The 115,343-nt window shown below is 60.3% G+C and carries 106 protein-coding genes and 2 pseudogenes (2 of these 108 cut by a window edge); 33 read left to right on the plus strand and 75 right to left on the minus strand.

All coding sequences use genetic code 11. From position 1 onward, the window contains the following. Positions 1-1,181: the 5' portion of a helix-turn-helix transcriptional regulator gene (locus ELEN_RS11810; RefSeq protein WP_009305054.1), read on the minus strand. The gene continues 370 nt to the left of window position 1, outside the view; the window shows 1,181 of its 1,551 coding nt (coding positions 1-1,181); its start codon is at positions 1,179-1,181; its stop codon lies off the left edge, out of view. Between the two features lie 294 nt (positions 1,182-1,475). Between ELEN_RS11810 and ELEN_RS11815 the strand changes: the two genes are divergently transcribed. Together ELEN_RS11815 and ELEN_RS11820 are read left to right on the plus strand one after the other, a co-directional pair. Continuing rightward, positions 1,476-3,131: an FAD-dependent oxidoreductase gene (locus ELEN_RS11815; protein WP_009608760.1), complete on the plus strand. Its 1,656-nt coding sequence runs from the start codon at positions 1,476-1,478 to the stop codon at positions 3,129-3,131. Positions 3,132-3,250: 119 nt separating this feature from the next. Next, positions 3,251-4,855 (plus strand): SIR2 family protein, encoded by a 1,605-nt coding sequence (locus tag ELEN_RS11820; RefSeq protein WP_009305056.1) that lies wholly within the window; start codon positions 3,251-3,253, stop codon positions 4,853-4,855. A gap of 183 nt (positions 4,856-5,038) precedes the next feature. Here the strand turns inward: ELEN_RS11820 and ELEN_RS11825 are convergent, their stop codons facing one another. The 10 genes from ELEN_RS11825 to ELEN_RS16540 form a co-directional block, all read right to left on the minus strand. After that, on the minus strand, positions 5,039-5,923 hold the full coding sequence (locus ELEN_RS11825) for a methionyl aminopeptidase (RefSeq protein WP_009305057.1): 885 nt from the start codon (positions 5,921-5,923) through the stop codon (positions 5,039-5,041). Between the two features lie 245 nt (positions 5,924-6,168). Then, positions 6,169-6,894: a TVP38/TMEM64 family protein gene (locus tag ELEN_RS11830; protein WP_009305058.1), complete on the minus strand. Its 726-nt coding sequence runs from the start codon at positions 6,892-6,894 to the stop codon at positions 6,169-6,171. A 299-nt stretch (positions 6,895-7,193) separates the two neighbouring features. Then, positions 7,194-7,544: a HepT-like ribonuclease domain-containing protein gene (locus tag ELEN_RS11835; RefSeq protein WP_009305059.1), complete on the minus strand. Its 351-nt coding sequence runs from the start codon at positions 7,542-7,544 to the stop codon at positions 7,194-7,196. Then, positions 7,531-7,833 (minus strand): nucleotidyltransferase family protein, encoded by a 303-nt coding sequence (locus ELEN_RS11840; RefSeq protein ID WP_009305060.1) that lies wholly within the window; start codon positions 7,831-7,833, stop codon positions 7,531-7,533. Before ELEN_RS11840 ends, ELEN_RS11835 begins: the two co-directional genes overlap by 14 nt. A 146-nt stretch (positions 7,834-7,979) precedes the next feature. Continuing rightward, positions 7,980-10,418: a phenylalanine--tRNA ligase subunit beta gene (gene pheT, locus ELEN_RS11845; RefSeq protein WP_015761114.1), complete on the minus strand. Its 2,439-nt coding sequence runs from the start codon at positions 10,416-10,418 to the stop codon at positions 7,980-7,982. 190 nt (positions 10,419-10,608) lie between these two features. Beyond that, complete coding sequence (gene pheS / locus ELEN_RS11850; protein WP_009305062.1) at positions 10,609-11,670, minus strand: phenylalanine--tRNA ligase subunit alpha; 1,062 nt, start codon at positions 11,668-11,670, stop codon at positions 10,609-10,611. A gap of 436 nt (positions 11,671-12,106) precedes the next feature. Continuing rightward, positions 12,107-13,282 carry a coiled-coil domain-containing protein gene (locus ELEN_RS11855; protein ID WP_015761116.1) on the minus strand — a complete coding sequence of 392 codons (1,176 nt, stop codon included), beginning with the start codon at positions 13,280-13,282 and terminating at the stop codon, positions 12,107-12,109. After that, positions 13,279-14,424 carry a serine hydrolase gene (locus ELEN_RS11860; protein WP_015761117.1) on the minus strand — a complete coding sequence of 382 codons (1,146 nt, stop codon included), beginning with the start codon at positions 14,422-14,424 and terminating at the stop codon, positions 13,279-13,281. Before ELEN_RS11860 ends, ELEN_RS11855 begins: the two co-directional genes overlap by 4 nt. A gap of 157 nt (positions 14,425-14,581) precedes the next feature. Next, on the minus strand, positions 14,582-15,142 hold the full coding sequence (locus ELEN_RS11865; protein ID WP_015761118.1) for a hypothetical protein: 561 nt from the start codon (positions 15,140-15,142) through the stop codon (positions 14,582-14,584). After that, entirely contained in the window at positions 15,139-15,441 is a 303-nt protein-coding gene (locus ELEN_RS16540; protein WP_229061463.1) for a helix-turn-helix transcriptional regulator, read from the minus strand. Before ELEN_RS16540 ends, ELEN_RS11865 begins: the two co-directional genes overlap by 4 nt. Before the next feature lie 516 nt (positions 15,442-15,957). On the opposite strand from ELEN_RS16540, the gene ELEN_RS11875 reads away from it, so the two are divergent. After that, a complete protein-coding gene (locus ELEN_RS11875; RefSeq protein ID WP_015761120.1) occupies positions 15,958-16,599 on the plus strand; it encodes a GNAT family N-acetyltransferase in 642 nt (213 codons plus the stop codon). Positions 16,600-16,609: 10 nt separating this feature from the next. Continuing rightward, positions 16,610-17,551, plus strand: coding sequence for a helix-turn-helix transcriptional regulator (locus tag ELEN_RS11880; RefSeq protein ID WP_009305066.1), 942 nt, complete (start codon positions 16,610-16,612; stop codon positions 17,549-17,551). On the opposite strand, the gene ELEN_RS11885 is transcribed toward ELEN_RS11880, so the two are convergent. The 10 genes from ELEN_RS11885 to nrfD (ELEN_RS11930) all read right to left on the minus strand — a co-directional run bounded on the left by ELEN_RS11885 (position 17,509) and on the right by nrfD (ELEN_RS11930) (position 27,652). Continuing rightward, on the minus strand, positions 17,509-18,213 hold the full coding sequence (locus ELEN_RS11885; RefSeq protein ID WP_015761121.1) for a TorD/DmsD family molecular chaperone: 705 nt from the start codon (positions 18,211-18,213) through the stop codon (positions 17,509-17,511). The genes ELEN_RS11880 and ELEN_RS11885 overlap by 43 nt on opposite strands. 2 nt (positions 18,214-18,215) lie before the next feature. Beyond that, a complete protein-coding gene (locus tag ELEN_RS11890) occupies positions 18,216-19,544 on the minus strand; it encodes a radical SAM protein (RefSeq protein ID WP_233946873.1) in 1,329 nt (442 codons plus the stop codon). Continuing rightward, positions 19,504-19,980: a DUF4405 domain-containing protein gene (locus tag ELEN_RS11895; RefSeq protein ID WP_049760230.1), complete on the minus strand. Its 477-nt coding sequence runs from the start codon at positions 19,978-19,980 to the stop codon at positions 19,504-19,506. Before ELEN_RS11895 ends, ELEN_RS11890 begins: the two co-directional genes overlap by 41 nt. A 25-nt stretch (positions 19,981-20,005) precedes the next feature. Next, entirely contained in the window at positions 20,006-20,362 is a 357-nt protein-coding gene (locus tag ELEN_RS11900) for a hypothetical protein (RefSeq protein ID WP_015761124.1), read from the minus strand. A gap of 75 nt (positions 20,363-20,437) precedes the next feature. Next, positions 20,438-21,664 carry an NrfD/PsrC family molybdoenzyme membrane anchor subunit gene (gene nrfD / locus ELEN_RS11905; RefSeq protein WP_015761125.1) on the minus strand — a complete coding sequence of 409 codons (1,227 nt, stop codon included), beginning with the start codon at positions 21,662-21,664 and terminating at the stop codon, positions 20,438-20,440. 11 nt (positions 21,665-21,675) lie between these two features. Beyond that, positions 21,676-22,299, minus strand: coding sequence for a 4Fe-4S dicluster domain-containing protein (locus ELEN_RS11910; protein ID WP_015761126.1), 624 nt, complete (start codon positions 22,297-22,299; stop codon positions 21,676-21,678). Next, positions 22,299-24,764: a molybdopterin-containing oxidoreductase family protein gene (locus ELEN_RS11915; protein WP_015761127.1), complete on the minus strand. Its 2,466-nt coding sequence runs from the start codon at positions 24,762-24,764 to the stop codon at positions 22,299-22,301. The genes ELEN_RS11910 and ELEN_RS11915 overlap by 1 nt, the downstream gene beginning before the upstream one ends. 457 nt (positions 24,765-25,221) lie before the next feature. Then, on the minus strand, positions 25,222-26,226 hold the full coding sequence (locus tag ELEN_RS11920) for a slipin family protein (RefSeq protein ID WP_015761128.1): 1,005 nt from the start codon (positions 26,224-26,226) through the stop codon (positions 25,222-25,224). Positions 26,227-26,259: 33 nt separating this feature from the next. Continuing rightward, a complete protein-coding gene (locus ELEN_RS11925) occupies positions 26,260-26,655 on the minus strand; it encodes a GntR family transcriptional regulator (protein WP_009608997.1) in 396 nt (131 codons plus the stop codon). A 13-nt stretch (positions 26,656-26,668) separates the two neighbouring features. Beyond that, positions 26,669-27,652: an NrfD/PsrC family molybdoenzyme membrane anchor subunit gene (gene nrfD / locus ELEN_RS11930; protein ID WP_015761129.1), complete on the minus strand. Its 984-nt coding sequence runs from the start codon at positions 27,650-27,652 to the stop codon at positions 26,669-26,671. 264 nt (positions 27,653-27,916) lie between these two features. Here nrfD (ELEN_RS11930) and ELEN_RS11935 point away from each other — a divergent pair, with 264 nt between their 5' ends. Beyond that, positions 27,917-28,591, plus strand: coding sequence for a YczE/YyaS/YitT family protein (locus ELEN_RS11935; protein ID WP_015761130.1), 675 nt, complete (start codon positions 27,917-27,919; stop codon positions 28,589-28,591). Further along, positions 28,588-29,646, plus strand: a complete 1,059-nt coding sequence (locus ELEN_RS11940; RefSeq protein ID WP_015761131.1) for a lactonase family protein — start codon at positions 28,588-28,590, stop codon at positions 29,644-29,646. Before ELEN_RS11935 ends, ELEN_RS11940 begins: the two co-directional genes overlap by 4 nt. A 374-nt stretch (positions 29,647-30,020) precedes the next feature. On the opposite strand, the gene ELEN_RS11945 is transcribed toward ELEN_RS11940, so the two are convergent. The 11 genes from ELEN_RS11945 to ELEN_RS16670 form a co-directional block, all read right to left on the minus strand. Continuing rightward, the gene (locus ELEN_RS11945) at positions 30,021-30,719 is read right to left on the minus strand and encodes a TorD/DmsD family molecular chaperone (RefSeq protein WP_015761132.1); all 699 of its coding nucleotides are present in this window, start codon (positions 30,717-30,719) and stop codon (positions 30,021-30,023) included. After that, positions 30,709-31,158 carry a DUF4405 domain-containing protein gene (locus ELEN_RS11950; RefSeq protein ID WP_015761133.1) on the minus strand — a complete coding sequence of 150 codons (450 nt, stop codon included), beginning with the start codon at positions 31,156-31,158 and terminating at the stop codon, positions 30,709-30,711. Before ELEN_RS11950 ends, ELEN_RS11945 begins: the two co-directional genes overlap by 11 nt. Before the next feature lie 6 nt (positions 31,159-31,164). Next, positions 31,165-31,521, minus strand: a complete 357-nt coding sequence (locus ELEN_RS11955) for a hypothetical protein (protein WP_009305083.1) — start codon at positions 31,519-31,521, stop codon at positions 31,165-31,167. A 62-nt stretch (positions 31,522-31,583) separates the two neighbouring features. Next, positions 31,584-32,810: an NrfD/PsrC family molybdoenzyme membrane anchor subunit gene (gene nrfD, locus ELEN_RS11960; protein WP_015761134.1), complete on the minus strand. Its 1,227-nt coding sequence runs from the start codon at positions 32,808-32,810 to the stop codon at positions 31,584-31,586. Between the two features lie 18 nt (positions 32,811-32,828). Beyond that, the gene (locus ELEN_RS11965; protein WP_009305085.1) at positions 32,829-33,455 is read right to left on the minus strand and encodes a 4Fe-4S dicluster domain-containing protein; all 627 of its coding nucleotides are present in this window, start codon (positions 33,453-33,455) and stop codon (positions 32,829-32,831) included. After that, the gene (locus tag ELEN_RS11970; RefSeq protein WP_015761135.1) at positions 33,455-35,974 is read right to left on the minus strand and encodes a molybdopterin-containing oxidoreductase family protein; all 2,520 of its coding nucleotides are present in this window, start codon (positions 35,972-35,974) and stop codon (positions 33,455-33,457) included. Before ELEN_RS11970 ends, ELEN_RS11965 begins: the two co-directional genes overlap by 1 nt. Positions 35,975-36,547: 573 nt before the next feature. After that, the gene (locus ELEN_RS11975; RefSeq protein WP_009305087.1) at positions 36,548-36,949 is read right to left on the minus strand and encodes a GntR family transcriptional regulator; all 402 of its coding nucleotides are present in this window, start codon (positions 36,947-36,949) and stop codon (positions 36,548-36,550) included. 6 nt (positions 36,950-36,955) lie between these two features. Further along, positions 36,956-37,927 carry a slipin family protein gene (locus tag ELEN_RS11980; protein ID WP_015761137.1) on the minus strand — a complete coding sequence of 324 codons (972 nt, stop codon included), beginning with the start codon at positions 37,925-37,927 and terminating at the stop codon, positions 36,956-36,958. Between the two features lie 12 nt (positions 37,928-37,939). Beyond that, complete coding sequence (gene nrfD / locus ELEN_RS11985; RefSeq protein WP_015761138.1) at positions 37,940-38,854, minus strand: NrfD/PsrC family molybdoenzyme membrane anchor subunit; 915 nt, start codon at positions 38,852-38,854, stop codon at positions 37,940-37,942. Positions 38,855-39,165: 311 nt separating this feature from the next. Further along, the gene (locus ELEN_RS11995; RefSeq protein WP_015761139.1) at positions 39,166-40,008 is read right to left on the minus strand and encodes a DUF4097 family beta strand repeat-containing protein; all 843 of its coding nucleotides are present in this window, start codon (positions 40,006-40,008) and stop codon (positions 39,166-39,168) included. A gap of 15 nt (positions 40,009-40,023) precedes the next feature. Further along, on the minus strand, positions 40,024-40,767 hold the full coding sequence (locus ELEN_RS16670; protein WP_015761140.1) for a helix-turn-helix domain-containing protein: 744 nt from the start codon (positions 40,765-40,767) through the stop codon (positions 40,024-40,026). A gap of 352 nt (positions 40,768-41,119) precedes the next feature. Between ELEN_RS16670 and ELEN_RS12005 the strand changes: the two genes are divergently transcribed. After that, the gene (locus ELEN_RS12005) at positions 41,120-41,674 is read left to right on the plus strand and encodes a TetR/AcrR family transcriptional regulator (RefSeq protein WP_015761141.1); all 555 of its coding nucleotides are present in this window, start codon (positions 41,120-41,122) and stop codon (positions 41,672-41,674) included. Positions 41,675-41,896: 222 nt separating this feature from the next. Here the strand turns inward: ELEN_RS12005 and ELEN_RS12010 are convergent, their stop codons facing one another. Next, positions 41,897-43,195, minus strand: coding sequence for an IS256 family transposase (locus ELEN_RS12010; protein WP_256998766.1), 1,299 nt, complete (start codon positions 43,193-43,195; stop codon positions 41,897-41,899). Between the two features lie 327 nt (positions 43,196-43,522). On the opposite strand from ELEN_RS12010, the gene ELEN_RS12015 reads away from it, so the two are divergent. Continuing rightward, positions 43,523-44,497 carry a PDDEXK family nuclease gene (locus ELEN_RS12015; protein ID WP_174262971.1) on the plus strand — a complete coding sequence of 325 codons (975 nt, stop codon included), beginning with the start codon at positions 43,523-43,525 and terminating at the stop codon, positions 44,495-44,497. Between the two features lie 141 nt (positions 44,498-44,638). Here ELEN_RS12015 and ELEN_RS12020 read toward each other — a convergent pair whose 3' ends face one another. From ELEN_RS12020 to ELEN_RS12040, 5 genes are all read right to left on the minus strand, one after another. Then, positions 44,639-46,516, minus strand: coding sequence for a hypothetical protein (locus ELEN_RS12020; protein WP_015761144.1), 1,878 nt, complete (start codon positions 46,514-46,516; stop codon positions 44,639-44,641). Further along, positions 46,513-48,687 carry an efflux RND transporter permease subunit gene (locus ELEN_RS12025; protein ID WP_015761145.1) on the minus strand — a complete coding sequence of 725 codons (2,175 nt, stop codon included), beginning with the start codon at positions 48,685-48,687 and terminating at the stop codon, positions 46,513-46,515. The genes ELEN_RS12020 and ELEN_RS12025 overlap by 4 nt, the downstream gene beginning before the upstream one ends. 184 nt (positions 48,688-48,871) lie before the next feature. After that, positions 48,872-49,414 carry an NYN domain-containing protein gene (locus ELEN_RS12030; protein WP_009305097.1) on the minus strand — a complete coding sequence of 181 codons (543 nt, stop codon included), beginning with the start codon at positions 49,412-49,414 and terminating at the stop codon, positions 48,872-48,874. A 36-nt stretch (positions 49,415-49,450) separates the two neighbouring features. Then, positions 49,451-50,197: a 23S rRNA (guanosine(2251)-2'-O)-methyltransferase RlmB gene (gene rlmB, locus ELEN_RS12035; protein WP_015761146.1), complete on the minus strand. Its 747-nt coding sequence runs from the start codon at positions 50,195-50,197 to the stop codon at positions 49,451-49,453. A 178-nt stretch (positions 50,198-50,375) separates the two neighbouring features. After that, the gene (locus ELEN_RS12040; protein WP_015761147.1) at positions 50,376-51,170 is read right to left on the minus strand and encodes a trimeric intracellular cation channel family protein; all 795 of its coding nucleotides are present in this window, start codon (positions 51,168-51,170) and stop codon (positions 50,376-50,378) included. Between the two features lie 175 nt (positions 51,171-51,345). Between ELEN_RS12040 and ELEN_RS12045 the strand changes: the two genes are divergently transcribed. Then, positions 51,346-52,131: a hypothetical protein gene (locus ELEN_RS12045; protein WP_015761148.1), complete on the plus strand. Its 786-nt coding sequence runs from the start codon at positions 51,346-51,348 to the stop codon at positions 52,129-52,131. Positions 52,132-52,170: 39 nt separating this feature from the next. Here the strand turns inward: ELEN_RS12045 and ELEN_RS12050 are convergent, their stop codons facing one another. The 9 genes from ELEN_RS12050 to ELEN_RS12090 form a co-directional block, all read right to left on the minus strand. Continuing rightward, a complete protein-coding gene (locus tag ELEN_RS12050; RefSeq protein WP_015761149.1) occupies positions 52,171-52,701 on the minus strand; it encodes a methylated-DNA--[protein]-cysteine S-methyltransferase in 531 nt (176 codons plus the stop codon). A 9-nt stretch (positions 52,702-52,710) separates the two neighbouring features. Beyond that, positions 52,711-53,352: a TorD/DmsD family molecular chaperone gene (locus ELEN_RS12055; RefSeq protein WP_015761150.1), complete on the minus strand. Its 642-nt coding sequence runs from the start codon at positions 53,350-53,352 to the stop codon at positions 52,711-52,713. 140 nt (positions 53,353-53,492) lie between these two features. Further along, positions 53,493-54,713 (minus strand): NrfD/PsrC family molybdoenzyme membrane anchor subunit, encoded by a 1,221-nt coding sequence (gene nrfD / locus ELEN_RS12060; protein ID WP_015761151.1) that lies wholly within the window; start codon positions 54,711-54,713, stop codon positions 53,493-53,495. Positions 54,714-54,729: 16 nt separating this feature from the next. Beyond that, complete coding sequence (locus tag ELEN_RS12065) at positions 54,730-55,347, minus strand: 4Fe-4S dicluster domain-containing protein (RefSeq protein WP_009305104.1); 618 nt, start codon at positions 55,345-55,347, stop codon at positions 54,730-54,732. Positions 55,348-55,356: 9 nt separating this feature from the next. Then, entirely contained in the window at positions 55,357-57,771 is a 2,415-nt protein-coding gene (locus tag ELEN_RS12070; protein ID WP_015761152.1) for a molybdopterin-dependent oxidoreductase, read from the minus strand. Positions 57,772-58,489: 718 nt separating this feature from the next. Then, complete coding sequence (locus ELEN_RS12075; RefSeq protein ID WP_015761153.1) at positions 58,490-59,491, minus strand: slipin family protein; 1,002 nt, start codon at positions 59,489-59,491, stop codon at positions 58,490-58,492. Beyond that, on the minus strand, positions 59,491-59,970 hold the full coding sequence (locus ELEN_RS12080; protein ID WP_009305107.1) for a GntR family transcriptional regulator: 480 nt from the start codon (positions 59,968-59,970) through the stop codon (positions 59,491-59,493). The genes ELEN_RS12075 and ELEN_RS12080 overlap by 1 nt, the downstream gene beginning before the upstream one ends. 1 nt (position 59,971) lies before the next feature. Continuing rightward, entirely contained in the window at positions 59,972-60,913 is a 942-nt protein-coding gene (nrfD, locus tag ELEN_RS12085) for an NrfD/PsrC family molybdoenzyme membrane anchor subunit (RefSeq protein WP_015761154.1), read from the minus strand. A 178-nt stretch (positions 60,914-61,091) separates the two neighbouring features. After that, on the minus strand, positions 61,092-61,571 hold the full coding sequence (locus ELEN_RS12090) for a VanZ family protein (RefSeq protein WP_015761155.1): 480 nt from the start codon (positions 61,569-61,571) through the stop codon (positions 61,092-61,094). A gap of 193 nt (positions 61,572-61,764) precedes the next feature. On the opposite strand from ELEN_RS12090, the gene ELEN_RS16695 reads away from it, so the two are divergent. Continuing rightward, positions 61,765-62,139: a helix-turn-helix domain-containing protein gene (locus ELEN_RS16695; RefSeq protein ID WP_009305110.1), complete on the plus strand. Its 375-nt coding sequence runs from the start codon at positions 61,765-61,767 to the stop codon at positions 62,137-62,139. On the opposite strand, the gene ELEN_RS12100 is transcribed toward ELEN_RS16695, so the two are convergent. Then, positions 62,102-62,956 carry a ParB/RepB/Spo0J family partition protein gene (locus tag ELEN_RS12100; RefSeq protein WP_009305111.1) on the minus strand — a complete coding sequence of 285 codons (855 nt, stop codon included), beginning with the start codon at positions 62,954-62,956 and terminating at the stop codon, positions 62,102-62,104. The genes ELEN_RS16695 and ELEN_RS12100 overlap by 38 nt on opposite strands. A 454-nt stretch (positions 62,957-63,410) precedes the next feature. Between ELEN_RS12100 and ELEN_RS12105 the strand changes: the two genes are divergently transcribed. From ELEN_RS12105 to ELEN_RS12205, 22 genes and pseudogenes are all read left to right on the plus strand, one after another. Next, a complete protein-coding gene (locus ELEN_RS12105; protein ID WP_009305112.1) occupies positions 63,411-63,710 on the plus strand; it encodes a hypothetical protein in 300 nt (99 codons plus the stop codon). Between the two features lie 129 nt (positions 63,711-63,839). Further along, the gene (locus tag ELEN_RS12110) at positions 63,840-64,094 is read left to right on the plus strand and encodes a hypothetical protein (protein WP_229066385.1); all 255 of its coding nucleotides are present in this window, start codon (positions 63,840-63,842) and stop codon (positions 64,092-64,094) included. 138 nt (positions 64,095-64,232) lie between these two features. Continuing rightward, the gene (locus tag ELEN_RS12115; protein WP_233946887.1) at positions 64,233-65,039 is read left to right on the plus strand and encodes a sugar transferase; all 807 of its coding nucleotides are present in this window, start codon (positions 64,233-64,235) and stop codon (positions 65,037-65,039) included. A gap of 184 nt (positions 65,040-65,223) precedes the next feature. Then, positions 65,224-66,030 (plus strand): glycosyltransferase, encoded by an 807-nt coding sequence (locus tag ELEN_RS12120; protein WP_041691748.1) that lies wholly within the window; start codon positions 65,224-65,226, stop codon positions 66,028-66,030. Continuing rightward, positions 66,027-67,184 (plus strand): hypothetical protein, encoded by a 1,158-nt coding sequence (locus tag ELEN_RS16220; RefSeq protein WP_015761159.1) that lies wholly within the window; start codon positions 66,027-66,029, stop codon positions 67,182-67,184. Before ELEN_RS12120 ends, ELEN_RS16220 begins: the two co-directional genes overlap by 4 nt. Before the next feature lie 163 nt (positions 67,185-67,347). Continuing rightward, positions 67,348-68,337, plus strand: a complete 990-nt coding sequence (locus ELEN_RS12130) for an EpsG family protein (RefSeq protein ID WP_041691656.1) — start codon at positions 67,348-67,350, stop codon at positions 68,335-68,337. A gap of 51 nt (positions 68,338-68,388) precedes the next feature. Beyond that, complete coding sequence (locus ELEN_RS15965) at positions 68,389-69,579, plus strand: glycosyltransferase (protein WP_015761161.1); 1,191 nt, start codon at positions 68,389-68,391, stop codon at positions 69,577-69,579. Between the two features lie 10 nt (positions 69,580-69,589). After that, positions 69,590-70,885, plus strand: coding sequence for an oligosaccharide flippase family protein (locus ELEN_RS12140; RefSeq protein ID WP_015761162.1), 1,296 nt, complete (start codon positions 69,590-69,592; stop codon positions 70,883-70,885). An 8-nt stretch (positions 70,886-70,893) separates the two neighbouring features. Continuing rightward, positions 70,894-71,727 carry a LicD family protein gene (locus tag ELEN_RS12145; RefSeq protein ID WP_015761163.1) on the plus strand — a complete coding sequence of 278 codons (834 nt, stop codon included), beginning with the start codon at positions 70,894-70,896 and terminating at the stop codon, positions 71,725-71,727. Positions 71,728-71,760: 33 nt separating this feature from the next. Then, positions 71,761-72,783 (plus strand): UDP-N-acetylglucosamine 4,6-dehydratase (inverting), encoded by a 1,023-nt coding sequence (gene pseB / locus ELEN_RS12150; protein ID WP_015761164.1) that lies wholly within the window; start codon positions 71,761-71,763, stop codon positions 72,781-72,783. 10 nt (positions 72,784-72,793) lie between these two features. After that, entirely contained in the window at positions 72,794-74,005 is a 1,212-nt protein-coding gene (gene pseC, locus ELEN_RS12155; protein WP_015761165.1) for a UDP-4-amino-4,6-dideoxy-N-acetyl-beta-L-altrosamine transaminase, read from the plus strand. Then, positions 73,996-74,673, plus strand: coding sequence for an LbetaH domain-containing protein (locus ELEN_RS12160; protein ID WP_015761166.1), 678 nt, complete (start codon positions 73,996-73,998; stop codon positions 74,671-74,673). Before pseC ends, ELEN_RS12160 begins: the two co-directional genes overlap by 10 nt. Next, positions 74,666-75,373, plus strand: a complete 708-nt coding sequence (pseF, locus tag ELEN_RS12165) for a pseudaminic acid cytidylyltransferase (RefSeq protein ID WP_015761167.1) — start codon at positions 74,666-74,668, stop codon at positions 75,371-75,373. The genes ELEN_RS12160 and pseF overlap by 8 nt, the downstream gene beginning before the upstream one ends. Beyond that, positions 75,360-76,397, plus strand: coding sequence for a pseudaminic acid synthase (pseI, locus tag ELEN_RS12170; RefSeq protein WP_015761168.1), 1,038 nt, complete (start codon positions 75,360-75,362; stop codon positions 76,395-76,397). Before pseF ends, pseI begins: the two co-directional genes overlap by 14 nt. A gap of 49 nt (positions 76,398-76,446) precedes the next feature. Beyond that, positions 76,447-77,448 (plus strand): NAD-dependent epimerase/dehydratase family protein, encoded by a 1,002-nt coding sequence (locus ELEN_RS12175; RefSeq protein WP_114518486.1) that lies wholly within the window; start codon positions 76,447-76,449, stop codon positions 77,446-77,448. Then, positions 77,429-78,478: a UDP-2,4-diacetamido-2,4,6-trideoxy-beta-L-altropyranose hydrolase gene (gene pseG / locus ELEN_RS12180; protein ID WP_015761170.1), complete on the plus strand. Its 1,050-nt coding sequence runs from the start codon at positions 77,429-77,431 to the stop codon at positions 78,476-78,478. The genes ELEN_RS12175 and pseG overlap by 20 nt, the downstream gene beginning before the upstream one ends. Next, positions 78,478-79,686, plus strand: a complete 1,209-nt coding sequence (locus ELEN_RS12185; RefSeq protein ID WP_015761171.1) for an ATP-grasp domain-containing protein — start codon at positions 78,478-78,480, stop codon at positions 79,684-79,686. The genes pseG and ELEN_RS12185 overlap by 1 nt, the downstream gene beginning before the upstream one ends. Positions 79,687-79,898: 212 nt before the next feature. Then, positions 79,899-80,078, plus strand: a pseudogene (locus tag ELEN_RS16720) (hypothetical protein); the annotation flags it as partial. A 352-nt stretch (positions 80,079-80,430) separates the two neighbouring features. Then, positions 80,431-80,910 carry a hypothetical protein gene (locus tag ELEN_RS15785; protein WP_049760233.1) on the plus strand — a complete coding sequence of 160 codons (480 nt, stop codon included), beginning with the start codon at positions 80,431-80,433 and terminating at the stop codon, positions 80,908-80,910. An 834-nt stretch (positions 80,911-81,744) separates the two neighbouring features. Beyond that, complete coding sequence (locus tag ELEN_RS12195) at positions 81,745-83,532, plus strand: phosphotransferase (RefSeq protein WP_015761172.1); 1,788 nt, start codon at positions 81,745-81,747, stop codon at positions 83,530-83,532. 62 nt (positions 83,533-83,594) lie between these two features. Next, the gene (locus tag ELEN_RS12200; RefSeq protein ID WP_015761173.1) at positions 83,595-84,704 is read left to right on the plus strand and encodes a membrane protein; all 1,110 of its coding nucleotides are present in this window, start codon (positions 83,595-83,597) and stop codon (positions 84,702-84,704) included. A gap of 5 nt (positions 84,705-84,709) precedes the next feature. Then, a complete protein-coding gene (locus tag ELEN_RS12205; protein ID WP_015761174.1) occupies positions 84,710-84,988 on the plus strand; it encodes a hypothetical protein in 279 nt (92 codons plus the stop codon). Between the two features lie 158 nt (positions 84,989-85,146). On the opposite strand, the gene ELEN_RS12210 is transcribed toward ELEN_RS12205, so the two are convergent. The 16 genes and pseudogenes from ELEN_RS12210 to ELEN_RS12280 form a co-directional block, all read right to left on the minus strand. Continuing rightward, positions 85,147-86,013 (minus strand): beta-1,6-N-acetylglucosaminyltransferase, encoded by an 867-nt coding sequence (locus ELEN_RS12210; protein ID WP_158539339.1) that lies wholly within the window; start codon positions 86,011-86,013, stop codon positions 85,147-85,149. Between the two features lie 170 nt (positions 86,014-86,183). Further along, positions 86,184-87,629, minus strand: coding sequence for a lipopolysaccharide biosynthesis protein (locus ELEN_RS12215; protein ID WP_015761176.1), 1,446 nt, complete (start codon positions 87,627-87,629; stop codon positions 86,184-86,186). Positions 87,630-87,655: 26 nt separating this feature from the next. Further along, positions 87,656-88,855, minus strand: a complete 1,200-nt coding sequence (locus ELEN_RS12220; protein ID WP_015761177.1) for a polysaccharide pyruvyl transferase family protein — start codon at positions 88,853-88,855, stop codon at positions 87,656-87,658. Positions 88,856-89,049: 194 nt separating this feature from the next. Then, positions 89,050-90,123 (minus strand): glycosyltransferase family 2 protein, encoded by a 1,074-nt coding sequence (locus tag ELEN_RS12225; protein ID WP_015761178.1) that lies wholly within the window; start codon positions 90,121-90,123, stop codon positions 89,050-89,052. 11 nt (positions 90,124-90,134) lie between these two features. Continuing rightward, positions 90,135-91,253 carry an EpsG family protein gene (locus tag ELEN_RS12230; RefSeq protein WP_041691659.1) on the minus strand — a complete coding sequence of 373 codons (1,119 nt, stop codon included), beginning with the start codon at positions 91,251-91,253 and terminating at the stop codon, positions 90,135-90,137. Between the two features lie 211 nt (positions 91,254-91,464). Next, positions 91,465-91,626, minus strand: a pseudogene (locus ELEN_RS16700) (DapH/DapD/GlmU-related protein); the annotation flags it as partial. 615 nt (positions 91,627-92,241) lie between these two features. After that, entirely contained in the window at positions 92,242-93,063 is an 822-nt protein-coding gene (locus ELEN_RS12235; RefSeq protein ID WP_015761181.1) for a LicD family protein, read from the minus strand. Further along, on the minus strand, positions 93,056-94,111 hold the full coding sequence (locus tag ELEN_RS12240) for a glycosyltransferase family 4 protein (protein ID WP_015761182.1): 1,056 nt from the start codon (positions 94,109-94,111) through the stop codon (positions 93,056-93,058). Before ELEN_RS12240 ends, ELEN_RS12235 begins: the two co-directional genes overlap by 8 nt. Positions 94,112-94,134: 23 nt before the next feature. Next, positions 94,135-95,241 carry a non-hydrolyzing UDP-N-acetylglucosamine 2-epimerase gene (gene wecB, locus ELEN_RS12245; protein ID WP_015761183.1) on the minus strand — a complete coding sequence of 369 codons (1,107 nt, stop codon included), beginning with the start codon at positions 95,239-95,241 and terminating at the stop codon, positions 94,135-94,137. Further along, entirely contained in the window at positions 95,238-95,996 is a 759-nt protein-coding gene (locus ELEN_RS12250; RefSeq protein ID WP_015761184.1) for a WecB/TagA/CpsF family glycosyltransferase, read from the minus strand. The genes wecB and ELEN_RS12250 overlap by 4 nt, the downstream gene beginning before the upstream one ends. A gap of 3 nt (positions 95,997-95,999) precedes the next feature. Then, positions 96,000-96,707 carry a sugar transferase gene (locus ELEN_RS12255; protein ID WP_041691661.1) on the minus strand — a complete coding sequence of 236 codons (708 nt, stop codon included), beginning with the start codon at positions 96,705-96,707 and terminating at the stop codon, positions 96,000-96,002. 244 nt (positions 96,708-96,951) lie between these two features. After that, positions 96,952-97,470: an antiterminator LoaP gene (gene loaP / locus ELEN_RS12260; protein WP_015761186.1), complete on the minus strand. Its 519-nt coding sequence runs from the start codon at positions 97,468-97,470 to the stop codon at positions 96,952-96,954. A gap of 254 nt (positions 97,471-97,724) precedes the next feature. Further along, positions 97,725-98,378, minus strand: a complete 654-nt coding sequence (locus ELEN_RS12265) for a CpsB/CapC family capsule biosynthesis tyrosine phosphatase (RefSeq protein WP_009609354.1) — start codon at positions 98,376-98,378, stop codon at positions 97,725-97,727. Continuing rightward, positions 98,378-99,214, minus strand: coding sequence for a CpsD/CapB family tyrosine-protein kinase (locus tag ELEN_RS12270; RefSeq protein ID WP_009306549.1), 837 nt, complete (start codon positions 99,212-99,214; stop codon positions 98,378-98,380). The genes ELEN_RS12265 and ELEN_RS12270 overlap by 1 nt, the downstream gene beginning before the upstream one ends. Positions 99,215-99,227: 13 nt before the next feature. Beyond that, positions 99,228-99,887, minus strand: a complete 660-nt coding sequence (locus tag ELEN_RS12275) for a YveK family protein (protein WP_009306552.1) — start codon at positions 99,885-99,887, stop codon at positions 99,228-99,230. Between the two features lie 41 nt (positions 99,888-99,928). After that, positions 99,929-101,149: an LCP family protein gene (locus tag ELEN_RS12280; RefSeq protein ID WP_009609431.1), complete on the minus strand. Its 1,221-nt coding sequence runs from the start codon at positions 101,147-101,149 to the stop codon at positions 99,929-99,931. A gap of 523 nt (positions 101,150-101,672) precedes the next feature. Here ELEN_RS12280 and ELEN_RS12285 point away from each other — a divergent pair. Further along, on the plus strand, positions 101,673-103,199 hold the full coding sequence (locus ELEN_RS12285; protein ID WP_015761187.1) for a DEAD/DEAH box helicase: 1,527 nt from the start codon (positions 101,673-101,675) through the stop codon (positions 103,197-103,199). Between the two features lie 112 nt (positions 103,200-103,311). Here ELEN_RS12285 and fdhD read toward each other — a convergent pair whose 3' ends face one another. From fdhD to ELEN_RS12340, 11 genes are all read right to left on the minus strand, one after another. Further along, positions 103,312-104,157, minus strand: coding sequence for a formate dehydrogenase accessory sulfurtransferase FdhD (fdhD, locus tag ELEN_RS12290; protein WP_015761188.1), 846 nt, complete (start codon positions 104,155-104,157; stop codon positions 103,312-103,314). A gap of 90 nt (positions 104,158-104,247) precedes the next feature. After that, the gene (locus tag ELEN_RS12295; RefSeq protein WP_015761189.1) at positions 104,248-104,859 is read right to left on the minus strand and encodes a 4Fe-4S dicluster domain-containing protein; all 612 of its coding nucleotides are present in this window, start codon (positions 104,857-104,859) and stop codon (positions 104,248-104,250) included. 15 nt (positions 104,860-104,874) lie between these two features. After that, positions 104,875-107,604, minus strand: coding sequence for a molybdopterin-dependent oxidoreductase (locus ELEN_RS12300; protein ID WP_015761190.1), 2,730 nt, complete (start codon positions 107,602-107,604; stop codon positions 104,875-104,877). A 266-nt stretch (positions 107,605-107,870) separates the two neighbouring features. After that, positions 107,871-108,794 carry a slipin family protein gene (locus tag ELEN_RS12305; protein WP_015761191.1) on the minus strand — a complete coding sequence of 308 codons (924 nt, stop codon included), beginning with the start codon at positions 108,792-108,794 and terminating at the stop codon, positions 107,871-107,873. A 39-nt stretch (positions 108,795-108,833) separates the two neighbouring features. Continuing rightward, positions 108,834-109,262 (minus strand): GntR family transcriptional regulator, encoded by a 429-nt coding sequence (locus tag ELEN_RS12310; RefSeq protein ID WP_021410740.1) that lies wholly within the window; start codon positions 109,260-109,262, stop codon positions 108,834-108,836. 40 nt (positions 109,263-109,302) lie between these two features. After that, complete coding sequence (nrfD, locus tag ELEN_RS12315; protein ID WP_015761193.1) at positions 109,303-110,205, minus strand: NrfD/PsrC family molybdoenzyme membrane anchor subunit; 903 nt, start codon at positions 110,203-110,205, stop codon at positions 109,303-109,305. Between the two features lie 154 nt (positions 110,206-110,359). Further along, positions 110,360-111,502: a helix-turn-helix domain-containing protein gene (locus ELEN_RS12320; RefSeq protein ID WP_015761194.1), complete on the minus strand. Its 1,143-nt coding sequence runs from the start codon at positions 111,500-111,502 to the stop codon at positions 110,360-110,362. A gap of 146 nt (positions 111,503-111,648) precedes the next feature. Beyond that, entirely contained in the window at positions 111,649-113,304 is a 1,656-nt protein-coding gene (locus ELEN_RS12325) for an ABC1 kinase family protein (protein ID WP_015761195.1), read from the minus strand. Between the two features lie 24 nt (positions 113,305-113,328). Then, complete coding sequence (locus ELEN_RS12330) at positions 113,329-113,709, minus strand: phasin family protein (RefSeq protein WP_015761196.1); 381 nt, start codon at positions 113,707-113,709, stop codon at positions 113,329-113,331. A 199-nt stretch (positions 113,710-113,908) separates the two neighbouring features. Then, a complete protein-coding gene (locus ELEN_RS12335; protein WP_009306564.1) occupies positions 113,909-114,106 on the minus strand; it encodes a hypothetical protein in 198 nt (65 codons plus the stop codon). 240 nt (positions 114,107-114,346) lie between these two features. Then, positions 114,347-115,343 carry the 3' portion of a DMT family transporter gene (locus ELEN_RS12340; RefSeq protein WP_015761197.1) on the minus strand. 47 nt of this gene lie beyond the right edge of the window, so the window shows 997 of its 1,044 coding nt (coding positions 48-1,044); its start codon lies beyond the right edge, outside the window; its stop codon occupies positions 114,347-114,349.

Consider the following 115,343-nt stretch of genomic DNA (forward strand, 5'->3'; position numbering starts at 1 on the left):
GATCCGGCCAGTCCGAACGACGGCGCGCCCAACAGCTGCTCGGTCTGGCGTCCGAACAGGGTAAACAACGCACGCACGCCGCGCTCGATGCCGAACAGCCACACGGCCGACATCCCGTAGCGATAGCACAGGTTCGCCATGATGAGCATGATGAGGATGGAGAACGCGGTGTAGGACGCACTCGTGCAGAAATCGGACGCGGCCTGCCCCAGGACGCCCACGTTCGGCAAGATGAGGAAAGCCGCCACCATGAGCGGCAGCGCGATGCGGTAGATCACGCCGAAGTCGAATTTGCCGCCGCGCGCTATGACGCCGACGAACACGATAGCGGCCACCGCCAGCGTGCCGAACGCCGAATGCGGGCCGAACGTCGACTGGTACATCGACGATTCCTTCAGCCCGTACGCGAACGCGTAGATGGCCATGAGCAACACGATCTTCCAAGGGAACGAGAACTTCGACGGCTTGGCGCGCGGAAGCTCGCCGGAGGGCAACGAGCGGAACCCCGCCGCGCAGGCGGCAAGCGACACGACGGGCAGCACGAGCACGACGGCGCCGAGCCACGGTAACAGCAAGCCCCTGCACAAATAAATGAGGAGCGCCGCCACGATCATGGACGCCGAATAGTACAGCGCGACGCGAAACGGATTGAGACAGCCGTACAGTTCCGACCACAGCAGAATGACGAGCGCGATGCCAAACCCGCCCAGCAGCACCGCCGGCACGGCAAGCGCATCCGCCGACCTCGGTATCCAGATGGACGCGAACATGCACAGCGTGGACACCGTAAGCGCAACGCCGGACACGGCGTACAACGAGCGCTTTCCGAACAGCGGGCCGATACGCTTGGCAAGGGCGGCGCACAAAAACATCGTGGCTATCATCACGAGATCGAACGCGTCGTGGCCCGCGACAGCAGCTGCGGGGAACTCGACGAACGAGCCCACGAACACGATCTCGATCCACGCACGGTACACGCCCAGCCCGAGGAAGAACAGCGGGATGGACGGCAGCCACGGCAGCAATGGACCCGGCGCCCGTGCGCCCGCAACGGTGCCGTCCTCACACGCGGGCGCGTCGGCCTCCCGCACGCCGACCGCTTCGTCGTCCGCGAAGCGAAGCTCCGCGCTCTCTCGGGGTCGATCGAACTCCCCGGATCCCTTCGTTTCGCCGTTTTCCATAGCATCGAACCGACGCGCTGCCCTCGTCGGCACCCCCTCCCCAGTGTTTCGATGGTTCACCATTCTAGCGAAACTATCGCCCTATGCCCAGGGAGCTCCGCACCTCGACCAGAGCCTCGATCCCTCATACTGCCTGCTCAACGATGGGATGATAGGCAAGGATGATGAAAATAATCCCCGTTTCCCGGCACGTGGACGAACGACAGGCGCGCGCCGCGGGGCTATGGTGCATCTCGAGGGATTCGCCCGAAAAAACCGGGCGAACGCGAAGGATCGACACGCTAGGAGGGCATCATGCACGAGCATAACAATGGAATCAGCAGGCGCGATCTGTTCAAATTTGGAGGCATCGCAGCAGCGGGCGTCGTGGGCGCCGGGGCGCTGGCGTCATGCGCGCCGCAAGGGACGGGCTCCGCAGGCTCGGCCAGCACGACAAGCACGACCGACGAGACCACCACGGCTGCCGGGCACCTGCGCACCGGCATGCCCAGCTTCCTGACCGCGCCCGAGGCCATCACCGATGTCAAGGAGACAAAGGACTACGACGTGGTGGTCATCGGCGCCGGCGCATCGGGCGTGCCGGCCGCGCTGTCGGCCTTCGAGGCGGGCGCGAAGGTGGCGCTGCTTCAGAAGGAATCGCAGGCCATCGCGCAGGGCAACTCGGGCAGCGGCATCGACCTGGCCACCAGCAACCCGGCCGACATTGCCAACCTCGTATCGCAGCTGATCGCCGACAGCCAGCACCGTCCGAATCGCGAACTGGTAGAGCTGTGGGCGCAGAACTCCGGCGAGGCTGTGAAGTGGGTCATCGAGAAATCGCTCGAAGGCGGCGCACAGGTGATCGACCAGGGCAATCAACAGCATATGCCCCTCATCAACAAGAAGGGGTACGACATCAATTTCGTCACCTCGTTCTTCGGCCCCAAGCCCTACAACACCGGCGACGGCATGCGCGCGCTGGCCGCCACGGCCGAGAAGGAAGGCGTCGAGATCTTCTACTCCACCCCCGCCGAGCAGCTGGTCACGGGCGACGGCGGCAAAGTGACCGGCGTCATCGCGAAGGGCAAGGACGGACATGTGCAGTTCAACGCCTCGAAGGGCGTGATCGTGGCGTGCGGCGACTACCAGAACGACGAGGAGATGCTGCATTACTACCAGCCCGACATGACGAACTTCGAGCCCAAGCAGACGAACAAGACCGGCGACGGCCACAAGATGGTGGTGTGGGCAGGCGGCAAGATCGAGGACCTGGCGCACACGAAGATGCTGCACGACTTCGACGCGGGCCCGGCCTCCATGTGCGACATGCCGTTCCTGGCCGTGAAGATGGACGGAACGCGCTTCGTGAACGAGACCGTGGAGATGTCGCTTCTGAACTGCTACCTGCGCTCGAAGGAGGATTCGGGGCACTACTGCCAGGTGTTCGACAGCAACTACATGGAAGCGGCGGCCGAGTGGCCCGGCAAGCTGGTGGACCCCGAGGGCCTCAAGGTGTACATGCCCGAGGAGGACGTGGAGCGCGAGGGCGTGTTCGAGGGGCAGATCAACACGTTCAAGGCCGACACGCTTGAGGAGCTGGCCGACAAGCTGGAAATCGCCGATAAGGCCGCGTTCGTCGCCAGCGTGAAGCGCTACAACGAGTTGGCGGCAGCCGGCAAGGACGAGGACTTCGGCAAGCCGGCGAACTACCTGGTTCCCGTGGACACCCCGCCCTTCTACGGCATCCATCGCCACGTGCGCATGAGCGCCATCTGCTCGGGCGTGGACGTGAATGCGAAGCACGAGTGCCTCACGCCCGAAGGCGAGGTCATCGAGAACCTGTACGCCATCGGCAACTGTTCGGGCCACTTCTACGGCGGCATCGACTACCCGCTGACCGTGTTCGGCCTGTCGCTGGGCCGCTGCTACACCGAAGGATACGTCATCGGCCGCATGGTGGCCGAGAAGTAGCAGGTCGCGCGGGAGAGCCGACCCCCTCCCCGGCTCTCCCGCGAACGGCTTCGATGGTCGCGCCTATATCAAAGCCTTCGTGATACCATAAGCTAAAGCTCAGCAGAGGAAGGGGCCTTATGGAAGAACAGACCAAGTATGACGAGATTAGAGTGAAGCTGGGGTCTCGCCTACGCAAAACCGGTCGCCACCCCTTTCTGTTCGTAGGCTCAGGCATTCCTATGAGGTATGCAGAGCTCCCCAATTGGGAATCCCTCTTACGAGGGATATGCGCGAGAATATCCGACAATCCATTCGCACTCGAGAGATACGACAACGAGGTGTCCGGCACAGGGAAATTTGAACGATACCCGGCAATCGCTACACTGATGGAGAAAGACTTCAATCGCACTGCTCTCGCCGATCCATCGTTCGAAGGGTTCAGGAATGAGCATTTCGACCAGCTGAAGGCCGGGACTTCCGCTTTCAAGCTTTTCATCGCCCGCTATCTCGACACATACGAACCGACTCTTTTGCACGAAGAACTCTCTGTCCTTCGTGCAGCATCGAATAAGATCTCAGGAGTGATCACCACCAACTACGACCGCTTCATCGAAGGATTGTTCCCCGGCTTCAAAACCTACGCAGGCCAAAGCGAGCTGCTCCTCTCAGATATATACGAAGTGGGGGAGATATACAAAATCCACGGGTCGGTTGACAATCCCGACAGCATCGTCATCACCTCATCGGACTACGATTCGTTCAACACGAGAAAAGCCTACCTGGTCGCCAAAATTCTTACTGTTTTCGTCGAATACCCCATTGTGTTCATGGGCTACTCCATGAACGACAAAAACATTCTCAACATCCTAGAATCACTCGCCGAATGCCTTGGGCCTGAAGGGCTTGGCAAACTGCGCGACCGAATGATTTTCGTGCAGCACGGCAGCGACGTCGGTATCACATATACCCGTCAATCGTTCGGATCCGAAGCTTCCATCGAAATGACAACGATCACTTCCGACGATTTCACCCCTATTTACCAAGCAATCGCGAAATCGGAAACGCTTTATCCGCCTAGGCTTATGAGGACGCTGAAAAAGAAGATATTTCAAATGGATCTGTCAACACATGGCACCGTAACCACTCGAGGCTTCGACGGAATCTCATCTTTGCCCGAAGATGCCAAGATAATCATCGGAATCGGAGCGGATACCACATCCAAAGGGAGCCCCGTCAAGGCTAACGACATCTATCTGGATGCCGTGTTCGACAATATGAACCTCAATCCGAGGCTGGTGGTCGAGCAATATCTGCCCGATTTGCTCAAGCACAATACCGGTGGTTTGCCAATTTTCAAATACTTGGAGGTGTACGAAGGGGAGCTTTACGACAAAGTTTCCGAATTCGCGAAAAACCATACCGCCATCGATTCGTATTTAAACAGTGCCTATCGCAGCCAAAAGAAAAGCTTCCGTAAACAACTCGATGTAAAAACAGTCAGTGCGATAATCGAAATGGAACGCACAAGCGAGAACAAGCCCGACAGCCTCTACAGAAAGCTCTGCTTTCTCGAAATCGAAGAATACGATATCGACAGCTTGGAGACGCTGCTCAAGACGGACATAGGGAACAACCCTCGCATTTTCAACGATTGTCCGGAAATAAAGAGGCTGATCAGGATTTACGATTTCCTTAAACACGGAAGCGCCCCGGACACCGTCACCACTAGTGCGAACACCTAGATCGAGTGTCGGGACGCTTTCCCCGAAGCCACCTTCACCACTAGTGCGAACACCTAGATCCGGTGGTCCTTTTACAGCAGTTAGTATACCATGGTGTCCCGGGCGCCTTCAAAAAACACAAGTCTTTTTACCTGAACGAAACGTTGCATGCGCCTCGAGGAACGACAACCGAGCTGTTGTCCTCTACCAGGAAAGCAGCTCGTGGCCGTCTTCCGTGATGGCTACCTGCACTTCCCACTGAGCGGTGTCGCTGCCGTCGGCGGTGCGCACGGTCCAGCCGTTCGGGTCGCTCATGTCGATGGGCGCCTCGCCGGCGTTCACCATGGGCTCGATGGTGAACACGAGGCCCGGCACCAGCACCATGCCCGTCCCCGGTTCCGACACGTGGCTGACGAACGGGTCCTCATGGAAGTCGAACCCGATGCCGTGGCCGCCGAACTCGCGCACCACCGAGAAGCCCTGCGCCTTCGCGTACGCGTTCACCGCCGCGCCCACGTCGCCGAGCAGCCCCCACGGCTCGATGGCGGCAAGGCCCGCTTCCATGGCCTTCTTCGTCTCGTCCACGAGGCGCGCTCGCTCGGGCGACACCTCGCCGATGCGGAACATGCGCGACGAGTCCGAGTAGTAGCCGTCGAGGATGGTGGAGCAGTCCACGTTCACGATGTCGCCTTCGCGCAGCACGTCGTCCTCGGACGGGATGCCGTGGCACACCACGTCGTTGATGGAGGTGCACACGCTTTTCGGGTAGCCCTCGTAGTTCAAGTCGGCCGGGATGCCGCCGTGCTCCACCGTGTAGTCGTGCACCCAGCGGTCCACCTCCTCGGTGGTCGTGCCCGGTCCGATGCGCTCGGCCACGTAGTCCAGCACCCCGATGTTGATGGTCGCGCTGCGCTTGATGCCCTCTATGTCGGCAGCGCTTTTCAGCGAGGCGCGGTCGGGCAGTTCGAAGCCCTGCTCGTACATGCTCTGCAGGCGCTCGTCGAAAGCGAGGTGGCACTTCTTGTACTTCTTGCCGCTGCCGCACCAGCATTCGTCGTTGCGGCCCGGGTTGGTTCGTCCGTCGTACATACGCGTATCCTTTCGTTTTGCCGGCTATTGTACCGCTTGTTAGACATCGCGAACATCGGAAAGAGAAGGAAGATCGGGAGATCGCATCCCACTCTGCCCGTCCCGCCCGCTCCGTTCGCCAGCAAATCCCGCGCCATACCCCTGGAGGACATTCGTAATTATGACCAAAACACCTATGGACAAAATGGGGAGTTTTCTCTAGATTCTGAAGACCGTCGCACCGCCCCGCTAAGCGCATCGTCCGCCTACTTCGCCGCTCCTCCCGCACCCCCGTCGCGCTGGCGCTTGAAGCGATGGTATGCGAGCGCGCCGATCACCACGGCCGCGGCGGTGACGCTGAACACGATGGCGGTCGCCCGCCAATCGCCTGCGGCGGCGAACGACGATCCCAGCGTGATGGCCAGCACCGACGGCAACCGACCGGCCGTGGTGACGACTGCAAGATGCACGGGATGCATGCCGGCGAACGCGGCGAGGTAGGCCATGAGATCCTTCGGCAGGCCGGGGATGAAGAACGCCGCGAGAATAGCGAAGTCGAACCTCTGCGCCCCGCGCAAGCGGGCCAGCCACTCGCGACCCTTTCTCGTGAGGACGAGCTCGAGCACGCGATCGCCGCCGAAGCGCACTACCGCGATGATAGCGAAGCAACCGACCACGCTGGCGGCAAGGTACACGAACGCGCCCTCCCAGAACCCGAACGCGTAGCCCGCGGCAAGCTCCAGCGGCTCGCTGGGAACGATCACCGTCACCTCTTGCAGAACGACCAGCAGGCCGAACACCACGGGCGCAAGCGGCCCCAAGCGCTCCACCTGCTGCTGCACGCGATGTCCGTCGGTCAGGAAAGCCAGCGCGTCGCGGCCGAACAGCAGCGCCAACACCCCGACGATGCCGGCGAACGCAAGCAGCGCCGCCGCCACAGCCATGCGCCGCTTGCGCAACTCCCTATCCTGCGTGCCCACCGATTTCGCCATGCCGCCCCTTTCGCCGTCCGCATAATTGTCGTACGGCGGCGCCGCACGCAGGTGTGCGTCCGTTGACGAACCGGTAACGGGATTGCGCTATACTGGGGAAACGGAACCGACGAGGAAAGGACGCCCCCATGCGCCAATCCAACCGAACGTCCCTTCTGACGACTAGCCTCGCCTTCGCGTTCGCGCTCGGTATAGCATCGTTTTCCGGATGCAGCGGGAGCGATCTCCCCGTCGAGCCTGAAACGCACGAACCCTGATCGAAGCGCTTGCAATCATGGGGATGTAAGGCAGATACCGCGCTAGTCTTCGAGCAACCGCAGGCACAATTCCCGCAGGGCGGGAATGCTTGTTATAGCTGTTTCCCAAACAATCGCAGGCTTCAATTTTGCATAACCATGGGCGATTCGATTGCGCATGCCATATGCCTGAACCCACATATCCGAAGGATAGAGTTCCTGCAAAGCATCGAGGTATCCGCCTCCGCCGATCAGTTCCCCGATCTGAAATATCGGCATCAGCAAAAGATCGAGATGGTCGTCGTTCAGGCACACGCTTTCTCTGGACATCGAGTAGCGCGCGATTCGGTCGGATACGATATCGCAAAGCGGCACCATCAGTTCGATGCATTCGATCGCTTCAGGATTTCTCATAGATGAGCTTTCTGTCTCGCTCGTAGCGCTCGCGCGCACGCGGGTAAAACGAATCGTCCCCGCACACCACGTCGACCGGCACCCCCAACGCCTCTTCAAGATGGCTGCCGAAGCCTCCAAGGGAAAAGAGCGTGAACCCGTCGTCAGGCTCAATGCACAGATCCACATCAGATGCCGCATCCGCATCGCCGCGCGCGTGCGAACCGAACAGGTACGCTTTCACAACTCCGTAACCAGGAGCAATAGAGCGCACAGCCGAAGCGATGGTATGTTGGTCGAGCACTTTCATGGCATTAGTATACCACCGCCATCGACATGCCGACCACCCGCCGGCCCCCTGCGTCCCCGTCGTTGCTGGACGGGACGCAGGGACAGCACGGGCGAGCCTGCGCTCGGGATGGCAACCCGAGCGCCAGCCGCGCCTGGAGGGCGGACCTACCCGCGGACTTCGGCGCCGGTGGCGCTGGACACCTTCTTGACCAGGCGCTCGTGAGCCTTGTCGACCTCCTCGCTGGTGAGCGTGCGGTCGGCGGCGCGGTACGTGAGCGCGTAGGCCATGGACTTCTTGCCCGCGCCCACGCGCGCCTCGTCGCGGTACACGTCGAACAGGCGCACGTCCTCCAAGAGCTTGCCGCCCGCCGAGGTCATGCACTGCACGAGGCGCTCGTGGGTGACGCCCTCGTCCACGACGAACGCCACGTCCATGGACACGGCCGGGAACGTGGGCACGTCCACGTAGTCGCGTGCGGGGCGCGCCGACTTCGCGAGAGCGTCCACGTCAAGCTCGAACGCCACGACGGGCGCCGTCGCGTCGAAGGCGTCCACGGCCAGCGGGTGCAGCTCGCCCACCCAGCCCAGCTCGGTGCCGCCCGACAGCACCGCGGCCGCGCGGCCCGGCTGCAAATGCGGGGCCTCGTCGGCCGAGAGCGCCTTGAAGCGCAGCTTCGGCAGCGCCAGCTCGCGCGCGAGGTTCTCAATCGCGCCCTTGCCGTCGAAGAAGTCGAACGCGGCCGGAGCGCTGTTCCAACCGGCATCGCCCATGGCGCCCGCCATGACGCCGGCCAGACGGCGGCGCTCCTTCGGCTGGCTCTTGCCCTCGTGCGCGAAGAACACGGCGCCCATCTCGTAAAGCTGCACGTTCTTCACGCCGCGGCTCTGGTTGTAGGCGACGCTGCGCATGAGGCCGGGAACGATGCTCTGGCGCATGACGGACTGGTCGGCGTTCAGCGGGTTGATGAGCTCCACCGGACGCCCCAGCCCCTCGTGGCTCATGCGCAGGCGGTCGAGGTCGCCCGGCTCGGCGAACGAGTAGGTCATCGTCTCGTTGAGGCCGCTCGCACACATGGTGCGATGGATGATGTCGGACACGTGCTCCAGCTGCGAGCGCGTGCCGTAACGGCCGCGGCCGCCCGGCAGCGTGGCCGGGATGCGGTCCATGCCCCAGAGGCGCACCACTTCCTCGTACAGGTCGATCTCGCGCTCCAGGTCCGGGCGGAACGTCGGTGCCGTCACGGACAGCACGTCGGCGTCGTCGGCATCGGACACCTCGCAACCCAGGCGGCTGAGGATGTCGACGACCTCCTCGCGCGGGATCTCGGCGCCCATCATCGCGCAGAAGCGCGGCACGCGGAACTCCAGGTCGATAGGATCGGTCTTCTCCAGCCACACGTCCACCATGCCGGGGCACACCGAGCCGCCCGACACCTCGGCGATGAGCGCGGCGGCCATGTCGGCGTTGAGGGCCACCGGGTTGTCGTCCACCCCGCGCTCGTAGCGCATGGACGACTCGCTGATCAGGCCCAGGTTGCGGCTCGTGCGGCTGGTGTGCGCGCGATCGAACGCGGCGGCCTCCAGCAGCACCGTGGTGGTAGCCTCGGTGACCTCGGTCTCGAGGCCGCCCATGACGCCGGCCAACGCCACGGCGCGCTCGGGCGTGGCGATGACGGTCATGTCGGGCACGAGCTGGCGGTCTTCGCCGTCGAGCGTGGTGAACCGCTCGCCCTCGGCCGCCGGGCGCACCACGATGTGCGCCTTGCCGTCCGCGCCTGCCAGCTTGTCGAAGTCGAACGCGTGCAGCGGCTGGCCCAGCAGGAACAGGATGTAGTTCGTCACGTCCACGATGTTGTTGATGGAGCGGGCGCCCGCGGCGGCCACGCGCTCGGCCAGCCAGTCGGGGCTCGGGCCCACCTGCACGCCCTTGATGACGCGCGCCGTGTAGCGGCAGCAGCGGGACGCGTCGGCGATTTCCACGCTCACCTGGTCGGACGCAGGGGTCGCGTCGGCGTCCTCCACGAGGTCGATCTGCGGGCGCTTCACGTCGGTGCGGTACATCGCGCCCACCTCGCGCGCCATGCCCGCCATGCTGAGGCAGTCGGGGCGGTTCGGCGTGACCTCGAGGTCGAGCACCGTGTCGGACAGCTTGAGGTAGTCGGCGATGGGCATGCCCACCGGCGCGTCCTCGGGCAGGATCCAGATGCCCTCGTGGTTGCTGCCCATACCCAGCTCGCGCTGCGAGCAGCACATGCCGCAGCTAGTGATGCCGCGCAGCTTGGACTTCTTGATCTTGAAGTCGCCGGGCAGCACCGCGCCGATGGTGGCCACCGGCACCTTGATCCCCTGCGCGATGTTCGGCGCGCCGCACACGATCTGCACCGGCTCGCCCGCGCCCACGTCCACGGTGACCACGTGCATGTGGTCGCTGTCGGGATGCTGCTCGCACGTCTCCACGTAGCCCACGACCACGCCGTCGAACGCGTCGCCCGTCTTCTCGACCGCCTCCACGCCCGTGCCCGTCAAATCAAGCCGGTCGCAGAACGCCTTCACGTCCGAAGGCACGTCCACATACTCAGACAACCATTTCAAAGAAACCTTCATCAGCTCTTCCTCTTTCCACCAAGCCCCCGTCTGACTGAATACCGCAACTCGGATCCGAGCTAGCCAGCAGACGCAGCGCAACAACGTCAACAGTGCGAAGGGACGCTTGGCGAGGTCCACCAAGCGAGTTTCGCAGCGCAGCGAGGACTGTCTGAGCGACTGGGCCTCGCCAAGCGTCCCGCCAGAAACCCTAGAACTGCCGCAAGAAGCGCATGTCGCCTTCGACCAGCATGCGCAGGTCGGGCACGTTGTACTTCAGGCAGGCGATGCGCTCCACCCCCATGCCGAACGCGAAGCCGGAATACTTCTCCGGATCGATGCCCGACATGGAAAGCACGTTCGGGTCCACCATGCCGCAGCCGAGGATCTCCAGCCAGCCGGTGCCCTTGCAGAAGCGGCAGCCCTCGCCGTGGCAGATGCCGCAGCTCACGTCCACCTCGGCCGACGGCTCCGTGAACGGGAAGTAGTGGGCGCGGAACCGCGTCTTGCGCTCTTCGCCGAACATCTGCTTGCACAGGTAGTCGAGCGTGCCCTTGAGGTCGCCGAACGTGATGCCCTCGTCCACCACGAGGCCCTCGATCTGCGTGAACTGGGGCAGGTGGGACGGGTCGGCCACGTCGCGGCGGTACACCTTGCCGGGCGCGATCACGTAGATGGGCAGCTCGTTGTCCTCCATCGCGTGCACCTGCACGCCGGAGGTCTGGGTGCGCAGCAGCACGTCGGACTCGCCGCGCACGGCCGCCTGCGCGCCGGAAAGGTCGCGCACATAGAACGTGTCGGCCAGGCTGCGGCTGGGGTGGTCGGCCGGGGCGTTCAACGCCTCGAAGTTGTAGTAGTCGGTCTCCACCTCGGGGCCCGTGGCCACCGTGTAGCCCAGGCCGAGGAAGATCTCGGAAATCTCGTCGGTGATGCGGTTGATGAGGTGGCGCGTGCCCACCTGCTGCGAGCGACCCGGCAGCGTCACGTCCACGGCGGCCGCGTCGATGGCGGCGGCCAGCTCGGATGCGGCCAGCTCCTCCTTGCGCGCGGCCAGCGCGCCTTCGACGGCGGCGCGCACCTCGTTCGCCGTCTTGCCCACGGCGGCGCGCTCCTCCTTCGCGATCTGCCCCATCTGGCGCAGGTACCCGGTCAGCGTGCCCGCCTTGCCCAGCACGCCGATGCGCACCTGCTCGAGCGCCGCGGTGTCGGCCGCCTGCGCGATCTGCGCGATGGTCTGCTCGCGCAGCGCCTCCAGTTCCTCCACGATTGCCATTCTGCCGTCCCTTTCCGTCTCTCGCCCCGCGCCGCCCGCCCGGCGGCGCATATGAAAAAGAGCCTTCTCTCGTCCTTGCTCCTGAGGGCATGCGCCCAAAGTCCAAGGACGAGAGAAGGCTCTCGCGGTACCACCTCGGTTGACGGCCGCGCCTGCGCGCGCCGCCCGCTCGTTCGCTCTGTGACGGGAGCTCCCGGCGCATCCTACTTAGCGTCTCGCGGGGCGGCGACCAGGGTCGCGCCTCTGCGTCCGCGTTCAAACGCGCTGCTCGGAAGGGAATCGTCGCGCTTGCTGCCCGGGAGCTTTCAGCCGGTGGCACCCGTCTCTGCCGGCAGCCGCGTTGCGCGGCGCTGTCTTCGTCATCGCATGTAACGATGCAGTTTAGCACATGAGCGCACGCCGTGCGGGAAATTTCACAAGGACGCGTCGCGGCGTTCTACAGGAAGCGGTAGTTGACCGTGCGCAGACCCCAGTCGAGGCACGACGAGAAGCCGAAGGCCTTCCATACGCCGGGCTGCAGGTCGAGAGATCGGCTGCCCCCGCCCATGCCACCGCAATCGTTTACGGTGGCCAGCACGGTTTGCCCGTTGTAGGAGATCTCGACGGTGCGGCCGAAATACGAGCGGAAGTTCGGCCATGACATCGGGATGGCCACGCCCATGGAGTTGTCGTCGCACACCGACCCGTTCGCCGTGGTGCCGGGGTTCGGCGTGTACGGATCGGTGGAACCGCCGTACGCGGACGCGATGCCGGTCGACCAGCTGATGCCGGGATCAGGAGCGGGACTTGGCGCCGGATCGGGATCGGGCGAGGGCTCGGGAGCCGGCGCCGGAGGGTTCGGATCGGGGTTCGGCTGGACCGGGGTGTTGGAATCGACCACGTCCTCGCGGCCGATGGTATCCGCATTCTCGTCGATGACCGGCCCGGTGGCGCCATCGGCAGCCGCCAGCTCCTCGGCCTTCTGCCTGAGCGCTTCCAAACGCGCGGCCTGGTCGCTTTGGGCGTTCGACAGCTTGGAGCTCGCCTGGGACAGCACGGTTTCGGCTTCCGCGCGCTTCGCTTCCAGCTCTTCGAGCTTCTTCTCCTGCTCGTCTTTCTGGAAGTTCAGGTCGTCGATGAGCTTCTCGTACTTCGCCGAGCGCTCTTTTTGTGCCTCCACCTCGTCGGCGTGGAACTGCATGATCGAATCGAGATAGGTGAGATTGCGTATAAGGTCGCTGAAGCTTCGCGCCTCCAGCACCATGGTCACGAGCGACTGCGACGCTCCCCCGTTGAGGTACTCGTGCACCGCCGTCTTGCCGAGAGCCGCGCGGCCTTCGATGACCGCCTGCTGGGCATCCATGGCCTGGGCCGATATCTCGTCGACGCGCGCTTGCAGCTCCTCGACGTCCTGCTTGAGGGCGTCGTAGTCGCCCGCGATGCTTTCCATATGCGCCTCGGCGTCGTCGAGCGTGGCCTGCGCATCGTCGACGGCCCTCTGCGCCTCTTCCGCTTCGTCTGCCCAGGCGCGCGAGAAGACCCCGCCGCCGAAAACGGTTCCGCCCGAACACAGAGCAAGCGCCAGAACTCCCGCGAGCATCGCGTTCGGTACGCTCCAGCGTGCGGATCTCATGCTACGCCTCCTTCGAACAGCAGGCGATCGTGCGCCGCCCCCAACGCGGACGCAAGATCGACGATCAGGTGCTCGTTGTCGGTGAAGTATTCGTCATCGTAATCAGCATCAGACATGATGGCGATTACGTAAACATCAGTATCGGTGACCACGAGGCCAGCATCGTTGAGCGCGCCCATGTCGTACCAGGGCGTATCGATCTCGTAGCCGGGCTTCGACAAAACACGACGGCCCTCGCCCAGTGCCGTGCGCAGAAACGACAGTTCAGTCTGCTGCAGCACGTCGGCGAGCCACGGCGCGTTGCCCTGGCCCTCGGCCACGTATGCGCCGACGTTCAGCCACATCTTCGCCAAGTCGCGCGGCGTGTAATAGGGATACCATTCGCCCTGCCAAGCGGCGGCGTCCACGTCGGCCGCAGCGCACCAAGCCTGGAAATCGTTCTGATCGAAGCGTTCGCGCAACAGCCCGTAACCGGTGTTGTCGGAATGCACGATGGTGTTGGCCATGACGGTTTGCAGGTCGTAGCGATCTATATCGTCCGACGACATGATTCCGGTACCGTCGAGGATGACGTCTTCGACCACCTCTTCATCAAGAGAGGCTCGGCCGCCGTCCACCATATCCTGCGACGCGAAAGCCACGAACGGTGCCTTGACCGTGCTGGCAGAGAAGAACCATTGATCGGCGTTGTACCCCACACCCTCGTGCGTGGTCAGGTCGTACATGACAAAGCCCACCTCGTAACCCGCATCGTGGTATGCCGCGATGGCGCCTTCCACATCGGAGATCTCGTCGGAGGACAGGGTGCGCGCGATGCCGGTCACCGAATTGAACAGGTTCACGTCTTCGGTGCCCGATGCGGCGTCGAGCGCTGTGCGCGCATCTTCGGCGACGGCGCGCGGGTCGACGACATCCCCGGATTGCGCTTGCGAGGCCGCAGCCTGTCCCGTCTGCGCAGTCGCTTCGGGGAGCGCGGCAACCACCTCGTCGGCCACGGCGACGGGATCCTCGGGTCGCACGGCGCTCGCAGCCATCGCGCACGCGCCGATGGCCAACACCGCCACGGCACCCACGATCACGCCCGCCACGAGGGCCGGCCGATGCTTCAACCGATGCTTGATCGTTTTGAGAATCCTTGCCACAACAGCCTTTCCGACGATTTCGCCTCGCCGCTTCGCGCTTCCGGGTCGTTCCGTCTGTGCAGTATTCCCTAACGAACAGGAGTATACAAGTACGCAACGGCCAAACAACATAGGAGCGCCACGGGGTCGTGCTAGTCGGAAGAGGCGCACGAAAGAGCTATTCGCCCAAGCGCATGTCAAGCTGCCTGCGGCGGCTTTGCGCGGATTTGAAAGCAACCCAAAACCCGAGCAGGAAAAGCGGTATCCCCGCCACGAGCGCGAACACGCTGCCGAACGCCACTGCTGGCCACATGATCTCCCCCGCGCCCAGCACTTGAAATTCCGCCAACACGCGCAGACCCGTCGTCAACACGTCCACGGCGACGGCGAAGGCGATCGAAGCGATCGCATAGTAGCCGATGGGGAACTGCTCGGCTTCGGCGAACCGGTTGTCGTCCCCGAACCCCTTGCGAACGAGAAGCACCATGCCGACGATCATCGTCAGCGCGAACCATCCGTACAGGAACAAGTCCGCCGACGTGAATTCCATACGCCCCGCGCCGTTCGCCAGCACGTCGCGCATGCACATCGCCTGTTTGAGCGACCAATCGTAGTACAAATACACGAGCACGCCGAACGAGAGCATGACGAAGCCGAGCTTGTACACGCGGTTGCTTTCCGCCTCTACGCGCTCGTCGACCGACCCGCGGTGCTCCCTCCATCGCTCAATGATCTTCATGTCGCACTCCCTTCTTCCCAAAAAAGGTCGTCGAGGGTGCATCCCAGCGTTTTACAGATGGCGATGCACAGTTTGAGCGTGGGATTGTAGCCGCCGGCTTCGATGAGGCCGATGGTCTGGCGGGTGGCACCAACCGCCGCGGCCAGGTCGGCCTGAGACAGATCGGCGGCCACGCGGGCGGCCTTCATGCGCAGGTTCTTCCCCGTTTCGGCGGGGGCGGTCGACGACGCGCCCGCGACCGGCGCAACGCCGGCCCTACGTCCGATGCCGCCGGAAGCCGCCCACGATACAGCGCTCATCCTGATCGTTTCCCTTTCGCGAATCCACTCGTTCTTTTCCATAACTATACGATCTATCTAACATAATGTCAAATATATATTGCATTTCGCGAAAGAGGGGTAGCAAGGAGATCCACCGGGAACCCAATCATGGCCGTTCGACAGCACGGATGAAACCTCTATGCTGCAAAATCGAGTTTTTGGCAGTCGACCCCCCCCCTTGCAACGATGGTTTCGTCACCGCGAGAAAAACGTGATCTGGGGTTTTGTCCGAACCTTTTTCGATGGAGAGCGCCCAGCGTGCCAAAACCTCGATTTTGCAGCATATAGATGAGCGAAATCGTGCCAGCGGGGCCAACAGGCGAACAGGGCGCAGCCATCCTTCTCCGAAGCACGCTCGACGCAGGTTCGATCGGAAGCCTCGAACGCGCCAAACGAGGGCGCGGACGCCGGTTGCATGCTCGTGGTAGTATGGGGACGCGGTTCTGCCCAGACCGTGCGCACCGCCTTCCCTTCCGGCACGAAAGGATCGAACCGATGGACTTCTCCCCTTGTGCGACCAGCGCGAACGTACGGATCGCGGCGCGCGGCGACGCGGAAGCCATGCGCGCGGTGTACGCGCCGTACGTCGAGACGCCTGTCACCTTCGACACCGTCGCGCCCTCGCGCGCCGAATTCGCCGCGCGCATGGCCGACGCGATGGCCGCCTATCCGTGCCTCGTCCTCGAGCAGGACGGGCGCGTCGTCGGGTTCGCGTACGCACACGCCCAAGCCAGCCGGGCGGCCTATCGGTGGAATGCGGAGCTCTCGGTGTACCTCGAACAAGGCGCGACCGGGGGCGGCCGGGGGCGCACGCTGTACGACGCGCTGCTGAAACTGCTGCGCGCGCAGGGTGTGAAAAGCGCATACGGCCTGGTAACCGTGCCGAACGAGGCAAGCGAGCGTCTGCACGCCGGCTGCGGGTTCCAGCGTTGCTGGGTGCAATCGCACGCCGGCTGGAAGGCGGGTTCGTGGCACGACGTGACCTGGTACGTGAAAGAGCTCGCCCCCTTCGACGACGACCCGGCGGATCCCGTTCCTTTCAGCGAACTGGCTCGCACGCGCCCCGACTTCGTGCAGCAGGTGCTTGACGAAGCGAACGCCGCGCTGGAAGCCAACGTCCCGACCGACTGCGCATAAGGACGAAGCCATGCAGCCTCAACGTCTGTTCGAAATCGTCTACCTGCTGATGGATCGCGGCACCGCCACCACGGGCGAGCTGGCGCGCAAGCTGGAGGTGTCCGAGCGCACCGTGCGCCGCGACATCGACGCGCTGTCGGCCGCGGGCGTGCCGGTGTACATGACGCGCGGCAAAGGCGGCGGCGTGCACCTCATGGACGGCTACGTGCTGGACCGCTCGGTGCTGAGCGAGCGAGAGCAGGACGACATCATGGCCGCGCTCTCCGCGCTCAACCGCACCGGGGCCAGCGACGATGCGAGCGACGAGACGGCCGTGCGCCTCGGCCGCCTATTCCAGCGCGAGAACGTGAACTGGCTGGACATGGATTTCTCGTTCTGGGGCGCGCCGCCGAACTACCGCGCCGCGTTCGACACCATCCGCGACGCCGCCATCGGGCGGCACCCGCTGTCGTTCGCCTACTTCGACGCCGAGGGCAACCGCACCGAGCGCACCGTGGAACCCGCCCAGCTTATGTTCAAGGAATCGTCGTGGTACCTGCGCGCATGGTGCCGCGAGCGGGATGCATGGCGCATGTTCAAGCTGTTCCGCATCGACTGGGAAACGTTGGATGTGCTGCCGGAAACGTTCGAAGCGCGCGAGCTGCCTGCACTTGATGAAGGCGGGCACATGAAAGGCGACGACGTGCTGGTGATGCGCTTCGCCGCGCAGGCCGAGTCGCGCGTCCGCGAGGAGTTCGCGCCCGAGACGATCGTGCGCGAGGCCGACGGCAGCTGGCTCGTGACCCTTACCTGCGACATCACCGAACGCACGCGCTACTATCTGCTGTCGTTCGGCCCTCTGCTGGAAGTGCTCGAGCCGCCCGACGTCCGCGCCTGGCTGTTCAAGCACGCCGAAGCCATGGCGCGCGCTTACGCTTCCGACGGCCAGTCGGCCAGCAGCGCCCCCAGGTAGGCCGCCGCCGCGCGGTAGAAGGGATGGCGCGCCTCGGCGGCCAGGCGCTCGGCGAAGGCTGGCATCCAGGCTTGGGCGTGTCCGGAGAGGAAGGTCTCGTAGGCGGCGGCCGGGCTCCCTCCGGGGAGGCCGGCGCCGTCCGGGGCGCCCTCGGAAGCCGGGGCTCCGGCCGCGCGCAGGGCCAGGCGCTCGAGGAGCTCGCACTCGGTCGCGACGTGGTCGAGGGGCTCGTTGGTGCCCTCGGGGCGGCCGAGGCCGCAGGAGCGCATGAAGCGCTCGACCTCCATGGAGCGGGGGTTCACGAACAAAAGCGGCTGCACCCCGTCGGCCTCCGCGGCCCACACGCCCTCGTAGGGCGGGCAGGCTGGCTCGGGCGCGCCGACGAACAGGCGCGTGGCCTCGGGTCGCAGGGCGCGCAGGAGCGCGTCGGCGCCCGCGGCGGCCTCGGCGCCGGCCGCGCGGGCGGCGGGAGGGCCTGCGGGATCGCCCGCCGCCGCGGGGACCTCCGCGGGCAGGCCCAGCGCGGCCAGGATCTCCCGCGCCGCCTCGTCCCACTCGCCGCCCGCCGCGGCTCCGGCCAGCTCCGCGCCCGGGTAGCGCAGGCTCAGCGCCGCGAGCTCCCAGGCGGCGGCGCGGGCTTGCCAGAGCTCTTCAACAGTCATCGTCATTCGCCTTTCACAGGTTCCAGTTTCAGCTCGCGGACGATGAAGCCATCCGCGGTTTCTTCCAGCACGTTGATCGATCGACACAATACGACGGGCAGCGCTTGCACGATAGGGATGTGACGCGGATGGAAAGCCAGGCTAAGGCCTTCGTCCTCAAGCGAGAACGCGCCGACGCCGCACGCCTCCAGCGCGTGCCGCGCCAAGGAGACGTCGCCGTCGAACACTTTCACCGTTTTCAGGAAGAAATCGTGCGGATCGCGCTCGTACACTCCCGCATCGACGGAGCAAGCGCCGTTTTGAACGCAAATCTGATCGCGGTGCTTGTTCTCGAGCGAGCAGTAATGCACGCCAAGGGACAACCCCTCGTCGAGCGCGTACTCCAACAACTCCAAGCACAGGAGCTCGCTGCCCGCCAGCGGCAGACCGCCTGCGTAGCCGTAGTCGTACAGCACGGGAAACGGCGGGTTCTTCACCGAAAAGCCGCGGCGCTCGAACTCGTCCCAAGCTCCCATGGGGTAGCAGAACTCAAGAAGGTTGATGCCGAACGCGCCGACTTGATCAAGACGATCCAGCAGACGACGCATCGCCTCGCCCGTGCCCGGTATCACGGGCATCTCCATCATCACCTGCGGGATGAAGCGCTTCGCACGGGCAAGCACGTCGACGGCATCATCGATGATCTCATCGGCGCGATCGACGTCGAAAACGTCCAGCTTGATGCTCATGCGCAGCTCGTCGAGCCCGGCGTCGCGCAAGCGATCGAGCAGCGGTTCGTCAAGGAAATCGCCGGCGGTGTACAACCTGATATGGGCACGCGGAAAGCGCTGGCGAACGTAAGCGCAGAACATCACGGACTCGTCGGCATGAAGCAAAGGCTCGCCCCCCGTCAGCCCCACATGGGTGACCTCGCCGCCGCACGCATCGGCGAACGCATCGACCTCGTCGCGCCACGCATCGTTCACGCGCAGACGATCGGCATAGTCGGCCTGGTTGGCGTTGAAGCAGAAATAACAAGATCGATTGCATGCGAGCGACAGGAAGAACGTCTTGCTCCCCCGTCCTCCCGTGCAGGCCACGCACGCCGACGACAGGTTGCCGCAGACGACGCCTGCATCGCCGTTGCGGAACTGCGCGCCCTTCTCCCGCAGCCGATCCTTCGCCGCGCGGGCCGCATCCGCATCCGCATCGCGCGGCGCGATGCGGATGCCCCAATCGACAAGCCGAGCAAGATAATCGGCTTCGATGGCGGCATATTCGTCAAGCCACGCGCGCAGCGTGGGCCTCGCCTCAAACAGATCGGCGCTCATCGTCGAAACCTCCGTCGTCATGCGCGGCGGCCTTTGCAACGCCGCGCCGTTTCAGCAGATTGTACAGCGAACCCGCATGCACGGCCATATGCACGAGAAGAAGCGCGAACAGCGCCTTCGCCGCCGCGGCATGCAGAGGCGACCACGTATAATACCCCTCGGCATACAGGCCGAACGCCTGCAGCACCGCGCCCGACATGCCCAATCCCGACACGAAGACGGTCGAGAGCGCCACGAGCAACGCGGCATCGAGCGCCAAACGCCCGCAGCTCCGCAGACGCGCCCCGCGGGCGCATCGCGGAAGGGCGCGCGCGACCCGATCGACATGCTGCGCGCAATGGACGAAAACGGGCGCCAGCAAGGCCAAACCAAACCATTCGTGCGCAGGCACGCCCGTCAACGAGGGAAGCGCTGCAAGCGCATAAGCCAGAAACGCCGAGAAATCAACAACGAGCATCCGCTTCACCAGGTCACTTCCCCTCTTAAAGCTTTCGCACGATCAGAACAAGCAGCCCGACGAGTGCGACCGGCGCCAAGATCCAGAGGTTCAAGCTGGCATCGGACGCGCGGTGATAGCGCGTCGCCAGCGTGTCCCACGCATGGCACTCGACGCTGGCGCAGCCCGCCTCGGGACAGGCCATCTCGTGCACGCCATCCGGCTCGGGCACATCGCCGAAACCATGGCACGACCCCGACGCGCACCCGACGACCGGGCAAGGCGAGTGGGGCTCGATAGGCCGGGGAAGCCCCACCGCCGGACTCGCAGCCGCAACAGCCCCGAACACGACGACCCCCGCGAAAAAGAACGTCGCCAAGGTGATGATCGCTTTCCTCAGCATCTCGTTCGCCACCCCTCCATGTCGCACGGCGGGGCGCCCGATGGTTCGGGCGCCCCGCCGAAAAACGGATCGTATCTAGTGCGAACGCTCGGTCGGCTTCAACGGGAGAAACTTGAGGCCCAGCAGCAGCATGAGCGCGCCCAGCCCGAAAACGCCCAGCACGACGCCGAATTCGAGCATCGACGGAAAGTACACCATCGATCCGCCTGCGCTCTGCAGAGCCGCACCCGCATCCGTAAGAGCCGGACCGGACACGACGGCGGGCATATCGAGGTTCGGGATCTGGAAACCGCCCACCAGCAGCTGCACGCGCTTGCAGAAGATGCCCACGATGGCCAGCACCGCCGCAATCACGATAAGCGGGTTCGTGCGCAGCTTCGGCACGAAGGCGATGACCGCAGTGACGGCGCACCCTACGACTTCGATCCAGAAGAAAGGAGCGAGCGGACCCGTGGTCAGCATGGCGACGACCTCCGCCCCCGATCCGGCCGGGAAGCCCTCGGTCAGCAAGTCGCAACCGAAGAAGTACAAATCCACCATCACGAACACCCCGAGGAGCTTAAGCATCTTGACGACATGCTCCTGCGCAAGCTCCAGGTAACCAGCCTTGCGCAGCGCGATGACCACGACGAGCACGAGCGCCACGCCGCACACCAGAGCCGACGACACGAACCAGGGGCCCAGAAGCGCGGTATGCCACATCTCGCGACCCTGCTGCAAACCGAAGATCCAAGCGGTGACCGAGTGAACGAGCACGGCGCACACCAGAGCGATGGCGGACACCACGCGCAAAGCAGCGGCAGAGCCCTTGCCGCCCTCGAAGCGCAGCATAGCCCACAAATACACGACGGACAGGATCAGGTACGTGCCCAGCACGATGATGTCCCACATCAAAGGCGAGCCGAGATTGGAGTACACGAACAGCTCCCAAAGGCGCAGCGGCTGGCCGAGGTCGATCACGACGAAGCCGATCGCCAGCACCGTGCAGCAGATGGAGGTCCACACGGCGATCTTCGACACGCCGCCGAAACCCTCCATGCCGAACACGCGCGGAGCGCTCGAGACGATAAGGCCGCCGGCGGACAGACCGACGAGGAACATGAACATCGTGATGTAAAGCCCCCACGAGTCCAGATTGCGCATGTTGGTGTTCACCATGCCGCTGGTCAGCTGAAATGCCCACAAAGCCAAACCGCCGACGGTGAGAATGGCCGCCACCACGATGGCGACAGCAACCCCTTTGCCGCCGAATCCGGCAGCGGAAACCTTGGCGGACTTCTCCGCCGATACGTTCTCAGACATGATCAATCCCCTTACACGAGGTAGTACACGGATGGCTTCGTGCCTTCGCTGGCCAGCAGCTGCTCGTAGGAGCGCTCTTTGACAAGCTTCGACACCTCCGAATCCGGATCGTCGAAGTCACCGAAGTGACGGGCGCGAGCCGGGCACAACTCCATGCATGCCGGCACCTCCTCACGGGCAAGGCGCTGGTAGCAGAAGGTGCATTTCTCGACCACATGCTTCTGGTGCTTCGGGACGTCTGCATCGCCGACAGCATGGTCGACGGGGTACTTCGGCTCCTCCCAGTTGAACGAGCGTACGCCCGTGTACGGGCAAGCCGCCATGCACATACGGCAGCCGATGCACTTGTCGTAGTCCTGACGCACGACGCCCGTCTCGGGATCTTTGTAGGTTGCCCCCACAGGGCACACCTTCGTGCAAGTCGGGTTCTCGCAATGCTGGCAGCCTACAGTGATATAGCGCATCGACACGTCAGGGAAGACGCCGGCCGGCGTGTCGATCTCGTCGCCGCCCTCCGTGAGGACCCGGGTCCACCAATTAGTCTCGGGAAGGTTGTTTGTTATCTTGCAGTTCACGGAGCAGGCGTTGCACCCCACGCATCGCTTCGTGTCGATGACCATGCCGTAGCGGGCCATTACCTCACACCCCCTTCGTACTTCTCGACTTCGCAGAGGAAGTCGTAGAAGGCGCTGTTCGAGCAGAAATCGTTCATGTACACATTCGTCAGATCCTGCGTATGCCCCTCGACAAACTGGCTAGCCTGGAAACCGTGCGGAATGGAGACGACTCCCGGCTTGATGCCCTCGGTCACACGCGCCTTGAGCACGGCATAGCCGTGATCGTTGTAGACGCGCACGTAGTCGCCCTGCTGGATTCCGCGCTCGGCGGCATCGGTCGCGTTGACCTTCAGCAACGGCTCGGGCTCGAGCTCGCGCATGACCGGCGTGTACGCCAGCTGCGAATGCACGTGATACTTGCTGTGCTCGCTGCATCCGAACAGCGGATACTTGTCGCGCAGCGGATTCTCCTCGTATGCCTCGTTCGCGTGCTCGTAGTAAGGCAGACGCTCGCAATCGGCGATCTTCTGCCCGAAGTTGTTGCGCGGCGTGGGCTTCTCGAGGTAGTACTTCAAACGCTGCGCCTCGGCGCTGCCGAACTTCGGCACCATACGCGACTCGGTGTAAGAAGCATCGCGAACCAGCTTGCCCGTCTTGAGCTCGTCGAACGTGCAGCCCTGCTTGACGTTGGCCTCGGTATCGATGACTTCCTTCAAGAAATCATCGTCCGATTTCGGGTAGATGTCCATGCCCATCTTCGCGGTCACCAGACGCATGATCTCCAGATCGGTCTTGCATTCGTACAGAGGGTCGAGCACTTTCTGGGTGAACGTGGGATACGGCACCGAGCACACCGGGTCGAAATCCTGCACCTCGAACGAATGGGGCACCGGCAAAAGGATATCGGCCCACTGCGCAGTGTCGGTCATGTTGACGTCTGCGCACACCACGAAGTCGATCTTCTTGACAGCGTCGATGAGGTCTTGACGGCCCGACTCGCAGGACAGCATGTTGCCGTTGCAGCACCACAGAACGCGAATCTCGAGATCCTGCCCCGCCCACTTTTTCTCCTCCATGACCTTCGGGAGGTACATGCCGCAGAAGCTGGCACCGGGAGTTCCCAACATGTAGGCTTTCACGTTGTAGCCCACCATGCCCGTCGATGGGCTGCCGCAGATGGAAGCGCCCGGCTTGCCGGCGTTGCCGGTCAGAGCCGCGAGGAACGCGAGGTTCTTGAAGTTGTGATGGGAGTTCGCATGGTGTCCGAGTCCCTGGAACGTCATGACGTACACGGGGCCTTCGGTGGCATACACGCGGGCCAGTTCCTCGATCTGCTCCTTCGGGAGGTCGCAAATGTCCGCAGCCCTCTCGACGGTGTATTCGGAAATGCTCTCCTTGACAACTTGGTAGACCGGTTTCACGGCGAAACCCTGCACCTCGAACGATCCTTCGATGGCGGGCTTCTGCGCGGCATCGGCGGTCGCAGGTGCGCCGGCAGCCTCGTCCCACACCGCAACCGGATCGATCACGGTGGGCTTGCCCGTGCGCGGATCGACCGGTCCCTCGGTGGCAGGCGTGCCCAGATCGCTCATGTGAAGGTACGTGCCGTCCTCCTTCACCAAGAACGGAGACACCGTGCTGCTTCGCATGAATTCTTCGTCCATCAAGCCGTTCTCGATAATATGATTGGCCATGGCCAGCATGAGCGCGCCGTCGGTGCCCGGCCGGACGGGAACGTAGACGTCGGAGTGCATGGCCGACGCGGTGAACTGCGGGTCGATGGTGATGAGCTTTGCGCCCTTCTCGCGCGCATCGCACACGAACTGCCACGCATGCACGTACGCTTCCGCCGGATTGCCGCCCCACGAGATAATGGTCTTGGCGTTGGCGGCATCCACGAAGTCGTTGCCCGAAATCCCCAGCAGCGTCGACTGCTCATGCTGCTGCGCCGTATCGGCACCGGCTCCCAGTACCGAGCCCCCGACGGCCGTGATGAAGCGACCGTAGGCAACGGACATGTAGCCTGCCATCGCACCGTTCAGAACGCCGTACGAACCATACGAGGACCAAACGGCAACCGACGTGCCACCGTAATCTTTGATAGCCGCGCCCATCTTCTCCGCGATGGTGCTAACAGCCTCGTCCCAGCTGATGCGCTCCCACTCGCCCGCTCCGCGCTCCCCGACGCGCTTCATGGGGTACTTGAGCCGGTCGGTATCGTACACGCGCTGCGGCTGGCTGAACCCCTTCACGCAGAAGCGCTTGCGGACGGCATCCTCGCCGGGCATATCCATGGGACGGGCTTTGACCACCTTGCCCTCGCGCACCGTCACCTCCAAGGGGCAGCGGCTACCGCAGTTGCCGCGGCATGCGCTCCTGAACGTCTGCTCGCCATCGGCGGATGAACTTCCCTCCGCATTCGCCGGCATCGGCGCCAGCGCAGCGCCCGTGCCTGCGACAGCCGCGACGGCCGTGACGGCACCCGTCGTCTTCAGGAAGCCTCTACGCGTGAGTCCGCCGAGCGGGCTCTTCGTCTCAGACATGTCTCCTCCTCCATTCATGTTGCAGAATGCCTGGGGATCATCGTAAGAAGGTGAGTGTTCCGCGTACGGGTATCCCCCTCCGGCTGCATGGGTGCGCGTGCGCTCCAATACAGGTTCCGATATTCCCCCTCATATCAGAATCGGCCGATTCCTTCTTGTCATAGTCTGCCATATGTCACTATGATTATCAATAATAATGTATGACAGGATATGACAGGAAGTTATACTATTTTGAGGATATAGAGGTTGAACTGGGAGTATAAAGGGTTATCATGGAGGTTATGGCATGAGAGCCGACTGCGGCATTCGGCCGCAGCCTAGCTCATATAGTAGCCAAAATCGGCGCGTTTCGCACCTTTGGCTCGCATGTTGGCCGCTGCCGAAGAGGCCACTGGCCTGAAGCCCTTCAACCAAGGAGCTCCTTTGCGCACTTAGGAGACGCCGCTCGAAGCCCGCGCTACTCCCCCGCTGCGGGCCTTCCCGCGGTCGCCGCACCCCCGGCTTCAGGCGCGAAGCCCTCGCTGAAGGCGCTGGGGATGACCAGCGTGCCGCCCGACTGCTCGACGCTTTCGTAGGCCAGATGCATCGTGCGCAGCTTCATGGCGTCCTGATCGCCGGCGTACACTTCGGAGGCATCTTTCAGCATCTCGGAGATGTCCTTCTCGGCCTCGGCCAGCACCATGCGGGCGTTCTTCTTGCGCTCGGCCACGGCCTCCATGGCCATGGCCTCCTGCAGCTCTTTCGGCACGACGATGTCGCGCACCTCCACGTCGATGATGTCGATGCCCCAGGGGCTGAGCTTCTCCTCGATGGCGTCTTTCAGCTCGGCGTCCAGCTGGTCGCGTCGCATAGCCACCTCGGCCACGGTGGCGCGCCCGATGGCCTTGCGCATGGCCGTCTGGGCCACCCAGGCCACGGCGGCCGAGTAGTCCTCCACCTCCACGCACGCCTTCTTGGCGCTAAACACCATCCAGAACAGCACGGCATCCACGTTGATGGGCACGAGATCGCTCGTGAGCGTCTCCTCGGCGCCGAAGTACGTGGTTGCCACGCGCTGATCGATGCGCAACGTGTAGAACTCGATGATGGGCCAGGTGAACACGAGGCCGGGGCCCGCCACGCGGTTGAACTTGCCGAAGCGCAGCACCACCGCCTTCTCCCACTCCAACACGATGTGCACCGACGAGGATGCCAGCCACCCGACGATGGCCGCACTTACGAGGGCGACGAGGCCGATCTCCGCGAACGCCGCCTGCGCCGCCGCCAGCACGATGCCGAACGCCAGCACGAACACCACCACGGCGAACACGACGGCTCCGTTGCGCGAGGCGCGGCTGCGGTTGGTCACCGAGCGGATGCCGTCGGGGGCGCCGCGGCCGTCGGAATACGCGGGCATGGCGCCCGTCGAGAACCCCGTCGGCCCGACGCCCGCTTCCGCGCCTGCTCGCTTGTCGCGTTTCATCGTTCGATCTCCCTTCGCGTTCGGGCGCGGCCTTTAGCCTGCGTCCCGCTTGGTTTTCGCTTCGTTCAAGCTGAGCGCGAACTGCTGCTCGATGTCCTCCAGCGACATGCCCAGCTCGAAGCAGCGCTTGAGGTACTCGCTCGTGACGATCTCGGCCGTGGACGAGATGCTGACGCCCGGCTTGTCGGACACATCGAGGACAAACGCGCCCTGGCGGCGTTTGGACTGGATGTAGCCGTCCTGCTCGAGGCTCATGTACACCTTGCTCACCGTGTTGTAGTTCACCTCGACGTCCGCGGCGAGGCCGCGCACGGTGGGCAGCTGGTCGCCCGGCTTGTAGTACCCCGAGGTGATGAGGTAGATGAACCGGTTCTTCAGCTGCAGCCAGATGGGGATGCTGCTCTTCTCGTTTATCTCGAATAGGGCCACGTGTCCGTTCTTTCTATTCCAATCGAAGTTCGAGCCCGGTCGGCTCGCCTTCGAACGTTTGCTCCGCCGCCGCGCCTTCCAGCGCGAGCTCGCGATGCGACCCCGCCTCGGCCAGGGCGGTGCGCATGCTGAACCCGCCCACCAGCACGAGCACGGTCGCCACGGCCAGCCCCGTTCGGCACGCCTCGGAGAAGGAGCCGCGCGCTGACAGCACGCCTTCCACCGCCAGCGGCACGACGAGCCCGCACAGCGCGAAGCCCACCCACCACCACAAAGCCAAGTCGCCCTCCGCAAGACGCTGGGCGGACGCGACCGCCCCCGGATGGTCGTCGGCGAGCGCGAACGCGACGAACAGCGCCGCGGCCGCGGCCTCCAGCACGACGATCAGGGCGTCGACGCGCGCGAGCATGCGGAAAAGCCATGCGGTGCCCGCGTCCGCCGGCGCGAAGTACGCCGCCAGCAGAAGCGCAGCCATGCCGCAGGAAAGCGACGACAGCAGGAACAGCACGGGCACAAGCGGAGAGCTCCACAAGGCCACCGCGCCCGTGTTCTGCAGCAGCAAACCGGTGTACAGCATGACCACGACGGCCACGACCGCAGCCGCGGCCTCGACGGCTCGGACCGCTCCGCGCGGCACGCTGGGCAGATAGGCGAACCGCACGGCCACCAGCAGCGCCGCGCATGCCGCCAGCCCCGCGAGCGCGTAGGTGCCCACCGTGAGAAACGAGAGCGAGGGCCGCAGCAAGAGCGAGGCGACGCGATCGATGCGCCCCAGGTCGAACAGCAAGAACAGCATGCCGAGCGCGAGCGCCGCGAACCCGGCGAGCATGCCGACGGCCACCGTGCGCTCAAGCGGCGTCGCCTCCCCGATGCCGATGCGCGATGTATGCCCGAACGGGGCCTTCACCCACACGAGGTCGAGGATCGACGCAACCGCGATAGCGCCCGCGCCCGCGCCGCCGAGGAACAGATAGCCCACCGCCAAAACGCTGAACATCGTCCCCCTCCTTCGCCTTCCGCGCGCCCGAGCGCTTTTGCGCTGGGGTCAGTATCGCACAAAACGGAAGCGTTTGATATGACAACGTGTCATACGCGGGGCGGGTCGCGCCAGTCGGCGGCCGCCCTTCCCCGCTGCGTGCCGGGCGCATGGCGAAGCCCTGACAGGTTCCGCACAAAAAGCGGCCGCGCGCCGGGATTACGGACCTCCCCGGCCATACTTGGCGAATCGACGGAATCATTCCCGCAAGAAAGGCGACGGCTCATGGCGAAATGGATGGACCTGCGCCACACCTACAACCTCAAAGGCAAGCTGCTGTTCTCGTGCCTCGGCATCGTGTGCATCGCGCTGGGCACCACGGTGTGCCGCGTGGGAAACGTGGGCGTCGACCCGTTCACCGCTATGAACCTGGGGTTCAGCGCGCGCGTGGGCATGGACTTCGGCACGTTCCAGCTGCTAGTGAACCTGGCGATCTTGGCAGCGGTGTTCGCGCTGGACAAGTACCAGATAGGCCTGGGCACGCTCATCAACATGGTGGGCGTAGGCTACCTCATCGAGCTGTTCACGTGGCTGCTCGGCTTTCTGCCGAAGTTCGAAGGCCTGGTCAGCGCAGGCGTTCATCTGGCCATCGGCACGCTGCTGTTCACGCTGGGCGTGTCGCTGTACCTGAAGACGCGCATGGGCGTGGCGCCCATCGACGCCGTCGCGCCCATCGCCGCCGAACGCCTGCCCTTCTCGTACACGGCGTGCCGCATGACGCAGGACATCTCCGTGACCGTCCTGGCGGTGCTGGCGGGCGGACCCATCGGCGTGTTCACCGTGATCGCCGCGTTCTTCACCGGACCGTTGATCACGGCGTGGAATCGGTTCGCCACGCTGCCGCTGTACCGCCGCTTCGGAATTCTGAACCGCGAGGAGCTGGCGGAGGAGCGCTCATGAGCGCCGATGCCGCTCCCGCCCTGCGGCGGCTGTTCGTCGGCAGCTACACCGACGGCGCCGATCGCGGCGGTATCCGCACGATCGCGTTCGACGAAAGCGGCGACGAGGCGCACGTCGTGCGCGCGGACAGCTGCGGGGCGAACCCAACCTATCTGGCGCAGCGCGGATCGCTGCTGTTCGCCGCTCACGAGCTGGACTCCTGCGGGCGGATGGCCGCCTACGCCATCGAGCCGGACGGCTCGCTGACCTGCCGCGGAGCGTGCACGGCGCCCTACGATGCGGGCACGTGCTTCGTGCTGCCCGATCCGAACGGACGCAACCTCTTCGGGGCGAACTACTTGAGCGGATCCGTCGCCTGCTGCGCGCTGCTGGACGACGGGCGTCTGGCGGCGGGCGTGCCGTCGCGGCGCCACGAAGGGCGCGGTCTGCGGGACGATCGGCAGGAGGGGCCCCATGTGCACTCGCTGAGCTTCGTGCCGGGAACGCGGCTGCTGGTCGCCGTGGACCTGGGGCTCGACGCGCTTGTGATCTACCAGGTTGACGCGTGCGGAATGCTCGCGCCGACGGCTGCGGAAACCGTGCGCGTGCCGGCAGGGTCGGGGCCGCGCATGGTGGCGTACCACCCGCGTCTGCCGATGGCCGCGCTGGTGAACGAGCTGGCGTGCGACGTGCTGGTGTTCCGGATCGACGAAGGCGGGCTGCATTGGCGGATCGTCGAGCAGCTGAGTCTGCCGCAGGCGCCAAGCGGCGACGCGCTGGCGGCGCATATCGCGTTCTCGCCCGACGGGCGGCAACTGTACGCGTCGGTGCGCGGAAGCGACCAGCTGGTCGTCTTCCCGGTGGACGACCAAGGACGGGTTGCGGGGCGCTGCGACGTTGCGTCCGGAGGGAAGGGGCCGCGGCACTTTTCGCCGTCGCCCGACGGGCGCTTTCTGGCCGTCGCCAACCTCGCGAGCGACGACGTGCGCCTGTTCGAACGCGATGCCGACGGGATGCTGCGAGCGGTCGCGTGCGTGGACGTGCCACAACCGGCGTGCGTCATCTGGAACGCGTAAGCCGCGAGCGGCGGCCACACAACGGACGACCAAAACGCGCCAAATACTTCGCGCTTTCAACGCACGTGCGATTGCGTCGGCAGAATATGGCAGAAAATCACGGACTGGGCACGACATAGGCCGACATCGAGATGCTTTACCAGGGATTTCCGCGTTATCAGGCTTCTTCGAAGCCACGAAGCACCCCGATCTGCGCCTGAACCGTGAATCTCTACCGGATTTCGCCGCCTCGACCGAACGCGAGACGAAGCGGCCGAACAGCCGGTTACCAATACAGTCATTTTTTGTCACACCTCTGACCAGGTAATATACATTGTTTTACCTGGTCAGAGACTCGCAGCAAGATGGCTGGAATCGGCCGGTTTGGCAACGTCCTACCCGACGAGCGCCCCCAAGTAGGCCGCCGCCGCGCGGTAGAAGGGATGGCGCGCCTCGGCGGCCAGGCGCTCGGCGAAGGCTGGCATCCAGGCTTGGGCGTGCCCGGAGAGGAAGGTCTCGTAGGCGGCGGCCGGGCTCCCTCCAGGGAGGCCGGCGCCGTCCGGGGCGCCCTCGGAAGCCGGGGCTCCGGCCGCGCGCAGGGCCAGGCGCTCCAGGAGCTCGCATTCCGTGGCGACGTGGTCGAGGGGCTCGTTGGTGCCCTCGGGGCGGCCGAGGCCGCAGGAGCGCATGAAGCGCTCTACCTCCATGGAGCGGGGGTTCACGAACAGAAGCGGCTGCACCCCGTCGGCCTCGGCGGCCCACACGCCCTCGTAGGGCGAGCAGGCGGGCTCGGGCGCCCCGACGAACAGGCGCGTGGCCTCCGGGCGCAGGGCGCGCAGGAGCGCGTCGGCGCCCGCGGCGGCCTCGGCGCCGGCCGCGCGGGCGGCGGGAGGGCCTGCGGGATCGCCCGCCGCCGCGGGGACCTCCGCGGGCAGGCCCAGCGCGGCCAGGATCTCCCCCGCCGCCTCGTCCCACTCGCCGCCCGCCGCGGCTTCGGCCAGCTCCGCGTCCGGGTAGCGCAGGCTCAGCGCCGCGAGCTCCCAGGCGGCGGCGCGGGCTTGCCAGACGCTCGCGTCCGCAACTTCATTTCCCATGACGTTCCCCTTTCCCGTTCTTGAAGAAACCGGCCAGCCAGCGCCAATGCGCCACGACGTGCACGAGCAGCAGCGCGAGCAGCGCCTTCGCCGCGATCGCGTGCAGCGGATCCCAGAAGTAGTAGCCGTCCGCGTACAGCCCCAGCGCCGGCAGCACTGCGCCCGACACCATGATCCCCGATACCGTCACCGTCATGAACGCGGCGACGATGAGAAGGTCGAGCGCAAGGTTCCCCGTCCGCGCCCACGAAGGCCGCGCGAACGCAGACCTGACCGCCTCGACGGCCCAGTCGACATGCATCGCGGCATGCGCGAAGAACACGACCAGCACGCCGAGACCCAGCCATTCGTGGATGCCGATGCCCGTGAGAGCCGGGCTCGCCGCGACCAGGTAAACCAGCAAGCACGCCGCATCGACGGCGAGAAGCTTCCTATCCATACGGCATCACCCCACCTTCCGCACGATCAGCACAAGGCCCACGACCAAGGCCACGGGCGCAAGCACCCACAGGTTCAGGCTCGCGTCGGACGCCTGGTAATAGCGCGTGGCCAGCGTGTCCCACGCATGACACTCGGTCGAGGCGCACGACGCCTCCGGGCACGTCATCTCGTGGACGCCGTCGGGCTCGGGCACGTCGTCGAAGCCGTGGCACGACCCCGACGCGCACCCGACGGCCGGGCAGGGGGAATCGGCCTCGATCGGCCGCACCCCCGTCGCAGGCTCGGCCGCGGCACCCGCCGCGAGCACGCACGCGCCCGCAAGCAGGAAGGCGACAAGCGTCACGAGCAGTTTCTTGAACATGGCTTCACCTCGTCAGACAAGGAAGGAGCGCGCGAAGCCGCGCTCCTTCCGAAGCGTCCGCGTCAGCGGTCATGATCAACCGGCTTGAGCGGCAGGTACTTGAGGCCCAGCAGCAGGAGCAGGGCGCCCAGGCCGACCACGCCCAGCACGATGCCGAACTCGATCGGCGTCGGCCAATACACCATGCCCTGGTAGGCGCCTGTCATGCCGGTAGCCCAGTCGGTCACCGTGTACTGCGTCATGGGACCGGCGTAGTCCAGGTTCGGGATCTGGAACCCACCCACCAGCAGCTGCGCGCGCTTGCAGAAGATGCCGACAATGGCCAGCAGGCTGGCGACCACGACGAGCGGGTCCGTGCGCAGCTTCGGCGTGAAGCACACCGCGGCGCACAGCGCGCAGCCGACGACCTCGACCCAGAAGAACGGGGCGAGCGGGCCGGTTGCGAGCATGGCGACGATCTCGGAGCCCGAGCCGCCCGGGAAGCCGGCGGTCAGCAGGTCACAGCCGAAGAAGTACAGGTCGACGACGACGAACGCGCCCAGCATCTTGACGAGCTTGACGACGTTGGCCTGATCGAGCTCGAGGTACCCGGCCTTGCGCAGCGCGATGACCACCACGAGCACCAGCGCCACGCCGCACACCAGCGCCGAGGACACGAACCAGGGCGCGAGCAGGGCGGTGTGCCAGAACTCGTGGGCCTGCTGCAGCCCGAAGATCCAAGCCGTCACCGAGTGCACGAGCACGGCGGTGACCAGCGCGACGACCGAGATCACGCGCAGGGCTTTCTCCGACACCTTGCCCGCCTCGGCGCGCAGCGTCGCCCACAGGTACACGACGGACAGGATGAGGTAGATCGAGATGACCGCGATGTCCCACATGAGCGGGCTGCCCAGGTTCGAGTACGCGAACAGCTCCCACAGGCGAAGCGGCTGGCCGAGGTCGATCACCACGAAGCCCACGGCCAGCACCGTGCAGCAGATGGACGTCCACACGGCGATCTTCGAGATGCCGCCGAAGCCCTTCATGCCGAAGGCGCGCGGCACCGAGCTGATGATCAGGCCGCCGGCCGACAGACCCACGAGGAACATGAACATAGTGATGTAGAGGCCCCACGAGTCGAAGTTGCGCATACCCGTTTGGACGAGGCCGCCGGAGAGCTGCATGCCCCAGAGGGCCAGCCCCGCGACGGTGACGACCGCCGCCACGACGATGCCGATGTTGAGCCCCTTGCCCCCGAATCTGGCAGCAGGAGCCTTGGCGGCAGGCGCCGCCTGAGTGTTCTCAGACATTTCATTCTCCCTTTCTGCTTAAACGAGGTAGTAGACGGAGGGGTTCGTGCCGCGCTCGGGCAAAAGCTGCTTATGGGCGCGTTCGCGAAGAAGGCGCGACACCTCGGATTCGGGATCGTTGAAATCGCCGAAGAAGCGCACCCGTCCGGGACATACCTCCACGCAAGCCGGCTGCAAACCCTTCGCCAGCCGATGCCAGCACATCGTGCACTTCTCCACCACGTGCTTCTGATGCGTCGCCACGTCGGCATCGCCCATAGCATGGCCGATCGCATGCTTCGGCTCTTCCCAGTTGAACGAGCGAACGCCCGTGTACGGACACGCCGACATGCACATGCGGCAACCGATGCACTTATCGTAGTCCTGACGAACCGCACCGGTTTCAGGATCTTTGTACGTTGCTCCAACAGGGCACACCTTCACGCACGCAGGATTCTCGCAATGCTGGCACGCAACAGCGATATTCTCCATCGTCAAATTCGGGTATGCTCCCGCCGGAGTGTCGGGATTGTCCCCGCCATCCGTCAAGATGCGGTTCCACCAAACACCGTCAGGCAAGTTGTTCTCCACTTTGCACGCCACCGCACACGAAGCGCAGGCAACGCACCCTTTCATATCTATGACCATACCCAGCCGCTCGGCCATTATCGAGCACCCCCTTCATTCCACACGCGAATCTCGCAAAGCACGTCCATGAAGTTGTTGTTCACCGCGAACACATCGAACTCCGTGGAGCTCAGCTCCGACCAACCGCCCGCCTTATGCTGCGACAGCTGCCATCCCTTGGGATACACCAACATGCCAGGTCGAATAGCTTGCGAATACACCGCCTTGGCAACAGCGAAGCCACGATCGTTGTAGCACTCGACGTAATCTCCGTCAGAAATGCCGCGCGCCTCGGCATCGGCGGGATTGATCTTCACGTACGGCTCGGGATCAAGCTCGCGCAACAGCGGCGTGCTGAACCATTGGGAGTGAACGCGGTATCGGGGACGCTCGCTCATGAGAACAAGCGGGTACTTTTTGTACAACTCGTTTTCCGGCCACGCCTCGAGCGGCGGGAACCAGCGAGCCATGCGCTCGCGATCGATCTCTTCAGGAGTAGGCGTCTTGGTAGTGGCCGCGCGAGGCATCGGCATCTCGCGATAGAACTCGAAGCGACCCGATGCCGTGCCGAATTTCCCATCCGCATACGCGATATGGGGATCCGTCTCCGCATCTCCGGGAATGAAGCGTATCTGCTTTTTTTCACGCAGGTTGCCCATGTCCATACCCAGGGCCTTGCCCATATCGGTGTCGTACATTTCTTCGAGGATTCCACCGTTGTCAAGCTTGAAATAATCGCCGAGCCCCAGCTTCTGCGCAAGCTCCGTCACGATTTGCGGATCGGGCTTGCTCTCGTAAAGCGGATCGATAGCCTTCTCGCTGTAGTGCAGCGAGGAGCACTGACCCGCATTCGCAACCTCCTCCAGTTCGAACCACTGGGCGATGGGAAGCACCATGTCGGCGTAGCGTGCGGAATCGGTCATGACCGAATCCGCCACCACGACGTATTCCATAGCCGGAATAATGACATCGGTCCACGCATGCGTGTCGGTGTGGGTGTTCAGCGGATTGGCCGAATACATCCACAGCATTTTGATCTGCGCGGGCTTGCCGCCGAACTTGCCGGTTTCCACCACGTTCTTCAGGTCGACGCTGGGAATGGCAAAACCCGTGCTGGGACCGTTGGGGGCAGCATACGCGGGATTGACCCCCATATGGACGCCCCAGAACGCACCGTAAGAAGCTCCCGGCTTGCCCAAATTGCCCAACAGGGCGCAAAGGGTAAGACCCGCCATCGTGGTATGGCCGCCGTTGTTGTACGCCTGGGGACCATAGCCTTCATAGTGGTACACCGGGGTGTCCATGCAGATTTCGGCCAGCTCGTAAATGTCATCGACCGATACTTCGGTAAGCTCCGAAACCTTCTCGGGCGAATGATCGAGGATCTCCTCTTTCAGCAGCGCATACGCCGTGCGACACTTCACACCGTCGAGCTCGTACGATCCTTCGATGTCGGGCGCAGACGTTTCGTCGACAGAAACGAGTTCGCCGTTCGAGAGAACCATGTACGGATCGTCCATGACCTCCTTGCCCGTGGTAGGATTCATCACGCCGGTGGGAACCGGGGCGATGCCGGTGTCGCTTCTGCGCACGAACATGCCCGTATCGCTGCGCACCAAGAACGGTGCGACGGTATGCTGTTGCAAATACGCCACATCCTGCGCGTCCTTTTCCAAAACCACGTTCATGAGAGCGTACTTCAGCAGCGTGTCGCTACCGGGGCGAATGGGAATCCACCTGTCGGCTTTTGAGGCGATCTGCGTGTACACCGGATCGATAACCACCAGCTTGGTGCCGCCCTGCATGGCCTCCTTGACCAGGTGCCAGTTCTGAACCTGCGCGTCGGTAATATTGGCGCCCCACACCACTATGGTCTTCGCGTTCTTGGCATCGGTCGGCTCATTGCCTTCCCACATCTGCAGACCCATCAAAGGGCTGATGTACAAGCCGGCAACCGCCTGCATGCCGTAATAACTGCCCATATCGAGGCAAGCGCCGATGCTGCTAGCATTCATAAGAGAGGAAAGTCGGCCGTACGCGCTCGTGATCGCGCACGACTGATTGCCTGAAGCGGTAAGGAACGCCACGGCGCTCTCGCCAAATTCGGTCTGGATAGACTTGATCTTCCCGGCGATCTCGTCAAGTGCTTCGTCCCAACTCACACGTTCCCACTCGCCTGCACCGCGTTCGGTTCCCTCCACGCGTCGCATTGGATACTGCAAGCGCGCCGGATCGTAGATTCTATGCACATGCGAAAGTCCTCGCTGGCAAATGCGATCGTAGCATTTCTCGTTGTACGGAGCACGCGAGGTTTTGACCACTTTTCCGTCTCTCACATGCACGTTCAAGTGGCAGAACGCGAAACAGTTGGGACGGCATACTCCGCGGAAGATCCGTTCCTGCTCGCTCTCTTTTTGACCTGATTCGTAATCGGCCGCCAACGCCTGCAGCGTCGGCGTCGCGACGCCCGTCACGGCAGCCGCGCCTGCGACGGCGCCGGTTGCTTTCAGGAAGCTTCTGCGCGTGAGCCCGCCGTGCGAGCTGATTGCTCCTGACATCTTTCCTCCTCAAAGATCGTGTCAGGATATCCCCTTTGCGGATGGCGTCGGGAAAACGGTCCGTCGAGCAGGCGCCCAAGCATGCGGCGCCTTCGAACCCCTCGTCCCCAAGCGCACTCTTATCGGATATCCCCCTGTTGCTCCTGATAAGAATTGGCCAAATCCTTGTGACTGTCACATTATCACAATGCATTGCGACAATCAATCTAATAAACATGCCTACTTCGAGGATAAATGATGCTGGAAACGGTAGGATTTTTATGGGTTTATCAAGCGATACGGCACAGATGTTTCACGTGAAACATCTGTGCCTGGACGAAACCGGCATTGTGACACTTTGCGGCTCGACAATGTGGAGAGGGACGGCGGGACGAATCGGCTGACGTCGTACAGGGCGCTTCGCGGACGCCCTCCCCCCTCTCTCTTGGCGCGACAGAGACGCGCCGATGCGCGCGCCGAACACCGCACCGGTCGCATATCGCGGGCATCGCGAATCGCCGCGACACAAGTTTCTTCGTCCACAAGCAAAGGCTCGCGCCCAAGAGGGTACAGCGCCCGCCCAGCGCGGGTCGCCTACGCCCGCGTCAGGCTTTTCTGGGCCAGCCGGGCTTGGACCAGGGCCAGGATGTCGTCATCGGCCATGCCGGCGTTGGCGCAGGTGCGGATCAGATCGTCCGCCAACAGCTCGACGGGGTTGTCGGCGGCGAGGGCGGCGCCCACGGCGTGGCGCTCGGCCACGAACGTGCCCCTCCCCTTGCGCGTGGAGATGTACCCCTCTCGCTCCAAGTCCATGTAGGCGCGGTTCACGGTGTTGTAGCTGATATCGAGGTCGACGGCCAGCGAGCGCACCGTGGGAAGCTGGTCGCCCGCTTTGTACTCGCCTGAGCCGATGAGGTACGCGATGCGGTTCTTCACCTGGATCCACACCGGCAGGCCGCTGTTGTAGTCGAGTTCGAATGAGGCGAGCGGATTCATGGAAGCCTATCTCTCAGTAGTTCGGTCGCCGTTCATCATAGCACTATCCGTGAAGCCGTCGCTCATCGCGGTGGGCACGGTGACCACGGTGCCCTTGGATTTCTTCACCGTGTCGTACTGCATGAGCATGGTGCGCAGCTTGAGCGCCGCCTCCGGGTCGCCGTAGACGCGCGCGGCCTCGGCCAGCATCTCGGCCAGCTCGGCTTCCACGCCGACCACGGTCATGCGCGCGTTCTTCTCGCGGTCGGCCTGCGCTTCCAAGCTCATGACCTCCTGCAGCTCGTCGGGGATCACGATGTCGCGCACCTTCACCGAGATAATGTCCACGCCCCAGCCGGCGGCCTCCTTCTCGATGTCGTCCTTGATCTCGGCGTCCAGCTGGTCGCGGCGCAGCGCCACCTCGGCCACCGTGGAGCGGCCCACCGCCTCGCGCAGCGCCGTCTGGGCGAGGAACGACACGGCCGCGTAGTAGTCCTCCACCTCGGTGCACGCCTTCTCGGCGTCCCACACCACCCAGAACAGCACGGCGTCCACCGTGACGGGCACGAGGTCGGCCGTGAGCGTCTTCTCGGCATAGAAGGGCGTGGCGATGGTGCGCTGGTCCACGCGGATGGTGCCATGCTCGATGACGGGGATGGTGAAGTACAAACCCGGCCCCACGACGCGGTTCAGCTTGCCGAACCGCAGCACCACCACTTTCTCCCAGCTCAGCGCGATGTGCGTGGACGACAGCACCAGCAGCGCCGCCAGCAGCATGGCAACGATCGCCTCGATTCCCGCGCCTCCCGTCGCCGCAAACGCGATGCCCAGCACCGCGGCGCAGGTGGCGATGAACGTCGCGATGTTGAAGATGACCGCGCCGTTGCGCGACGATTTGCGCGGCACGTAGGACGTGGCCGCCCTGATCTCGGCATCCTTGTCGCGCACGTCGTAGGGGGCGTCCTTCACGAACCGCTCGCCTGCCCGTCGTCTCGCCATCGCACTCGCTCCTTATCCCGTAAGCCCGAACGTCGAAAGCCCGTACAGCGCTTCCGGCATCTGCGTCACATCGTATGCGCCCGCGCCGACGATGCACCAGCGCAGCGCGAACCCTCCCACCAGCAGCAGCGCCGCTATCCACAGAAGCTGCGTGCGGCTGTTCCCATGCGTGAGGAAGCGCTCCAGCACCAGCGGCACGGCCAGCCCGCACACCGCGAGCACGCCCCAGAACACGGGCGCCAGCTCGCCGAACGCGAGCGCCCGAGCAGCCGCGGCCGTCTCCTCGCCCGCGAACGCGAGCAGCACGAACGCAGACAGGCAGCCAGCCTCGACGACCACGATACCGCCGTCAATCCGCGCGAGCCACACGAGCGGCCCGCGGTACGGGTGCCGCGTCTCCACGAACGAGGCTGCCAGGAACGCCGTCGCGATGCCGCACGATGCCGACGACAGCACGAACAGCACCGGCACGAGCGACGTGCGCCACAGCAGCACCGACGCGAGGCTTTGCAGCAGCGCGCCGGTGTACGTCGCGGTCACCGCCGCCGACAGCGCGCCCGCCGCCGCAAGCGCCAGCACCGCCGCACGCGGCAGGCGCACGGTGTCCAGCAGCGCACCCAGCGAGAACGCCGCCGCGCAGGCCAATGCCGCGACCAGCGCGAACGATCCCGCCGCCATAGCCGACGGCGTCGGCGAGGAGAGCAGGCCGAGCAAGCGGTCAGGGCGCCCCAAGTCGGCCAGCAGGCACAGCATGCCCGTCGCCAGCGTCACCGCGCACACAGGCCACGCCCGCGCGAAGAACTCCTCCGGCATGGCCAGCGCGCGCCACCGCAGCACGCGGGCGCACTCGAGCACGCACAGGACGGCGAGGGCGCCCGCTCCCGTTCCTCCCAGGAAAAGATAGCTTGTCGTGAGCACGTTGAACACGCGCCGCCCCGCCCCTCGTCCTCGCCCGCAACTCCCCATTGTCGCAATGCAGCAATTCATTGGTATTATAGCACCGCTCGCGCAAAACGGACGGCAAAGGGGCGAGGGTTTGGCATGCTTCGACACACCGAGTCGAAGCATGCCGTCGTCATCCTGAGCGCAGCGCCGAAGGTGCGGAGTCGAAGGATCCCGCGCAGCGTCAGCTGGAAGTCTCACGGCTATCGCCGCACGGGATCCTTCGACTCGCTTCGCTCGCTCAGGATGGCAACCTGGGGGTCTTCGCTCGCTCAGGATGGCGAGGGAGGAGCTTCCTAGTTGCTGGCGTCGATGCGGAACTCGCCGCTGGCCAGGCGCGCGTTGATGCTGGCGCTTCCGTCGCCGCTCGTGTACACGTTGCCGTTCTGCGAAAGCGAGAAGGAGCTGCTGAACCGACCAGACGCTTTCTCGATGCGAGCGGTGAAGCCGCTGCTCTCGGGAACAGCCACGCTCACCGAGCCGCTGGCAATATCCGCGTCGATTGCTTTCGGACACGCCTCCCGGCACACGATGCGCGTCTGGCCCGACGCGGTGCGCACGTCCACGCGGTCGGCGAAGCGGCCCTCGACGTCGAGCTGCCCACTGGCCACGTCGACGCGCAGCTCGTCGGCTTGCAGGTGCTGCCCGTCCACATCGCCCGAGGCCAGCTTGAGCTTGAGCGTTTCGCAGCCCAGGCCGTTCACGTCGTAGTCGCCCGACGCGCCGTCGATCTCGACGGCGCCCAGGTTCTGGGCGTAGCTTTTCGGGATGCGCACCTGCAGGTCCTTGCGGCCCAGCGCGAAGCACGAGAACCAGGTGCCGTAGTCGATGGACAGTGTGTCGCCGTTCACGGACCAGCGCATCTGCTGCGCCTTCGTCATGCCGCGCGGCGCCGTCTCGACAAGCTCGATGGCGTCGCCCTCGTCCACGACGTCGATGCTCACCGCGCCGGAGGCCCACTTAACGCTGAGGTTCTTGACGCTGGCCGCGTCCACGTTCGCCGATCCCATTTCCGTTCCTCCCAGCATTCCGAAGCGCATGGCCGAGCATCCGCCGAATCCGATGGACCCCAGGATGAGCAAGCTGAGCGCGATGATGAGCGTGATTTTGACGTACGACGCCGTCGTGAGTTTCGTCATGATGCGGCCCTTCCGCTAGCGTCGGTTCGCCCGATAGTTCGGGTCGTTTTCGATGATGTGGGCGATCCAGTAGTACAACGGGATGGTGAGGAAGACGAACCAGCCGGGATGCCACCACCCGAAGAGGAAGCCGCCTCCCAGGAACACGAGCACGCAGAGCACGGGATACGGGAACGTCGACCAGGGGCCGCGCGGGCGGCGCGACTGGGCGTCGTAGGACTCGGGGGCTTGCGGGGCTTGCGGGGCGTAAGGCGCTTGCGGCTGCGCGGGTTGCGCAGGCTGCTGGGGCATGGGGGCCGCGCTGTAGCAGGGCTGCTGCACGGGCTGAGGCTGGGGCTGCGGTTGGGGCTGCGCCGGAGGGGCCTGGTGCGCCTGTTCGGCCGTCGCTCGGGCCTGCGCCGCGGCCACGGCCGCCTGCGCCGCGCGAACGGCGGCCTCGTTGGCGCGCACGGCGGCCTCCTGCGCCTGCGCCTCGGCGGTGGCGTCCTTGTCCTTCTCCTCGAACGCCACGTCGTCCGCCACATCGTCGTCGATGCGCAGCAAGTCGTCGATGGACACGCCGTACAGCTTCGCGAGCGCGATGAGGTTTCCCGTATCGGGCGACGACTCGGCGCGCTCCCACTTCGACACCGCCTGCCGCGACAGGCCGAGCCGTTCGGCCAGCTCCTCCTGGCTGTATCCTTGCTCGCGTCGCATGGCTGCTAAGCGCTGGGCAATCTCGACGTTCATGAACGATCCCTTCTTCGACGTTGGGGACATGGCGTCCGCTCCTTCTCGATTACCAGCCTACGGTTGCCCGGCACGTTGCACCAGCATGTCTGGTTATCATTTTACGCAACCGGCGGTTGCATACGCCTGCGAAGTGGGATTTCACGACATCGGTCATGCCGACTTTTATGCGGTCGTCCTTCGATGCGTTTGGCTGCGGCGAAGCGGCGGACAAATCCCCCGATACCGGCGTTCCAAAAAGGCTGCGCGTTCGGACCTCGCGCATCGCCGTCTGCGCAACGCGCCGGCCCTCCCCGCGCGCTTCGACAAGCAACGGCTACCGGCCGGCGCCGATGCGTCCCGCATGTCCTATACTGGAACGATAGAGCCGAAGGAGGCGTCCATGGAAACCGGAAAGACCGATCGCCGCGTGCAGTACACGAAGCGCGCCCTCACGAGCGCCCTCATCGACCTCATGCGCGAGAACCACATCTCGAAGATATCCGTGAAGGCGCTGTGCGCCGCCGCCGACGTGAACCGCAGCACGTTCTACGCCCATTTCCGCAACCAGTACGACCTGCTGGCGTACATCGAAGCCGAGGCGCTCGAAGATCTCAAGGCGCGCCTCCTGGCCGACGGCGAGCCGCGCACGCGCAACGTGGAGAAGATCCTGGAATACGCCAAGGAGAACGCCGACGTGTTCCTCATGCTGCTGGACGAAAGCGAGGGCGGCTTCCAGCGGCAGATCATGGAGCTGGCGCATCTGGTGGACCTGCAAATGTCCGACCAGGATGCGGCGGTGGACGCCGACGATCTGGAGTACATGTACCTGTTCGCCGTATCGGGCGCGTTGGGCATGCTGTCGCACTGGCTGAAGAAGGGCACGCCGCAATCCCCCGCCGAGATGTCCGAGCTGCTGATGAGCATGATCCAGCACGGCGTGGAGGAGCGCGCCTGAAGCGAGCGAGCATCGGGCAACGGCGCTGCGCGCCCACTGCGAAGTTGCGAGTCGTTTCGCCGACGCGCCCGCCTCGTTTCCGAGTTTCGCCCGAAGCACCCTCGCCAACCGGAGCGCCATCGTTCGCGAGACCGGATTGCACACGGATTTTCGGCCGCGTCCCGAATCGTGGTATATCAGGGCCATCGCCGGAGAATCGCCGGCACCCTTGCGAGGTGAATCTTAGCCTTCGTCCTCCTTCGGGTCAATGGCGCTCCCTATGATCTTGCGCGCCGCCTCGCGGGCGGCGCGCACCTCGGCCTCGCCGGGGGCCTCGCGCTCCTGGGCCTTCCAGGCGTGCGCGAGCGAGGGCCTGGAGATGACGCAGCGCGCCGACCACTCCTCGTCGGCCTCGATGAGCGCCGCTCCCACCAGGCGGATGAGCGACTCGCGCGAGGGGAACCCCTGCACGACGCGCGTCCTGCGCTTGATCTCGCGGTTGGCCCTCTCCTGGACGTTGTTGGTGCGGATCTTGGTGCGGTGCGTGGCCGGGAACGCCAGGTAGGCGAGCGCCGCCTCCTCGGCCTCCAAGAGCACGTTTCCGGCCGCCCTCGAGATCTTCAGCACCTCCTCGGTCGCCTCTTGGTAGCACGCCCGCACGAGGACGGGGCTCTTCTGCGCGAAGACGGCCTTCATGGCCTCGCGCGCCTTTCTCTGGTCGTCCTTCCTGTGGATGCGGCCCGCCACGTTGCGCATGAGGTGCGTGACGCAGCGCTGCCAGGCCGCTCCTTGGAACGTCTCGGCTATCGCCTTCGCGAGCCCTTCGTGGGCGTCCGAGACGACGAGGCGCACGCCGTCGACGCCGCGCGCCCTCAGGCCGGAGAGGAACGCCTTCCACCCGGCGTGGCTCTCCGTGTCCACGCAGTCCACGCCGACGAAGCGCTTGTGGCCCGTGTCGTCGAGCCCGATCGCGGTCACGACGGCCTGGGACGCCGAGCGCCCCTCCACGCGGCACTTCACGTAGGTGGCGTCGAGCCACAGGTAGGCGAAGCGCACCCCGTCGAAGCGCTGCCTCCTGAACGCGTCCACCTCGGCGTCCAGGCACTCGCACAGGCGCGACACCTGCGACTTCGACATCGACCTCACGCCGAGCTCGCCCGCGACGGCCTCCACCTTGCGCGTCGATATCCCCATGACGTACATCTCGGCCACCGCCGCGACGAGCGCCCGGTCCACCCTGCAGTAGCGCTCGATCAGGTCCTCGGGGAAGAACGAGCCTCGGCGCAGCTTCGGAATCTTGAGGGTGACGTCGCCCGCGGCGGTCGAGAGCCCCCGCTCCCGGTAGCCGTTGCGCGAGTTGACGCGCCCCTCGTCGCGCTCCCCGTAGGGGGCGTTGCACGCCTCGTCGGCCTTCGCCGACATCGCGGCGTTCGCCAGGAGCTCGAGCATCCTGCGCCCGAAGGCCTGCAGGTCGGTGCATTCCTCGAGGATCGCGAACGCGAGCCCCTTCACTTCGGGGTCGTTGAATAGTAGAGTGTCCATAGCGGGCATCGCCTTCCTTCGAATCTGTCTTTTGTGGTGATTGACGATTCTAGACGATGTCCGTTTTTCTCGGGCAGGCTTCGCCCGCCCTCCAGAAACGGATTGATACACCAACTTTCGGGACGCTACCGGATTTTCGGCCGCGGTTTCGCATTCTGGCAGAGAATCACGGTTTAGGCGCAAAATCAATGTCTCCCCTCCAACCAAAAGCCTAGATATCCAAAGAAGCACCAGGTCAGGTTTTTCGGCAGCCAACACAGATGCAGGAATCGCGATGCAGCTGCGCCCAAACCGTGATTCTCTGCCAGATTATGTTACGATGACCTTATGGATATACTCATTGGATACGAATCGGCGCTCGACTACTGGAGAACGGTGGGGCCGAATTACTTGCGCGGCTACGATGCGCGGCAAGCGGCGACAAGACGTGCGCGACGTGCGCTCGCTTCAAGCGAGCGACCGACCCTTTCCGAGGGAAATCGGCGTCCTGCCGGATGCACCCTGCCCCTGTGCACGCTGGTGGGCAGCGTCGACGTCCGGACGAGAACGCCTGCCGTGCTCAGCAGCTTTTGCTCCGTCCTCCCCGAGAGGTCGTTCGTCGACGCGGGCGAGGGCTTTTTGATGAGCACGCCGGAGTTCTGCTTCTTGCAGATGGCGAACCGGCTGTCGCTCGCACGGCTCATAATGCTGGGATACGAGTTGTGCGGAACGTACGTCCTGGTAGACAAGGGGCCGGCACCGCGTCGCGACGCGCCGCTGACGACGGTCGCGAAGCTGCGAACGTTCGTCGAAGGCGCCTCGAACGCTCGCGGGAGGAAGAAGGCGCTGCGGGCTTTGCGCTACGTGTTGGACCGATCGGCCTCGCCGATGGAGTCCGCGCTGGCCATGCTGCTGTGCCTGCCGTACGGCTTGGGCGGGTACGGATTACCCGAACCGCGACTTAACTACCGCGTCGACGTGCCGCCCAGCTTCCGCGCCATGGCCGACCGGAAGCACTGCGCATGCGACCAATGCTGGCCCGAATCGAAGCTGGCCGCGGAGTACGACAGCGAGCTGCACCATGCCGACCTCGAACGACGGGAAAGCGATGCGCGACGACGCAGCACCCTTATCACGCTCGGCTTCACCGTGGTCACCGTGTCGAAGGGGCAGGTCATGGACAGCGGGGCGTTCAACCGGCTGGCGCATCAGCTGGCGAAGCGCCTGGGAAAACGCCTACGCTACGTCGACCCGGGCTTCACGCGCGCGCACCTCGAGCTGCGCGCCGAGCTGTTCGAGGCGATCGGGATACGCGCGAGCTGAAAGCCGTCGCCGTGAACGAGCGGCGTCCCAGGCTGTCTGAGCGAAGCGAAGCAGGTTGTCGTCCTGATGCAGCGCGTCGAGCGACGAGCTCCGCTCACGGCCAGAGGATCTCGCGGCTCCTGCCGAGAAGCGGGGTGCCGCTTACCCCTGGAACAGGGCGAGGAAGCGATCCCAGATGGTTTGCTCTTGCTCGGGCTCTTCCGGCTCGGGCGTTTCGGGCTGCTCGATTGCGGCCGTGGTCATGACGAACTGCACGGCTTCCACGTTGGCGTTCTGCGGCGACACGAACGACACCGGGTCGAACTTCGGGAAGTCGAACTCGGCAGTCATGTCGGCGATCTGCCGCTTCATGGTTTCGGGCAGCGTGATGGTGGACGCGTTGAGCTGGTTCATGCCGCTGCTGAGCTCGCCCGCCCCGCCGGCCAGCTGGCCCGCGCCGCCGGCAAGCTGGTTCGCGCCGGACTCGAGCTGGCCGTAGTTCTCGGCGAGCGCCGACAGACCCGACGCGTACTGCGCAAGACCTTCGTGGAACCGGCCATACTCGCCAGATAGCTGCGCGATGCCTTCGACGAGCTGGGAGAGTTGGTCGAGCTGGCCGCCGCCCACGGCCGTTTCGAGTGCGGACGCCATGGAGCGGAGAGCGGCTTCTTGCTGGGCGAGGGCGCCGCCGCTTTGCGCATCGGCCGCCAACGCGCCCAACAGCTGGTCGGCGCCGGAGAAGGCGTCCTTCGTCGCGGCGTACGTGCCCTTGACGGTTTGGGCGGCCTGGTAGTTCGCGATAAGCTGATTCACCGTGACGAGGTCGTCGGGGTTTTGCGACGTGCTTGCAAGGGCCATCAAGCTTCCGATCTGCTCTTCTGTCAACGTGCCGGCGGGAATGCCTTCGATAGCGCCCTCGAGCGCCGGGAGCGCCTGCGCGTAGCCCTGCTGGACGCGAACGACCTGTTGACGCAGCTCCGCAAGCCCGTCCGCGAGCGCGTTCAGCCCGCCCGGCAGCTGCCTCAGCTGGTCGAGCTGCGACAAATCAGCACCCTGCAAACCGCTCGCGACAGCCGACAGCGCAGCGTTGATCTGGCTCGACGCGCTCACCAACTGACCGGACGAGCCGTTGAGCCTGTTCAACCCCTGGCCGAACGCCGCAGCGCCCGACGACAGATCCTGTGCGCCGCTGGTCAGCTCGTCTACGCCCGAGGCGAGCGACGACGTGCCCTCCGCCAGCGCGCCGACCGCGTCCGATAGGTTCGTCATGCCGCTGACCATGCTTGAGGTGTCGGGCATCTCGACGACCGACGAGTACGGCAGCGCGGCGATCTGCGCGCCCGGCATCTTGAAGTTCCGCACCTTGGCCGTGAGCGTGAAATCGGCATCCTGACCGGGCAGGACGGTGAAGGCAGCTGTAGCGTCTTCGCCGGATTGCGCGATGGTGGCTCCCTCGCCCTCCACGTCGGAGGCGACGTCGCCCGGCAGCGTGAACGTGATCTGCAGCATGAAGCTGTCGTAGAACGCGGGATCGATGGCCTCGTTGCGCGCGGTGGTCACATGGACGGCCAAGTTGCCCGAAGCGCCGGCCAGCTGGTCGGCCTCCACCTTCTTACCGTCCAGTTCGTAGGACAGCGACACATTCCACGGCAATGCGGCGTTTGCGGCGTCTCCCTGGTAGTACAGCGTGCCCTCTTCGGCCTCGAACGTGGTGGCGTCGCCGATGCGCGCCAGCTCGGTCTCGTTCGTGAGGTTCTGCACGGACGTGTAGTCGCCGTGGTCGACGACGGTGCCCGGCACCTCCACGTCGAAGCGGTTGACCACGTACACCGCTTTCGGCGCGCCGCTCGCCGCCAAGGTCGCGTACACCACTTCGGACTTCTCGTACGTCGCCGCGGACGAGGCGGAAGCGGCAGATGCAGAGGAAGAGCTCGCCGCATCGCCCTCGGCCAGCGCGAGCGCGCTCGGCACGCAGGCGACGGACAGCGTCACGGTGAGCAGCGCGACGACGCAGGTGCGCAGACAAGGGTGCTTTTTCATGATTCGTCTCCTTCGGACGCGGGGAGCGGGGCGGGTTCGGATCCCTCGGCCGCTACGGGAGATGCGGCGTCGACAACCTCAGACGCTGCGGGCACCGCGGGCTCGGCAGCCGCGACAGGCGCGAAGTTCGCATGCCAGGTGGTGCGCCGGATAACGCGATCAAGCAGCACGAGCAGCGCCGGCAGGAAGCACGTGACCAGCGTCAGCGACAGCAGCGCTCCGCGGGCGAGCAGGAAGCCCAGGCTGGACACCGCCGACATGCTGGACGAGAATCCCAGCGCGAAGCCCGCAGTAGCCAGGATGCCGGCCGACACGAGCAGCGACGGGAACGTTTCGCCCAGCGCAAGGTGCGCGGCCTTGCGCGCCGGGACGCGTCGACGGTGACGCAGGTAATGCGTGGTCAGCAGGATGCCGTAGTCGATGGTGGCGCCCAGCTGCACCGTGTTGATGACGAGGTAGCCGATGAAGTTCACCGACTCGCCCATGAAGTACGGGATAGACAGGTTGATCCAGATGCCCGACTCGATGGTGAGCAGCAGCACGAGCGGCAGCGTGAGCGAGCGGAACGTCACCAGCAACACGATGAGGATGGCGATGATGGCTACGGCGCTGACCACCACGTTGTCCACCGCCACGATGTTCTTCATGTCGTAGAGATTCGCGGACTGGCCGGCGGTGTAGTACGTGTCGTAATGGCGCGCAGCCGCCTGCTGCACGGCTTCCACCGTGGAGAACGCCTCGTCGCTTTCCACATCGGTGCTGGTGTAGGCGATGATGCGCGCGTAGTTCGGCGAATAGAACTGGTCGATCACGCTCTGGTCGAGGAAGCCCTGCGGGATGGCGGCGCCCACGGTGGACGCGTACGAGATGACGCCCGTTACATGATCGACCTCGGCCAGGTCGCGCGAAAGCGCAGCCTCGGCGGCCACGTCACCGCGCGGCACCAGCACCACCACGGCGTTCTGCTGGCCGAACTCGTCTTGGATCATAAGCGTGTCGGCGCCGGCGCGCAGGTTCGGGTCGGGCTCGCTGTTCTGGTAGGTGAACACGGTGTGGCTCTGACCCAAAAACGCGGGAACGACGAGCGCCAACACGAGGACGAGAGCCGGGACGCGCACCTTCGACAGCACCTTGCCCACGTTCTTGAACGAGGGCATGAGCGGCCGATGCCGCGTCTTGTCGATGAGCTTGTACAGCGAAAGCGTGACCGCCGGCAGGAACACCATGACGGTGAAGAAGCTGAACACGATGCCCTTCACCAGGTTGATGCCAAGATCGGCGCCGATTTGGAACTGCATGAACGCAAGAGCGGCGAAACCGAACAGCGTGGTGACGGCGCTGGCGGCGATGGTGGACAGCGACCTGCGCATAGCCAAGGCCATGGCACGCTCCACGTTCGGCGTGCGCTGACGCTCGGCCGCGAACGCGTGCAGCAGGAAGATGGCGTAGTCCAGCGACACCGCCAATTGCAGGATGGGGCTCACCGAGAACGTGATGAACGAAACCTGCCCCAGCACGATGTTCGTACCCATGTTGATGAGAATGGAAACGCCGATGGCGGCGATGAACAGCAGAGGCTCGATCCACGACGTGGTGGACAGCACGAGCAACAGGATGATGACGGGCACGAGGATGAGCGCCGCGCCGCCGGCCTCCTTCGACGTGCTGGCCGTGGTCTGCGCGGTATCGGCGGCCTCGCCCGACACGGCGTTGCCCGGGCCCGCCTCGTCCACGAGGGCGCGCAGCGCGGGGACGGCCGTGCTTTCGGAGCCTTCGGCCACGGTGACCTGGAACAGCGCAGCGCCATCGCGATAGTACGTCTCGACCGTGGAGGCATCGGCCATTTCGAGGGGCACCGTGACGTCCACGACGTCGTCGAGCCACATGACGCCCTCGACGCCTTCCACTTCGGCGATCTTATGCTTGAGCGCAAGCGCCTGGGCAATGCCCACATCGTGGACGAGCACATTGGCGTTGGGGACGGCCTGGGCGAACTCGTCGTTCATGATGGAGACGGCCGTGGTGGATTGCGCTTCGTCGGGCAGGTAGTCCACCATGTCGTAGTTGACTCCCACGAACGGGATCATCGCGGCGCACACGACGGCGACGGTCAAAAACGCCGCCACGACGGCTTTGCGTCGCGCGATGATGCCGTCGATGATTCGATCCATACCCGCCCGCCTGTCCGCTTCGCCTGCGCGTATACGCGCGCTTGGTTACCCTACATCATGCATGATAACCAACACCGTGTAGCGAAACAACCAACAAGGGATGCCAGAACTGCCCGTAACCCGACACACGGTTGACCAAGTGTCGGAGATTCACGAAACCGTCACCTTCGAGTATGCCGTCCGGTTACCGGCCCGCTCCGTCGCGGAGAGCTTTGAGCTTGGCGAGGGTGACGGGGTCGATGCGGGAGGCCACCGTGTTCTTCTGAGCCACCTTCGGGGTTTCGTCGAGGCGCGCCTCCTCGTAGTACATCCCCACCTCGCGCGAGAAGCCGTCGGCACTCATGCGATCCACGCCGAAGCCGAACGTGGTGTCTTGGATGGTGGCGTCGCTGGTAACCACGAGGGTTTCCACCTGGCGCTCGCGCGCGTCGTGGGCCAGCTTCTCGATGACCTTGTCGGCCGACTGGCCCGCCGGCGAGAACACGATGCGCACGCCGCCGACGGTTTCCGCCTCGCCGTTCGAGAACGCGTTCTTCGCGCCATCGAACACGATGACGGCCTTGTAGTCGCCTCCGGCGTAGTTCACCACGTCGTTGATGAGCATCTCGCGCGCGGCGTTGAACGTGTCGTCGGTGTAGTCCTCATCGGGCGCGTTGCGGTAGCGGCTGCCGGAGCGCAGCACGTTGTATCCATCAACGATCAGGAGTTTCTTACGTTGCTTGGCCATGATCCACCTACGTCAACCTGCGCGTCCGCCGTTGTCCTACTGGTTCTGGCGAAGCCACTCGTACATGCAGGCGGTGGCGGCTTGCGCCACGTTGAGGGACGCCACTTCGCCCTCGATGGGCAGCTTCACCAGGAAGTCGCAGTGCTCCATCACGAGGCGCGAGATGCCCTCCTGCTCGTTGCCCATCACCAGTGCGATCTTGCCCTTGAGGTTCGACTTCCAGATGAGGTCCTTCGCATGCTCGGTGGCCCCGGCGATCCAGAAGCCCTCCTCCTTGAGGCGGCTCATGGTCTGCACGAGGTTCGACACCTGAGCCACGGGCACGTGCGCGATGGCGCCGGCCGAGCTCTTGTACGTGGACGCCTCCACGTGCGCGCTGCGCTTGTTGGGGATCACGATGCCGCACGCGCCCACCGCTTCGGCGCTGCGCGACACGGCGCCCAGGTTGCCCGCGTCGGTGATGTGGTCGAGGATGATCACGAGCGCGCGGCCGTCGTGCTGCTCGGCCGACTTGCCCGCCGCGTCGATCACGTCGCCGATGCCCACGTACGGGAACGGCGCGGCCTTCGCCATGACGCCCTGGTGGCTGCCGCGGTCGGACTTGCCGTCCAGCACCTTGCGCGGCACCATCTCCACGGTGGCGCCGGCGCGCTTCGCCTTGCGCAGGATGTCCTCGATGAGGCCATCGCGCTGCATGTTGTCGGCCATGAGAATGCTCTTGATGGGCACGCCCGTGCGCAGCGCCTCGATGACGGGGCGCTTGCCCTCGATGAAATCAGCCATGTTCACGATCCTTCGTATCTTCTCCCGCGTCGATCCTGGCATGGCATCGCACGGCACATTGTTAATTCGGACAGTATGGCAGATAGGAACGCGCCCGGGGAAGCCCCCGCGCGCATCTTCAGCGTATCGCCACGTGGAGGAGGGAGCGCGAGCGCCACACGGCTTCGAGCACGTTGCCTCAGTCGCGTTTCTCGTGGTTGCGGCGCCAGCGGCCGCGGCGGCGACGCTCCTTCTGCGCCACGGTGGCATCGCCGCCGTGCAGGAACACACCGGACACGACGCGCCGCACCTTGCCCACGCCGCGCGCCACATGAGGGGTGAGGTCGGCCTCGTTGCTGGTCTTCCAGTCGAAGTACACGCTCCAATAGCGCAGGAACACGACGACGAACACGCAGGCCACACCCGCAAGCGGCAACGGGCTTCCCGCATAGGCCAGAGCCACGAACGCGAACGATCCGCCGAGGCCTGCCACCGCGTAGAAGTTCGACTGCTGGAAAATGCCGGGCGTCTCCCCCACGCAGATGTCGCGCACCGCGCCGCCGCCCACCGCCGTGATGGCGCCGAGGATGACCGACAACACGAAACCCTGCTCGAGCGAGAACGCCTTGCTGGCGCCGGCCAGCGCGAACAATCCCACCGACAGCGCGTCGGCGAAGAACACCGTGGCATCGAGATGGCGGAACAGCCCGCGAAAGTAGAACACGAACGCGCAGATGGCGATGCAGAGGAGGATGAGATCGGGGTGCGAGGTGAAGTACACCCCGTGGGTCTGCAGCAGCATGTCGCGGATGATGCCGCCACCGTACCCGGTGACCAGGCCCAGCACCACCGTGCCGATGATGTCGAGCTTGCGGTCGCACGCGAACAGAGCGCCCGTCAACACGCCAACGACGACGGAGAAATAATCGATGCTCCACGGCACCGTGAGCACCTGCGAATCGGAGAACGCTTGCTGCAGAAATGTGGTGTCCATACGCCCCTTTCGGAATCTGCGCTTATGAAACCACACCTGCAGGTTTTGCGCTAGGGCGAATGTTCGACGCATGTCGCAACAGGATGCTCACACATGTTGACCGAACTGGTATGATACTACCCAAACGCTATCGGGTCGCGTTCGCGCGCCCGCGCACCGTATGGAGGGATCCACTTTGAACAAGAAGATCATTGCGACCGCCGCCTGCGCGGTTCTTGCGCTCGCGCTAACCGGATGCGGCTCGAAGGCCGAAGAACCGAACCTGCCGAACCCGAACGCCAGCGCGTCGAGCAGCGGCTACACCGTTACCGACGCGTCCAAACTCAAGTCGCTTTCGGTTGGCGAATCGGCCGTGTGGCGCGACTACGAAGTGGCCGTGAAGTCGATCGATCGCGCAAACGACCAGCTCAACGTACAGATCGAGTTCAAGGCGCATTCGAGCGCGCAAGAGCTTTCCACCGAATGCCTTCTGTCGTTCGGCATGCCTCCCGTCAGCTCGACGTTCGCAAACAACACCATCTCGGTGCCCGCGGGAGAGACGGCCTCCGGCACGCTCACGTTCGACGACCGCTACTCCTCGCAGCGTCTGTTCTGGAACGACGGCGCCACCGAAGCTACCTGGCTGCTCGATCAAACCCCGGTAACCGCAGAGCCGGAGCCGCAGCCCGAGGCCCCGGCAGAGCCCGCAACGCCCGAGCCCGCCGAGGATCCGCAGGCCAAGGCCGTCGCCGCCGTGGAAGCGGCGCTGCCGGGGCTCATCGCCGACAACACGTACTACACGTACCAGAGCTTCGACCCCGCCACGGCGAGCGTCACGCCGACGGAGGGCGGCTATCAGTACGCCAACGACGTTTCGATCCTCGACGGCGAAGGCAATGCGACCGTGACGAACGTGCTGCTCGTTTGCGATGCCGACGGCAACGTGACGTCGATGACCATCGACGGAGCGCTGCTTTTCTAAGACGCTTCGCCCGTCATCCTGAGCGCAGGCGGCGGACGGCTACAGCGCCACGTCTTTCTTCGGCATACTGAGGGCATCTACATCGATGCCCTCGATTCCCAACAGGGCGATCTTCTTGTCCAGGCCGCCGGCGTAGCCGGTGAGACTACCGGTCGACCCCACCACGCGATGGCACGGCAGGATGATGGAAATGGGGTTGCGGCCGACGGCGCTGCCCACGGCGCGCGCCGACGTACGAGTTCCCGTCTGCTCTTCGATGCGACGCGCGATCCAGCCGTACGTGGTCAGCTGGCCGTACGGGATCTCGGCGAGCAGCGCCCACACACGCTGCTGGAACGCGGTGCCGCGCGGGTTCACGGGCGGAAGCGCGCCGGGGTCGTCGCCTGCGAAGTAGCGTTCGAGCCATGCGCGCGCCTCGACGAGTACCGGCAGATCGGGATGATCCTCGGCAGCTTCGAGCGTCGCTTCGAAGTGCTTCTGCCCCTCAAGCCACAACCCGACGATCGCCTCACCGTCGCTGGCGACGGTGACCGAACCCACGGGCGAATCGATCGTTGCAAGGTAATCCATGCGAGCCTCCTACACGCGCAGCGCTTCGGCATGCCAGGCGAGCAGAGCTCGAGCCAACCCTGCAAGCGAGACGAAATAGCCGTCGGGCGCCGCCTCGGCAATGCGCGCGCGGAACGCGTCGACCCAGCTGAGCGGATGCTTCTCGATGAAGTCCGCCACGGATTCGAGCGCGGGAGCATCGGCGGCGTCCGCGTCTGCGCGGGCGCACAGCGACGAGAGGTACAGCAGCTCGATGCCCAGGTGGTCTTCGTACTGGTTGTTGACGTTCCGCACTTCAAGCCCCGCTTCACGCAGCAACTCGCGCATCTCGAACGTGGCCTGACCGAACCCCACCGTCACGTTCTCGCCGCGGTACATCGTCTCCCATGGAGCAGCCGCGGGCGACGGCGGGCCCACGAACAGCTTCGTATATTCGACGGCCGCGCGCTGAGACTCGTCTTCGCCTGCTTCCGCGCGCTGGACGGCTCCTTCGGCATAGCGCGCGCATGCCGCGACGGCCTCCGCCACGGCCTCGTCGTCGAACGAGGGAAACGCTTCCCAAAACGCCGGATCCAACCCCACCGTCGACGTCATCGTCATCGGCTTGAGCAGCGAGTTGCCGATGAACGCATAGGCTTCAGACAGGGTCTTCCAGGGAATCTCCTTGGCCATGGCGAAAAGCTCCTTTCAGCGCAGGACGCGCAACGTGAACCAAGATGATGCATAGCATACCGCACCCGAGCCGGGATCCCTGCGCCGCAGGAGGGAAAGCGCCGCCAAGGATCACCGGACGGGAGACGCGGTTGGGACGGCTAAGCCGCCTCGCCCGCCGGGCGCTCGACGGCAGCGGCCTCGGCATCGCGCGGCGCCGCGCGTCCCGGCAGCAGCTTCTGCGCGAGAACGAGGAACGCGAGCGCGCCGAGGGACACCACGCCGATGACCACGACGATCTCCACCCAGGTGGGAGCGTACGTCCCCGTGAGCGCCCACATGCTCGAGCCGCCCTGCTGGGCCGCCGCGGTGCCAAGCGAGACGCCCGGCGCGCCCGCCACGTTGAACCCGACGAAGGAGGTGAGCAGCAGCCACACGCGCTTGAAGAACACGCCGGTCACCACGCACACGCTGGCCACGGCCACCAAGCCCATCCGCGCGCGGTTCTTCGCGAACACGAGGATGCAGAACGGGATGAGGATGCCCACGACGATCTCGAACCAGAAGAACGGGGCGGTTGCGCCCGTCGCCATGATGGCGAGCGTCTCGGCGCCGGCGGCGCCCGGGTACGCCATAGTCAGCGCCTCGCAGCCCACGAGGAACCCGTCGACAGCGACGCACACGGCCAGCAGGCCGGCCAGGTTCGACAGCAGCTTCTTGTCGGTGGCGAAACGGCCGGACTTGTTGAGACCCATGAGCGAGAGCAGCAGCAGGGCCAGGCCGGAGTCCATGGCCGATACCACGAACAGCGGCGCCATGATTGCCGAGTACCAGCCTTCGCGCGCCATTTCCAGGCCGAAGATCCACGCCGTCACCGAGTGCACGAGGATGGCGACAGGCAGGGCGAAGCGCGACACGACGGCCACCTTGCCCTGCGCGCCCGGCTTTTTCGACTTCATGAAGTACAGGTACACGACGTTTATGACCAGGTACAACGTGATGACGCAGATATCCCAGAACAGAGGAGACATCGGGTTCGGCCCCGTGAGGATGCGCCACACGCGCCCGATGCCGCCAAGGTCGATGAGCACGAACATGCCGGCGCAGCAGATGCACACCGTGGACAGGACGACAGCGGGAAGCGCCACCTTCTTGTACTCGGCCACATGGAACACGCTGGCCGACGAAGCCACGATGAGGCCGCCGGCCGACAGGCCCACGAAGAACATGAAGCACGTGATGTAGAGGCCCCACGACGTGGAGTTGCTCATGCCGGTGACGCCCAAGCCGTTGACCAGCTGGTAGATCCAGGCGGCGACGCCGGCCACGGTCAGCGCTGCGAGCACGCCCGCGGTCGCTTTGAACGTTGTCGAGGTTTTCATGGTTCGCACCTCCTCCTTAGTTGAAGTAACGGACTTGCGGGCGGGTGCCCTGCTCTTCGAGAAGGACGCCGGCCTTGCGCTCGCGGACGACGCGCGAGATCTCGCTGTCCGGATCGTCGAGGTCGCCGAACGTGCGAGCCTTGGAAAGGCAGCATCGCACGCACATCGGCTCGTCGCCGCGGTCGGTGCGCTCCTTGCAGAGCGTGCACTTCTCCACTACGCCCTTGCCGCGCACGGGCACATCCTTGTCGCCGTAGTTGAAGTCAGGATCGCGCACCGGCTCGTTCCAGTTGAACACGCGTGCGTTGTACGGACAGGCCGCCATGCACATGCGGCATCCGATGCACTTCTCGTAGTCGATCTCGACGCGTCCCTTGTCGTCCTTGTACGTGGCGCCCGTCGGGCACACGCGCAGGCACGCGGGATTCTCGCAATGCTGGCAAGCTATCGGCAGATGCGAACGCGAGATACTAGGATACGTTCCCTGCACGCCCACCTCAAACTCACAGTTTTCGTTGAGCACACGATTCCATGTCATGCCCATAGGTACGTTGTTCTGCATCTTGCACGCCATGGCGCATGTGTTGCAGCCCGTGCAACGGCTCAAATCGATGGCGATGGCCAACCGAGTCATCTAAATCACCTACGCTTTCTTCACTTCGATAAGCGTGTCATTGAAAGGAGTGACCCTCCCTTTGGCGAGCGCTCTTCCGCGAGGATTTGCGGCATCGTTGGTCACATTCTGCAGGTTTCCAGAAACCATATACTTATCCCAGATGCCTTCGATGATAACCGCCGTTCCCGGACGTACGGCTTCGGTGGCGACGCATGCGCATTGAAACGATCCTCGCTCGTTGAACGCTTCAATCACGTCACCCGACTCCAATCCACGCGCCTCCATGTCGATGGGATTCATTTCCAACGTTGGCTCGTAGTATTGGCGCAACCACGAAGCATCCATGAAGTTCTGATGGATGAAGTATTTCGATCGACGTTGCGTCATAACGAGAGGATACGCATCCCGCAGCGGATTGCCTTCGTATGCCTCATGCGGCGCTTCGTACTGGGGCAAGGCCTGTCCATATTCGACCAGGTCCTCGTAATACAAATCGATCCTCCCCGACGTTGTTTTGTAGGTCTGATTACTGTAACTGCGCGCGATTTCCGGTTGGTTCTTCAAGGCGACCACGCCGTTTCCTGCTACTACCTCGTCGAGCGTTATACCGGCGACGGCCTTGTCGGTCGCATTGTCCAATTGAAAACGCGCAAGCTCCTCCTGGCTCTTCGGAAGCGCATCCCCGTATCCCAATCGCTTCGCCATCTCTCGATCGATCCAAAAGTCCGTTTTGCTCTCAAACAGAGGATCGAGCACTTTTTGCTGCAAGAGCACATGTCCGCGTAAGGCTCGAAGAAAACCAATCTCCTCGTCGACCTCGAAATGGGAGCACACCGGAAGAACGATATCCGCCCAATCCACCGATGGCGTATGCCATATATCTTGAACTACGACGAAATCAAGCCCCTTCGCCCATTCGTTTGTCCGGTTCTGATTACCCGCAATCTGCTGGAACGCGCCGTTCTGCACCCACATGAATCGGATACCGCTTTCCTCGTCGCGATAGTCGACGCTCGCTTTAGGCGCCGAAGCGACTTTGCACTCGGATGGCAACGGCCAGGAAGCAAGCTTGCCCGCTCCAAAAATCTTCTGGTAAGCGTTTACGTACGCTCCCGCCCCCCAACCGGGGATGTCAGTTCCGAACGAACCGACGAGCGTAGCCAGCAATACCGCCGCATGACCAGCGACATCCGCGTTGTAAAACTTCTCTCCACCGCCAAAGCCGAACGAGAGAATCGAAGGACCGCAGTTTGCATACTTATCGGTGATTTCAACAAGCACGTCTTCGTCAATGCCCGTCATTTCAGCAGCCCAGGAAAGCGAGTATTGCTTTTGGGTTTCTTTCAACAGTTTGAACACCGTTGCATACGCTTCACCGTCAATGGTGGTTTCAAAATCAAGGGCAGGGCTTATCCCGTCGGCATCGTAGGGACTCAAACCCGAAGCGTTCTCATCCCACACCAAAAAAGGATTCTCGGATCCCGCTTGCTTAATATCGTCGACAGGGTCTTTTCTCAGAAGGGAACCATCCGAACGCTTCACCATAAAAGGCATGCTTGTATAGGCTTTCAGATACGGAGCGTTGTACCACCCTTTATCAAGGATCAGCGAAATCATCCCTAGGTAAAGCGCCGGATCTGTTCCTGCAATCATGGGGATCCATCGCGAACTCTTCTCCGCAGTCGTGCAAAAGTTTGGATCGATCGTGATGATCTCCGCCCCGGCTTCTTTCGCCTCAAAGAAATACCGTGCAGTCACCATGCAGGTCTCGAGCATGTTGCATCCGACATTCAGGATGGTCTTGGCATTCTTCCAATCGCTCACCTCATTCGAAGAGGCTCCTTGCTGGCCAGCTTCGGCAAGCGCCGGTGAAAACCCGTTGCCCATGCCTATGTCAATTCCGCGATGCGGTTTTTCTTGGCCTTTGAGCAGCTTGGGGAGAAACGTGGTCAACGAGTCAACGGCCGTCTGAATGGCTATAGCTTGTGCGCCGTATTTCTCTTGGGTTTCTTTCACTTTCTCAGCGATAGCGTCCAAAGCTTCATCCCAGGTGATCTCGACGAATTCTCCCGATCCGCGCTCGCCAACGCGCTTGAGAGGAACCTGAAGTCGCTCTTCGCTGTATGTATGCTGAATCTCAGAGATGCCTTTCAGACAAATTGTCTCATTACGTTTGTCAGGCCAATCATTCGGCTCGATCAAGACCAGACGCCCATCACGAACCGTGCATTTGAGATGGCAGTTACATTGACAGTGACGATAATGGAACGTATATCCGACCCGCTCCCCCGCCTCGGCGTGGGCTTGGGCTGGTGCGAGCCAAGTGTCGGTTGCGATCATGTTGGCCGCGCCTGCGAGGCCGAGCGCCCCCGCAGCAGCGCCGGTCGCCTTTAGAAAGCTCCTGCGCGTGAGCCCGCTGTTCGGGCTGCTTGTTCCTGACATGTCTCCTCCTCAAAGATGTCGTCAGGATATCCCCGTTCCGTCGACTGTGGTCTTCATACCTCCAGCCGGCAAAACCTCATACGAGGATACCCCCGTTCCTCGTGAGAATTGGCCAAATTCCACTGCGCCCACTATACGAAATTATCCTATGACAATCAATGATTGTCATAGGATAATTTTTGCTTGTCATTATACTATTTTGTGAATACTTTTTCGTGATTCCGCAGGTCATCTTCTTACTTTGTCGGCTTGAAACCGAAAGGGCGGCGAAGAATGCGCCACGCATGCCGGGGAATCGTCGAGACAGAAGCCCCGAATACCCGTCCGATGGACATCGCCCGGAAAACCCCTCGCCCAAGCGCCGCCTCAGACATCGGCCACCCTTTCGTGCAGCGGACGGAAGCCAAAACGGCAAAAAAGCATCAAATTCGGAAGAAGTCGCGTAGGCCGAGCAAGCACAGCGCGCACGACATCGCATAAGAGCGCTCTGCGAACAGGCAATATGCTGTATGAGCATGCCCGCCCCACCAGCCGCCCGCTGCGAAACTTCCGAATTCGATGCCCTTTTGCCACCAACGGCGCATCGAGCGTGCAGCGGGCGGGCGCGGGAAGCGCGATTCGCGGCGCGAGCAAGAGGCGAAACTCGAAGCGCAATCAGGATCGAGACCCCAAGCGGCCGACCAGAACGACCAAGCTCAACGCTCGTCGCCTTGGGCCATCACAAGCCCGACCCCTTCCCCAGCACATCCTTCGCCACGTCGCCCAGCACGTCGCCGAAGCCTTCGCTGAAGCTGCTGGGCACCACCACCGTGCCACCCGTTTCGCGCACGCTCTCGTACAAGAGGTGCATCGCACGCAGGCGCAGCGCGACGTCGTTCTTCGCATAGGTGTCGCCCATGTCGTCCATCATCTCGCAGATGTCCTGCTCGGCTTCCATGAGGATGATGCGGGCCTTCTTGCGCTGCTCGGCCTGGGCCTCCAGCGACATGACGTCCTGCAATTCCTTCGGCAGCAGGATGTCGCGTATCTCCACCGACAGCACGGTTATACCCCACGGCGCCACCTTCTCCTCCAGCACGCGCTTGAGCTCGCGATCCAGCTGCTCGCGGCGGATGGCCACCTCGGCCACGCTCGCGCGCCCGATGGCATCGCGCAGCGCCGTCTGGGCCGCCAGCTCCACGGCACGCGTGAAGTCGCCCACCTCGATGCACGCCGCTTTCGCATCCCACACGTGCCAGAACAGCACGGCGTTCACGTCGAGCGGCACGAGGTCGGCGGTGAGGGTTTCCTCGGCGCCGAAGGTGGTGGCGCGCACGCGGGTGTCCACGCGCATGGTGTTCTGCTCGATGACGGGGAACGTCCAGAACAGACCCGGGCCCGACACGCGGTTGAACGTGCCGAAGCGCAGTACGACCACCTTCTCCCATTGCTGCGCGATGTGCACGGCCGCCGTGGCCAGAAGCGCGCAGACGAGCGCCGTCGAGATGGCTGCGACGCCGATGCCGGCGATTGCCCACCAGGCGCCCAGCGCAAGGCCGAACGCCAGCAGGAACACCACCGCCGAGAACAGCAGCACGCCCGTGCTCGACGCGCGCTCGCCTACGATCTCCGTGCTCGCATCGGGGACAACGTGCAGTCCGCGGCGCGACGATGCGGCAGACGGCACGCCGCCCTGCCCGCCTGGCATATCCCCTTCGTTTCGCCTGGTCTTCACCCGCATCACGCTCCCGTCCGCGCCTTGCGCGCCGTCGTTCCCACGTCGACCGGCACGATCCGCCCCGTCCCCTCGACCCGCTCGAGCGGGGGTTCGAGGCCCTCGTCCTTCTTGATCTGCTTGATCTTCTTGATCATGCACTTCTGCACGTCGTCCAACGACAATCCGAGGTCGCGGCAGGCCGCCACGCAGTCGCTCATGATGCCGTCGACGTCTTTCGTGTACTCCTCGTCCATCTCGGCGTCGAGGTCGCGTACGAACACGCCGCGCCCGCGCGTCGATTCCAGGTAGCCGTCGGAAACGAGGCTGAGGTACGCCTTGTTCACCGTGTTGTAGTTGATGGAAATCTCCGAGGCCAGGCCGCGCACGGTGGGCAGCTGGTCGCCCGGCTTGAAGTACCCCGAGTTGATCAGGTAGATGAGCCGCTGACGCAGCTGCACCCACAACGGCACATCGGTGGTCGAATCCACTTCGAACGGAAACATGTCACATCACTCCCATCGAGCTGAGCACCGGGTGGGCACCAGCTGCAACAACGCAGAACCGCATGACAAACCCGCCGACCAGCACGCATGCGGAGGCGAACAGAACGACGCCCGGCAATGGGCGGCGCCGCAGCGCGAGCACGACGTCCAGCGCGAACGGCACCGCCAGGCCGAGTACGACGAAGCAGCCCCAGAACAACTGCGCGTTCCGGCCCGCCACCAGCTCCCGCACCGATTGCGCCGCGGCGAGCTCGGTGCCGTTCGACAGCGGCGCGCCTGCCTGCGAAGCCGCGTATACGAACACCGCGACGATGGCCGCCTCGACCACGATGACCGCGGCATCGACGGCCGCCAAGCGCCCGAGCACGGCGCCGAACGCCGATGCCGCGCCCGTGATCTGAGCAAGCGCAAGCGCGCACGCGATGCCGCACGACAGCGACGACGCCGCGAACAGCGCCGGCAGCCACGGCGTGGCCCACAAGGGCACCGCGCCGAGGCTCTGCAGCAAAAGGCCGGTGTACACCATGACCACGAGGGACGCAAGCCCGGCGACCACATGAACGACGCGTACGAGGGCGACGTTCCAGACGCCGACGCCGAGCCATGCGAGGCCGAGCGCCGCCGCGAGCGCCAGGCAGGCTGCGAGCGCCCACGAGCCCACGGCCAGGTACGATGCCGTCGGGTGCACGAGCAGCAGAATCATGCGCTCGGCGTTGCCGAGGTCGGCCACCAAACACACGATGCCCAGCGCAAGCAGCACGAACGCGGCCACGAGCCCCGAACCGAGCAGTTTGCGGTACGCGGCGCTCGGATGTAGGTGCACGCCCGGGGGCGTTGACAAGCACGAACGGGGCACGAGCAGGCCGAGCACCGAGAGCACGAGGCAGAGCCCCGCCCCGGTGCCGCCAAGGAACAGGTAGCACACCACCAGATCGCTCAGCACGCCCGCCCCTTCCTTCTCGATCCGTTCGCATGCGGCTCATGCGAACCATCGCGCGCCACCGTCGCAGCCGCCTCGCCGAGCGGCTTTCGCTCCACGCGCTGCCATCTCCCCTCGATGCCGGAATAGTCATAGGATAATATTAGCACGCCCCGATGCGCTTCGCCATTGCGGGCGGCTTCTAGCCTTCCCTCCGCCTCGCCAACGCTTTCGCCATTCCGTAAGCGGCGAAGACCACGACGACGGCCGCAAGGTATCCGAAGGCGTCGAACGGGAGATCCTTCCAATCGAAGTGCCGAACCGGAACGAACAGCTTGTGCGTCTGGTCGAAAAGCGACCCCGCCATGCACGCTCCCAACGAGGCGAGCATCATGGTTCCCACGCTCATTCTTTGCGAAAACCAGACAATGACCAGCACAGAGGCGAGCGCGCCGAACGCGAAGAACTCGCCTGTATGCCCTATCCTGCGCACGGGTATCTGTTGGACGAGCTGCGCAAGCAAACCATCCGACCCTGTATGCGCGACAACGAATTTCAAGAACGCGTCGAAGCGGCTCGACAGCGCTACGCTTTCCGTCGGGCCTTGCGCGGTAAGGTAGAAGATTGCCGCGCAGATGCCGACGAAACCCAACGTGACGAGGGCGCGAGCCGCATTTCTCATTCGTGTCGACCGTCGAGCGATAGGGCCTCCTCGCTGCAGGGATTCATCGATCTGCTTTGAAAGCAAGGTTTGATTATACCGAAGACGCACCGACGTCGGCGGAAACGTGCAAGATGCGTCATCTTTCCAAGAAATCGTCCATATGTACTCTGGTGGATACAAGGGTGCGTATTCAACCGGTTACGCTTGCGACATGGGAAAATCCTCCGAAAAGAACACGCCGGCATATCACGACCCCCTTGTGCAGCAATACGCCTTCATCCTCGGCGAGAACCTTCGTCAGTTGCGCAAGGCGCAGGGCTTGACGCAGGAGCGGCTTGGGCTGATGATAGGCACCGGGCATTCTCGGATCAGCAACATCGAACGAGGCCGCGTGGTTCCGAGCGTTCCCGACATGATCAAGCTTTGCCGGGCGCTCGAGGCCGACCCCGTCGAACTCGTCGACACCGCCGCGTTCAAGCTCTCCGATTTCCCCGAACGCCAGCAGGGCCATGCGCGGCTTTACGCCCCTCCCCCGCGCCCCGCCGAAGCTACAGCTGGTCCACCAGGCTCTTCAGTTTGCGAATGAGTCCCTGCGAGAGCGGCACGCCCTCGCGATCCATTCGACGAGCTTCCTCGACGCTGCGGATAGCCGCCTGCAACGCGCGGGACGCATCGGCCGTCGTCTTGGGCCGCGACGCTTTGAGGTGGGCTTTCAGCTGGCCGAAGGTCATCTCCTGGCGCTGGTACTCGACGAACAGATCCAGCTGTTTCTGGTTCGGAAGCTGCGAGATGGCGCGCAACGTGAGCGGGTCGACGACCCCGGCTTGCGCCTCCACCTGCCAGTTCTCGTTCAGGTCGCCGGTGAGGAGCTCCGCCTGCTCGCGCGTTTCGCGCAGACGCTTCTCGGCCGCGATAGCGCGCTTGACCGTGGCGGGCGACACCGACTGCCCCGTTTCCTCGGTCACGATGCGTGCGATGATGTCGTTCGTGCGCACGCCCTTGAGCGACGGGTCTGCCTCGCGCAAAGCCGGCACCTCCCTGCCGATGGCCGCGTAGCGCGCGCCGCGCTCTTCCTGCGAAAGCCGGCGCGTCACGAGGTTGGTAACATTGAGCAGCACACGGGCGCGGGCGTCGTCCAGGTTGTCGACGAGCGTGACCGGGATGGTTCGGAAGGCCGCGTCCTCGCGGGCAAGGCGCCTGTACGCCTCGAGTCGGCGGTGCCCGGCGATCATCTGATAGGCGCCGTCCGGCAGCTTGCGCACGAGCGGCAGCTGCCCGAGACCCTCGGAGCGGATGGACGCGACGAGCTCCTGCATCTCGCTTTCATCCATGGTGAAGTCGTTCTCCGGGTGCGACTGGATGCTGTCGACGGGAAGGGCGAGCGTTTGGTAGGGAGTGGTCATCGGGATTATCTCCTTTGCATATTATTTCATATTTATGCAATTTTTTGTATAAATCAACGCTACTATTGAATAGAATAAAATCTTAAATTGAATATACTTCATTATAGACTGTCTAGCTTTTCGGCAATAGCCTCCGTTTCTCCAAACCCCTTACGCAGATCCGCCATGCCGTCTTCCCGTGGATCGCGAGTTTCGAAATCGCAGCTTCCAGCATAAGCGGTTTACCCCTCGATGGCAAACCCGATCGTTTTTTCTGCCGACGTTTCAAACGCTTTTCGCAATCAAAATATCGCCGCTTGCCGATCGACCTTCCCGTTCGTTTTGTCAAACGCGTCGTTCGTGACGACGCCCCGGATATTAATGGAAAACGATAAAAAACTTTCTATAATGCGAACTAGGCAACTCATAATTAAGTTGCCGGGCGGCACGCACCGATCGTCTCAAAGGAGGCACCATGTCGGATTTCAAAGAAATAGCGGTTCGCAACAGGCAAAACGGCGTTAGCGGCGAGCAGACGGGCAGGGATCTTTTCGCTCTCTCGCCCAACGGTCCGCTCGAAGATGTGGTGGAGGCTCTGGCCTTCGCCGGATTCCCTCCGCGCGACACCATCATGGGCGCTACCCAGTATTCTACGTCCCTGTATCCGGGCGAAAGCGAGTACACGCATCGCCAGGTGATCATCGACAAGATGAAGGCCGTAGGCTATCCGGCCAACGAAGTCGATGATGCCGTTGCCGACATTTGGCGCGGGTAGGCGCTTTCTTTCGAGAAAGGTGTCAACGGGGTTCCGCGCGACACGATTGCTGAACAAGTCGAGGCCGAGGGTTTCGAAACGACGGAGCGAAAGGAGAGCACGATGCTCGGAACATGGGAAATCGCGAAAATGAAAAAGTCAAGCCTGCCTGAAAAGGTTGCCAGCGGCTTCAGCGAGGCCACGAAGAACCTCAAGGGCGCGAAATACCGCCCGGTTCTGTACTGCGGCAAGCAGATCGTGGCAGGCACGAACCACATGATCATCTGCAAGCAAACGCTTTCGGACAGAGAGGGCACCGAGCATGTGGTGGCGATGATGCTGCACCAACCTTTGCCGAAGCAGGGAAAGAAATGGGAGATCGTCTCCATCACGCCCATCGTGTAAGGGCTCGAACCCGGTAGGGCCCTTCGGCGCTGCCTGGTTGCAAGGCTAGTAGGCGGGTCGTTCGAAGTGCCCCAGGGCGTTCGAGCGACCCGCCTTTTCGTTGCTGGCGGGGACGCGAAACGAACCCGCGGGGTCACCATGACCCCGCAAGAGCCCTACCTCGCCCCGCGGGCATGCCGTTTCGACGATAAGCGCGGTTATGTAAAGTCGAGCGCGAGGGTCGGGGATGCCGAGCCGATGGCCGCCTCCGACGTGGCGTTCCTGGCGCCCGAGCTGGTGTCGGAGGCCGAGGGCCCCGTGCCCGTCCCCGCGCCGGCGGAGGGGCGGCTGGGATACCGCTTCGTGAAGCGGGCGTTCGACATCGCGTTCTCGCTGTGCGCGATAGCCGTGCTGCTGGTCCCCTCGATCATCCTGTGCGTCGCCATCCGCCTGGAGTCCCCGGGCTGCCCCATCTACTCCCAGAAGCGCGTCGGGCGCATCGGGAGGAGCGGCGAGGTGCGAACGTTCGACATGTACAAGTTCAGGAGCATGCACAAGGACGCCGACGAGCGCCTGTCCGAGCTCCAGGAACTCAACGAGGCCGACGGCCCGCTGTTCAAGATCAAGGACGACCCTCGCGTGACGAGGATCGGCAAGTTCATCCGCAAGCACTCCATAGACGAGCTCCCGCAGTTCCTGAACTGCCTCATGGGCCAGCTCTCCTGCGTGGGCCCGCGCCCGCCGCTCCCCTCCGAGGTGGCCCAGTACGACGAGCGCGCCATGCGCCGCCTGTCCGTCAAGCCCGGCCTCACCGGCTACTGGCAGGTGAGGGGCCGCAGCGACACGACCTTCGACGACATGGTGGCCATGGACCTCGCCTACATCGAGGAGAGGTCGTTTCTGGTGGACCTCAAGGTGATAGCGAAGACGGTTGTGACGATGCTCGATGGCAAAGGCGCGTGCTGAGATGGGTTGTTGCGGACGAGCGGCAAAAGTTGATGCATTGCTCAGTCTTCGGGCCGGAAAAGGTGTTCGAACGACGGTCGAATGGTGTTACGGGGCAGATGCTATGCGCGTTTTCGCAATAGCGTCTTCGCATTCAAGTAGGAGATCTTAAGTGTCGTGCGACAATGGTTCATATTCGTTTCTCATGAGCATCTATGAAAAAACCAAAGCTTCGGAACTGAGTAGAAGCATAGATTGCATGCTTGGACAGACGGTTCCCCCTTCTGAAATCGTAATAGTGAAGGACGGTGGTTTGCCGCCAGCTCTGGACAAACTGCTTGCCGATTATGCTTTGAAGCATCCGAACGTGATGAAAATCGTGGGCTACCCAAGCAACCAAGGACTTTGGTACGCATTGCGCATGGGTCTCGGAGAGTGCTCTAATGAATTGGTAGCCCGAATGGACTCCGATGACTATTCTTGCCCAGATCGCATTGAACAAGAACTGGCCGTGATGCGCAACGACCCCTCTATCGACTGCGTCGGCACAAACGTAATCGAATTCGAGGGATCGTTGGACAATCAGGTGTCGCTCGTCGACCTGCCTAGCAACCATGAGGATATACTTCGCTTCGGAAAAAGAAGATGCCCGTTTCGCCATCCGACGTTGCTGTATAAGAAAAGCGTAGTTCTTCAATCGGGAGGCTATCAAGAGATGCCCCTGTTCGAGGATTACGATCTTTATATGCGCATGGTTAGCGCCGGGGCAAAGTTTCAAAACATTGCCGAACCTCTTGTTTTCGTGGGTGTCGACAGGAGCTTTTTTCAAAGACGCGGTGACCCTAGCTACTTGAAAAAAATGGTCTATTTTCGAACAACGTGCTTAAAAAGAAGGGATATCAACGCCTTTGAATACACCACTTCAATTATCCCCCACGCTATTGTTTGCTTGTTGCCGAATCGGCTAAGGGCATTCGCTTACAAAACGTTCTTGCGCGCAGAGGTAAAATGAAAAGGGCAATCAATAACGCACTCGTTCGTACGCGAAATGGAGTGAACCGACTCTCAAGAGCGCTGATAGGAAGCGAAGCGACGAGAAAGCTGCTTGTTGTTCGATACTACCAACTTAAGATTGCGGCTCATAACGCAATGCGAAAAAAAGCCGCAAACGATATCAAGAGCTTGATGTCTTGGCGTACTGCAATGAAATGCAGAATAGATTTTTCATCGGAAGTATACCGTGGTAACGCTCTGTACGGTTTGGGGAGGGTGCTTCGCAATTATTGTGGAGTTGTCGACTCGCCTAAAGCATGCATAGAGCATGGAGTTCATTTTGGGGAATACGTGAATCAGAGCGAGACTGACAAGAGCGAATTGCCCGCGCTGTTTACGCTTAGCCCGTATCGACTTGAGCAGATCCGAAAAGCATCTTCGGTTCCTGTGTGCATCGTTGGGCCTTATATCGCATATTCGAAAGATTATCTGGACAACAAGAGCATTGAGGCAATTCGGGATCGGCTTGGAAAAACCATCCTAGCGATTCCCAGCCATTCAGTTAGAGGAGGAACGGTATCGTATGACTACAAGGATTTCATAAACGAAATCCGGCGTGTTAAAAATGCTATCAACGCGCAGACTATCCTTGTGATGTTGTATTACCAAGATATACTAAACGGGGATGCTGCTATTTTCGAAGACGCGGGCTTTGTTGTTGTGACATGCGGATATAGAGAGGATTGTCATTTTCTAGAACGGCAAAGAACCTTAATCAAGCTTGCTGATTTCACTATGTCAAACAGCATAGGAACCCACGTTGGGTACTGCGTCTATATGGGAAAGCCCCATTATTCCTTCAAGCAATGGTATGAATACGACATCGTTTTACATAGCGAAAAAGATACGGCAAAAGCGCAAGGTGAGCTTTTCGAGCAAGAGGTGGTAAGAGACGCCTTTTCAAGCTGCGAAGAAGCAATCACGGAACAGCAGCTGTCCATTTGTAAAAAATATTGGGGGTTCGATTATGTGAAGTCGAAGGAAGAGATGAGATTGATTCTAGATATGTGCTCAAAGGCCTACGCTGCTCCTCCTTGCGCCAGGCAGAGCCGACTACGAACAGAACTCGAAAAGCACGAGAATGAGAAAATAAGGCAGCTCTTCTGCTGTTAGATCCATTGCATAATTCCATTTTGAGGGCAGTGATCTTTAGATTGGTGCATGTGTTTTGCTGACTTTGTTATTGTATCTCTGTGTATTCATCTTTTCGGTTTTGCTCGCAGGCCTTTACCAAAATTCAAAGGATAAGGGGGAACTGGAAAACAAATTTGTCCGCATGGTTTTTCGCACGGTCGTCGTTCTTTCTCCTGCCGTACTAATTGGCCTGAGGGGCTTGAACGTCGGATACGACACGGAAGCAATGACGTATCTTTTGTTTTCGGGCCCATTTTCTCTGGACTATCTTCTAGAAAATCAGCACGATCCCCTATCGATTCTCTTCGCCCATGTTGCGAATAGTGTTTTCGTTGGAAATGAGTCGGCTTATCTTTTCAGCGTAAGTTTTATTACTCTGTTCATCATGTTCGCCGCCATTGAAAAGTGGAGCGATTTGATTTCCATCCCATTTGCTTTGATGGTTTATTATTTGTATTTTGCTTTAATCGGCATGGATCAATTTAAACAAGTTTTCAGTATGTCGATTCTCTTTTATGCCATCGCAAAATTGAGAAGTCATAACGACGCGCAGTTTTTTCTGCTCACCACAATTGCAGGCTTTTTCCATTCGACAAGTTTTATCGGATATGCTTTTTATTTTTTCAGGCTTAAGGGCAAAAAGAAACCCGTTCTTAAAGCGATCATGCTCGTCTGCATTCTGGTTGCCACACTCTACCCAGATGCTCTTTTCTCGCAACTCTCCAAACTGTTCGGAGAGGGAGCATACTCGATGTATTTTTCGGGTAGGTTCTATGACCGGGCGCAAGGAGCGGAAAACACCGGTTTGAGATTCGTTCTCGATATCGCTCCGTGCATCTTCCCGCTTTTCTTTCGCAAGGTTTTTCCAGACGATATCAAGTGGATGCTTACGCTGTCCCTTTTGGCCACCATGCCCCTAAGAGCATTGGGTTATGAAGCTGAATTCTTGCATAGGGTGTATTACGATCCGGCGCTTGCTATCATTCTGGCCTATCCTGCAGTTTGGGCGGGACTACCTGCTAACAGAAAACCCATCTTTCTAGTCGGCTCGCTAGCGCTTCTGGGAGCTTACTATTTCATAGCGTTCTCGACTAGCCATGGGGTTACGTCGTACGCCATGAGCATCCTGTGAATCCAGGACAAGTCATATTACGTTTAACTCTAATGATATCGGAACAGGACAATGTATAAAGTTGCACTTGTGATGGCGGATAATCCTTTTGCACCCAATGGGGCGGCTGGATACATGGATCGTCTTTTCAAAAAGAAAGCCTATTTTCAGACTCTTGAGGTTGGTTTGCTTGACTTATGCCATGGGCAGGTTAATTTCACCAATGCTCAGATGCATCAGGAGAGCATTGGTGGCAGAATAAAAAGAGGCGCTAAGCAGATTCTCGGAAACACCAAACCTGGCACAATGATGGCTCTAAAAAGATCTGCATATTTTCGCGCCAGACACGCAGTTGAAATGTTTGCATGCTTGGAAGATGCTCCGGAAGCCGTCATTTTCAATGACGTTTGGACGCACGATGTGTTTATCCAACAACACCCGGATTACACGGGTGCGAAGATCCAGATAATGCACAACAATGGCGAGTTTGGGAAAATGCTATTGGAAGCCTATCCGCATGTTGATCGCAAGTGGCTTGCATCTCTCGAGGCTAAAATAATTGAAAGCAGCGACAAGATTGTTTTCGTTGGCAAAAAGAACAGAGAGCGGTTCATTGAAATCCATCCGGAAGCAAGTGAAAAAGCAGTTCATGTTCATTTAGGCATAGAGCCATTGGAAGACATCGATGAACCAAGAGAGGTAAATCATAACGATGTTTTTACGTTTGTGTCTGTCGGGACAGTATGCACTAGAAAAAATCAAAGGGTCTTGCTTGAAATAGCCAGATCGAAAGAGATCATCAAGCCAATTAGGTTCATTGTTGTTGGAGGCGGCCCCGATTTGCCATTTTGTGAAAAGCTGGTTGAAAAATATAGTCTTTCTGATTGTGTCGAATTTGTCGGGCCTTCTAACGATGTCGCAAGCTATCTGTCGCAAGCGGATGCTTTTATTTCGACTAGCTATGACGAGGGGTTGCCAACTGTCGCCCTCGAGGCGATGTCATGCTCTTTGCCTCTGGTGCTGACGGATGTAGGCGGTTGTTCCGAGCTGATTAAGGGAAACGGCGTACTTGTTTCCGGATGCAGTCCTGCAGATATTGTTGCAGGAATAAATACATTTCTCGATAGCTTTTCCAGGGGAGAGATTTCAGGAGAAGCTTCTTTGGAATTGTTTCAAAAGCACTATCGAACAGAATCCATGTGCGATGAATATGCAGGCTTGATCAAGGGTCTCATCGAGCCTCATCGCCAACCTAATACGTAGGATAGGGTCGATGACAGGAAAAAACAATGATTCTTCGTCGGGAACAAAACTGTTCCTGACGAATCTATTGTCGCAGTACGGTTTACAGCTGGCGAAGTACATTATCCCTTTGCTAACGCTGCCATACCTGGCTCGCGTCTTGTCTTTGGATGGTTATGGAATTCGCTCATATGTTCTATCTGCCATGACATTGATGAGCGTTATTCTGGAGTTTGGCTTTATGCAATCAGCAACAAAAAAAATTGCTGAAAACAGGGAAGACAAAAGACAAGCGGGTCTGATAACCGGAGCGGTACTTGAGGCGAAGGTTATTCTGATCATGCTGGCAGGTGTTTTCCTTTGTATTTTGACACTTGCGATTCCTTTGCTTAACGAAAATAAGCTCTATGTTGCTATATCGTATGTTGCTATTTCCTTAAACAGTCTTCTGCCGGATTTTGTTTTTATGGGCTATGAAACAATGGGGATTCTTACCTCTCGATACGTCGTGTCCAAGGGAATTGGCCTTATTCTGACTTTTGCGCTCGTCCATTCTGAATCCGATTTGCTACTCGTGCCTTTGATCGATGTTGGTACTTCTGTAATAGCTTTAATCCAAACCTATTTTGGTTTAAAGCGAATCACGGGTGTGCGGATTTCTTTTCCATGCATAGGAGCGGGCGTACAAGAATTGAAGGAATCAGCCGCTTATTTTGTTTCAAATTTTTCATCGACGCTGTTCAACAGTTACACCACCATGGCAATAGGCATTTTCTTCAAGAATCCTGCAGACGTTGCCTTATGGAGCCTGTCCATGACTGTGGTATCCACGATTCAAGCGCTGTACTCTCCAATTTACAACAGCTTGTATGCCTATATGGTTGCCAGAAAAAGGCTCTTGCTGTTCAAAAGGGTGGTACATGCTGGCTTAATTGGAGCTACAACACTGTCGGTTTTAGTCGTAGTGTTTTCTGAGCTCCTCATGCGCATTTTGGGAGGGGAAGGGTATGCGCATGGTTCTTATCTGATCTCCATGATGGCTCCTGTCATTTGGCTCTCTTTCTTCTCTTTGGTTTTCGGATGGCCCTTGCTGGGCGCCTTCGGTTTTACGAAGCACGTTACATACACGACGATCGCTTCGGGCATATTGAGCGTATTTGCCATAACTGCCGTGGGGCTTAGCGGCTATGGAACCCTTGCAACAATGGCCGTTGTCCGCTGTCTAACCGAGGCGCTGCTGTGTTGCTCACGGGTGGGGATCGCATACGTGAAAAGAGGGGACATGGTAAGGATGTCCGCAGCTTGCAAGAGTGCTGGAGAGGATTGATTAACAACATGGAAATGATGACTTCGAACGAGTTAAAGAATTCATTAGTGGAGCTTCTTTGCGATTTCGATTTATTCGCGAGGAAGAATAACCTTCGATATTCGCTTGCATACGGTACGTTGCTCGGATCGATCCGGCACCAAGGCTTCATACCGTGGGATGATGATATTGATTTATGGATGCCCCGGCCGGATTTCGAACGCATGCTGAGCATTCCGTACGTCGGAGAGGTCGACGTATGCCTCAAGAGCCACCTTAATGGAAGATTCTTGTTTCCATACGCAAAATTGACAAGAGCGGATGTTGAGATCGACGACCCTTTTTGGAACAGCTGCGGGAAGCAGAACTTATTCATAGACATATTTCCGTTGGATGGACTGCCGGACGATCCGTCTTCTGTCGAGCATCTTTACCGAGAGGCGCTGAAAATAAAAAACGACATTGCGAAAAGCGATGTTGGTATCGGTTTCGAAAAATCAGCATTCAGAAAGATAGCGAAGCGAGCGTATATCGCTTTACGAGGAGGCAGGCGATGGCGGACGCGAAGTTACGAAAAGATGCAGTCGCTCTGGAGTGCTTATCCTTACGAAGATTCGACCACGGTGGGAATGTACGCATTTCCCACCCCAGGGCTTATAGAGATTATGGAAAAGTCGGATTTCGAAACTGCTATCTCGAAAGGTAAGTTCGAGGGGCGCGATTTTCCCATACCGGGGAACTGGGATCCTATCCTCGAGTGTCTATATGGGGATTACATGACTCCTCCCGCGCCCTCTCAAAGATCGGGTCACGGGCTAAAAGCCTACAAAGTTGCGCTAAGTCAAGTAGAGAAACAACGATAGAACTCTGAAAGCAAGTCTAAGAAGGGGCGCATTATGTTGAACAACAAGACAATCCTAATCACCGGAGGGACCGGATCTTTCGGCAACGCATTCACCCGCTACGTGCTGGAGAACTACGATCCGAAGAAGGTGATCATCTATTCGCGCGATGAGTACAAGCAGTTCGTCATGCGCAATAAATTCATTGCACTCGGCAAAGAGGCAGGAGTCGATTACGACTCCAAGCTGCGGTTCTTCATCGGCGATGTGCGCGACGAGGCTAGGCTGCGCCGTGCGTTCAAGGATGTCGACTACGTCGTCCATGCTGCAGCCCTCAAGCAGGTTCCGGCGTGCGAGTACAACCCTATGGAAGCCGTAAAGACGAACATCGACGGGGCCATGGGCATCATCAGCGCAGCGCTGGACTCGGACGTGCGGAAGGTGGTGGCGCTCTCCACCGACAAAGCCGTGAACCCCGTGAACCTCTACGGCGGCACCAAGCTCGTGTCCGACAAGCTGTTCATCGCCGCGAACGCGTATCGCGGCCAGTCCGGCACCGTCTTCTCAGTGGTCCGCTACGGCAACGTCGCCGGATCGCGCGGATCGGTCATCCCGTTCTTCGACAACCTCGCCAAGTCGGGCGCGACCGAGCTGCCCATCACCGACATGCGCATGACGCGCTTCTGGATCTCGCTCGACGAGGGCATCCGGCTCGTCGTCAAGGCGCTCGAGGAGTCGGAGGGCGGCGAGACCTACATCTCGAAGATTCCGTCGTTCAGGGTGACCGACCTCGCGACGGCCATGGCCCCCGACCTCGGCCAGGTGGAGGTCGGCATCCGCGAGGGCGAGAAGCTGCACGAGTGCATGGTGCCAGAGGCCGACAGCCTGACCACCTACGAGTACGAACGGCACTTCGTCATCTACCCGCATATGGAGTGGTGCGATCTTTCCATAACGGATCTCAAGGGAGGAAAGAAGGTCGAGCCCGGCTTTGTGTACGACTCCGGGACCAACACCGAATGGCTCACGGTCGAGCAGCTTAGGGAGCTTCTGTCGAACATGGAAATCAAGTACTAGGAGGGGCGGGATGGAGAAGCTGGCCATACATGGCGGCACCCCTGCAAGCGAAAGACTGTTGGGTTACGGTCGCCAGTCGATCGACGAAGACGATGTAGCTGCGGTCGTGGACGTGCTCGGAAGCGACTTTTTGACCTGCGGACCCGCCACTGAACGCTTCGAGGGCATCATTGGGGAAACCGTCGGTGCGAGCTATGTCACCGCAGTCGCCAACGGCACTGCTGCGCTGCATGTCGCATGCCTCGCTGCAGGGATCGGCCCTGGCGACGAGGTCGTCGTGTCCCCGATTACGTTCGCCGCTTCGGCTAACTGCGTGCTTTACTGCGGTGGCACCCCTGTGTTCGCTGACATAGATTCGAGAACTTGGAATGTTTCTCCCGAGTCCATCCGTGAGCGAATCAACGAGAAAACGAAGGCCGTCATTGCGGTCGACTTCGGAGGCGTGCACGTGGACTCCGATGAGATACGCAAGATATGCGACGAATTCGACCTCCTGTTCATCGAGGATGCTGCGCACTCCATAGGCACCGCATATAACGGAAAGCCGGTCGGGTCAATCGCCGACATGACCACTTTCAGCTTTCATCCCGTGAAGACCGTCACCACCGGGGAGGGGGGAGCGGTTGCGACGAACGATCCGAAGCTCGCCCGGCGCATCAGCCTGTTCGCGAAGCACGGCATAACCCGCGACCCATCGCTCATGGGCCGCGCAGACGTCGGCGGTTGGTACTACGAGCAGCTCGAACTCGGCTACAACTACCGGATTAGCGACATCGAGGCGGCACTCGGCGCTTCCCAGCTGAAACGCCTCCCTGAGTTCTCACGTCGTCGACGAGATCTGGTGGCGTACTACGACCGGAAATTCGCCGAGATCCCCGAGGTGTCATCCCAGCACGATTTTACTCCTAAGGACACCACGCGCCATCTCTACGTGCTGCGCTTCGATTTAGAGGCTCTCGGATCGGACAGGCGATTCGTGTACGATGCGTTGCACGCCGAGAACATAGGAGTGAACGTGCATTACTTGCCCGTCTACCGACTTCCGTATTATGCGGGCCTCGGTTATGATCAGGAGTGCTGCTCCGAAGCCAACCGCTACTACGAGGAGGCGATAACGCTTCCTCTGCACTGTGGGCTGAGCGACGAGGATGCCTGTAATGTCGTCGAAGCCGTGCGGAAAGTGGTCGAATGGTGCAAGGCTGAGAGCGGGCGATGCCTGTGAACATCGTCGGATCGGAAGCCGGGGCTAAGGCGATGCTCCTTAAGCAATTGAACTCCCTCTTCTTCATAAGCAAGATCGAAGAGGCTGCCATAGACGGGGAGTTCGGCAGAGCGCTGGCACGGTGCCAACGCTCTTTTTCTAAGACCAGAAATAAGTATTACAGTGAAGCGAGTGCGACCAAGTTCGACCCCCTTCAGGGGTGCCAGTGGTCTCGATTCTTGTACGAACTGGCTCGCTGCATATTCGTCGAAGAAGGGGTGTCGTCAGTATGCGATAAGCTATACGCGCTCAACAAGGCCATGAGCTCCGTCGATCTATACTATCAGGTGGCGATGCCCGACATCTTCATGTTCGACCATCCATTCGGATCCGTCATGGGGCGCGCGAGCTACTCGGACTACTTCACGTTCTCTCAAGGATGCACGGTCGGGAACAACCGGGGCATCTATCCTCGGTTTGGCCAATCGGTTTTCATGTTTTCGAACAGCAAGGTCATCGGCGATTGCGAAATCGGCGACAACGTGATCATCGGCGCAAACGCCTACGTGAAGGATACGGACATCCCTGGCGGTTCTCTCGTTTTCGGGCAAAGCCCGGATCTGGTGATCAAAGAGAATAAGCTGGATTATGTGAGGAAGTATGCGGAGCAGGTGTTCTCCTATGAGTAAAGTCGCGATCATAACGGCACGGGGTGGATCCAAGAGAATACCCCGCAAGAACATCAAAGAATTCTGCGGAAGGCCCATCATCGCCTATTCGATCAAAGCTGCGCTCGAGAGCGACCTGTTCGACGAAGTCATGGTGTCCACGGATGACGAAGAGATTGCCGACGTATCGCGCGCTTATGGAGCGAGTGTGCCGTTTATGCGAAGCGCTTCTGCGAGCGACGACTATGCGACAACTACGGATGCGCTGCTTGAAGTGCTCTGCGAGTACGCGAGACGTGGAAGGGTTTTCGACACGCTATGCTGCCTGTACCCTGCTGCTCCATTTGTGAATCCTGACGAGTTGTGTGCGGCCATGAGGATGATTGACATGGGGGCAACATCGGTAATACCTGTGACCTCATTCGATTTCCCTCCTTTACGCGGTTTCAGATTTGACGAAAATGGGAGGCTTCAGTATGCATTTCCGGAATACGCCCTTAGCCGAAGCCAGGATCTCCCCGATATGGTTCATGATTGCGGACGCTTCTACTTTGCGACCGTCGAGGCTTTTGAGAAAAGCCAAGGATTCGTCACGGAAAGGACAAAGGCGATTTATATCGAAAGCAAACTTGTCCAGGACATTGACGTATTAGAAGATTGGGAATTGGCAGAGCAGAAATTTTTGACGATGATTCGGGGGAGCGAAAATGAAATTGCTTGACTCAATAAAGAATAAAGATATTTACTTCATCGCCGAGATGTCCGGCAACCACGGAGGAAAGCTTGACAATGCGATAGAAATAGTCCGGGCGGCAGCCAATGCAGGTGCGGACTGCTTGAAAATTCAAACTTTCACTGCTGATACTATTACCATCGACTGCAATGCCGGCGATTTTCAAACTATGGCGGGAGGGCTTTGGGAGGGACGAACGCTGTACGATCTTTACAATGAAGCTCATACTCCTTGGGAATGGCAGGCTGCTATCAAGGAGGAGTGCGAGAAACTTGGAATGGATTTTCTCTCTTCAGTGTTCGATCCCAGCGCAATCGACTTTCTAGATACGCTCGGTGTTGAGATGTACAAAATTGCTTCTCCGGAGCTTGTAGATATTCCTTTGATTCTCTATGCGGCATCTAAAGGTAAACCCATGATCATCTCCTGCGGCATGGGTACTGCGGAGGAGATCTGCGAAGCCGTTGAAGCTTGCAAGTCCGTCAATAACGATCAGATCGTGCTTTTGAAGTGCACTAGCGAGTATCCGGCGGATTATGAAGATATGAATATTGCAACTATTCCAGACATGAAGGCTCGATTTGGGTGCGATGTGGGGCTCTCCGATCATTCCATGGGCTGGACGGTTGACATTGCGGCAGCAGCTCTAGGAGCTTGTGTGATTGAAAAGCATTTCTGTCTCTCTCGCAAGGAGAGAACGGTCGACTCGGATTTTTCTATGGAGCCACACGAGTTTGCTGGCATGGTTAGAGACGTCCGTCTTGCTAAAGCTGCAATTGGGCGCGCTACATATGAGCGATCCGATAAGGAACTAAGAAATCTTACTGGAAGGCGCTCCCTATACGCGGTCGACTCCATTTCGAAGGGAGAACCATTCACAAAGGATAATGTTAGAAGCATCAGACCTGGGTACGGAATTGCGCCAAAGCACCTCGACAAGCTTCTCGGACGCATTTCCAAGCGCGACATCGACTTCGGTTCTCCGATCACAGAAGACGATCTGGATATATAGCAGCTGATCGGCGCTGTTGGGCTATTGACGTTTCTACGAGGAAGGCATCATGATGAAATTTCTGGTCATAGGTGGTTCAAGTTTCATTGGAGTTTACGTGGTGGACGAGTTGCTTTCGCGAGGCGCGGAGGTCGTGGCAACTGGCAGAAACGAAAGGTTCGCAACCCATTACGAGAAGCGCGGTGTTCCCTATCTGAATCTCGATATATGCGATAAAGGCTCTTTTGACGTCTTCGGCGATGACGCGTTCGATGGCGTCGTTTCGCTTGCTGCAAGAATGCCTGCAAACATTGAGAAAGATGTCAATGACGAGGATATAGCCGAATACATCACAACCAACGTTGTCGGAACAATTAACATTCTCGAATGGTGCCGCTCGCGCGGTATCCGTCGACTAGTTGATATCATTTCGCGTTTTGATTGTAGACTGTACGATCAAAACGCAGTGATTACGGAAGATACGCCCCTCAAATTCTCCTACTGCGATGACCATGCAGCTTATGTTGTAAGCAATAATGAGAAAGCCGAAATGCTCAACTATTACAATAAGCGTTATGCTATGAGGAATATCTGGCTCAGAATTCCTTCGGTTTACGGAGTTGGGCCTCATGGAACCTTTGCCAAAGACGGAGTTGTCCAGAAATCAGGTCTTCAGATTTTCATGGAAAAGGCAACCGTTGGTGAGAAAATTGTTGTTTTTGGAAATCCTTCGACTCCGAAAGACGTGCTTTACGTAAAGGACATGGCGATCGCCATTGCCGATGCCCTTGAGTCAAGTGATGGCGTCGGACTTTACAATGTTTCTTATGACAATAACTTTTCCATATTTGACCTGGCGAAAGCTACAGCAGAAGCATTCGCCGGCCCAGATGGTGAGTCGGAAGTCGTCTCCGATCCAAGCATTTCGAATAACGGCGGATTTCCGAGAATGTCGAATGAGCGGATCAAGACAGACCTCGGCTTTACTCCGAAGTACGGAGATCCTTATAGAATGATGAAAGACTATCATAACGAGCTTGAAAGAGGAGACTATGTGGGACTCTTCGCGTAAGAAGGTTTTCATAAGAACCGATGCTAACAAGGTCATCGCATCGGGGCACGTCATGCGTTGCCTGTCGATAGCTGATGCTCTTTTCGATCTCGGATTGCAGGTTGAATTCGTAATGTCGGATTCTTGTGCGTTTGAAACAATCAGGAGACGGGGCTACGATGTCAGCGCGCTAGACACTGACTGGCGAAGCATCGAAGAGGGGGCGGATTTGCTTGAGAGAAAATGCTTAGAGCTAAGTGAGCCTGCCACGATTCTCGTCGATACGTATTCGATAACGAGGCCATACGTTGATCGTCTGGCGCGCTGCGCTAAAATTTGCTATCTGGGAAGCAAGCGAGACGATCTGGGAAATCTGTCGCTTCTCGCAAACTACTCCACAGATATCGACACTGCCCGTTACGAAGAGCTGTACTTAAAACGGGGAACCGCGCTTTTGCTCGGCCCTCGCTACGCTCCTTTAAAAAAAAGATTCTCCTCTTTAGCAAAAACGCCAAGTGAGACGATCGACAGGGTGCTTCTTACGACAGGCAGCACTGATCCTCATAACTTTATTTCGGAGTTCCTTCGGGCGGTGAAAAACTCTCGTATACTGCGGAGTCTTGAATTCGAGGTTGTCGTTGGCCAGATGTTCGAATTCGAAGACGAAATTGAACATCTGGCCTCCCAAGAGGACAATATTCGACTTCATCGCAAAGTTGAAGACATGGCAGGACTTATGGCAACGGTTGACGTTGCGGTTTCGGCATGCGGCACAACCGTTTACGAACTTGCGGCGGTAGGCCTACCGGTTGTCACTTTCGCTATGGTTGACGAGCAGGTCGCAAGCGCCGAATCCTTAGCGAGGTTGGGGGTCGTGGCGTATTCGGGACTTTTCTACTCGTCAAAACAGGGGGTGCTGAATTCTGCCATTTCCAAACTTGAGGACTTGGTGGCAACTCCTGAAAAAGCTGCAGTTTTGGCAACGAAGGCCCGTAGCCTTATCGACGGCAAAGGAGCGCAAAGGATCGCCAAGGAGCTGGCCGAATTGTGATGGGGGCGACTGATCGCAAAAAGGTTCTTATCCTTGGAGGAAGCAGACTTCAAGCCCCTGCAATTGAAGTTGCGAAGAGGCTTGGCTTCTGGGTTATTTGCGCCGATTACGATCCCGATGCTGTTGGGTTCGCTCTCGCCGATCAATCAGAGCTCATCAGCACGCTCGATGCTGAGGCGGTTCTTGCGCTTGCGAAAAGGGAGCGCGTCGCTTTCGTTATCACTTCGACGAGCGATGCCCCTGTAAGGACAGCTTCTTTTGTGTCTGAGCAGCTCGATCTGCCCGTCGGCATATCCTATGCCGACTCAATATGCGCGACCCATAAAGACGCCATGCGTCGTCGTTTGGCGAAATACAATGTCCCTATTCCAGAATTTAGGGTATGCAGCAATCTCGACGAGTTCGTTGAAGCTCTGAATTATTTCGAATATCGGTGCATCATCAAGCCAGCGGACAGCGCGGCGAGCAGGGGGGTGAAACTGATAGACTCCTCTATTCGTCATGACGACCCGGAGGAGCTGTTCGAAAGGGGGATGTCTTTTTCGCGCAAAAGAACCTTAATGGTTGAGCGGTGCATTTCCGGAACCGAGGTTAGCGTCGAGGGCATGACCGTCAACGGAAAAACCCACATCCTTGCCATCACCGACAAGATGGTAACGGAGCCGCCGTACTTCGTTGAACTCGGACACTCTGAGCCAGCTCTCCTGGAAGATGCCGAAAAGGTTCGCATAGAAGATGTGGCACGAGCCGCAATCGAAGCCGTGGGAATCGTAAACGGTCCCTCTCACACCGAGATTATGATCACGGATAGCGGGCCGATGGTGATCGAAATCGCCGCACGTCTGGGAGGCGACTACATCACTTCTCGGCTCGTTCCCCTTTCGACAGGCTTCGACATGGTTGGCGCCTCCGTGGAGCTCGCATTGGGGATGCCGGTAGACTTCCCTCCGCCCAAACAGGATGGGAGTGCTGTAAGATTTATCGTTTCGGACACTGGCGTGATTTCCGATATCAAGATCGATTCTGCAATATACGATCTTCCCGGTTTCGAAGAGCTTGAATTGTACAAGAAGTCGGGGGATGCGATCTCCGAACCGCATTCGAGTAACGACCGCGTCGGTCATGTAATATGCACCGGCCCCGATGCTCTATCGGCAAGAGAGACGGCCGAGAAGGCTCTATCCATGATCCACGTCTCGCTTTCCTGAAGCGAGACGTCCCATATGTTTAGGATAAATGGCTCTTAACTCGCGACCCATTTGCAGTAGGAGCCAATCCGCTCTATGTTAAACCACCATTGACATATTCGTGCAAGTGAACCAGTTGCGGGACATGCGGGCAGCAGGTCCTCCCTTACGATGGATTTGCCTGGAAGCCATCGAAGAAAGGAAGGGCTGTGAAAAGCATCGTATCGCAATTCATGCTGCAGCTCTCGCACGAGGAGAAGCTGGAGCTGCTCGCCGACCTCAAGGCCGCGATAGCCGACGAGATCGCCGGCTTTCCGGAGGAGCCGGACGGCTACCCGCGGTGCGGGTGCCCGGCGTTCGTCAAGAAGGGGCGCGACGCCGACGGCGCCCAGAGGCGGGCGTGCAAGGGCTGCGGGCGCACGTTCCCGGCGAAGAGCGGCTCGCTGCTCGCGAACTCGAAGCTCGGCCCTTCCGTGTGGATGGCGTTCGCGGAGTGCATGGCCGACGCGTTGAGCCTGCGCGAGAGCGCCGAGCGCTGCGGCGTCTCGCTCTACACCTCGTGGTTCATGCGCATGCGGGTCTGCGAGGTCATGCGCTCCCTCCTCCTGCCCGCGCGCGCAGGCACGTTCCATGTCGACGGCACGCTGGTCAGGGACAACCTGTCGGGAAACCTCAAGAGCTCGAGCCTCGAGCTCGTGCGCGCCCCGCCGCAACGGGCGGGACGGCCGCAAGGGGGCGAAGGGCCGCAGCAAGGAGAGGATCGTCGTGGAGTGCGGGGTCAACAAGTACGGCGACTGCTTCTGCGACGCCATCGACCGCGGCTCGGCGGGCGCCGGCGCGCTCGCCCGGGACCTTTCCGCGAGGATCCCCGAAGGCTCCGCGGTGGTGAGCGACGGGCATCCCTCCTACGGCTTCGCCGCGTCCGCCTGGGAGCACAGGGTCGTGGACCCGAAGGACCCCTCGACGGGCAACATCAACATGGTCAACGCGCTCCATTCGAGGCTGAGGGAGTTTTTGGCCCCCTTCCACGGGGTGGCCACCCGCCACCTGCAGCGCTACCTGGACTGGTTCTGCTACGTCGAGCAGTTCAAGCGCGGGGACATGGATCGCAGGGAGCTGCTCTTCGAGCGCGAGGCCAAGGGGACGTACTGGACCACGAGGCGCATGACCCATCGGGAGATCGGAAGCCTCATGGTGTACTGGACAAGGCAGTATCCTTGCAATGTCAATGGTGGTTTAACATAGAGCCAATCCGAATCGGATGCGGCCGGAGCTTGGCAGCTCCGCTGGATCGACCGTCCAGCCAGCTTTTGTTCTAATATGGCTGCGACCCGTCGAGTCGCCGACCGACCGCCCCGGATGACCCTTCGCCCCTGCCTCGAAGAAGGCCCAGAGCGTGCTGCCATTGGGGATCGGGCGCCGCGGTTGCGGCTGACAGGAGCCTACCAGGGCCGGATGCGTCACGGCAATGCGGTTGCCGAGAGGATGGGGAGCGCATTGCCGTCATAGATGAGTTCCGATGCCTCGACGAAGCAAAATCTGTGCCCACCTTCACGCTCCAGCGCATTTGGGCACCGCCTTGAGGAAAGGAACGCGATGGCGGTGCTTTGCGGACCGCTCGTAAACATGATGGTCGACCAGACTCTGTCCTGCAGCAGCTCGCTTCACAGAAGATGGACAGCTCGGCTTCGCATGACGCGCCCCTTCTCGTGCTATCAAGAGTTTTCGAAGGCAAAAGGAAGCGGGAATTGGTTAAATTCGGGCCGCGTGGCCGTAGACGAAACTCGTTTCGATCTTCTTGAGCATCGCGTTGGAATACCCTGACTCAATGAGCCTGAAGGAGGATAGCGCGAAGCGGAGCCGGAACAATAGGAAGTTGTCCTTGATGCGGCCGTGTCAAGGGAAAACGTGCTCCTATTCTCGTGATGGGAGGGCTGTCTTTAAAACCTGCGGGAACGGCTTGCAAACCAGAAATCGGTTGTTCGAAAATTGCATAACCATGTTAATTTTAGAACACCGCACCTTCGATGTTCGGATTTATGATATAGTTATAAAAAACCGAACATCGAAGGATGCAGAATGGCCTTTACGCACAACCAATTCAAAGTCATATACGAACTCTGGAAGAAGCCTGGGCTCACGCAGCGCGAGATCGCGGAACGGACGGGTCTAGGTCTCGCCACGGTCAACGCCGCTTACAAAGAATGCTCCGCCGAAGAACTTATCGAGCACGGGCGCATCACTGCCAAAGGCATGGCGGCTCTCAGACCCTATGCCGTTGACAACGCGGTCATCCTGGCAGCGGGTCTCTCCTCGCGTTTCGCTCCTATCTCCTACGAGCGCCCAAAAGGGCTTTTGCGGGTACGTGGCGATATCCTTATCGAGCGCCAAATCGAGCAACTGCAAGCAGCCGGCATCAACGACATCGTTGTCGTGGTGGGTTACAAGAAAGAAGCTTTCTTCTATCTTGAGGAAAAGTACGGGGTAAAAATCGTCGTTAACCGTGCTTATGCGGAGCGCAACAACAACAGTTCGCTCATGTTGGTGAAAGAAGTCCTTGGCAATACCTACATTTGCTCGTCGGACAACTATTTCGCAGAGAACCCGTTTGAAAGCCACGTCTGGAAAGCCTACTACGCCGCTCAGTACGCCGAAGGCAAAACCGAAGAGTGGTGTTTGACCGCTGGCGCTCACGACCGCATCGTAAAGGTTGAGATTGGCGGCCAAAACGCATGGTACATGATAGGACAAGCGTACTTCGACAGGGAGTTCTCAGAGCGCTTTCGCTCCATCCTTGAAACCGAGTACGATCTTCCTCAAACGCGCGACAAGCTTTGGGAGGATCTCTATATCGAACACATCAAAGAGCTTGACATGCAGATCCGTCGCTACGAAGCTCCTATTATCCACGAGTTCGATTCGCTTAATGAGCTACGCGATTTCGATCCCATGTTCTTAGAGAACCTCGATAGTGAAATCTTCGATAACATCTGCGTGGTGCTCGGCTGCGAGAAATCAGAGATCCACGACGTTTACCCCCTCAAACAGGGCCTCACCAATCTTTCCTGTCACTTTGCGACGAACGACGGCGAGTATGTCTACCGCAATCCAGGCGTCGGAACCGAGCTCATCGTAGATCGCGAGGCGGAACTAGAGGCGCTTCAAGCCGCCAAGCTCCTTGGCCTTGACGACACGTTCGTGTTCGCCAATCCAAAGCGCGGCTGGAAGATATCGCGTTTCGTACGCGATTGCTCTAACCTCGATGCGCACAACGACGCTGAGCTCAAGATGGCAATGGAGATGGCTCGGAAGCTTCATGAGAGCAACGCGAGGGTTGCGCGATCCTTCAGCTTCTACGAAGAAGGCAAGTCCTACGAACGGAAAACGCTTGACCGTGGCCAGATCGATATTCCCGACTATTGGGACATGTCGAGCCAGGCGACAAAGCTCAACGAGCTGCTGATAAAGGATAGCGGCCGACCGGTGCTCTGCCATAACGATTTCTTCGGGTTGAACTTCCTTGTTGCGAACGACGGATCGGTCAGCCTTATCGACTGGGAATACGCCGGCATGGGCGATTACGCTAACGATTTCGGCACGTTTTCCGTATGCGAGCAGCTTACCGAAGAGGAAATGCTCCATGCCCTCACGTATTATTTCGGGCGGACTCCCACCGAACGCGAATGGTTCCATAACCTGGGGCAGGTTGGTATGGCGGGCTGGTGCTGGTACGCCTGGTCTTTGCTTAAAGAGGCAGAGGGAGAGGATGTAGGAGAGTGGGCTTACATCTACTACCGTTATGGCAAGACCTATCTTAGGCGCGCGCTTGACCTCTACGACGCTGTCGGAATGGATAAAGCAAACTGAGGCTTCGCGCTTTTACCTCGGCATCAAAAGCATCCAGGAGCACAAGAGAGAATGAGGGCACGATGAATCAGAATGTGGGGGCGCTTCTCAGAGAGCGGAAGCGGAAGTACTTTGCGAGGGGCATCGCCTTTGCCGTGGCCTCCGGCATATGCTACGGACTCTATACCGGTTTTCTGACGCTTGGGGAAACCCAAGGAGTATGGGGAGAGTGGTTCGCGGGCTCTGAATGGGGCGAGGGCAACCCGGCGTTGGGCACCTTTACAATTGTGTTCGCCCTTGCCGCTCTCGCCGCCGGAATCAATGATTTAGCCAGTGCGATTTGGTCGCTTATCGTTTGCGCGAAAAATCGACAGCTCGGGGATCTCTGGAAGACGATGAAAACGAGGCCGGGCCTCGTCATGATGCTTTGTGCGGCCATCGGCGGGCCTTTTGCCACGATAGCCTACGTTATTGCGCTCAATTCCGCTACGGCGGCAGGCAACCCCGGGGTCATCGTTCCCATCGCTGCGCTGAATTGCGCGATTGGCGCCATCCTCGGCAGGATTCTCTTCAGGCAGGATCTGAAGACCCATAAAGTCGCAGGTATCGTCATTTGCCTGTTTTCCGCTGCGTTGATTGGCGGAACAAGCTTCGCGTCGATGGGGCCCGAGGCTCTCATGGGTTGCCTTTTCGCGTTTCTTGCAGCTTTCGGATGGGGTTTCGAAGGCTGCGTTGCAGGCTTCGGCACCATCCTTATCGATTATCGCATCGGCATTGCCATTAGGCAGATGACGGCGGGGATCTTGGAACTGTTCGTCGTGTTTCCCGTGCTCGCCGCTATTGGTGGCGGACTCGGCAGCGCGTTCGAGCTGGCGGGAGCCGCCTTCGCAAGTCCGGCGCTCGTGTTTTTCGTCATCTCCGGCTTTTTCGCCATGCCTGCGTTCTCCTTCTGGTACAAAGGCAACTCCATGTGCGGGACGGCGCTCGGCATGGCCTGCAATGGCATGTATGCATTCTGGGGGCCCTTCTTCATCTGGATCATCATGGGAGTGCTCAACATCGGCGGAATGTCTGCCGACTACCCCCCTCTTTCGGTCGTTCAATGGATAGGGGCGCTCATGATGGTCGCCGGCATCTTCTGCATAGCCGTCAGCCCCGCGAAATTTTTCAACGGCAGCAAGAAAGGCGAGTGATTGACATGGGCGACAGCTTGATTCCACTGCATTATGCCATCTTGAAGCACTTCATGGACGGCGAAGCCGACTGCGCCGACGGGGTGGTGCGAGCGCTCGAAGGGGACTATCGAGGATACAAGCTTCTGAATCGCGCCGACGTGGAAGAGACGCTTGCGACGGCGAAAGAGAACGGACTGCTCGACGAGGCCGGCTACGATTTGAGCGAGGAAGGGTATTTGAGAATACGCTATCGAATCAATAGCTTCGGCGAAGACATGATGGGCCGGTATATCGCGAAATGAAAAAGCGACCTTGAACGCAGACAAGATTCTCTCTTTGTTGCGCGCTCCCAGGATTCGCCAAATGATATTTCGAGGCTATTCGATTTTGTTTTTGAAAAACACGGCATCAAGCCGTCGGATTCGAAGTGCTTCTCAGGATTCCCCGCTCGCGGGGAATCCTATTTCATGAGCTCCGTTGCGAGCTTGAAAATAATACGCTCGTCCACATCGATATCGAATTTCCTCGCGAACATCATTTCTGAAGCAGAAAGCTCCTCGTAATCTCCGATGGTCCAAGTGTATGGTCCACCCTTTTCCCAATCGATGAGCCGCATGGATCTCTCCATTGGCCGCTCAAGATGCACTCCCGAAAGGAAAAGATTCTCCCTCCATGCTGAATTCCAAACGAAAGTTTGTAAAAAAACCTCGTCTGCACAGTTGGAATAGCGGCACATTCGCATTATCTCCTCCGAATGGTTCACAACATCACAAGCCAGCCCGTCGGGAATGCTAAACCACTGTGACCCCTTTTTAATCTCGATCCCAGCTGGAATTCTATCGATCCTCAAAAAGCCTTGCAGCTTTTCCAACGCAACATCCAAAGCGAACTTCGCATTCTCTGACAACGACCGATGCCTTCCCCTCCTTCCTACGAATGGGTGATAGAGAGCCACTCGGTCTCGTTCCGCTTTGCTAACAAAGTTGTCAAACGCGAGGAATATTTCGCCGGCATGAACATCGAAAAAGCTATGAATTAGCTCTTGCGTATACAGGGGGAGATCGGCTCCCGAAAGCAGATGATAGAACTCATAAGCTTGCTTGTTCACTGCGGCTGTCAGCAATTTCAGCTCGCACGCAACCAGCGAAGAGTGCCCCCATCTTACAGCGTCTCTTTCAACAAAAAACAGGTTCGAGTGGCAAACCTGTTCGGAAAAGGCGCTGAGATCTATGGCGAGACGGGAGTCGAGATGCAAGTAAATATCATTCCGGGGATCATCGAGCAAGCTAAGTAGGATTTCAAGCTGACGAGGCTTGTCGTGTGCCATGATCAGATACGCATGCTTATGTTCAGCCGCCTCACACGTCATCTTCTCACCCCATTCATTTTTATTTCGCGATGGTGTCTTTTGCGCCATCGCCCGATATAGGAGCTTTGATCGAGCTCCTATTCCTATACTGTAATCTGGTCGGATTCATTGCAAGCGTAACTACGCCGCTATCGTCTTCCGATCTTTCGCCATGCACCCGAATGTCGAACGAAGCGCATGAGACCTAACCCCTGCATCACGATAATCGCAACAAGACATGCGCCAGACATCAGCTGCCAGCAACTTGGCTGCAACACAGCTACTGCGGATTGCATAGCCAACGCTGCGAGAGTTGCGATAAGCGTCGGCCACCCCACTTCGATGTGGATGTACTTTCTTGAATCTATGGCTCGTACGACAAAAACAAGAGCTTGGCTTACCGCCGAAGCAACACACGCACCGCTTATCCCCAACACCGGGATAAGCGCAGGTGTGAGCGCAATGCAGGAAGCTGCGCCAACTATTGTTGTCTTCATAATGTAGCTAGTGTGCATGGTGGTGGTATATACCGTTCCGAAAAAAGAATTGAACACGTTCATGAGATTGGCTATGAGAAGCACAGACATCATTGGCCATGCTTCGTAGAATTCGCCTTGCAGGAACAGCATGGACACCCAGGGCGCAAGAAACGAAATAAGCGAGCAGAGTACGGATATAAAAGCCTGCAGCACTCGAAAAACCGATGAGAAAAACCTGTCGAGCCCTTCTTTTCCGGATTCCTGAAAGGCAGAGAGCTGCCATGCTTGCAAGAAAACAGAGTATGCTGTGTTAAGAAGTCCTGGAATCTTACCTGCTGCAGCGAATAGGCCCGATGCCGCAATGCCAATCATACCTGTAATGAAAAAGCGATTTATACTCGTTCCAACCCACCAAAACAGCGAGTTGGGAATAAGCGGCAGCGCGTAGCGTAACATCGGGACGCAAAGCTCTTTAATTTGTTTTGCAATATCGTCTTTTGCGAATACCTTGCGCATACCCTCAAGCACCCGTGCCCCTATGCGTCCAACCGTGAGGTAGACACAGGTAGCGACCAATGGTCCTACTGACACTGAGATAAAGTAGCCGGCAACCGTCATGCCGCAACCGCCAATAAGGACGAATGCAGAGACACCTGTTATCATCGATGAAATCCCAGAGCAGATGGGTATGAGTTTTATTTCGCCCATGCCGCGAGCGACCTCTGAGCATAATTGCAGAAATGCGCTTGACGAATAAGCAAAGAGAAAAAACACCTTATGCTTCCCTAGTCCGCCAAATACGTCCAAATCGAGAGCGGGTGTTAACATTGCAACAATGAGAATCGACAGAAGCGTTACAACAAACCCGATGAAGGCATATTCCGATTTCCTAGAGTCGTCCTCGATGATAAAGCGCACAGCAGCATCTGCGACTGCAAGCGTGGCAAGCGGCGTAACGAGCGAAATGACCGTTAACGACATGTCCGTGATGCCATACTCGCCTGCACTCATATAGTATGTGTAGAGTGGGACGAGCAGGAATGTCATCAATCTGGTCGCAACGGCATTCGCTGCAAACAACGCAGTATTGACTGCAAGGTTCTTATACCCGCTCATGCTGATCTATCTCGCATGGTTAAATCTCAAGAGAGAGCCGTCTCGTGATTGCCATCGGGGCTTTTCAGTAGATAGTCATCCAGCGCTCGAAAATGACGAAGGGCTTCCTTTGCGAAAGTGCTGACGCAAAGAGGTTCAGATTCAAGAATCCTTTCGCATGGCGTCATGTCAGCAGGATCTATGCTGGCGATATCCAATACGTTTCCCCTATCAAATCCTATATCCGCCATAACATAAGCGGCTTTCTTGCTGTACGGAACTGATAAAACCTTGGCACCAGAAGCAAGACCCAGCACCATGGCGTGGAATCTTGTCGCTACAACAACTTCGCTTTTAGAGATCTCATCAAGGACGGGCGCGGCATCTCCTCGGTATAGCAGTACTTCGATGCTCGAGCCAAGCTGATTCACTTTCTCCGCAACACGCTCTACAGCATTTTCATCGCCTTCCGCCTTGCAGAAAGAACTTACTACAACTCTATATCCATTTTTCGCGAACCAATGCGAAGCATTGGCTATCCAGGTCTCGTACGCGCTGGCGTAGCTTGCTAGCGATTCGGTCTGCCCCTTTGTCTTCAGGTCGATTACAGATAGCAAAGCCTGCTTCTGCTTGGGCCCGTCAAGGAAAGGAGTCGCAAAAAGAATATCCGGAGCAAATCTTACGTTTTTCAAATCAGAGAAGAGGCCCGATGATTTTTGGTCTCGGAAGCAAACGTCATTGCATCTCGAAAAGATATCGTGAAAACCTTTAAGGAACCTATTCGATCGGTAAGGCCCGAAATTTGCGCCAAGTATGAAAGTATTCATGCTAGCCCCGTATAGCCTAGCCCTGTCCTTAACCGCGCAAACGCTGGAGATCAAGCCTCTTATGGTCGATGCACTTGGTTGGATAAATATGGAGCCGCCGATTACGACGAGGCACTTTTGCTTTGAAAGAACAGTTTCTCTTTCACGCAGCAATCGACGCGCACGAGCAAATCTGCCGATCGCTCCTAATCTCCTGCAATCGCTTGTCCCCAGCTCGATCACCTTTAAATTATCATATTGCATCTCGAGAATGCGCTCTTCTCGAGATGCAAGCATGATGAATTGAGTGTTCGGATAGCGCTTAAGTAACGCATGGAGGAGCAAATCGTCACCAAGATTTGTCGCAGAGTAAAAGTCGACAAGGATACTGTTATTCGAAGTGGTTTGCATAACGCTGCCTTTCATAACGCCGCCAATCATCCGACAGTCTCTCTTTATGGCGGCCGCGAAGGTAGTTGGTTAACATCCGAAACGTGCGAGTATTCGATATTGACCTCGCCCTAAGTTTCGCCAGCGCTTGATTCTGTTCGATCGATTCTTCTTTAAAAAGCAGCGCTGAACATCGATGCCTCACTCCAAAAAGCTCGATGCGCGAAATATCACGTCCCCTGTCTCTACCCACTATTAACCTGCAATATTTTCTTAAGAGCTCGCGATGCCGCCGATTCGAGGCAAAACAATCTGCAGTGTTCGCTCTTGAGCAGGGCTAGTTCCGCTCTCTTGTCGAGGCGAATCCCCTTCATCGCGCCATGAAGCGCATATCTTTTTTTGAAGAAATCTGACCGCGACAGGGTATTGAGTTTTTCGTAATCCCGCTTTTCTGCTAAATATTTAGCATAATTAAGAATGCTGTTTAGGCTTTTTTTGGCAAGCCCCTGCAAGAGGCCTTCGCAGCCGTATTCGTTTTCCCATTTCTCTGCATATGTATCGGCGACAGTCATGGCATTTACGATATCTTTATAATATGAATTCTGATAGGCGGCATTCGTTGTGCTCTTCGGATTGGGTCTGTAGAAATAGAGGGGATCCTCAATTTCGCAGAACGTTTTTGCCGAATCGTATATTGCCAATGTCTGCAGAAAGTCTTCTGAAAGCATCATGCCCTTGTAGGAAGAGTAATCGGCATTCAGGCAAGCGCACTCGCGCTTCACCGCTTTACGCCACATCGAGTTGTAGTTCCATGTTGTACAGAGAGACCTCAGCATGGAAGCCTTCTTTGGTTCAGCGTAGTTCGGTTCGTCTCTGGCTTGGCAAAGCAGGAGATCTCTTTCATTTGTAGTGTATGCCCACAGCACGATATCCGCCCCTGTCTGTCGCATGGCGAAGGCTATCGCATCGAAGGCACCGGGCAAAAAGGCGTCGTCGGCATCCGCGGACATGATATAACGGCCTTTCGATACGGCAAATCCTTCTACACGGGCAATAAGCGGACCTTGATTCTCTTTGTGCACAACCTTTACCATCGATGGATGCTTGGCGGCATAAGCGTCGCAAATCGCCCCACTCGAATCCGTCGACCCATCGTCGACAAGAACGACCTCGATGTCCTCTCGTCCTTGGGCGAGAATCGAGTTGACGCATTGATCGATATGTAGTTGAGCATTGTAAACAGGAACGACTACGGAAAAGGTCGGATTCGTCTTCGATGATAAAGCTTCATTCAAGCAGGAAACGTCAGAACTGCGCATCATTGCCTCCGTTAAAAACCAATTGCGGAGTTGACGAGGTAGGGGATAGTCTCCGCCGCGCCAGAAATCGCATACGTATACAACCAGTATGCTGCGCAGTAAACGATCAAAAATGCCGCCAAACCGAGCTTTCCTACTCCGCTCTTCGCGTTCGCTAAGACAATCGGAACGTAGAGTATGGCCACACTTGCGAAGTAATATCCTATCCTTCCGCTTTGCACGTTAGCGGATGCAAGCTGCGAGAGCACCACATCAAAGCAAAGCATTCCAATGAAGAGCGAAACCAGCCTGCTCTCACCCCCGTTCTTCCAATAGTAGATAAGCAGGGCAAGCAAAGGAAGGCGCAACACAATCTGCATAGGGAGCACATGGACGTCTCCCAAATATCCGGCATATCTTCCGAAGCCGATTGCTATAAGTAGATTGCTCGCTATAGGGATAGCGAAAAACGTTAAGATGGCGACAAGTCCCACGATGACGGTTCTCTTGATCGGGTCATTGCCGTTGGAGAGATAGACGCTCAAGGCGAGAATGCCAAAGCCAAGCAGAGCCGATGCGTGAAACAGGGTTGCCATTGCTACAAAAACAGCGTACTTCAATCGCCTGCCCTCGAAAAGATAGTGCAGTGCAAACAAAAGGATGGCGATAGCTATCCATTGCCTCATCAGGTTGAGCGTAGAATTGAAGTACATGAAGTAATAGACCGCCATGCCTAACCAAAGAGGAATGTCATGACGTACTTTGAGCAACCCAAGATAAATCGGAACGATCGTCGCTGCCTGTATGACGAATAGCAGGGCAGGCAGCGAGTGCGTAACACTCGAAACTATCCAGACGAGAAACGAAAAACCTATCTCATAGTCGGAGGGATGAATATACCTCCAAACGCCCCACCATTGCGACGCTTGGTAATCCGCGAAAGACACGCTTCCGTTCGCCAAGTCAAAAAGGGGCTGAACGTAAACCTGCACGTCCGTGCCTATCATGGGAGATCTCATGCCAGCTAGACAACAAGGAATGAGCAAGGAGACGACGGACCAGGACACGAAGCCGACACCTTTCCTATTCCACTTTTGAATGACTGCAATGATGGATAGCGATGCGGCGAACGAGAAGAGATAGGGGGCCATATCAGCGTTCTCTCTGCTTGTCGCGAACGTTCGTGATTTTTGTTTGCGTCATCAATTGATAGCTCCTCTTCATTGGCGCCGTTTTTCGGGAAGCACGCTATCGCGATTTCGGTTGTCTTTTCAGACGGTAAGCTTGCAATAGAGCCTGGTGCAAGAACAAGCGCTCGGATTGCTTTGGGGCTACCGAACGAGCATTCTTCTATTGCTCAATGCGCGTTCCAAGCACTTTCGCAGGCACGCCTCCCGCTATCGAATAAGGAGGTAGATTTTTGGTGACGACAGTTCCTGCTGCCAAAATGCAACCATCGCCCACATTTACGCCCGGCATAATCATTACTCGCCGGCCAATCCAGACATCATTGCCAATCGTGATCGGCTTAGGCAATGTTCTTCCTTGTTGATTCATCGGAATATCGATACGACCTGTTTCGTGATTGCTCGTGTAGAAAACGCATTCAGGAGCCATCATGACATCGTTACCAATGTATATCTCTCCATGCAGCTCGCAATCGACGCCGATACCTGAGCGATCGCCGATAACGATAAGCGATCCGAACGTAGCGCCTCGCTCAATGTTCACGTCCTCGCCAACCGAAGCGCATATTCTGCGGGCAAAGAAGCCTCGCATCCTTCGAGAAAACTTCGAATACGTACTTTGCGGCAGCAGCTTCGCCGATGCTGCATACGCAATTCTCCACATGATCCGACTTCGACCACCCATGCGATCACCTCCCGAACGAAGATTTGGCTGCTTGTGCATCAAGCAAAACGCTCGCGATGTCTTGCTCTGCGGATGAAGTTCTGCGTCTTGGTCGGAGTCGCACAATCAGAACCGTACGCCTCTTCACGGTACCGCCCCATCTTCTTTGGCACCGGGTATCGTCTGCTCTCTAATGCTGTTCCCTTCACCAGAAGCAACCATGATGAGGGGCTTGCGTGATCCGCATCATGCACATGCACCAATCCCAAACCGTCCGTTTCGAATCTCTTATGAATCGCCCCCGGACTCTCTTAGCCACGCAACTCCATGAAAAGAATCAGCCTGTCTGGTCGGCGTCATGTAGTCATTGCCGTACATTGCCTTAAGATAGGAGTCGGAATTCCCGGGAACGGGGAAAGACCGTGATTCGAAGGCTTCCAACCTGCATGGAAACACCCAGTTTCTCGGTATGATGTAATCCGCATCGTACGGACAAGCTAAAAAATCGCCGTCGCTTCGAGATCCTAATTGGACCAGTTTCTCAACGAGCTCATGGCATCTTTGCGGACCGACGCCATGGAACATGATTCGGGTGACGAGGCCTGCGAACTTCGACACCTTGCCCAACGGGGCAGATCCATCCCTTACGTAGGCGCTGCAATACGCCTTGTTCGCGAAGTTCGCCAGCTTGAGCCTCGCTCTCGTAGGCCAACCGCTTCGCGCGAAAGCGTCAACAGGGAAGAAATCGATGAAAACTCCCATGTCTCTTACCGGCAGGTTCTTTGGTTCGACGAGGGAAGTGCGGCAATCGACCATCTTGGCGTACGGATGCCGGTAATCAGGAGGATTGAAGGGGCGTAGAACGCGATATCTGTCGTTTGTGTTTTGCTCAATGGCGCTGAAGAGTCTCTCGCAATCCTCCCTTTTTATGGCGACGTCGATGTCGTCGTCCCAGGGAATGAAGCCGCCATGCCGAACCGCTCCAAGCGCGCTTCCGTAGAACAGGCAGTACTCGATACCCTCCTCCACGCAAACGCTATCAAGAAACTCAAGCATGGAGAACTCGATGGCTTGGATCTCTTGAAGGGACAGCTTTGCTGTCTCATCCATGAAGCACCTCTTTGTACAAACCAAGCAACGCGTCGACTGAGTTTTCGACCGAGTAGCCCTTTTTTACGGTTTCGAATCCCTGTATTGCGAGCCTCTTGCGCAACACAGGGTCCTGCACGAGCAAAGCCAGGCATGTGCGGAGCGATTCGGGATCCCCCGGTTCGCAAAGCATCCCGTTTCGTCCGTGGTGTATGACTTCTGGGACGGATCCGCAATCGGAAGCGACCGAAGCGACGCCGGCTCCCATGGCTTCGAGAAGGGATATGGGAAGAACCTCTCGCTTTGAAGGAAGGGCAAACACGTCGGCCTCGACCAGCAGATCCCTCTTCTTTTCCGAATCCACCCATCCCACGAAGCTGCAATTTACGCCTTCCCGTCGAGCCAGAAGCTGGTATCTCTGAGTCTCCTCGTCGCTTCCCGATCCGGCCAGCACGAGTTCGATTACGGCGCCGTTTCGAACGAGGGCTCCCGTGGCTTCTATCAGCGTACCGACGCCCTTTTCCTCCTCCAGCCTGCCTAAGAACAAGATGTTGCAGCAGGATCTTTCATCGTGATCGGGCTTTGCGCTCGGATCGCCCAATGGAACGCCGTTCGGGATCACGTGGACGATCGAGCGTTTGATGTCCAGCTCGTCGCAGATCAGGTCCTTCCACTTCGAGGAAAGGACGATCAGAGCATCCGCGAGCGACAGGAACTTCTTAATCTCGTTTTTCGATCCCGAATCGCCTTCAAGGATTGCCCGCTCCATTGCGCTCGAATGGGAATGAAGAATCACTTTCTTACCCATGTTCTTAGCACGTCGGACGAATAGAGCTTTGCGGGTCATGCTTACGCCGTACGAAAAATGAATATGAACCAGATCGCAGTCCTTCGCCTCTCTGGAGAACACAAACAGGGTGCTCAGTCCGCAGGCCAACTTGCGTGCTTTGCATCCCTCCTCGGTCGTCGCGAGATAGCGAACATTGCACCTTCTGTCCAGGCCTCCGTTTAAAAGCGTGGAAGCGCACGATGCCATACCCCCATGCGATTCTAGACTGGGGCCGAGCATAACGACGGAGGGCCTGCCGACACTCAATTGGCACCCTTCTCGCCCAAAACATCGGCTATGCGCTCGCTGGCATGCCCATCCCCGTAAGGGTTCGAGGCCCGCGACATCGTTTCGTAGGCCTCGTCTGACTCAAGTAGCTCGGTAAACGCCCGATATATCCGCTCCTCATCGGTTCCGACGAGTCGAAGCGTCCCGCATGCGACCCCCTCGGGCCGTTCGGTCGTGTCACGCATGACGAGCACGGGCTTGCCAAGGCTTGGCGCCTCTTCCTGGATCCCGCCCGAATCGGTGAGAACAAGGTGGCTTGCCGCCATGAAATTGTGAAAATCGATGACTTCCAAGGGCTCGACGATGCGCAGACGATCGAAGCCGTCTAGCTCGGCATGCGCGGCTCTTCGCACCTCGGGGTTCATATGGATAGGATAGACTGCCTTCACGTCAGGATGCTCTTCCATGACGCGCCTAACGGCTCGGAACATTCGAACCATGGGCTCACCCAGGCTCTCGCGTCTATGCGCAGTGAGGAGGACGAGACGGGATCCTTGCGCCCAGTCGAGGTGCTCATTATGATAGCCCTCGCGCACTGTTGTTCGGAGTGCATCGATGCCGGTGTTGCCCGTCACGAAAATCCTTCCTACGGGTTTACCTTCGTCGAGCAAGTTGCGCTTCGATCTCTCAGTTGGGGCGAAGTAGTATTCGGCAAGGACGTCAACCGCCTGGCGGTTGAACTCCTCGGGCCAGGGAGAGTATAGGTTCCGCGTTCGGAGTCCTGCCTCGACGTGACCGACGGGGATGCGGAGGTAGAAGCACGCGAGCGCCGCAGCAAACGAGGTGGTTGTGTCGCCATGGACGAGCGCCACGTCTGGAAGCTCCCGCTCGAGAACCGACTTGATGCCGAGCATCACGCCGCACGTTACGCCAAAGAGCGTCTGGCCCGGCTTCATCACCGCGAGATCGTAGTCGGGAACAATTCCGAATGTGCGCAGCACCTGATCGAGCATTTCACGATGCTGTCCCGTGACGCACACGGAAACATCGAAGTCGGACGGTCTCGACTTTAGTTCCTTAACTAGGGGGCACATCTTGATGGCTTCTGGGCGCGTCCCGAAGATGAGCAGAACCTTCTTCATTTTCCGCTCCTCTCCTTCGATCGAATCTCCCTGCTCACAAGCCTCATGAATCGAGCGTTTCCCATGACGTACCTTCTCATCAGCCTCTTTGGCTCCTTCATCATCCTAAATAACCATTCGAGGCCCATCCTCTGCATCCAAAGAGGAGCTCTGGGGATTGATCCTGAAATCACGTCGAACGATCCGCCGACGCCGACGTAGACCCCCTTTAGACCCATAAGACGGAAATGCTCGATAACATGCTCTTTCTTCGGCGAGGTGATGCCTACAAATACGATGTTCGGCCTGCTGGATGCCACCTCTTCTCCGACTGCACTAAAATCTTCATCGTCGAAATAGCCGTCCATGATCCCACAGATGTCAAGTCCTGGATAGCTTTCCTCTAACTTCCGGCGGGCGGTCTCCACCGTGTCCCGCGTAGCTCCGAGGAGAAAGATCCGGTATCCTTCGCTCTGGGACAAGCGACACAGCTCGTGCATAAGGTCGATTCCCGCAACCCTCTCCGGGATGTCGATGCCCAGCCTTCTCGCAGCCATGACCATTGAAGCCCCGTCGGCATTTACGATTTCGCACTGCCTAATCATGCGATCCATTGTTTGATCGCTTCGCATCTGCAACAGCTTGTCAGCATTCACTCCTGCCAGATGCGCGAACACTCCCGTCTCCACGAAATCCTTTGTTCTGGATACGGTTTGCTCCATGGTATAAGGGTCTATGGGCGCGCCCATGATCTCGATGCGTGCAGGGTAGCCCATTGTCTAGCATGCCCCTTTCCCGTTGAACATGGCCGCAACAGTCTTCGCGACCACCTTGAGGTCAACCAGGAACGACCTTTCCTCGATGTAGGCGAGGTCCATGTCCACCATCTCCTCGAAACCGGTGTCGCTGCGGCCCCGCACCTGCCAGTAGCCGGTGAGGCCGGGCTTGACCGACAGGCGGCGCATGGCGCGCTCGTCGTACTGGGTGACTTCGGAGGGAAGCGGCGGCCTGGGGCCCACGCAGGAGAGCTGGCCCATGAGGCAGTTCAGGAACTGCGGGAGCTCGTCTATGGAGTGCTTGCGGATAAAGCGGCCTATGCGCGTGACGCGCGGGTCGTCCTTGATCTTGAACAGCGGGCCGTCGGCCTCGTTGAGCTCTGCGAGCTCCGCCAGGCGCTCGTCGGCGTCCTTGTGCATGGAGCGGAACTTGTACATGTCGAAGGCGCGGACCTCGCCGCCCCTCCCGATGCGCCCGACGCGCTTCTGGGAGTAGATGGGGCAGCCTGGGCTCTCAACGCGGATGGCGATGCAGAGGACGATCGAGGGGACCAGCAGCACCGCTATCGCGCACAGCGAGAACGCGATGTCGAACGCCCTCTTCACGAAGCGGTAGCCCAACCGTCCTTCCGCCGGCGCAGGGACGGGCACGGGGCCCTCGGCCTCCGACACCAGCTCGGGCGCCAGGAACGCCACGTCGGAGGCGGCCATCGGCTCGGAGCCGTATGCGGTTCCCGCCGGCGCCGCGCGGGATCCTTCGACTCGCTTCGCTCGCTCGGGATGACAACCCGAGGAGTCGCTCCGCTCAGGACGGCATTCCCCGACCCTTGCGCTCGACTTTACATAACCGCGCTTATCAGACATTGGGGGCGTGGAAATCTCCTCTTGCTCCCCCGCCGTTGCGAAGTCGTCTACCAGCGCGACGGCTCCGTCGGCGGTTACGTCTATTGATTTGTCAGGGTTTCTTTCGAACAATCTCTAATCCGACTTTGACGGTTTTCACACGACCAAGAATCTCTATCTCCAGATACGCCAGGCGCTTGTGGCGATCGAGCTTCTTGATGAGACCCGTCTGGTTCATCAGCGGGCCGTTGAGGATCACGATCTCGTCCCCTTCCATCACGCCGCTCGAGAACTCGACCACGCGGTGGTCAGGCTTGGTGAACGCGTTGATGAAGGCGACTTCTTGATCGTCGAGAGGAGTGAACACATCGTTGTTGCCGAGGAGCCTAGTGAACTTGGGGACGCTTCGCAACGCCTCACGCAGCTTTCCAGGCTGGTCTGTTATTACGAAAATATAACCAGGTAGCAGCACTTCTGAACGCATTTTCCATACGCCCTGGATGCGCTTTTTGACTTCGTACTGGGGGATGAAGGATTCTTGGATCAGCTCTTCGTCGACAAGCTTGTTGATCAGGTCAAGCACGTGCTTTTCCTGGCCGCCGACCGTTTGCACGACGTACCACAATGCCATCACCTCCCTGGCAAGACGAAATAAAGATACGGCTTCGCCCTAGCCATTCAGGCCAAAACGCAACAACGATATGCATCCTCTTGATCGATCCGGAACGCGCACCCAGCGACGATCCCGCTTTCCTCAAGATATGTATGCTGCCGTGTTTTTCACACATCGCCCTGTCGTATCCAGAGCTTGCAGCGGTGCAGTTTCCTGCCGTTAGATCACAGGTCGAACCTGTGGCCTAACGGCAGGAAGCCGTCAAACCGAACCTACAGACGCGCATGCGCTCCTCGCGTTCGGTACGTCCGCTTCGCTTCGGCGAAGTAGCCGTAGTGCTCCACCCGATGCGCATCGCTTGCGATGTACGCGTACAGGTTCTCGTCGAACAGGCGCTTGGCGGGCTTGCGCTCGGCTCCCATGCGACCGCCGGCAATGAAATCGGCCGACGCTTGCAGCTTGCAACCCATCTTCACCAGACCGCGCGCCACCTCGACATCCTCCTGGATGGCGCGATAGCGCTCGGGATGAGCGATGATCACTTGGTAGCCCATCCCCTGCAGTTCGAAGATGGTCCGTTCGTATATCTCGAAGTCGGGCTTGCCCGCCCTCGTAGACAGCTCCAATAAAAACTCGTTCGTGCCGTCGAAGTGCAGATGCTCGGCCCATTCCATGCCCAATTGCATAAGCTTGGAATGGTTCACCTCGAAGCCCATCGTCAGCGGGAACCCGTCAGCGTGCGCCACGAGCAACTCGTAAGCATCCCACATCGCGTCGTAGTCGAAGTAGGGATCGCGCACATGCGGGGTACACACGATAGACGTGATTCCCGCAGCCTTGGCAGCCTCCAGCATGGCCAGAGACTCGTCCAGGTTGCGCGCACCGTCGTCGACGCCGGGAAGGATATGGCAATGCAAATCCCTCATCAGGCCCTACGCCCTCTTCCTGCCACGGGATCCTTAGCGAATCCGCCGCGACCGCCTGCAGGAACGGGGCTGCCCTGCGCACCGCGGGGCGCACGACGCCCGGCCGTGGGAACCGGCGTGCGCGTCTCGGCCTGCAGCGCGGCAACATCGCCGTCGTCCTTCAACCGTCCGCCGTCCTTGGTATAGTACGCGTAATAGTATTCGGAACCGGTGCCTTCGCAGAACGTGGCGCAGATGCCGAGGATGTTGGCATCTGCCTTCTTCAGCTGCTCGCACGCGTCCACCAGCTCGGAACGCTTCGTCGAGCCGGGCTTGACCACCAACACCGTGCCGTCCACCAACGTGGACAGGATGGCGGCATCGACGAAGGTGCCGACCGGCGGCATGTCGTAAATCACATAATCGTAGCTGTCCTCCAGCGTGGCAACCAGCTTCTGGTACCGCTTGGATGAGATGATGTCGGCCGGGTTGGGTATGTTCGGCTCGACGTCGAGGAAGAACAGGTTGGGAGTCTGCGTCGGCGTGACGGCCGTCTTGAGCGGTGCCGCATCGGTGAGGACGGCGTACACGCCCGCCGCAGGACGCACGTTCAGCAGGCTGGCAAGCGTGCGACGCCGCATGTCGGCCTCCACGAGCAGCACCGTCTTGCCCGACGTGGCAATAGCGCGAGCCAGCTCCACGGAGCACGTGGACTTGCCCTCGTTCGGCACCGAACTCGTCATGACGATGGAGCGGATGGGGTTGTCGGGCGACATGAAGCGGATGTTCGCAAAAAGCGTCTTCGCCGCGTTCTGCACCTCGAGCATGTTGGACGCCTGCTTCTTTTTCTTAGCCATGGCCTATACCCTCCTAACCCTTGATCGTGGGGATACGGCCGATGACCGGAATGCCCAGCAGTTCTTCAGCTTCTTCAGGGTTGCGCACCCGCGTGTTCAACATATCCAGCACCACCACGATGGCCACTGCCAGGAAGATGCCCGCGAGAAACGCGACCGCCGTGTACATGGCGCGCGGCGGGCCCGAGGGATCCGTGGGAACCTCGGCCGCGTCGACCACGTTGACGCTCTCGACGCCCATGACGCTTTGCGCGGTGGTGGACAGAACGGTGGATATCTCATTGGCGACGATGGCAGCCGCATCGGGCTTGCCCGCCGTCACCGAGATGCTGATGACGCGCGTGGTGGTGCCCGCTTCGACGGAAATCTTGTATCCGCTGAGCGAAGACATGCCAAGAGCCTCGGCCGTGCGCTTCTGCACGGTCTCCGACTTCGCCAAAGTCGCTATGTCGTTCGCCATGAGCTGGCTGGCGGTGAGGTCGTTGTACGCGGTGGTGCTCGAAGAGCTCGCGTCGTCCTTCGCAGTCAGCACGTACACGGACACCGTGGCCGTGTACTGGTTCTGCATGAGACCCCAACTGAAGCCTGCCGTCGCGATCGCGAGCACGACGGGCAGCACCACCACCAGGGCCAGGTGCTTGCGCAGCAGTTTGAATAGTTCGAGCAGTGTCATTCGTTCGTCTTTCTCTTCAGCGTCGTACGTACGCTGCTTGCTTACTTGCCGTTAACGGTGGTCTCGGCAGCTTCGGGATTCTCGCCGGCGTCGACCGCCTTCATCAGTGTAGCCCAACCCTCGGGATCCTCGTAGCACAGCCACAGGCCGCCGTATTCCTCCATGAAGTCGCCCTTGTACGGACCGGTGCACGTGTAGATGGTGGGGTTGCCCGCCTGTGCGAAATCGGTCGCAAGCGAGATCATCGTCTGCAAGTCGATGCTCGTAGACACGCACTGGGAGAGGTTTTGGATCAGGCCGGGGATCTCGACCGGAGGAGCTTGCAGCACGTTCTTCATGAGCGCCATGGCCATCGCACGCACGTTCGACTGGCGAATGGCCTCCTGGTCGTCGCCATAGGCGGTGCGCATGCGGGCAAGCGCCACGCACTGCTCGCCGTTGAGCAGCTGGTTGCCGGCCTCGATATGGACGGGCGCCTGATCCTGCGTGTACACCTGGTAGTCGATGGTGTAGGGCACGTCCACGTAGATGCCGCCGATCGAATCCACGAACTCGGCCAACCCGGCGAACTCGATTTCCACGTAGTCGGAGATCTTCACGCCGGTGAGGTCCTGCACCGCCGTAACGGCGCCAGCCGCCCCGTTCACGGCGAACATCTGGTTGATCTTCTCGACCTTGCCGTTGTACTCGTACGGCGTGTCGCGCGGAACCGACACCATGGTGATGACGTGGCCCACCGGATCGATGCGCACGAGCACGAGGGCGTCGGAGCGCTCCCCGTACGTCTCCCAGTTGTCCGAGCCCACCAGCAGCACGTAGAACGGCTCCATCTGGGAATCGGAGGGGGCGAGAACGCTGCTCAACTCGCTTTGCTCCTGAGCGTCGAGCGCCATGTTGCTTGCGAGGCTGCTCGTGTACCAAGCGCCGTACGCGGCGACGCCGCCCACGAGCACCACGACGACGGCGAGCGCGATAAGCGCCGCCCGCTTCAGCTTGGTGTGCTTCTTGCGCTTCTTGCGCACGCGCACGATCTCGTCAGCTTGCGAAGCGTAGCCGTAGTTCGCCGGTCGCTGGTTTGGATACGGCGTCTGCCCCGTCGGGCGCGAAGCGTACCCACCGCCCTGCGGATAAGGCCGGCTGCCATGGGGAGCCTGACCGAAACCGTCCGCAGGAGGTTGCCCATAGGCGTGAGAACCTCCGCGCGAAGCGGAGGCACCATGGCGACCCGAAGCCGTCTGTCTGTTGTTGTCGTCGAATCCCATAGGGAAAATGCGTTTCCTAACCGTCCGTCTCGCTCGTCGCGAATCTCTTCAACACTCAATTGAGCCGGAGCGCTCGTCTGTTCCGTCCTCATGATAATAGCACGGTTTCAGTTTAGCAACAGAAAAATCGGTCTTCGGTGAAGCCCCCCCCCCCCCCGAGTTTTTTCGTTTTCCCACGTCAACGGCAAAGTAAAGCAGTGTAAATTCTAAGTGGGAAGCTCCTTGGACATCAGATGAACATAAGGGGCTGCAGACGTTTGAAAGCCTACCGATCACGTTAAAAAACAGTCCGTTTTGATGGATTTCGGTACATATTCTCAGTCAATTTTTACATTTTCCTTTACTTTCCTCACCGACGGCTGGCATAATGGTCAGTCGCTTTACACGAAATTCTTTCCTGTTTCTTTTCGCGCAATGCCAACGAATCAGAAAGCGGCTCGAGTCAAGCGCAATGCACGCCGCAGGAGCGGGTGCGACCGAAAAGCGCGCATCGAGCGCGCACGAAGAGAAACGGAAACGAATAATGCAGAATTTCGCCGACCTCGGCTTGTCCGAGGCTGCCCTTGCCGCCGTCGAGCGCCTGGGCTACGAGAACCCCACCCCTGTGCAGCTGCAGGCCATCCCGTTGGTCCTGGAAGGCCGCGACCTCATCGCCGCCGCCAGCACCGGCACGGGTAAGACCGCCGCGTTCCTGCTGCCCATCCTGAGCACCCTGCCGCGCGGCAAGAGGGGCAAGCGCGCGCCCCGCGTGCTGGTGGTCAGCCCCACCCGTGAGCTGGCGCAGCAGATCTCGCAGACGTGCATGCAGATCACCCGCAAGACGGGGCACTACGTGACCACCGTGTTCGGCGGTACGCCCTACGGCCCCCAGATCAACGAGATCCGACGTGGCACCGACGTGCTCATCGCCACGCCCGGCCGCCTGAACGACCTCATGAACAAAGGCGTCGTTGACCTCGGCGGCATCAAGTCCCTCGTGCTGGACGAAGCGGACCGCATGCTTGACATGGGCTTCCTGCCCGCCGTCACCACCATCGTAGACGCCACCCCCGCCGATCGCCAGACGCTGCTCTTCTCGGCCACCATCGACCACTCCATCCAGAAGAACCTGGGCTCGCTGCTGAACGACCCGGCCGTCGTGGAAATCGCCCGCAACGGCGAGACCGCCCAGACGGTCGAGCAGTTCATGATGCCCATCGCCAATTTCAAGAAGCCCGAGCTTCTGCAGGCGCTGCTGGAGGAGAAGGGCTCCGACCGCGTGATCGTGTTCGCGCGCACGAAGAACCGCACCGAGGATTGCGCCGAGGCACTGTGCGACGCAGGCTACCGTGCCGAGTCCATCCACTCGGACAAGTCGCAGGGCCAGCGCAAGCGCGCCCTCGACAACTTCCGTCGCGGCCGCACGTCAATCCTCGTGGCGACCGACGTGCTGGCGCGCGGCATCGACGTGCCCGACGTGGATCACGTCATCAACTTCGACCTGCCCGACATGCCCGAGGACTACGTGCACCGCATCGGCCGCACGGGTCGCGCCGGAGAGCAGGGCTTCGCGGTCTCGTTCGTCACGCGCGAGTCGCGCCGCACGATGAGCGACATCGAGAAGCTCATCGGCAAGAACGTGCCCCTCATGGAGCTCGAGACCTACGAGCTGGACATGACCGTGCTGGAAAAGGGCAAGAAGGGCGCTCCGAAAAAGGGCGGCTACAAGGGCAACAAAGGCTCCGGACGCCCCGCGGGCGCCAAGCGCTCCGACAAGCGCGGCGGCGAGAAGCGCGACTTCGAGCGCCGTTCGGACAGCCGCGCCGAGGGCCGCTCGGACAACCGCCCCGGGCGCGGCAAGCGCGCCGAGGGCAAGCGATCCTTCGACGGCGCCGCCAAGCCCGACGGCCCGCGCAGCAACAACATGGATCACGCGAAGCGCCGCCTCGAAATGAACGAGAAGAAGCGCGAGAAGTCCGCTCCGAACGCGAAGGGCGCCGCCAAGCAGAACGGCTCCAAGAAGAAGGCGGGCGTCGGCGGCTACAACTACAGCAGGTTCGCGAACAACTAAGGCGCACTCGGGGCGAGCTGATCCGACTTCGTATCTCCCATATATATAGGTAAGCGCCGCGCATCGTTTCAAGATGCGCGGTGCTTCTTCGTTTCCGAAAGGGAACCTCTTCCTAGACGATGCGCTCAGGATGCGCGTACACGTTGAAGACGTCGCGCTTGGCGAATCCGACTAGCGTGACGCCCCAACGCTGGGCCAGACGCATCGACAAGCTTGTGGGCGCACCGGGAGACGCAACAACAGGGCAGCCGAGACGAATCACCTTCACGATGATCTCGCGCGGCACCCGGCCGCTGAATAGGAGCATCTTATCCGACGCATCCACCCCGTTCAAGAAGCACCAGCCGACCAGCTTGTCCAAAGCACTGTGGCGCCCGATATCCTCGAACCATGCAACCACCCCGCACTGGTCGACCAGAACCGCGCTGTGCACGCCGCCCGTGCGCCGAAACAGCAGCGAGCGGTCCTCCAGAAGAGCCATGCGCTCGACCACCTGAGCCGCTTGCAGCGTGAGATCGGACTCCACCGGCAAGAACCCTTCCGCATCGCACGAGGGATCTCCGCCGTCACCACGCTCGAACACTCCGGAAATCACCACCCCGCCGTCGCGCAGCGTTTCGACGTGTCGGCGACGTCGACGCGAAGCCCCGGCAACATCGACACGCACCGACACCGCACCCGAATCCAGATCGACGTCTATAGCGCTCACCTGCTCAGGATCCGTGACAACACCCGCCAAGAACAAGTTGCCTGCGACCAGCTCGCGCACATCCCAAGGCGAACATGTCGTGTCGCACTGCCGTGCGCCGTTCACGAACACGGTCAACTCCGCCTCCTGGATGACCGAATCGTCCCGCTTCGAAAAGCGCGCGTCTTCGTACCGCACGATAGGCATATGCGTGCATGCCGAAACCTTGGACTCCGTATCGACAAGGGCAAACGAACGGCTGCGGATCATGGAGCACCTCTTTTCAACCGATCGCATTCGCAACTCCGAGCGGGCGGCGACCCGAAAAGGCCGCCGCCCGGAGAGGGAGGGAAGGCGAGATCAGGCATTCACCTTGTTGGGAAGGTACCAAACCGAAGGATTCGCCCCTTCGTCGGGAAGCAGCTGGAAGCCGGCGGCGGATTCGGCCTGCTTTTTCAGCGTTTCCAAGTCGCCGAACACGCGCGCGCCAGCCGGACATGCAGCCACGCACGCCTGAGGCTCGTTGCCGCCTGCATCGATACGATCGACGCAGAAGGTGCACTTGTCAACGCGCCCCTGCGGCATGGCGGTATACATGACGGCTTCGTACTCGTTAAGTTCGGTCCCGAAATAGCCGTCCTCGTTCTCGCGGTAATAGCGCGCGCCGTAGGGGCAAGCCATGATGCAGGATTTGCAGCCGATGCACTTCTCCTTGTCCACCACCACGATGCCGTCTTCGCGTTTGTAAGTAGCGCCCTCGGTCGGACACGCCTCGACGCAAGGCGGATTCTCGCAATGCATGCACAGCATGGGGACGATATGCATCGTTGCGTCTGGATACTCGCCCTCAAACTCTCGCTTGACATGGGAGCGCGTTATACCCGGAGGGGTTCCATGCGCCTCCTTACACGCTACGGCGCATGCGTGGCATCCCACGCATTTCTTCAGATCGATCAGCATTCCGTAAGCCATGGTTCACTCCTCCCTTTATGCGATCTTCTCAAGCTTGACGCGAATGCACTGGTCGAACGCCGAGCACACATGATCCATGCGGTCAGGGGTCTGACCGGGAACCAGATGCACAACGGGAACGCCCTTGTCCTTCGCAATGGGCATATAGGCCGACTTCGAACCCCAGTGCCCGCCGATGACGGCCACGCATTCGGAATGCACGCCCTCGGACGTAGCCAGCACGCCCTCCACCGATACGCCGTCGACCGTGACAAGCCTCACCTTATCACCGCTGGCGAACCCTTTCGCCCGAGCCGTAGCGGCGTTGATCTCAATGGTGTAGCCGTAAGGGTTCTCTTCATTGATCTCGTTGATCCAGGGGTTCTCCATGAGCCACGAGTCGGTGTTGATCGCATCGGTGTAATACACGGGGAGGATGTCGAAGCCAGGATCGGTCACCTCATACCCGCAGCCGGGCTTCCAATCGGGAAGAGCCTGGTAGTCGTCGACCTCCCACGGAATGCCCAGCTCGGCGACCTTGGCCTCCACCTTGCTCTTCGCCTCCAACAGGAAGTCGAAGTACAGCGGCACGCGGCCAGGTTCACCGTTTGCCCAGATGTACACTTCGTCAACGGTGCGAGGATGATCGTACACAGCATGCTCTTTCAGCCATGCGAAGTCGTGCTCTTCGTCGATGTTGGATTTTAAGATGGAATCGGCGAAAGCCTCTACGTCGAGCTTCTGGTCCATGGGTACCGAATACTCGTCCTTCACGCGGAACATGCCGTTAAGCGTGGCGATGAATTCGGCGTTCTTTCCGGCGCGACTTGCCAATTCTGCGAACAGCTGCCAGCTGGAAGGCGCGCCGTCCTTCGGCTCGACGACCTTCTGCCACACGGGAACGGTCCACGGATTTTCCAAACCGCCGATGACACGATGGTTGCCTGCTGCATGCGGCAGCGGCTCGGTGCGCTCCAGATAGCAGCATTCGGGCAAGATCACATCGTAGAAATAGGACGACTCGTTCAGAAACATATCGATGCCTACAACGTACTCGTAATTCTTGAAGATTTCAGCCTGTTCGTCGTAGTTGCCCCACCATTTGATGGGATTGCATGCATAGCAGAGAGCGACCTCGGCGGCCTGCGTGCGATACAGGTCGGGATGAGCCTGGGCAATGTGCTCGAAGTGGTTGTCGTCGGACATGGGCTGGAGTTCCATCATGCCCATGGTCGTAGGCGTGTAATCGCCTTCGTACACCTTTTTATAGTAAGAGTTCGGGAATGCAAGCAGCAGACCGGCGCAGTCGATGAGCCCCTCGGGCTCCCATAAACCGGGGCGCCACGACATGGTCGGGTTGTCGTCGGCCCAGCCGTTGCAGATGGGATCGAAACCGCAGAAGCCGCCGACGGAGTTCGTCGAACCGATGAGGTTGTTCAGGCTGAACACGGCCCAGCAGCTATGGAAAGCGTGCTTATGGCGCGTGATGCCGGAAAACGCGTCGACGGCAGCAGGGCGATAAGGCAACGTCACGCCGTCGATCTCGGTGGTCTGGCCGATGCAGGCCGCTTCGCCAAGCTCTTTGGCAACCTGGCGGATAGTGGCCGCGGGAACCGTGGTTATGCTCTCCTGGTACTCGGGCGTGTAGGTCTTCAGATGCTCTTTATACAGGGTGAATCCTGTCGAGCACTGCCTGCCGTCCACCTCGAACGTACCCTCGAGTTGGGGGGCGCTGCACCGATCGTAAGGCTTCGCCTCGCCGTCGGAATCCATGTACAGCGAATGCCCTGTCTTCTCGTCGAAGACGATGCGCTTGGTATCCAGGTCGACCAGAGAAGGGCCGTTGGTACGATTCGCAAGGAACTCGATGTCGATGAGGTTTTCCTCGTGAACGAGCACGTACGCGATGGCAAGCGCCGCAGCGGCATCGGTGCCGGGGCGAATAGGCACCCAGAGATCGGCTTTCTCTCCCGCAGCGCCCATATGCGGATCGAACACCACGTGGCGCAAACCGTTCTTGCGACGCTCAGCGAAAGGCTCGACGGTCATGTTGTATCCATGACGGGTAGCCGTGCCCGCATTGGTGCCGAACTGGACGACGTAGTTGCAGTTGACATAGTCGGGACGCGCATTGCCCGTCCCCGTGAACAGGTATTCTATCTGATGGACCCCGGCTCCGCAGATATCGGAGCAGCTGCCTTCGGCGTTGCCGTAGATCACGCCGAGTGCCGTATGGCGCACCAGAGAGCCGATCTGGCTAGCCACCATGGACATGCCGGTGACGGCGTGCGGGCCGCTGCGCTCGATAGCCGCCTTCATGTGCTCGTCCACCAACCCGTAGGCCTCGTCCCAGCTGATCTCCTCCCAACCCGGATCCTCGTCGAAGCCCTTCTTGGGATTCGTGCGCTTCAGAGGCTTGGTGATGCGGTTGGGATCGTAGAGTTGCATGATGCCCGACGCGCCCTTGCCGCATATATGCCCGCGGCCGATGGAGCTGTCGGGATTGCCCGTCAGTTCTACCACAACGCCGTCGATGACATGCGCTTTAATGGAGCAGTTGTTGAAGCACATGTTGCAGGTAGTGGGGATCCACTCGCCCGCTTTCGGATCGTAGGCCGTTTTCTCGACCCCCGCCGTATGCTCGGACTCCTTTTCGGCGCCTGGCGCGCAACCGACGATACCGCCCGCTAGCCCTACGCCGAGCGCAGTCGCCCCCCCGCCCGCCACAAAACCCCTTCGGCTGATTCCCATGCCGTTCTCGCTCATGGTGCTACCCCCTTCAGCTCGTCTACGAGGGCACCCGCAACTTCAGCGGCTGTCCCCTCCGACACCGCTTAGTGTCTGCTGTCAAGGTACTCTATAGTTCTATGACAGTCAATCACTTTAATTATCCTATCTTGAGCATGAAGAAGAGTGTGCGTAGCCCCGCTGCCTGCGCGCATCGGCCATGGAAATGCTGGACCAAGCGACGGTCCAGGCAGCATACGCGATTCGAAGCTGATGCTTCATGAAACATCTGCGCTAGTTTCGCCCTACTTCAAGAAGCTGTCGATATTGTTGAACGCTTCGCCGAACGCGCTCGGGGCAATGACGAGACCGCCCTTCTCTTTGACGCTCTCATAGATGAGGTTCATCGTGCGAAGTTGGAGCGCCTTGTCGTTGCGATCGTAGACAGCCGCCGCATCGACAAACATCTCGGAGATGTCTTTTTCGATTTCTGCGAGCAAGAGTCGCGCGTTGCGCTCGCGCTCCGCCTGCGCTTCCTTGGACATGGCATCCTGCAGCTCTTTGGGAATAGCGATGTCGCGGATCTCCACCGATACGACCGAGATGCCCCACGAACGCGTCTTTTCGTCGAGGATATCCTTGATCTCACCGTCCAGCTGCTCTCGCCGCGTGGCAACTTCGGCCAGATTGATGCGCCCCACCGCATCACGCAGCGCTGTTTGCGCGGCCCACCAAATGGCCGACGCGTAGTCCTCTACCTCGACGCAGGCGTCTTTGGGATTCCACACCATCCAGAACAGCACGGCATCGATATCGAGCGGCACAAGGTCGGCGGTCAACGCCTCCTCCGCCGTGAACGGCGTGGTGATCATGCGCTGGTCAATGTGCGCAGTAGCATGTTCTACCACGGGAACGACGAAATAAAGCCCAGGGCCAGCAATGCGGTTGAAGTTGCCTAAACGCAGCACCACGACACGCTCCCACTGCGGCGCAATACGAATGCTGAACGCGGCCACCGCGCCAGCCATCACCGCTACGATAACCACCGTCGAGGTAAGCATGCTCCAAAGCGCAGCGAGAATGGCACCCGCAACGATAAGGAATACCGATGCCGCAAAAATGTATACGCTGTTGCGCGAGGTTTTCCGCCCGACGGGCGCAACCATACCTTTCGGCCGAACGGCCGACTCCACGCGCTTTTCTTCGTTTCGCTTCGATTTGCTTCGCATGATGGCTCCCCCGTTGCCCCAACCCCTTGGCCCGCGCCCCTAGGCTCCGCCCCCTAACAGCAATATCTGTTCGCTCACCAGGTCATGGATATCCTCGGATGTCAAACCCTTAGCAAGAGCCTGCTGGACGAAATCGATTGCAAGCGCCTCGACGTCTTGGCCGACAGCCGACAGATCGACATCCTTGAGGTCAGACACATACGTGCCACGTCCGCGCTTCGTGAAGATGTAGCCGTCACGCTCGAGATCCTGATACACTTTGTTGATGGTGTTGTAGTTCACACCCAATTGAACGGAAAGCTCGCGTACGGAAGGGAGGCGCTCGCCACGTTCGTACTTTCCTGAAGTGATGAGGAACACGAGCCGCTTGCGAATCTGAATCCACAGAGGGACGCCGCTTCTTTCGTCCACTTGGAACGAACCCATGGCGTCGAACGCTACTTCTCTTTCGATAGTCTTCTCAATCATAGTGATTGTCATAGTATCACATATCGCAATGACAGACTGGCTACATCCAGAACGATAGCAGACTCATGTCGACGAGACAGAAGCGCTCGGCGGCCACGAGAAGGGAGAACCGCAGGCAGATGCCTCCGAGCAGCGTGCTCGCAGCCCCCACGACGAACAGTGAAGGGTTGGGCGAGCGCAGGCATTCGACATCCACCGATAGCGGCACCACGATCCCCGCCAGCACGACACCCAACCAAAACAGCATTGCAGAATGTCCCGATAGCAACTCAGCAGCCGAATGAGCGGCAGCTTCGTCGCCCATGAGCGAAACGATGATGAACGCCGCAATGGCGATAGCCTCGATCGCAACGAGAACCGCATCGAGCCGAAGCAGACTAGCGAAACCCCCGATCGTTTCATCGCGCGAAAACCTGAAGAAGCCTATGATCGTCAGCACGGCAGCTCCGGTTGCCAACGCCGACGCGACGAACACGATCGGCACAAGCGGTGAGTTGAGAAACGGCACGGCCGGATAGAGCGAGAGAAACACGCCGGCATACAGCACCACGAACAGAGCCAGCAAAGCGGCGAAGACACTGACCACGGTTTCGGCAACGCGCAAACCCGGTCCATCATCCGCGAACCCCATTAAAAACGCCGCGAACGCTGTCGCGCAGAACAACGCAAGTGCCCACGCCCCCGCTGAAAGCAGACTGCCGGACGGGGTAAGGAACAATCGGAAAGCCTGATCGGGAGCCCCTAAATCGAGCGTAAGAAACACCGTTCCGAGCGCGACGAGTACCGGGCCAGCCAGCAAACCCGCATCCGTCACCGCGCTGGCGCCGCGCAGCCACGATCGATTGCTGACGCGCAGTGCAAAGTCCACGAACGAACCGAGCAGAAATGCACCCCCTCCCGCACCCGCAAGAAACAGATACCACGCGATATACGAACTGACCATGACGAGCGCGCTCCCCTCGGCGATCGATGACCCCCTGCGCCCATTGTACGCCATCTGCACGGCAGACCTCAACGAAACGGAAAAGCGACGAAGAGCCGCACGGGTGCCACCTCGTCGCAGTAAAGAACCGGGCCGCAAGATGCGACCCGGTTCTTTACTGCGCGTCCACGTCGATGGGCGCGTTTTCCGCGTCACCCTTGCGGCGCTTGCGATCGCGCCACCAGCGGGACAGGCTATGCACGAGCCACTCCACTACGGGAATGGTGAGAAAGGCCACCCAGGCGGGATGCGGCTGGTTCAGCACGAACGCCATCCAGCAGAACCAGGCCACCACCGCGATGGGATACGCGCCCGACACCAGCGGCGCGAGGCGCTTGCGCCCGATGGCGTGACCCACCATGTAGTACAAGGGAATGGTCAGGAACAGAAACAGCCCCATGGCCCACGCGCCGTTCAAAATGCCCAGCAGCAGGTACACGACGATGACCACGAGCGGATACGGGAACTTCACCCACGACTTCTCGAACTCGCGTAGGTAGTGCTTGCGCACGGGAATAGACCTCCCCACTTCGTCACCGTACTTGGCGCGAGCATCGTCGATGCTGTCGAAGCGCTCGCCCCGCACGGTGTAACCGCACGGCTCGTACCAACGCTCTTCGCGATCCCATCCGTGATGGTACCGTGCATGCGCGTCCTGCCAGCTGTCGAACTGCTCGCCGTTAATGACCACCTTGGCGCCGTCGATGACCACATCATCGTCGCCTGCGCTGTTGCCGGGGCTCTTCACGTGCACGCCGTCCCAACCCACGTGCACTTCCTCGCCCTTCTTGGCGTCTTTCACGTGCACGCCGTCGCGCCACGACACGTGCACGTACTCGTCTCCGTCCTCCACGTGAATCCCGCCGGGACCGATGTGCACCTTGCCCTTCTTGCCGGACGATGCGGCTTCGGTTCCGCCCGACGCATCGGAGGCCGCAGCCGCATCGGCGGGCGCTGGCGGGGGATCTGCAGGGGAAGCCGTCGCAGTCTCCTGCTCGGCCTGGCGCTTAGCGGCGCGATCGGCCGCCTCGAACGTGACGTCGTCGCGGATCTCTTCGTCGACGTACAGCAGATCGTCCAGCGACAGACCGTACAGCTGAGCCAGCGCGATGAGGTTGTCGGTGTCGGGGGACGACTCGGAGCGCTCCCACTTCGACACGGCCTGCCGCGACACGCCCAGACGCGCGGCGAGCGCCTCCTGCGAAAGCCCCGCCTGCTTGCGGCGCTCGGCCAAGCGTTGCGCGATCTCTACGTTCATGGTGTGCTGCCTTTCTCGTTTCGTCCATAGTAGCGTACCGAAAAGACTACGGTTGCGAGGAAGCGAGCGCGACCTATTTCAGTTGGAATTTTCCGCAATTATTGGTTGCGGAACGTTTGAACTGGGAAAAGAGAAGCTCCCCGGCGCTACAGCCTGCGCTTGCTGATGTCGAAGACCACCCATACCGACAGCACGGCAGCCCCCAGGTAGCCGAAGAACGCGAGCACCGGCACGCCCAGCAGACGCGGCTCCATCGACGACAGCGACAGCATGCTCGATCCGATGAACAGCCCGGCTATGATGATGCCGATGGTCAGTCGGTTGATGATCTTGGCCAGCTTCGACAGCGGCGCCTCGCTGCCCAGCACCTCCACGTTCATCTTCAGCTGGCCGCGCGTGAGCATCTTGAGTGTTTCGCCGGAATACCGTGCCGCGTCGAGCGCGCCGTGCGACGACGAGCGCAGCGCGAGAGCCAGATCCTGCATGGCCTGCACAAGCTCGTCGCCCTGGTTCTTCGAGCGCTGGATATGGGCGTTGATGATGGACACGACGTTCTGGTTCGGGATGAACGGCGCGATGGTACCCTCCAGCGTGACGATGCCGCGCGACACGCTGGTGATGGAAGACGGCAGCGTCACCTTGCACGACCGCGTGAGCATGAGGATGTCGTTCAGGAACGCCCCGATGTCGATATCGGCCACATCGCACGAGCCGTAATCGTTCAATAGCAGGTCGAGGTCGGCCAAAAAGCGCGTATGGTCGATAACCGAATTGTCCTTCGCGATGGCAAAGGACAATAGCGCATCCTTGAGCTCGGACGAGCTCTCCATGCCAACCGCCTGGATGATATTGCCGAATCCGGCGCGATCGCGCGGCGACAAACGACCCATGATGCCGAGGTCGATGTAGACGATCTTGCCGCTGCGAACGAGAAGGTTGCCCGGATGCGGGTCGGCATGGAAGAACCCGTGATCGAGGATCTGCGAGGCGTAGTTGTCGAGGATCTTCTCGCCGATCTCCTCGAGGTCGTAGCCCGCATTCCGCAGACGGTCGGTCGCCAGGATGGGAATGCCGTCGATGTATTCCATGACCAGCACGTACTCGCCGCACAGCTCGGTATGCACTTTCGGGCAATCGATGAAGGCGACGCCCTTGTTCAGGCGCGCGAACTCCTCGAGGTTAGCGGCTTCGCGCTGGAAGTCCGTCTCCTCGAGGAACGTGGCCCACAGCTCTTCCACCACGTCGCGCAAGTCGAGCATCTGCTCGTCCTTCATGAAACGCGCAGCGTAGCGCGCCACCATGCGCATGATATCGATATCCTGGGCCATCGTGGTCTTCACGCCGGGGCGTTGGATCTTCACGGCCACGATCTCGCCCGTGACAAGGCGCGCCTTGTGCACCTGGGCCAGCGAGGCGCTTCCCAGCGGCGTGGGATCGATGGCGTCGAACACGTCGCCCTGCGCGTCGCCGTAGATGTCGTCGAGCGCCTCGAGGATGGCCTCGAACGGCAGCGGGTCGCACTCCATCTGCAGCTTCGCCAGTTCGTCGCAGTACGCCTTCGGCAAAATCTCCGAGCGCGTAGACAGCGTTTGGCCGATCTTCACGAAGCTGGGGCCCAGATCCTCCAGCATGGCGCGAAAGGCCTCGGGCGTGAAACCCTTCAGGAAGTGATGCTTCCGCAGGATATCGGATATTTCCTTGAGGCGCCGCGTGCGCGTCTTCCGATTCAGATGGAACCGATCCTCGGGATCAACCTCCGAACCGGAGCTGAAAAAATAGCGCAGCAGCGTGTTCTCCGGCATGGACGGGCAGCTCGCAGCCGTGCGCTAGGCGCCCGGCGTTTGCGGCGCGGCAGCCGAAGCCGCCTCGTCGTCGACGGACACCGCGGAAGCGTCGCCCACTTCAGCCTCGGAAGCCGACTTCGCGTTCGCCTTCTCGGCGAACTCGGCAGCCTTGGCGACGAACGCCGCACGCTCCTCCGGCGTCATGGCGGCCATGCGAGCCTCCAGCACGTCGTAGCGCACGCTTGCAGCCACGTCTTCCGCCTTATGCTTCAATTCGGTGTTGATCTGCTTGCCCTGATCCACGGTGAGCTCGCCTTTGGAGATGAGCTGATCAACCAGATCCTTGGTTTTTTCGCCGGTTATGGCCATCGCGCCGATGCCGGCCAGGAAGATGTCTTTGAATCCGTCGCTGAGGGTAGCCATACGAGCCTCCTATGCTTGCGATTCACCGTCCGCGACGCGGACGGCCTCTGCATCCATGATGCACCAAATCGACGAAAAGGGCAATGCTCGCAACGCGAGCATGAGCGAAGCCGTCAAAGGAAGGTTGCCGCTTGTTCGCCTTGCGACCGCCCCGCCGAGGTCGACGGGGCGGCAGGCTTCGACCGGAGTCAGCCGATCGTCAGCCGCGCGTCATATGCGGCGGCCTGCGTCCGATGTCGGAGCGATACAGCTCGCTCAGCAGCTGCGCAACGCTCGCCTCGCTCGTCGAGCTCCCGCCTTTCGCGACGCGATCTTCGTCGCGAGCGGACGCCTCGGCCATGCCGAGCTGCTTCATCAGATTCTTCGCTTCGTCATTGGACAAGGGTTTCGATGCCATCAGACATGCACGCTCCTCCCGTATGACGACAAGCTGTCAAGGCAGTTGTTACTACCTTAGTACTATAAAGAAGGATCGCGGGATGACGGGCGAGCAACCAACAATCGGTTAGACGTGGCCAGACGAAAGGAGCGTTTCGCGGAAGCTTCGCTCACAGACGGCAGAAACGAAGCGGCGAGCGGAGACCGTCCGCTCGCCGTTCAGGATGCGAACAGGGGAACCGCATGCAGAAAAGACGCTTTAGGCCGCGCGCTCGGAAGCGAAAGACCGGCGCTCGGAAGGCGCGAGATGGGGCAGCTCCACTCCCGCCAGGGACGATTGAGCGCCGAACTCCGCGCCTTCGAACCACCCTTCCTCCAACGCGAGCGCATGCTCGGCCTGCGGTGCGGGCGAAGCCGCAGGCGCGCTTTGGCGACCCTCCACCCATGTGGCGGCTACGACGCTTGCCACGATGACCACGGCGCCAGCCATACCAGCCGCAGAAAGCGCTTCGCCCAGCAGCATGAACGAGAACGCCGCAGTGAACACCGGCTCGCCTGTGAGCAGCAGCGACACGGTGGAGGACGGCAACTCCGTCAGCGCCACGTTCTGCAGCATGAAGGTAAGGCAGGTGCTGAGCAGCGCCAGAAAGGCGATAGTGCCCCAGGCTACGGGCTGCACGGCCGCCACGTTCACGGGCGGCTCGAAAACCAGCGCGCACGCAAGAGCCACGACGAACGAGGCGACTATCTGCGTTCCCGCCACCGTGGTGGCGTCCAGCTGCTCCAAGCCGCGCTCGCCGAACACGAGCGCGCCAGCCAACGCCACGGAGGACAGCAGCGCGAGGATCTCGCCCAAGCCGAACGAAGGAGCTCCCCCGTTGCTGCACAAGAGGTAGAGCCCGACCACGACCGCCGCCTGGAACGGCAGGAAGGCCAGCGGATAACGACGGCGGTTCACCAGGCACGACAACAGCGGCGCGAACACCACGGGCAACGCCACCAGGAAGCCCACGTTAGTGGCCGTGGTCAAGTCGAGCGCTACATTGCAGGTGAGATACGCCAGCGCCATGCAAAGCGCTGCGGGCATCCAGGCGCCGATACGCGCGCCCTTTAGCTGGCGCACGATGCGCGGGCCGAAGAAGATCGCGAACACGAGCGCGGCCAAGCCGAACCTGATGGCGAGGCACCACATGGGCGTGATGCTCTCGTACGCCATCTTCGTGATAGCGTTACCCGATCCGAAGATAACGGTCTGC

Origin of the sequence: Eggerthella lenta DSM 2243, assembly GCF_000024265.1 — a bacterium.
GTDB classification, from domain to species: Bacteria; Actinomycetota; Coriobacteriia; order Coriobacteriales; family Eggerthellaceae; genus Eggerthella; species Eggerthella lenta.

Excerpts from the sequence above, each read along its gene's own strand:
- ELEN_RS11815 (WP_009608760.1), top strand. The coding sequence starts at position 1,476 with ATGCACGAGCATAACAATGGAATCAGCAGGCGCGATCTGTTCAAATTT.
- ELEN_RS11820 (WP_009305056.1), top strand. The coding sequence starts at position 3,251 with ATGGAAGAACAGACCAAGTATGACGAGATTAGAGTGAAGCTGGGGTCT.
- ELEN_RS11825 (WP_009305057.1), bottom strand. The coding sequence starts at position 5,923 with ATGTACGACGGACGAACCAACCCGGGCCGCAACGACGAATGCTGGTGC.
- ELEN_RS11830 (WP_009305058.1), bottom strand. The coding sequence starts at position 6,894 with ATGGCGAAATCGGTGGGCACGCAGGATAGGGAGTTGCGCAAGCGGCGC.
- ELEN_RS11835 (WP_009305059.1), bottom strand. The coding sequence starts at position 7,544 with ATGAGAAATCCTGAAGCGATCGAATGCATCGAACTGATGGTGCCGCTT.
- ELEN_RS11840 (WP_009305060.1), bottom strand. The coding sequence starts at position 7,833 with ATGAAAGTGCTCGACCAACATACCATCGCTTCGGCTGTGCGCTCTATT.
- pheT (WP_015761114.1), bottom strand. The coding sequence starts at position 10,418 with ATGAAGGTTTCTTTGAAATGGTTGTCTGAGTATGTGGACGTGCCTTCG.
- pheS (WP_009305062.1), bottom strand. The coding sequence starts at position 11,670 with ATGGCAATCGTGGAGGAACTGGAGGCGCTGCGCGAGCAGACCATCGCG.
- ELEN_RS11855 (WP_015761116.1), bottom strand. The coding sequence starts at position 13,282 with ATGAGATCCGCACGCTGGAGCGTACCGAACGCGATGCTCGCGGGAGTT.
- ELEN_RS11865 (WP_015761118.1), bottom strand. The coding sequence starts at position 15,142 with ATGAAGATCATTGAGCGATGGAGGGAGCACCGCGGGTCGGTCGACGAG.
- ELEN_RS16540 (WP_229061463.1), bottom strand. The coding sequence starts at position 15,441 with ATGAGCGCTGTATCGTGGGCGGCTTCCGGCGGCATCGGACGTAGGGCC.
- ELEN_RS11875 (WP_015761120.1), top strand. The coding sequence starts at position 15,958 with ATGGACTTCTCCCCTTGTGCGACCAGCGCGAACGTACGGATCGCGGCG.
- ELEN_RS11880 (WP_009305066.1), top strand. The coding sequence starts at position 16,610 with ATGCAGCCTCAACGTCTGTTCGAAATCGTCTACCTGCTGATGGATCGC.
- ELEN_RS11885 (WP_015761121.1), bottom strand. The coding sequence starts at position 18,213 with ATGACTGTTGAAGAGCTCTGGCAAGCCCGCGCCGCCGCCTGGGAGCTC.
- ELEN_RS11890 (WP_233946873.1), bottom strand. The coding sequence starts at position 19,544 with ATGACGACGGAGGTTTCGACGATGAGCGCCGATCTGTTTGAGGCGAGG.
- ELEN_RS11895 (WP_049760230.1), bottom strand. The coding sequence starts at position 19,980 with ATGCTCGTTGTTGATTTCTCGGCGTTTCTGGCTTATGCGCTTGCAGCG.
- ELEN_RS11900 (WP_015761124.1), bottom strand. The coding sequence starts at position 20,362 with ATGCTGAGGAAAGCGATCATCACCTTGGCGACGTTCTTTTTCGCGGGG.
- nrfD (WP_015761125.1), bottom strand. The coding sequence starts at position 21,664 with ATGTCTGAGAACGTATCGGCGGAGAAGTCCGCCAAGGTTTCCGCTGCC.
- ELEN_RS11910 (WP_015761126.1), bottom strand. The coding sequence starts at position 22,299 with ATGGCCCGCTACGGCATGGTCATCGACACGAAGCGATGCGTGGGGTGC.
- ELEN_RS11915 (WP_015761127.1), bottom strand. The coding sequence starts at position 24,764 with ATGTCTGAGACGAAGAGCCCGCTCGGCGGACTCACGCGTAGAGGCTTC.
- ELEN_RS11920 (WP_015761128.1), bottom strand. The coding sequence starts at position 26,226 with ATGAAACGCGACAAGCGAGCAGGCGCGGAAGCGGGCGTCGGGCCGACG.
- nrfD (WP_015761129.1), bottom strand. The coding sequence starts at position 27,652 with ATGTTCAGCGTTTTGGCGGTGGGCTATCTGTTCCTCGGCGGCGCGGGC.
- ELEN_RS11935 (WP_015761130.1), top strand. The coding sequence starts at position 27,917 with ATGGCGAAATGGATGGACCTGCGCCACACCTACAACCTCAAAGGCAAG.
- ELEN_RS11940 (WP_015761131.1), top strand. The coding sequence starts at position 28,588 with ATGAGCGCCGATGCCGCTCCCGCCCTGCGGCGGCTGTTCGTCGGCAGC.
- ELEN_RS11945 (WP_015761132.1), bottom strand. The coding sequence starts at position 30,719 with ATGGGAAATGAAGTTGCGGACGCGAGCGTCTGGCAAGCCCGCGCCGCC.
- ELEN_RS11950 (WP_015761133.1), bottom strand. The coding sequence starts at position 31,158 with ATGGATAGGAAGCTTCTCGCCGTCGATGCGGCGTGCTTGCTGGTTTAC.
- ELEN_RS11955 (WP_009305083.1), bottom strand. The coding sequence starts at position 31,521 with ATGTTCAAGAAACTGCTCGTGACGCTTGTCGCCTTCCTGCTTGCGGGC.
- nrfD (WP_015761134.1), bottom strand. The coding sequence starts at position 32,810 with ATGTCTGAGAACACTCAGGCGGCGCCTGCCGCCAAGGCTCCTGCTGCC.
- ELEN_RS11965 (WP_009305085.1), bottom strand. The coding sequence starts at position 33,455 with ATGGCCGAGCGGCTGGGTATGGTCATAGATATGAAAGGGTGCGTTGCC.
- ELEN_RS11970 (WP_015761135.1), bottom strand. The coding sequence starts at position 35,974 with ATGTCAGGAGCAATCAGCTCGCACGGCGGGCTCACGCGCAGAAGCTTC.
- ELEN_RS11975 (WP_009305087.1), bottom strand. The coding sequence starts at position 36,949 with ATGAATCCGCTCGCCTCATTCGAACTCGACTACAACAGCGGCCTGCCG.
- ELEN_RS11980 (WP_015761137.1), bottom strand. The coding sequence starts at position 37,927 with ATGGCGAGACGACGGGCAGGCGAGCGGTTCGTGAAGGACGCCCCCTAC.
- ELEN_RS11995 (WP_015761139.1), bottom strand. The coding sequence starts at position 40,008 with ATGACGAAACTCACGACGGCGTCGTACGTCAAAATCACGCTCATCATC.
- ELEN_RS16670 (WP_015761140.1), bottom strand. The coding sequence starts at position 40,767 with ATGTCCCCAACGTCGAAGAAGGGATCGTTCATGAACGTCGAGATTGCC.
- ELEN_RS12005 (WP_015761141.1), top strand. The coding sequence starts at position 41,120 with ATGGAAACCGGAAAGACCGATCGCCGCGTGCAGTACACGAAGCGCGCC.
- ELEN_RS12010 (WP_256998766.1), bottom strand. The coding sequence starts at position 43,195 with ATGGACACTCTACTATTCAACGACCCCGAAGTGAAGGGGCTCGCGTTC.
- ELEN_RS12015 (WP_174262971.1), top strand. The coding sequence starts at position 43,523 with ATGGATATACTCATTGGATACGAATCGGCGCTCGACTACTGGAGAACG.
- ELEN_RS12020 (WP_015761144.1), bottom strand. The coding sequence starts at position 46,516 with ATGAAAAAGCACCCTTGTCTGCGCACCTGCGTCGTCGCGCTGCTCACC.
- ELEN_RS12025 (WP_015761145.1), bottom strand. The coding sequence starts at position 48,687 with ATGGATCGAATCATCGACGGCATCATCGCGCGACGCAAAGCCGTCGTG.
- ELEN_RS12030 (WP_009305097.1), bottom strand. The coding sequence starts at position 49,414 with ATGGCCAAGCAACGTAAGAAACTCCTGATCGTTGATGGATACAACGTG.
- rlmB (WP_015761146.1), bottom strand. The coding sequence starts at position 50,197 with ATGGCTGATTTCATCGAGGGCAAGCGCCCCGTCATCGAGGCGCTGCGC.
- ELEN_RS12040 (WP_015761147.1), bottom strand. The coding sequence starts at position 51,170 with ATGGACACCACATTTCTGCAGCAAGCGTTCTCCGATTCGCAGGTGCTC.
- ELEN_RS12050 (WP_015761149.1), bottom strand. The coding sequence starts at position 52,701 with ATGGATTACCTTGCAACGATCGATTCGCCCGTGGGTTCGGTCACCGTC.
- ELEN_RS12055 (WP_015761150.1), bottom strand. The coding sequence starts at position 53,352 with ATGGCCAAGGAGATTCCCTGGAAGACCCTGTCTGAAGCCTATGCGTTC.
- nrfD (WP_015761151.1), bottom strand. The coding sequence starts at position 54,713 with ATGAAAACCTCGACAACGTTCAAAGCGACCGCGGGCGTGCTCGCAGCG.
- ELEN_RS12065 (WP_009305104.1), bottom strand. The coding sequence starts at position 55,347 with ATGACTCGGTTGGCCATCGCCATCGATTTGAGCCGTTGCACGGGCTGC.
- ELEN_RS12070 (WP_015761152.1), bottom strand. The coding sequence starts at position 57,771 with ATGTCAGGAACAAGCAGCCCGAACAGCGGGCTCACGCGCAGGAGCTTT.
- ELEN_RS12075 (WP_015761153.1), bottom strand. The coding sequence starts at position 59,491 with ATGCGGGTGAAGACCAGGCGAAACGAAGGGGATATGCCAGGCGGGCAG.
- ELEN_RS12080 (WP_009305107.1), bottom strand. The coding sequence starts at position 59,970 with ATGTTTCCGTTCGAAGTGGATTCGACCACCGATGTGCCGTTGTGGGTG.
- ELEN_RS12090 (WP_015761155.1), bottom strand. The coding sequence starts at position 61,571 with ATGAGAAATGCGGCTCGCGCCCTCGTCACGTTGGGTTTCGTCGGCATC.
- ELEN_RS16695 (WP_009305110.1), top strand. The coding sequence starts at position 61,765 with ATGGGAAAATCCTCCGAAAAGAACACGCCGGCATATCACGACCCCCTT.
- ELEN_RS12100 (WP_009305111.1), bottom strand. The coding sequence starts at position 62,956 with ATGACCACTCCCTACCAAACGCTCGCCCTTCCCGTCGACAGCATCCAG.
- ELEN_RS12105 (WP_009305112.1), top strand. The coding sequence starts at position 63,411 with ATGTCGGATTTCAAAGAAATAGCGGTTCGCAACAGGCAAAACGGCGTT.
- ELEN_RS12110 (WP_229066385.1), top strand. The coding sequence starts at position 63,840 with ATGAAAAAGTCAAGCCTGCCTGAAAAGGTTGCCAGCGGCTTCAGCGAG.
- ELEN_RS12115 (WP_233946887.1), top strand. The coding sequence starts at position 64,233 with ATGACCCCGCAAGAGCCCTACCTCGCCCCGCGGGCATGCCGTTTCGAC.
- ELEN_RS12120 (WP_041691748.1), top strand. The coding sequence starts at position 65,224 with ATGAGCATCTATGAAAAAACCAAAGCTTCGGAACTGAGTAGAAGCATA.
- ELEN_RS16220 (WP_015761159.1), top strand. The coding sequence starts at position 66,027 with ATGAAAAGGGCAATCAATAACGCACTCGTTCGTACGCGAAATGGAGTG.
- ELEN_RS12130 (WP_041691656.1), top strand. The coding sequence starts at position 67,348 with ATGGTTTTTCGCACGGTCGTCGTTCTTTCTCCTGCCGTACTAATTGGC.
- ELEN_RS15965 (WP_015761161.1), top strand. The coding sequence starts at position 68,389 with ATGTATAAAGTTGCACTTGTGATGGCGGATAATCCTTTTGCACCCAAT.
- ELEN_RS12140 (WP_015761162.1), top strand. The coding sequence starts at position 69,590 with ATGACAGGAAAAAACAATGATTCTTCGTCGGGAACAAAACTGTTCCTG.
- ELEN_RS12145 (WP_015761163.1), top strand. The coding sequence starts at position 70,894 with ATGGAAATGATGACTTCGAACGAGTTAAAGAATTCATTAGTGGAGCTT.
- pseB (WP_015761164.1), top strand. The coding sequence starts at position 71,761 with ATGTTGAACAACAAGACAATCCTAATCACCGGAGGGACCGGATCTTTC.
- pseC (WP_015761165.1), top strand. The coding sequence starts at position 72,794 with ATGGAGAAGCTGGCCATACATGGCGGCACCCCTGCAAGCGAAAGACTG.
- ELEN_RS12160 (WP_015761166.1), top strand. The coding sequence starts at position 73,996 with ATGCCTGTGAACATCGTCGGATCGGAAGCCGGGGCTAAGGCGATGCTC.
- pseF (WP_015761167.1), top strand. The coding sequence starts at position 74,666 with ATGAGTAAAGTCGCGATCATAACGGCACGGGGTGGATCCAAGAGAATA.
- pseI (WP_015761168.1), top strand. The coding sequence starts at position 75,360 with ATGAAATTGCTTGACTCAATAAAGAATAAAGATATTTACTTCATCGCC.
- ELEN_RS12175 (WP_114518486.1), top strand. The coding sequence starts at position 76,447 with ATGATGAAATTTCTGGTCATAGGTGGTTCAAGTTTCATTGGAGTTTAC.
- pseG (WP_015761170.1), top strand. The coding sequence starts at position 77,429 with ATGTGGGACTCTTCGCGTAAGAAGGTTTTCATAAGAACCGATGCTAAC.
- ELEN_RS12185 (WP_015761171.1), top strand. The coding sequence starts at position 78,478 with ATGGGGGCGACTGATCGCAAAAAGGTTCTTATCCTTGGAGGAAGCAGA.
- ELEN_RS12195 (WP_015761172.1), top strand. The coding sequence starts at position 81,745 with ATGGCCTTTACGCACAACCAATTCAAAGTCATATACGAACTCTGGAAG.
- ELEN_RS12200 (WP_015761173.1), top strand. The coding sequence starts at position 83,595 with ATGAATCAGAATGTGGGGGCGCTTCTCAGAGAGCGGAAGCGGAAGTAC.
- ELEN_RS12205 (WP_015761174.1), top strand. The coding sequence starts at position 84,710 with ATGGGCGACAGCTTGATTCCACTGCATTATGCCATCTTGAAGCACTTC.
- ELEN_RS12210 (WP_158539339.1), bottom strand. The coding sequence starts at position 86,013 with ATGGCACACGACAAGCCTCGTCAGCTTGAAATCCTACTTAGCTTGCTC.
- ELEN_RS12215 (WP_015761176.1), bottom strand. The coding sequence starts at position 87,629 with ATGAGCGGGTATAAGAACCTTGCAGTCAATACTGCGTTGTTTGCAGCG.
- ELEN_RS12220 (WP_015761177.1), bottom strand. The coding sequence starts at position 88,855 with ATGATTGGCGGCGTTATGAAAGGCAGCGTTATGCAAACCACTTCGAAT.
- ELEN_RS12225 (WP_015761178.1), bottom strand. The coding sequence starts at position 90,123 with ATGCGCAGTTCTGACGTTTCCTGCTTGAATGAAGCTTTATCATCGAAG.
- ELEN_RS12230 (WP_041691659.1), bottom strand. The coding sequence starts at position 91,253 with ATGGCCCCCTATCTCTTCTCGTTCGCCGCATCGCTATCCATCATTGCA.
- ELEN_RS12235 (WP_015761181.1), bottom strand. The coding sequence starts at position 93,063 with ATGGATGAGACAGCAAAGCTGTCCCTTCAAGAGATCCAAGCCATCGAG.
- ELEN_RS12240 (WP_015761182.1), bottom strand. The coding sequence starts at position 94,111 with ATGCTCGGCCCCAGTCTAGAATCGCATGGGGGTATGGCATCGTGCGCT.
- wecB (WP_015761183.1), bottom strand. The coding sequence starts at position 95,241 with ATGAAGAAGGTTCTGCTCATCTTCGGGACGCGCCCAGAAGCCATCAAG.
- ELEN_RS12250 (WP_015761184.1), bottom strand. The coding sequence starts at position 95,996 with ATGGGCTACCCTGCACGCATCGAGATCATGGGCGCGCCCATAGACCCT.
- ELEN_RS12255 (WP_041691661.1), bottom strand. The coding sequence starts at position 96,707 with ATGGCCGCCTCCGACGTGGCGTTCCTGGCGCCCGAGCTGGTGTCGGAG.
- loaP (WP_015761186.1), bottom strand. The coding sequence starts at position 97,470 with ATGGCATTGTGGTACGTCGTGCAAACGGTCGGCGGCCAGGAAAAGCAC.
- ELEN_RS12265 (WP_009609354.1), bottom strand. The coding sequence starts at position 98,378 with ATGAGGGATTTGCATTGCCATATCCTTCCCGGCGTCGACGACGGTGCG.
- ELEN_RS12270 (WP_009306549.1), bottom strand. The coding sequence starts at position 99,214 with ATGGCTAAGAAAAAGAAGCAGGCGTCCAACATGCTCGAGGTGCAGAAC.
- ELEN_RS12275 (WP_009306552.1), bottom strand. The coding sequence starts at position 99,887 with ATGACACTGCTCGAACTATTCAAACTGCTGCGCAAGCACCTGGCCCTG.
- ELEN_RS12280 (WP_009609431.1), bottom strand. The coding sequence starts at position 101,149 with ATGGGATTCGACGACAACAACAGACAGACGGCTTCGGGTCGCCATGGT.
- ELEN_RS12285 (WP_015761187.1), top strand. The coding sequence starts at position 101,673 with ATGCAGAATTTCGCCGACCTCGGCTTGTCCGAGGCTGCCCTTGCCGCC.
- fdhD (WP_015761188.1), bottom strand. The coding sequence starts at position 104,157 with ATGATCCGCAGCCGTTCGTTTGCCCTTGTCGATACGGAGTCCAAGGTT.
- ELEN_RS12295 (WP_015761189.1), bottom strand. The coding sequence starts at position 104,859 with ATGGCTTACGGAATGCTGATCGATCTGAAGAAATGCGTGGGATGCCAC.
- ELEN_RS12300 (WP_015761190.1), bottom strand. The coding sequence starts at position 107,604 with ATGAGCGAGAACGGCATGGGAATCAGCCGAAGGGGTTTTGTGGCGGGC.
- ELEN_RS12305 (WP_015761191.1), bottom strand. The coding sequence starts at position 108,794 with ATGCGAAGCAAATCGAAGCGAAACGAAGAAAAGCGCGTGGAGTCGGCC.
- ELEN_RS12310 (WP_021410740.1), bottom strand. The coding sequence starts at position 109,262 with ATGATTGAGAAGACTATCGAAAGAGAAGTAGCGTTCGACGCCATGGGT.
- nrfD (WP_015761193.1), bottom strand. The coding sequence starts at position 110,205 with ATGGTCAGTTCGTATATCGCGTGGTATCTGTTTCTTGCGGGTGCGGGA.
- ELEN_RS12320 (WP_015761194.1), bottom strand. The coding sequence starts at position 111,502 with ATGAACGTAGAGATCGCGCAACGCTTGGCCGAGCGCCGCAAGCAGGCG.
- ELEN_RS12325 (WP_015761195.1), bottom strand. The coding sequence starts at position 113,304 with ATGCCGGAGAACACGCTGCTGCGCTATTTTTTCAGCTCCGGTTCGGAG.
- ELEN_RS12330 (WP_015761196.1), bottom strand. The coding sequence starts at position 113,709 with ATGGCTACCCTCAGCGACGGATTCAAAGACATCTTCCTGGCCGGCATC.
- ELEN_RS12335 (WP_009306564.1), bottom strand. The coding sequence starts at position 114,106 with ATGGCATCGAAACCCTTGTCCAATGACGAAGCGAAGAATCTGATGAAG.